The sequence below is a fragment of the Pseudoalteromonas sp. ABE4_541 genome (assembly GCF_056312285.1).
Window position 1 is genome coordinate 57,672 of the sequence record NZ_JBSVEM010000014.1, and the last position, 82,278, is coordinate 139,949.

Here is an 82,278-nt window from a genome sequence, read left to right on the forward strand (position 1 = left end):
CCTTAACGCGTAACCAATTACTGTGGGCAACAATGTAATCGGCTTGTGCTTGTGCCATTGTTTCACTGTAGAGCGAAACGAGTTTATCCCCTTTTTTTACGTGTTGGCCCAATGCCACGTAGCGTTTATTGACGACTGATTCGGCTCGTGGCGCGACGAGGTAGCTGGTATAGCCGTTTTCTTTTAGCTCCGCAGGTGCGTAGTATGTCGTTAAACGCCTTTGTTTTTGAATACGACTAGTTTCAATTTGGGCGAGCGCTTGTTGTATGGAAGATAACTCAACATCCTGATTATGTTCAGTTTCGTTGTGTGCTTGAGCGTTTTTTTCATGTTTATGACTGTGCTCTGCGCCCGAAAATACAGGTGCTGATGAGAAAAGTAACGCGAATATCAGCATACTCATGCTGTACATTTTTGCTTTTTGCATAATGATCTCTTATCCAATGCATCTAGGCTTGGTTTTAATTTTTTTGACAAAAAGCACAGAGCAAAGATGTGCGACACTATCGCGCTAAAGCTTACTTTGCACTGTGCATTGGCTTGTGGTGGCGTGTCGCCAAACAGAGATCAAACTTTTGGAGGCTTGTATTGAGTTTCTTTATGCGCCTTTTCTAAGCTTAGGAACGTGGAAAAACGCTCACTAGAGATGGCTGTGGGCAAATATGGGAGATGTTTTGCAATAAACCAGTGCAGGTGTGAGCCACTACAGTGGCCGCAATGATGACAGTCTTTGATGTTATGACCATCTTCATCATAAATGACAGAGCTTGTTTTGTACTCTTTGCTATGTGTATGCTCGGTTTGTAAGTGTTCGGCATCTAGTTGATGAGTTTGTGGATCAGCAGCAAACGCACCGACCGATTGCAATGCAATAGTCAAGGCTATAATTATGCTGACGAAATTTCGTAAGTTCACTCACTCAACCAAAATAATAAAGAATACAAGCGCAAAGCTAACAAACATATCAGCTACGGTCAACACAGCGCTCTGTAAAATATAGGCAAGGTTGAGTTCCACTTTTGGCTAGAATAGGAAGTGAAACACGGTAAACTTAGTGTGTAATTTGTAGTGAGCGAAGAGCATGTATTCAACTGAGATATGTCAAAAAGCCAGAAAAAGTCGAGATCACCGTTTTGATGGTTTGTTTTATGTTGCAGTAAAGTCGACGGGCATTTACTGTCGGCCAATTTGTCCAGCTCCGGCCGCAAATGAAGAAAATGTTGAGTATTTTGAACACGCGCACAATGCAGCTGAAGCAGGATTCAGACCTTGTATTCGTTGTCGACCAGATGCTGCGCCTGGCAGTTATGCATGGTTGGGGGCAAAGACCACCGCTGTAAGAGCTAAAAAATTGATTGATGAAGGAGTGTTGAGTACAGAGTCATCGCTTATCTTGGCAGAACGCTTAGGAATCACACAGCGATATCTTAATAAGCTGTTTAAACAACATTATGGTACCTCACCCAAGCAGTATGCGCTTTATAAACAGTGTGAATTTGCCAAGCAGCTGCTGCAACAAACACATTTGCCTGTATCGCATATTGCTTTTGCTAGTGGCTTTAATTCACTTCGTCGCTTCAATGATGCGTTTGTTAGATTGTTTCAGTTATCACCAAGCAGATTACGTCAATCAAAGCAGAATATTGGATCACATATCACATTATTTTTGCCATTTCGTCCGCCTTATAATTGGCAGGCACTGCGTAGTTTCTTGGCAATGAGAATTATTGAACCAATAGAATGGTTGAGTGCCAACAGTTATGGCCGAACTTATCAATTGGACCAATATAATGGCAGTTTTGAAGCGCACTTCGATGGCGCAAATTTCAGATTTAAAGTCGATATTTCCATTAACGATGTTGCTGGATTACACCTTGTCGTAAGTAACATCAAACGGGTACTTGACTTGGATGCCGATCCAAATTTTATAGAACAACATTTGAAACAAGGGCTGCCGTCAGGTTTTGAACTGCTAGAGGGGCTTAGATTGCCAGGTATTTGGAGTGAGTTTGAAGCAGGTGTACGCGCTATTTTGGGCCAACAGGTGAGTGTTCAAGCAGCAAGGAATTTATTGAAAACGTTGGTCACGGAGCTTGGGAGCACTAATCATCAAGGAAAAATGTTGTTTCCTACCCCTAACTCAATGGAAAGTTGTCGTTTCGAGTTTTTCAAAATGCCACAACGACGCAAAGATGCTTTAGCTTTATTTGCAAACTACTTTGTACAACACGATTATCCATCTCAAGACCTTGATAAGTGGCTAAGTATCAAGGGAGTTGGTCCGTGGACGGTCGACTATGCCAAGATGCGAGGGCAGAGTCATCCCGATATTTATCTGGGGACTGATCTGGGCATTAAAAAAGCACAGGCTGAATTTCAAGACATGAATATAAGTGCGTGTGCGCCCTTTCGTAGTTATTTAACTTTTCAATTATGGCAAAAATTATAATGTATCAACATACCATGAAAACCCCTGTGGGACAGCTCACGATCCAAGCATCACAAAACGGCCTGACTTATGTCGGTTTTTACCCCAAAGAGCAGCTTTGTGAAGCGCATAACTTACATACACACGCTGCCAAAAAACAGCTAGAGGAGTACTTTGTGGGAACTAGACATACGTTTGATTTACAGTTGGATATTTTAGGGACACAATTTCAAAAGGCTGTTTGGCAAGTATTAACATTAGTTGAATATGGCAAAACAAGTACTTATGGCTGGATGGCACAGCAGCTCAATAACCCTAAAGCGGTCCGAGCCGTGGGAGGCGCAAATGGTAAAAATCCGATTAGTATTATAGTACCTTGTCATCGCATTATTGGCGCAAATGGCATGCTAACAGGCTATGCCGGTGGTGTAGAAAAAAAAGCATGGTTATTACAACATGAACAGCAAAATAAATTAATTTAGATATACTTAGTAAAGCGTTCTGCTCACTCGGAGATTGTTGCTTTGCTGCTTAGAGCTTTTTTTTGCGCTTTTTTATGCGTGCTTAGTTTAGGGATACATGCTCAAACATTAAAGTTTTGCTATGAAGATAAGGAGCTGGCGCCTTCGTATATGGGGCGTGGTCTGATAGTGCCAACAGAAAGACCGGGTGTTGTCATTGAAATTTTGCGTATGGCAGAGCAAAAATTAGAAAATTTAACCATTGACTACATTCGTCAACCTTGGCAACGCTGCTTACATGATATGAAGCGAAATAAAGTCGATGCGGTAATAGCAAGTTTTAGAAAGTATCGAACAGAATATTTGACGTTTCCAACAGACAAAGATGGCGAGGTGGATACAAGCCTTGCATTGAATGAATTTGGCAGATGTTATGTGGGTGATAAAAACTTCATTCGTGATTTAGATGATCCCAGTAAGGTATTGAACTTGGCTGTGCCCAACGGTTACTCGTCAGCAAAAAGCGTGGATGAAAGTAAATTTGCTAAAGTAGCGACACCTTCCCAACTTGATGCTTTCGAACTTGTAAATAAACGCGTTGTTGATGGTGCAATTGGCCTATGTATGATCAATGGCGTTCCAATTAAAGCGTTTCCTTATTCTACCAAGTTGCATGCAAAGTACCCTCCGTTTGACAAAAGTTATGGTTATCTCGCTTTTTCAAAGTCGTTTTATGCGGATAATTTGCCGCTTGCAAAACGACTCTGGCATGAAATGATAAAGTTTCCCTATACCGAAGTTTATATGCGCTATTTAGAGGCAGATGATAAGGATATTAACAGTGAAGATATGAAACGCCCTGAAGCAAAATAGTAAACATGTTGCCAGTTTTTAGTTAAACTAACGCCAGATTGCATAATTAGAAAGAACTATGGCACAACTTTACTTTTACTATTCAGCGATGAACGCTGGAAAATCTACCACTTTGCTTCAATCTGCCTTCAATTATCGCGAACGAGGAATGACCCCTTTTATATTGACTGCGGCCATTGACAACCGAGCGGGCGTTGGCAAAGTTGCATCTAGAATTGGCTTGGAAGCTGATGCGCACATTTATGATGCACATAGCAACTTAATGGATTTAATCGCAACCCAAAATAGCTTTCAAAAGATTGATTGCATTTTAGTCGATGAGTGCCAATTTTTAAGCAAGACACAAGTAAATTCATTAACAGATGTGGTGGATAAACTTGGTATTCCTGTTTTATGTTATGGCTTAAGAACTGATTTTAGAGGGGAGCTGTTTGAAGGTTCGCAATATTTGCTTGCGTGGGCTGACAAGCTTATTGAACTTAAAACGGTATGTCATTGTGGCCGTAAAGCAAACCGTGTTTTAAGGACAGATGAAAACGGCGTGGCAATTGCGGATGGTGCACAAGTAGAAATTGGTGGTAATGATAGATACATTTCTATGTGTCGTCAGCATTACAAAGAAGAGCTCAATAAGGTTCTAAAATAAAATTAATTTGTCTTGGCTTGCCGTTAAGGGCAGCCCATCAAACTAAGGAAGTAAAATGGCAGGTGCTAGCTTACTGACGTTATTAGATGATATCGCAACATTATTAGATGATATTGCGTTAATGAGCAAAACTGCAGCTAAGAAAACCGCTGGGGTGTTAGGTGATGATCTTGCGCTTAACGCTCAACAAGTGTCGGGTGTCAAAGCGGATAGAGAATTGCCGGTAGTTTGGGCAGTGGCGAAAGGATCGATGTTCAATAAATTGATACTGGTTCCGAGCGCTTTGTTGATCAGTGCATTTTTACCATTTTTGATCACTCCACTGCTGATGTTAGGTGGACTTTTCTTGTGTTTTGAGGGGGCCGAGAAGGTTGTCGAAAAATTGGTCCATTCTACGCCTGAGCATGACAGTAGCGCAAACCTACAAATTGAAGACCGCATTGAATATGAACAAGATAAAATTAAAGGTGCGATTCGAACAGACTTTATATTGTCTGCTGAGATCATTGTGATTGCACTAGGTACGGTCGCTCAAGAAACATTCTCCAACCAACTGGCGGTATTGAGTGTGATTGCGGTGCTTATGACGCTGGGCGTATACGGGCTGGTTGCGTTAATCGTTAAGCTTGATGACATGGGATTGTATTTACTTGCAAAGCCTAACGCGGGAGGTTTCACAAAAGCGCTAGGGCGAGGGTTGTTATCATTTGCTCCCAAGCTTATGAAGCTATTAGCAATTGCGGGAACTGTAGCGATGTTTATGGTCGGTGGTGGCATTCTTACCCATGGTTGGCATTTTGTATCTGAGTATATTGGTGCTGTTAGTGTCGATATTGCGTCTCAAAGTGTAGCGGCATTGGCTTATGTATTACCAAGTGTATTCAATGCGCTGTTTGGTTTACTTGCGGGGCTAATTGTTGTGATGGTCGTATCGACTTTAAGTTGGTGTAAGTCGAAAATAAACGTTTAACTTTCTCGTTGCTTGTGTATCACAACACAAGCAACACTTTACGCGTTAGTTAAATCGCCAAGCCAAAAATCGGCTTTGTTTTTGACCTTGAGCCATTTTTACCACTTTGATCTCTTCTGGTTCTAGTTTTTTAAGTGCTTTTTTGAGCGGGAATAGGTTGTCTTTATTCGACACCAAGCAAGTGAACCAGCCGACCTGATCAGCAAAGTCTTTACTCTCGCGGATCATAGTTTTTATAAATCGCCTTTCCCCGCCCTCACACCAGAGTTCGTTATTGTTTCCGCCGAAATTGAGTGAGTTGCTTGGACGTCGATTTAGATTGCGCCATTTTCGTTGTGTACCTTGTGTGGCGGCTTGTTCATCTGCATGAAAGGGTGGGTTGCACATAGTAATATCAAAGTATTGATTTGGCTTGATGACCCCATGAAATATGTTTTGCGGATTTTGCTGTTGATGTAATTTAATTTTCAGTTTATTTGCGTCAATTATTGCTTGTGCACACTTTAACGCTGAAGGGTTGATATCCGAGCCTTCAAACTGCCAGCCATATTCTGCAAATCCAACCAAAGGGTAAATTAAATTCGCACCAGTACCTATATCAAGAATATTCACGTTAGAAATCAATCGCTCTTGACTTGTCATTTTGAGTAGATCGGCAAGTGCGTGAATATAATCTGCACGGCCTGGGACGGGGGGACATAGGAAATCTCCTCCTAGTTCCCAATACTGTACACCGTAGTGGAACTTAAGGAGCGCCTTATTTAAACATACTACGGCATTACGGTTAGTGAAATCGATGCTGGTTGTATTTCTAGGGGTAACTATCAGAAATTTAGCCAGTTCCGGCAACGCACTAACTAGCGCATCAAAGTCATAGCCATTTTTATGTTTATTTCTACTGTGCATGTAAATTCACTTAATTTCTTGCTGATTTTTCATTATACCGAATAGTGACAAACACATGCCACCAGCAATTATTGAGTAATTGCAGGGCCTGCAATCTACTGGTAGGATGAGTTTAATATAATAATAAACCTGTCAACACGATGATCGAACAAACATCTTTATCTATCAATTTTAGCCCTGAACAGTCGTTGCATTTAAGGTATATTGCGACGCCTGATAGTAATGGACCAGCCGTTTTTTTTATGCACGGAGCGGTAGAGAATGGCAAAATATTTTATACAGAGAGTAACAAAGGGTTAGCGCCATTCTTGGCGTCAAAGGGTTATCGCTGTTATGTTGCTGATTTACGAGGGAGGGGAAATAGTTTACCCGCGATATCGGCAAATTCTCAATATGGGCAAACTGAAGCCATATTAGAAGATATTCCCGCAATGGTTGAATTCATCAAACAACATAGTGGTGAGTTTCCAAGGTTTTGGGTTGCTCACTCTTGGGGTGGCGTATTGATGAATAGTTATTTTGCCCGCTTTGTTGAGTCGATTAAACAGGTGGATGCATGTGTATATTTTGGAACCAAACGTAGTTTACATAATCATCATGTGAGTAAATACCTACAAGCTAATTTAATGTGGTATGGGTTGGCTCCTTTATACGCGAAAAAGCACGGCTATTTACCCGCCAAAGCTTTGCGTTGGGGAAGTGACAACGAAACTCGCAAATCGCATCAACAGGGAGCGCAGTGGGCTAAACGCAGGCCTTGGATAGACAGTGATGATGGTTTTGATTACGCAAAAAAGCTACGTGCTTTGACATTACCACCCACATTACACATTGCTGGCGTTAAAGATAAAGCATTGGCTCAGCCAATTGACATAAAGAAGTTTATTGAAGAGTCGGGTTTAGGTGTGCAGGAAATGAAAATTTATGGCAAGCAGCATGGCCATAGTCACAACTATGGCCATATCGACATGCTGACACATAGGCATGCACATCAGGATCAATTTAAGGACTTACTTGATTGGTTTGAGCGTCACTCTCGTCGCTAACAAATTCATTGATTTGTGCTTCATAATGGCGCCAGCTTGACAGAGGTGCCTTGCTGATTGGTTTGCGTACTTGCGCTTTACTTAATGTTGTAACCGCTCGGTGATCCTTGTAAAACTCCAAACATTCAGGTTCGAATTTTTGACCAATGAAGTTGAGGGCTCGAGTGATTGTTTTTTGTGGTTGTGCTAGCAAATCTTCATATTTAACAGTAAGAATTTTTTCTGGTAAATATTGTTTAAAGTGTGTCGTGACGTCTTCTTCGGCACGCGCATAAGTCATAAACTCAGGTAGCGAGCAAAAATAAGGTTCGTCAGCTGCAAAATGGTTACTATAAACTGACCAAGCCGTTGCATTAATATCTCTTGTTAAATGAATGAAGCGAGCGTCGGGAAATAGTCTATAAATTAAGCCAATATTTTGAAAGTTTGCCGGTAGCTTGTTGATCACAACTTCATCACCTACACGGTGCTTTTTAATTTCTTTCACATATAAGCCACGGCAATAGTCCAAAGCCGAGTTACTTAAATTGACCATGCAATAAGGAAAACGTGTTTCTGAACGTTTCTCAAGGAAAGGCACAATTGTGTCACTAATGACCGTACTCTCGCCCAGACTTCCAACCTCACTATGTTGAACCAACATTTGTTCTAATAAAGTAGAGCCGGTTCTGGGCAGCCCTAAAATGAAGGTCGGAGTAAATGTTGTTGCCACTCGGTCTGTCGGTTTCTTGAAATAGGCGTCACCAAATTGCGTTTTTAACTCGTTAAAAAAGGGCAACATATTTTCTGTACGAAAGTCACAGAATTCGAGTTGCATTTCGTTTGCTAATTTAAATGCCTCAAAGGCCTCTTTATAGTTCTCAAGTCTGTGATGACACTTACCCAAAGCATAGAGAGTAACGATTTTTAGGCGTTTGTCGTTATATACTTCAAGTAATTGCTCCAATGGTGGGAGGTATCTGGATTGTGCAGAAGATTGTGTTATTTGCACGAGTTCATAAAGCATATATGCTGTAACTGGGTGAATCGAGCATTTTAGTCCTAATTCGAAGGTTTTTCTTGCTTTATCTATAAAACCGTAATCTAGATAAAACTGACCTAATTTGTAGTGGGCTAGTGCATTATCGCGTGCGGTACTTAGGGTATATTCAAGCACTGTTTTCGCGTCAACCGGCGAACCGACTTTGATAAAGCACTCGGCAAGGGCAAACAATGGATCAAGTTCTTTTGGCAAATGCTCACAGGCTCTGCGTAGATAGTAAATTGCGCTGTCATACTCTTCTAATTGAATGCATATACGGCCTAAGCCGAACAGTGCAGGGCCATTTTTGTTATTTTCTTTTAGGACTGCTTTGAACATAAACTCAGCTTCCCTGAGCTTATTTTCCGCCATTAACTCATTGGCTCTTTGGATCAATAACATGGTTGGATAGTAGATAACTTCAGATAACTAGATAATAAAAATAAAAAGGCGAAATAGCCAATGCCATTTCGCCTTTACTGCTGGGTTACAGTAAAAAATTAGAAGGTATAGGTTGCTTTCACGTAGTAGAAACCACCGTTAATGCCATAAGGCGAGGTTTCGTAGTACTTACCACCCCAATTGTTGTTTGGAATACCTGTAGCACGCTCGAAATCAAGCTTCTCTGGTTCTTGGTCGAAGATGTTGTTAGCACCTAATGTAAGACTGATATTTTCAGTCGCGAAGTAGGTTACTTCTGCATCAAATGTCACAGATGGGTCAGCCATGATAGCGGTTGCATCATAATCTACGTGCACACCTTGATACTCACCGAAGTAGTTATAACGAACAAAGCCCGTAAAGTCTTCCCATTGCTGAGTCCAAGTCAGGGTTGCACGATGATTAGGTAAGTCTTTTTCCAAACGCTTAACCTTGAAATCGCCCGTAATAGCCGAGAACTTATCAACTTCAGTGTCATTCCAATTGTAAGCAAACGCAAATGTTGAGTAGCCGCCTAAAAGGTCCATTGAATAGTTCGCTACTACGTCAACACCCTGCGTGGTTGTATCAAAGTCGTTTGTAAAGAAACTTACCTGCGCTATGCTGTCAACATTAGGTACGCCATCTGCTTTCAATGCAGCCTTTTGAGTAGGTGTTAAGTTGATTTTATCAGACTGGCTGATACGGTCTGAAACTTGAATGTTGTAGTAATCAATCGTCATGAATAAATCACCAGATTGATAAACTGCACCCAATGTATAGCTATCAGACTCTTCTGGTTGGAGTTCTGTACCACCTAGAATTTGTGATACAGGGTTTGTTGGTGGTAGCAATGCTGAGTCAACTAACACACCGCTACTTAAGTTAGTTTGAACGTTACTGACGTTTGCTTGACCAACAGTTGGTGCACGGAAACCTGTACTGACAGAGCCACGGAATGAAAGGTCGTCAGTCGCTTGGAATTGCGCGGTTACCTTGTAGTTGGTGGTTGAACCAAACGAATCATAGTCTTCGAAACGAAGCGCCCAACCCATTAAGAACTCTTCTGTGAACGGAGTTTCAATGTCGATATAGGCTGCATAGTTGCGACGGCTATATTCACCTGCTGCTGAAGGTTTAAAACCTGGGAAACCGTTTGAACCGATACCGAAACCTTGCTCTGTTAAAGGACCTGCGATAAAAGAGGCCTCATCACCGGCAATTACTTCGAAGGTTTCTTCATGCCACTCTAAACCACCAGCAACGTTTACGTCATAGGCTAGGCCGAAATCATAGCCTTTTGAAATATCAGCATTAAAGTTTTTCTCAAGTTGGATGTATTTACCTGGGCTAAACTCCATGGGAGTTTCAGCACCAAGTGATGCGTTAACTGTATTGGTAATAAAATAACGAGATTCGTTACGGCCAACCGAGCCGCTTAAATCATAGTAGGCACCTTTCATGAATCCGTCAGTGATTTCACCTTTGGTACCAATAGTTAAAGACGTATCTGTGATATTACCACCGAAGAACGGCGTAAAGCCTGCTGGCAAAATTTCGTTAAAGGCAAAACAGTTATTGCCCAAGTCAGTGTTGGCTGCGATTTGTTGATATTCAGGAATAGTTGATACGTCAAGGATTTGATTCCCATCAGAATCTTTAAGGTTGATTGTTGGACATGCAATACCGCTATCCAAGCCATCTAAATCTGCGACAAGTAATGTTTCACCACCATCATTCGAATATACCTGAGGGCGGGTTTGAGGGTTACGATAGTAGAAGCCACCTTTCACATCACGCTCAGAGTAGTTGCCGAACATGTAAAACTGAGAATCGTTAGAAAGATCTAAACCTACATTACCAAATAAGCTGATATCATCTTTAATTTCTGGTGCGCCCCAGACCTGAGCTGGGCTACGAACGCCCGGCACTCCAGCGTTTGCATAGGCTGCTGCATCTGGTCGCTGCACACTTCGGCTTGTAGGATCAGCATTTTTGTATTGGAAGCTTAAGTTTGCAAAACCATCATCAGAGAATGGTAAACCTACGTTACCTTCAAAGGTTGTAGTGTCGCCATCACCTTCAAAATATTGGCCATGCTTAACAGAAAAGCTACCACCCTCTGAGGCATCTTTTAGCACGAAGTTGATAACACCTGCGATCGCATCTGAACCGTATTGAGCGGCAGCACCATCACGCAAAACTTCCACTTGCTTGAGAGCGATACTCGGAATAACAGAGATATCAGGCCCTTGTGCACCATCGTTAATTCCGCCGCCTAAAAATGCAATAACTGAAGAACGGTGGCGACGTTTACCGTTAAGTAGTATTAATGTGCTGTCCGCTGGGAGACCACGCAAGTTAGCTGGGCGAACCAAAGAAGCGGCATCGCTGATTGGATTTTGATGCACATTAAGTGAAGGAACTGAGCCTTTCAAAAGCTCTAACATGTCGTCACCACCAGCTTTACTTAACTCTTCACCTCCGATGATGTCAACAGGCACTGGTGAGTCACCGACCGAGCGCGGTGCTGCACGAGAACCAACGACTGCAATTTTTTCGATCTTTTCTTTCTTGGCGCCATCTTCTTCTGCCATCGCGGCAGTAGAAAATATTCCAACAGACGCAGTTGAAGCGATTGCATAAGTAATTGCACGACTAATCGCGTTTAGTTGTAGTTTCATCCTGTTTCCCCAGTTTGATTATTGTTGTCATAAGCTTTACACAAAACTCATGTTTGCTCTTATTTTCAACTTATATATACATATCATTAACTTGGGATGCAAACTTTCTTTGCACCCGTTTTAACCGTAGCAGTGATTTTGCTAAAGGCAAATTTTTAAATAATTTTGTTCAATTACTGGGGGTTAGATAAATAAAAACTTCAAAAAATGGTGAGAATAGTGGGGGAAATGAAATTTTAAGTGCAAATATGAGAGACGATTAATTGTTCATAATTTGTTTGGTTTGTATGTGGTTTGACCATTCTTTGCGCTTTTGTCGGTAAACATCCCATACACAGGGACAGCAACTGCCTCCGCCGCAACATTCATCAGGTTTTGGTTTTTGTGGTTCTTCTAGTTCTTTTGTTTTTTGGCTACACATTGTTTTAACTCGCTAAGACTAAAATCACATAGTATCATCAAATGAAAATTTGCTAAACTTGGTACAAATAGTTTGAAAACGGCACTTTATGAAGCTGATCAGAGTAATACATAAAGCGCCGATACGTGTTGTACGTATCGGAAAGCGTAAGCAGCAAGTAAGGTTGCGTCGAGTGATGTTAGAGCTCAAAGCTGCTTTGTCTCAAGAAAAACAAGAAACGAAAGAAATGCTTGAGATTTACAAACGCTACACCAAGGGAAAAGCGGATAAAGCAGAATTAAAAATAGCCAATGAACAGTTTCTTGATTTATTGAAAGGCCTAGGGTTAGGTGTTTTTGCTGTTCTGCCATTTGCGCCGGTGACTATCCCACTTATTGTAAAGTTAGGGCAATGGGTAGGTGTAGATGTCTTACCGAGCTCTTTTTCTTTAGGGAATAAATCATCGCGTAAATAAGTGATTTAAAGCATATAACTTGTTATTCTTGACGCAGACTTGCTAAAAGTATGAGACAAATTATGATGCGCGGATTACTTCTTCATGCCAATACAGGCATTCCTATTCACTTTATCGTTAAATCACAACTGGAAACTTGGTTAACTACCCAAGATAAACTGGTTAAAACTATCGTCGCTTCAGGTAAATCCGATAGTTCAACACCATTTTTGATCCCAAACCTTGAAACGTCAGAGCTTGCTGCCGTTGTTTGCGTAGTTGATTCTCTTGAATCAATGTGGCTTGCTGGTGACTTGGCAAAGCAGTTGCCGCAAGGTATATACCAAATTCAAGGTGACAGTCAGTTTGTAGAACAACAGGCGCTCTCTTTTGTTCTTGGTGCATATCAATTTTCCGCCTACAAAGAGGTATCGAAAGTAGAGGCTCAGCTTGCCATCTCAGATAAGCAAATCTTTGATGAAGTGATGCACAGTGCTCAAGCAATTTATTTGGTGAGAGATCTTATTAACACGCCAGCCGCTGATATGATGCCTCAGCACTTAGCTGAGGTAATGACTGAGCTCGCTGAACAGTTTGGCGGTGACTTTAGCCAGATCATCGGTGATGAATTATTAGAACAGAATTACCCGACGATCCACATGGTTGGCCGAGCAAGTGATAATAAGCCAAGGCTATTGGATTTAACTTGGGGTGAGAATAAGCATCCGAAGTTGACACTAGTTGGCAAAGGAGTGTGCTTCGACTCGGGTGGTTTAGATCTAAAGCCAGCATCTGGTATGCGCAACATGAAAAAAGACATGGGGGGAGCGGCTCATGTTCTGGGTCTTGCTCACATGATCATGGCTGCGAATTTGCCAGTCCGTTTGCGTGTGTTGGTGCCAGCGGTAGAAAATGCTGTTTCTAAAAATGCATTTAGACCAGGGGATGTGATCAAAACTCGCAAAGGTATTACAGTAGAAATCGATAATACGGATGCTGAAGGGCGGTTGGTGCTTTGCGACGCGCTAGCAGAAGCGCAAAATGAATCACCCGATCTGCTGATCGATTTTGCTACTTTAACGGGTGCTTGTCGTGTTGCACTGGGTACCGAATTACCAGGCTTTTTTAGTACAGACACACAGCTAGCACAGGATTTGATGCAACAAGGGTTATCGCATCAAGACCCTGTTTGGCAATTACCCCTGTTTAGTCAATATAAAGCGCTCTTTAAAAGCGACATTGCAGATATCGCTAACTGTGGTACTACGCCGTTTGGTGGTGCCATTACCGCAGCTCTCTATCTCCAAGAATTTGTAGAACCAGAACAAACTCCTTGGGTACATTTTGATGTGATGGCATGGAACTTACGCCCATTACCTGGTCGTCCAGTTGGTGGCGAAGGATTGGGACTGAGGGCGACATTTAATTATTTGCAAGCACGTTATAAAGGCGAATAAATAGAGAATGAAAGCAGGCATTGAGAAATGCCTGCTATTTGAGTGGTTATATTTTCGGGATATTTGCCAAAATTGCTTTCATTTGCTCCCAGTACAAACCAACCGTGTCAATTTTTACTTTTTCGTCAGGTGAGTGTGGGAATTTAATCGTAGGACCGAATGAGATCATGTCCATATTTGGGTAAGGTTCTTTGAACAGGCCACATTCAAGCCCCGCATGGATAACCATGATGTCAGGCTTTTTACCATAAATGCCTTCGTAAACATCACGAAATATAGCGGTTATTTGCGAGTTTGGATCCGGTTTCCAACCTGGGTATGCGCCAGAGAATGCGACTTCGGCACCAGCTAGAGAAGCAAGTGAGCTTAATGTGCCTGCGACGTCTTCTCTACCAGAATCAATCAATGAGCGTATTAAGCACAATACTTCCATCTGCTCGTCATTTGTTGAAATCACGCCCATGTTCAGAGATGTTTCAACGACACCAGCAATATCATCGCTCATGCGCACAACGCCATTTGGACAGGCGTTGAGCAAGGCTAACAATTGGTTTTGGCTTTGGTTAGTTAACGGTAAATGTGATGGTGCAATGCTCAATGCGGATAAGCAAATATTGGTTTCAATACTCGACAACTCTTCTTTTACAAGCTGTTCAAATTGGGCTAATGCATGCTTAAATTGCTCAACTTGAGATTGGGGTAGAGCGATATGCGCGTATGCTTCGCGTGGAATGGCGTTACGCAAAGAGCCACCTTTGATAGACACGAGTCGTAAATCAATGCCATTTATGTGGTTTTTCAAAAAGCGAGCGAGGAGTTTGTTTGCGTTCGCGCGACCAGTATGAATATCTACGCCAGAGTGACCCCCTTTGAGGCCTTTCAATGCAACTTCAAAATGACTCAAATTTGGAACTTCTTCGCGTTCAATCGTTAATACCAGGCTAGCGTCTACACCGCCTGCACAACCCATGTATATTTCGCCTTCCTGCTCAGAGTCGGTGTTAAGCAAAATGTCGCCTTCTAACCAGCCTGTTTCCAAGCCAAATGCGCCAGTCATGCCTGCTTCTTCGTCAATCGTAAGTAATACTTCTAATGGACCATGGGCGATGTCATCAGCGGCCAAAACAGCTAAACAGGATGCCATACCGATGCCATTGTCTGCACCTAAGGTTGTGCCTGTTGCAGTTACCCATTCGCCGTCAATATAGGGCTTGATGGGATCTTTGGTAAAGTCATGGTCCGTATCGTTATTTTTTTGTGGCACCATATCGATGTGGGCTTGCAACACAACAGGCTTTCTATTTTCCATACCCGTAGTGGCTGGCTTTTTAATAAAAACATTACCAACTTTGTCACGGCGAACTTCAAGGTTTTGTGAGTTTGCCCAGTCAACAATAAACTGTGCGAGCGCTTCTTCGTGTTTTGATGGATGAGGTATTGCGCAGATCTGGTCGAAAAACTGCCAAATTGCTTGTGGTTCTAATTGGCTAATTTCAGTATGTGGTTTAAACAAAGTGCTTCCCCTACTTAAATGGATTGGCGGATTTTATCATTCAAGCAGGGGACAAAGCGACCGCTTTATTTAGACCAATCCGCAATTACACTTATTCATTTTAAGGGATTAAACCTGATGGTAGCGGCGTTAAAAATTTCTTATTTAGAACGACGGCATCACGAAATTTTTGCCTTACCTACATGGATGTAGGTACCTTGTCGGTAGCGGTGCTACCGACAAGGTTTTTTAGCTTTAAAATAGACTACTTAGTTAAGCGTTGTAGCTCTACACGCTTGTACCGCTGGCTCTATCAATTCGAGACCGGTTTTATCACAAGGAGCTAAAGCTGCATCACTTTGCGCGATAGGTGTGATTCTGTCACCCCATTTAATATAGCTTGCTGCCCATGTTAGTCCGGCACCGAATGCCGCAGACATGATGTTGCTATGTGGCTTAATTAAGCCATTCTCGACCGCTTCACACAATGCTATGGCAATAGTCGCAGCTGATGTGTTGCCGTATTTATCGATATTGACCATCACTTTATCATCAGCAATGTCAAGACGTTGCTGAATGGCTTGAATGATGCGTAAATTGGCTTGGTGAGGTACTAATACATCAATATCCTCCAATTGCAGCTTAGCTTGAGACAGTACATCATCACATGCTTCGCTCATACCTTTAACCGCACGCTTAAATATTTCACGACCTTCAAATAACAGATCAGACGGCCCTGTTGGCTGGTACTTATTCATATCAGTACCGTAGTTAGCGATATGTAAAATGTCTCTATCTTCACTATCACAGCCTGTTTTAGTGCCTAAAAGCCCACAAGGCTCTTCACTTGCCTCTAATATTACGGCACCAGCACCATCACCGAATAATACGGCGCTGTCTCGCTTTGCCCAGTTCACATACCAGGTCATTCGCTCAGCTGCAACGACAACAGCACGCTTAATCATTCCTGCTTGAATTTGAGCTGTCGCGTTTTGTAGTGCATATAAAAACCCAGAACATGCAGCATTGGTGTCACAAGCCGCAGCGCCAGTTGCACCAATATTTTTCTGTACCAATGATGCTGAATTTGCAACAACTGTTGAGGGTGTACAGGTAGCTAAAAGAACGAGATCTATATCTTTGCCAGAGAGCCCTGCGCAAGCCAATGCATGTTTACTTGCAATAGTGGCAAGTTCAACAGTACTCACATGACTGACTCTGCGCTCTTTGATGCCTGTGCGGGTACTGATCCACTCATCATTGGTATCAACAATTTGGCTTAGTTCGTCATTTGTAATCTTGGCTGGTGGAACGCACTTCCCCCATCCCGTAATTTTTGCATAAATCATAATGTTCTCATTCTTGTCTGACCAGCGGTCATTTGCCTGCGTTTATATCAAATATCACAACTGATCACCAGTTGATATTGCTTTTAAGGCGTTGCCTGAACTAGACTTGGTGTATGGTATGCCTTGATCTATAAGGTATTATGACGAACAAAATTAAATCTGAGTTGCTAGAACACCTAATCACATTAGAAAGGCAGTTATTAGAGCCGAGTGTAAGGCGTTCGGGCGATATGTTGGACCAGTTATTAAGTGATGACTTTTATGAGATATCGGCCAATGGTCTAATGTTTAATAAAACGCATGTGCTTTCAAGGTTGCCCGATGAAAAGGTGCCACAGTTTTATAATCAAGCATTTACTGGGCGTATGCTGGCAGAAAACCTTGTCCAACTTAGTTATCAAGCTGCTTACCGGCGAAGTGTGAAATATCCTCTCAGTTATTCTGTTAGAATGTCTTTATGGCGTTTAGAGCAACAAAGTTGGCGGCTTGTTTTTCATCAAGGTACTCCATGTCCAGAGTTTTCACTGCATATGGAAGACTGATCTAAATATTTAGTTCTTGTTATTTAATCTGAGTCCGATAGATTATCGCCAATTTTTAATATCTTTTAAAAAGCTATGATTGCATTTTCTCCCAGTTCAGCGATTGGAAGGTTGTTACTTCTAAGAACAATTGCGATAGTCGTTCAATTAACTATGGTGCTAGCCAGTACCTACATGTTTTCTAAAGACATTGATTTGTTTCCCGCACTTACAGTGATAGCGTTGGAGTCGGTATTTCAACTCGTTAGCGTATATGCTTATCGAAATACCCATGAAGCAGCCTTCTCAGGGATGTTGTTACAACTACTGGCTGATATTGTTTTTTTGACAATTTTATTGTCACTGTCGGGGGGGGCAAGTAATGCCTTTGTGTCTTTGCTACTTTTACCTATCGTTATAGCGGCAGTTACCTTACCTAAAAAGTATGTACTGTTGATCTCAAGTTTGGCGGTGGCGAGCTATTTGTATCTGTTTTTTAGCATGCCGATGGAGCATGTGCATCACGTGGACATGACTGGACACCTACAAGGGATGCTCGTTAATTTTGTATTTAGTGTACTTGTTATTGTGTTTGTCGTCATGGCTTTGGCCCACAAGTTGCAACAAAGAGAAAAGAGCCTAGCAAGAGTAAGAGAAAAGCAGCTTAAGAACGAGCAAATGATGGCATTAGGGGCCGCAGGTGCACAAGTAACTCATCAGTTAGCAACTCCGATAGGTACACTGAATATGCTGTTTGAAGAGTTAAAAGAAGAAACCCCGCAACACGAGTTGTGGCAAGATTTTGAACAAGCGCTTGGACAATGTAAAACTCATTTAGATGGTTTTCGAGCGCAAGCTGAATACTTAAGAAATACGACATCTGAACGTTCTCAAAGCATTGAAAATATATTAAAAACATTGAACGAGTTAGTTGTGATGCAATACCCTGAGCAGCGCTTTGATGTGGTGGAGCAACATGCGCATGGGGATGTTAGTGCCGATCCGATGCTCGTGCCGGCACTACTCAATATTGTTGCAAATTCTGCCCGGGCTAATGAACAGTCCAACCACACGGATTTATTGATCACCAGTAAAATTATTAATAAAACATGGCAATTCTCTATTACTGATCATGGCGCAGGGATCGAGCCTGATAAACTAGTCATGTTAGGACATGAACTTATTCCCAGTGAGCATGGGTTCGGTATGGCATTGTTGCTGTCGCACGCGACATTAGAGCGATTGAACGGAGTAATGACAATAGAAAATCATCCAAATCTGGGGGCAACAACGGTTGTTAGGTTACCGCTGATTATGAAAGAGAAAAGCGAATGAAAATGCTAATTATTGAAGATGATGTCGCATTTTCTAATGCGTTAGCCAGACGTTTAAGCAAGTTTGGTTTTGAGTCGAAGATTACAAATGAGGCTGCGAACATCTTAAATGATTGCCAATCTTGGCAACCTAGTTATGTGTTACTTGATATGAATCTTGCCGGAGAATCAGGGCTAAATTATATCGAGCAAATCAGAGCTAAGTTACCATTAAGCAAAATAGTGTTGCTTACAGGGTTTGCTAGTATTGCTACTGCGGTTGATGCAGTGAAAAAAGGTGCGGACGATTATCTCACTAAGCCTGCGGACACCAGCTTAATTGTAAAAACCTTGCTGGGACAGAACACGGACGCTATATCTTGCTCGCAAACGATGTCGGCGGAGCGAGTTGAGTGGGAGCATATTCAACAGGTGCTCAAGCTCAACAACGGTAATGTGTCAGAAACCGCTCGGCAACTCAATATGCATCGACGAACACTACAAAGAAAATTACAAAAACGCCCAGCTCAAAAGTAATTTTTCACCTTGGTTTGCTAGCAGAACGGTTATTTACTAAATTGAAATGATGAGTAGATATCAACTAATCTTATGCAAATATTCGATTTAAATTATGGCGCCATACTTTTGGCTGCATTATCGTCTTTCATGTTGGGAGGGCTGTGGTACTCTCCGTGGCTATTTGGTAATGCATGGCTAGAAGGGTGTGGGCTAACTGAGCTGGACCTAAAACAAAGCGACCCTAAACTTATTTATGGAGGAGCGTTGGTGCTTGCATTATGTGCCTCTATGAGCATGGCTTTGCTGTTAGGCAGCGATCCTCCGTTATTCGATTCTTTTCTATTGGGCTGTATGGTTGGCGCTGGACTTGTATCCACTGCATTAGGTATCAGTTACATCTTTGAGCAACGACCGTTTAGATTATTTTTAATAAATGGTGGCTATCACATCTGTCAGTTTGTTTTAATGGGGGTCATTTTAAGTATCACAGGGTAAGTTTTGGCAAAACCAAATAAGAAGGCTCCAACGAAGACCATCGATATCTATTGTGCCCACTGCTCAGCCGCTCTTTTCAAATACCGAAAAGGTGGCAAAGGTGCGTTAGTAAAGTGTTTCATTGAACGCATTGTCAAAAACCACACACTTGATAATCTTCACTGTCCAAACTGTGGGCAAGTTTTTGCTCGTGAGATGTTAATCAGGGGGACACCTGCCATAAAATTTATTGGCGGCAAAGTGCGAGCTAAGTAGCTTCAGCAACCTCAGTTGAACATAAGCGAATTTACCTTGATATTGGGCGAAATATCATCATTGGATGTCGAAATAGTCGCAATGTCTTTATTGCGAACCGTCAAAACTCTTATCCGCAGCTGAGGTTACTTAAATAGCGGACATATATCCTTTTTAAAAACAGGTCTACTGATAGTATTAGCCAGTTTGTGCTGTTTCAACGATTGAAAATCACCCTTCCCATGGATTTGGGCCAGTGTGTTTGGGTGAACATTAAATTGCCTACGTGTGGGCGTTTATGGACAAAAACATGATTGATTTATTATTTGATGTAATTGGTATGAGTGGTACTGGCTTAGTAGTGGGTGCATTCTTTATGTTGCAATTGGGTAAAGCATCTCCTGAGAGCTTAACCTATAACCTCATGAATCTGACAGGCGCAATTTTGTTGCTGATCAGCTTGTGTTATAACTTTAACTTGGCAAGTTTTGTTATTGAGTTATTTTGGATTGCAGCTTCAATCATTGGACTGGTGAAGTATTTTAAAGCTAAACAAGCGATTGCTACATAAATTTCAATAAATTACACATTAAAGCTTGCACGGCAGCCTATCATTTGTATTATTAGTAAGAAATGAAGGTCGCTGTGCTGTTATCATTTAATTTACATGGTGTCAGTTAGCAGTGCATGTTGTTAGGCTGAGCTATGGTAAAATCCTTAAAGATCTCTTTAGCGCTTTTGTTTGCTACGCAGGCAAATACAGCCGTATTCGCAAATAATGATCCAGACCTTTTTGACCTTTCTTTTGAAGAGCTTCTTGACGTCAATATTAGTTTAGCGACAAAAACAGATGAAACTCGTGCGTCTGTTCCCTCCAGTATTACTGTTTTTACACAACAGCACATGGCACTGCTTGGCATTGCCAATGTATATGACTTAATGAATTATGTGCCTGGGTTCCAATCAACTCGGGGAGACTGGGTTGGCGCTGTGCCCAAAGAGCACACTCGGGGCGTGTATTTAGATAGTGGTAATGTACTGGTGATGATCAATGGTCAGAGGCTCAATGAAGCGTCTTTTGGTAAGGCTTCTGTTTACATGCCACACATTGCTGTTGAGATGATTGATAAAGTTGAATTTATTCGCGGCCCAGGTTCTGCTTTATATGGTAGTAATGCATTTTTGGGTGTCATGAATATTGTGACACTCAAAGCGCGTAATCAAGTCAGTTTGGGTGTTGGGGAAAATGGTTACAACCAGTTAGCGGCCAGTTTTAATCATAAACTTTCAGACACCTTATCAATTTTCAGTAATGTCTCGTGGCAAGGACAGGATGGCGAACAATACCGACAGGGGATCAGGGATCCATATGAAAGCTACTTTGTTGAATTAGGTACAAATTGGCAAAAGTTGAAACTGTCGGCATGGCACAACCAAACTAAGCTCGATGGGTTTGTAAACTTGGCGGGATGGTCAAATAACAATTTTCATAAAAGTCGCAATACTGCGCTTTCTTTAGAGTATACATTGCTCAGTAACAATCAATTTGATGTAGATACCTCAATACGCTATATCAGACATGATATTGACTCTGCAGGACTTATTGCCTCTGGTGAAGAGCTGGGTTTGGAGCATGACTTTTTTGTCGGGCCATCTTGGCAGTCAAAAGACCTTACGTTTAACTTTGATATTGCATACCGTTTCGATCCAACTTTGTCATTTAATTTTGGTGCAGAATATTCAGAGGAAAAGCAATCTGAAGCGGGTATTAACTCAAGCTACTACGACTTTGAGCTGGGTGATGTGAATATTGGTGAAGAATATTACCAAGGCTACATCCGTAAAGTTAAACCTCACGTTCCCTTCAACAACTTATTGCAATCTTTCGACTCAACAGCTGTATATGGACAACTAAAATATAATTATGGTGAAAGATTAACGCTATTTGTTGGCGCCAGATATGATGACGTAAAACATATTGATAGCAAGTTTTCTCCTCGCATCGCCACCATTTATTCACTTTCTGAGCATGATACTATTAAACTGCAGTATGGTGAGTCATTCAGAACCCCGGTCAGCAATGAACTGAATTCGAACGATGATGTAACAGTGGGTAACCCAAACCTGACGTCGGAGTATGTAAAAACAACAGAGCTTGTGTGGCATACACAACGGGAAAAATGGGAGCTGGACCTCGTATTGTTTGAAAACCAGTTGAAAGACTTCATTAACCTTGTGCCAATCAGGGCCCAACTTGGGCGCTTTACGTTTCAAAATATCTTCAACACGAATATGAAAGGATATGAGTTTAACGGTAAATTTAACTTATCCAGCGTCACTTGGTTTGAGCTTGGTTACACCCATTTATTCGATGAGCCTTTTAATCCAAGCTTTAAACGTTTTGCTGCGGCTGCAGTCACACATAAAGCAGGCGCTTTTCAAATTAGTCTGAACGCAATTTGGCGAGACGCTGTTTTTGTTCAAAGTCCTGAGCCTGATACGATAGACAGTGTTGATCAAAAAGCTTATTTTTTGTTTGGTGGTTCCTTTTTATGGAAGTTGTCAAATAAACAATCAATTGCCCTCAAAGCGGCGAATTTGTTTGATAAACATTACGATGTTTTTGAGCCGCGCATGCTAGACGGAAAAATGCCCGGCACTGGCAGAAGTTTAAAGCTTCAATACGTTAAAAAGTTTTAATTTCTTGCATAATCAAACAACTAGTATTATCTCCTTTTTAACATCTAATTGATTTATAGAAGTTTATCATGGTCCTTTAATAAGTCTGTAAATCTAAATGAAAATAATTATTGAACGCATGTCGATTGTTAGTTAACATCCCCCCCCGCTAATAATAACCATACAAAATCTGGGTATAATTGTGAAAAATATTAAAAATCTTGCGCTCTCTTTAGTTTGTGTAGGCGTTTTGGCGGCTTGTGGCGGCGATGACAATAAAGTGACGCCTCCAGTTGATACTGGTACAGGTCAGGCAGAGCAGACTAACGGTAAAGATAATGAAGTTGTTAAAGCGGTCGCAACGTTTGAAAACGTCGTTGCAACTAATGCTGAGCATGCTTACGTCGTATATTCAGACTCTTTGACGGACGCGCAAGCATTAAAAACTGCAATTGATAATTTTGTTGCTGAACCAACAGAGGCGCACTTTGTTGCAGCTAAACAAGCTTGGCTAAGTGCGCGTGAGTCATATGGGCAATCTGAAGTGTTTAGATTCCGTGAAGGTCCAATTGACGCGTTAATTAAAAATGCAAATGGTGAATCAGTGCTTGAAGATGGTCAAGGCCCTGAAGGGGCAATTAATGCTTGGCCATTAGCTGAGGCATTGATTGATTATACTATCGACATGGATGGTAACGAGGCACGCGGTAATGCCACGGTGTATCAAGCTGGTGGCAATATCATTCAAGATGCACTCGAATTTCCACAGATCACAGCAGATCTGATCAGAGAAAAATTTGAGTTAGATGGTGAGGAAGCAAATGTGACTTCTGGCTATCACGCAATTGAATTTTTGTTATGGGGTCAGGATTTAAATGCGGATTTAACTTACACTGCACAGCGTGACTACACTGCTGGTCACCGTCCTGTGACGGATTACTACACAACCGCTACAATTCCTGCACAAGAAGATAACGGTAGAACCTGTACATCAGGTGAGCAAGGTGCTGATGACGAGATCTGTAACCGTCGTGGCGCATATCTTAAAGCGGCTGCACAACTTTTAGTTGAGGACTTACAAAGTGTTGTTGACGCATGGCACCCAGAAACAGGTTTCCACTATCAAGATACTGTTAAAGCAGAAAATGCAGCTAAAAACTTAGGTGCCATGTTGGAAAGTATGGGTCGTTTGAGTTTTGGCGAATTGGCAGGTGAGCGAATGAGTATTGCTGTTCGTACTGACTCACAAGAAGATGAACATTCGTGTTTTTCTGATAACACACACCGCGATATTTGGCTAAATGCTAAAGGTATTCGTAATACCTATCTTGGTCTTTACACTCGCACAAATGGTTTAGAGTTATCTGGTCCGAGTATCCATAACTTACTCATTACCAAAGGCCATGAAGCGCTAGCAATTGAGTTAAAAGCCGCACTCGATAAAACAATGGATACTATTTTAGTTATTGATACTAAAGCGAAAGCGGGTATGCCTTTTGACACGCAAATTCAAAAAGCAGCGGATCAAGAAGCAATCTATGCGGCTATTACGGCACTTGCGGCACAAACGGATCTTATCCAAAAAGCAATCGACGCATTAGGTGTATCTGCAGAAGACTTAAAACAAGACACTGAAGAAAACATTTAATAACAAGCGATAAATGGCTGGTGCAATACCAGCCTTTTCAGTTTCTGATCCAGTATATCGGATCAGCTGTAGGGGCACTGAAAATGAAAAACATACTTAATACACTTGTAATGGCTTCAACGTTGGCTGCGCTCAGCGCATGTGGCGGTGGGTCTGAAAGTTCTTCCGCAGACAGCACAAAGAACACTGAAAGTAACAATAACGGAACTGATACATCAGTTTCAATAGAAAATCACGCATTCAAAACCAAAGTAAACGATGGGCTATCTCCTTTACTTATCAATAAAGCGGATGAAATGGAGCACTTATCTGCGGGCCAAGCTACAACAAATATTATCGATCAAAATGCCTACAGCCAAGCGTTGCCAGCTGTTGTCGATATACCTGCATTAGACGCGGTGTTTAAAGCCGGTGATCATACCTTTAGAAGTAACCACGATGGTCAGGGACCGTTATTCAATAATACGAGTTGTCAGGGTTGCCATATTAAAGATGGTCGTGGACAAGTACCAACCAATGCTGATGAGCCAATGTCGAGCATGTTCTTACGCATAGGTGATAGTCAAGGCAATATTGACCCAATATACGGTGACCAGCTCCAAATTTTTGGGGCAGCCGGAGTGCTCGCAAAGTATCGAGGTGCCTTAGATGATGGTTTAGCTTACGGTGAAGCGTATACTTGGGTTGAGTACGAAACGATTACAGGCCAATTTGCTGATGGCGAACAATACACCCTACGTAAACCGGTTTATAAAATCAAAGATCTTGCCTATGGCGACTTTATGGATGACGTGCAATTTTCGCCACGCGTGACACCACACGTTTATGGCTCTGGCTTATTAGAGAGCATTCCGGAGTCAAGCCTGCTCGCTTATGCGGATCCTGAGGACGTAGATGGAGATGGTATTTCCGGCCGAGCAGCGTACACAACTAATCCAGTGACCGGGCAACAGCAAATAGCGCGTTTTGGCCAAAAAGCAGTGACGGGCTCTGTATTACAGCAAATTTCTGGTGCATATCGTGGAGACATGGGGGTGACAAACTCAATTAACCCTCAAGAGCCTTGTACAGAAAGTCAACATGCGTGTATCGCTCAAGCGCAAACTGAAAACGACAAGCATCATGATGGTGTTGATCTGAACGACGTGGACCTAGCCCAAGTTGAGTTTTACAACCGTACATTGGCAGTGCCAAAGCGTCGTGGATATAGCGAAAGTACAGGTGTTTGGGATGAATCGGTTAGTGCGGGACGTACTCAGTTTTATGCGGCTAATTGTCACAGTTGTCATGTACCTAGATTTAAAACGGGTACGGCGCTGGGGAGTGTGTTAGGAGATGTAGATTTAGTGACTTTAAAAGAAACTAAAACCAATATCAGCGCGCTGGAACAGCAGGTTATTTATCCCTATACAGATCTGTTACTGCACGATATGGGGGGATCATGCAAGGTGAGCAAAGAGCTTCCTTCAGGTGAAGCCTGTGAAGAAGGTGCAAGGTGTATTTACACCCAGCGCTGTGAGGGGCTTGCGGATGGCAGACCTGAAGGTGAGGCATCGGCCAGTGAATGGAAAACGCCTGCGCTTTGGGGTTTGGGCTTAGTGCAAACAGTGAACCCAAAAGCAACCTTCTTGCATGACGGACGCGCGCGCACCATAGAAGAAGCTATTCTTTGGCACGCAGGGGAAGCGAGTCATTCACAGCAGGCTTACGTTACTATGGACAAGGAACAGCGTTCGGCATTACTGGCTTTTCTTGGTAGCTTGTAATGTTGATAGCAAGTGTCGCGATGGCAGCGTTACTGAGCAGCGCTGCGACATCAATGAAGGTAGCGGTGCCAGATAGCGAAATAGAAAAGGTGCCAAAATTTTCTCTGCAAGAAATGTATCCCGGTGGAGGGGTAACGACTAGGAGGCCAGCGCACAGAACCTTTATTCACCCTGCGGGAAATGTTCCGACGATGGAGCAATTGGATTTTTGGGATGGTTTTTCGTTCTTCCGCGATCCTTGGGTTGCTTCACCTGCAATTACGAAAGACAGAGATGGTCTGGGTCCCTTGTTTAATGCTCGTTCATGCAAAGTTTGCCACAACGACGGAGGACGAGGGAAGTTAGCAGGCTCTGGCAGTAAAGCAACGCCAGCTTTGCTCTTTAGGTTATTGAAAACTAATCGCTATGGACATGATCTGAACTATGGTGGCCAGTTACAGCCTATTGCCATTAGGTTGTCACATCCTAAGTTAACCAACCCCGTAAAACCAGAAGGGCAAGTTACTGTTACTTATATTGAAGTTTCAGGAAAATATACCGATGGAAGTGCTTATCGATTAAGGCGGCCAACATATCAGCTTTCAGACTTAAACTACGGAAAGCTTGAAAAAGATACTGTATTGTCTGGGCGCTATGCACCGGCAGTTTACGGCATGGGGTTGCTTGATGCGATCAGCGAGGGTGATCTGTTAGTTCAGCAGGATGCTGAAGATAGCAATCAAGATGGGATCAGTGCTAAATACAATATGGTGACTGATACTGTAACTCAACAAACCAAAATAGGACGATTTGGCTTTAAGGGTTTACATAGCACACTGGAACAGCAAGTTGCCGGCGCATTTGTTAATGATATTGGAATTACTAATCCTCTTTTTGCCAAAGAGAGCTGCACCGATGTCCAAAAAGCGTGTTTAATTGCCGCAAGTATTGACCCACCTAGCACTTTAGATATTCCGAAAAAGCTACACGACTTGACCGTGTATATGAGTCAAATGCTTGCTGTGCCAAAGGCAAGAGATCTTAAAAGTGAGCGGGCACAAAAAGGCCGGGTGCTTTTCTATCAAATTGGCTGTGACACCTGTCACACACCTAAGTACGTGACTGGCGATGAACACTCTGTTAAGGCATTGAGAAATCAAGTTATTTATCCGTATACGGATCTAGCGCTGCACGATATGGGTGAGGGGCTTGCCGATGGTGGTGTAGAAAACTTAGCAAGTGGTTCTGAGTGGCGCACGCCGCCGCTTTGGGGGATTGGTTTACAAAAGCGCGTGCAGGGATATGCGGCCTTTTTACATGATGGCCGAGCGAGAACTATAGAGGAAGCAATCTTGTGGCATGGCGGTGAAGCGAGCCAACAACAAACGGTTTTTCGTCATTTGACGGCAGATGAGCGTGCGTCGCTTATCTATTTTTTAGAACAAATTTAATATTAGAGATTAGCATCATGGGAACAACTATAAATCAACGTGCAATGCTGGCGTTAATGGGTGTGCTTTTAGTTGGGCAACTGACAGGTTGTGGCGGTGGCGGCGCGAGCGAACAACCAAAAGTAAATAACGGTGGTCAAACAGGTAATAACGGTGGACAAGTTGACACGGGAGACAACAATATAACAACGCCACCACCGACTAATCCTGACGATGAAAATAAAGAACAGCTCACGCCTGAACAAGGCTATGAGAAACTGACCGCCAATTTGGTGGACGGTGTCGTCATTCCTTTATATCAAAATGTCCAGCGGGCGAACTTGGCACTGAAAGCGCAAGTAGCAGCATTCTGTTCAAAGCCAGAGCCTTCATTACAAGATCTGAATGACTTGCAGGAAAAATGGCGTGCAACAAGCGCATCATGGCAACAAGCGCGCAGTGTGAAGATGGGACCTATCGCAGACACTTTCCATTACTCACGAATTCAATATTGGCCTTATTCAGCAGAGAAAATAATCAACGATGTTGAAGTGTTGTTTGAACAAAATACGGATATGACCCAAGGCGTCGCTTCATTTAAGCACCAGCTACAAGGGCTACCTGCATTTGAATACATTGTTTTCAACAAAGATAAACCACTACTAACAAATGCGGACCGAACACAACGCTGCCAATTCATCAGTGCGATCACTGACAATATTGATACGCTCGTGACAAACACCGTTACTAAATGGCAAACAAGTTATGGTGAACAATTCCGCGCTGGGAATGGTATTTTTACAGATAAAAAACAGGCGCTTGAGAAGTTTTTAACGATTTGGTTTGAGTATCTAGAGATTATTCGAGATGATAAAATCAATAAACCGCTTGCTCTTGAGATCCCCGGTAAAATTGAACTTGCTGAAAGTATTTTTAGCGAATCGTCTGTCGCCAATGTTAAAGCAAATATTGTTGCACTTGAGAAACTATATGAAGGCTCTGGTGGATTCGGATTCGACGATTATCTAATTCGCGTAAATCAACGTGAGGATGTGACAAAAGAAATCAAGCTACACTTCCAATCGGTTTATCAAGCAATTGATACTATAGGATATTTACCAATGTCAGAGCTAGTTTCAAGTAATGAAGGTCGAGAGAAACTTGTCAATCTTGCTACGGCAATTTCAAACTTACGCAGCTTGATGAGCAGTGACTTTGTGCAGGTGACTGAGCTGAGCCCAGGTTTTAATACCAATGATGGAGATTAAGCGTGTCTTTGCATAAACACGTAAATATTCATGACCGTAGGCAGTTTTGTAAAAAACTGCTGGCCATGGGCGCATGTATTAGTGTCATGCCGGTGTTAAGTGGCTGTGAATTGGTTGCTAAACAACAACGTTTTGCAAGTGCCTATACCGCTCGTGACGGGCAAAACTTTGTCGCGTGGTTTAACAACGATGGTGAGATACTAGGCCAAGTTGCGATATCCGAGCGCGCTCACGATCTATGCTATGTGCCTAACCGCGAGCTCATATTGGCATTTTCTCGTCGTCCAGGTCGAGCTTTAAATATCGTTGATATGAAAGATCAGAGATTGCTAAAGCGTATTGAGAGTAGCGCTGGCCAGCATTTCTTTGGCCATGGTGTATTGAGTCGTGATGCAAAGTGGCTATATACCGCTGAAAACCATTTTGATGATTCATATACTGAACATGATGGCTTGATTGTGGTACGCAATACCGATAATTTTGCAGTTGAAGCTCAGTTCTCAAGTTTTGGTGTAGGTCCTCATCAATTGGCAATGCTGAACAATAGCAGTACGCTGGTTGTCGCAAATGGCGGGATCCATACGCACCCTGCAAGCCCGAGAACTAAGTTGAACCTTGATAGTATGAAGCCAAACTTAGGTTACATCGACACCCATACAGGTCAGTTGCTAGAGCAAGTAACGCCACCCGATCATCAATTGAGTATGCGTCATTTGTGTGTAGCAAAAGACAATACCGTTTATGTGGGGTGTCAGTATCAGGGCCCCAAGCATCAAATTCAGCCTTTGATTTTTGCGCATACAAAAGGGGGGAATTTGCAAGCTCTTCAAGCAGGGCAAGAACAGTGGCTTAGGTTTAATCAATATACCGCGAGTCTTGCGGTAGATAGCAGTGATCATACTTTAGCTGTGACCTCTCCTAGGGGAGGTATTGTGAGTTATTGGCATAGGCGAAGCTTGGAGCTTGCCCATATTGAGAACAAAGATGATTGTGCTGGGGTAGCAGCCGATGATGCCCACTCGTTTGTGACCAGTACGGGTAAAGGTTATTTAAATTATAAAGAAAAAACCTCAAAGCACAATCTTCACTGGGATAACCATATGATAAATATTAATATTTAATGTCCGCATCGCGCAGTAATGATGGTTTTTGCCCTTTGCTGCGCTAATTCATCATAAAAGTGTCATTTACGAATAATTATTATGTTACGGCTTTATATGGCCTACATGTATTAATCTCAGATAACAGGTACAGGTATGCTGGGTTTAACCTGTTGTGGCTCAAATGCTAAATAATCCTACCAAAGATAAGATCTAGATTGATTTAAAATATCAATATTTTCAAACTTGGATAAAAACCCCCCTTAACTGTACGTTAATTGTTAATTTTTGTAATCATTAGTTTACATATATCTGTTGCGGAAATAATATTTTATTCTTGATAAAATTTAAGCTGCTGTAAATTATGCTTATTTAATTGTGTTTCAATTTGTTTGTTTTTTGTTAATTTTAGGTGTTTTTTTTGTTCTATCGGCCTACGCTGGTAATACGACAAGTTTTTGTCGTGACACTTAAATTATTAAAAGTCAGTAACACTGACGTGGACAAATAAACAACAAATTGGAGCGTAAACGTGAAATTATCACATATTACTTTAGCCACGGTTTCAGCACTTGCTTTTGCTCACATGAGCCCAGCATCAGCTGCAAATAAGCAATATTTAAATCAAAGTAATGCATTTAACAGTGTCGTTAAGTCGAATGCTGTATCATTGCTTTCAAGCGATGCGAAAGAAATTGTTGGGCTAAGTACCGATAATGACTTGGTGCTAGTTAAGGAGTTTAAGAAAAGTAATGGTGGCGTAACACGCCGTTATCAGCAAATGTATAAAGGTGTCCCCGTTGTAGGCGACCAAGTGATTTTATCTTTTGATAAAAATAATCAATTAGAATTTGCCCATGGTGCAGCAGTGTATGATATTGCTGTGGACTTGCAGTCAGTGAAACCGACACTGACCAAAGATGCCGCTGTTGCGCGTGCAGAGCAAGCTCATGGTGTACTTGCATTCGATGCGCAAGGTGAAAAGCTAGAGAAACATAACGAAACATCAAAACTTGTTGTTTGGGTAAACAAAAAGAATAAAAAAGCCTACCTAGCATATGAAGTATCTTATGTTGTTTATGGTGATAACCCATCTCGTCCTTATCAAATTATCGACGCGCACACAGGTGAAATGCTGTTTAGCTATGAAAACTTACAGCATGCACAAGCGACAGGGCCTGGCGGTAACCAAAAAACAGGCCGCTACGTATATGGGACAGACTATGCTCATCTTGATGTAGAGCAGTCTGGTAGCACCTGTACGATGAACTCTACAAACGTTAAGACGATTAACTTAAATCATGGTTCGTCAAACTCTTCTGCGCATAGCTTTACCTGTCCTGAAAATACCATTAAAGAGATCAATGGCGCGTTTTCACCGCTCAATGATGCACATTATTTCGGTAACGTTGTTTTCAATATGTATAGTGACTGGTTAGGCACAGCACCTCTAACATTCCAGTTGAGAATGCGTGTCCACTATAACACTAACTATGAGAATGCGTTCTGGGATGGCTCAGCGATGACCTTTGGTGACGGTAAAGATACTTTTTATCCGTTAGTGAGCTTGGATGTATCTGCTCATGAAGTAAGTCATGGTTTCACGGAGCAAAATTCGGGTCTTGTTTATAGCGGAAAGTCTGGTGGTTTGAACGAAGCGTTCTCTGATATGTCTGGTGAAGCTGCTGAGTTTTATATGAAAGGCACAAATGATTGGTTAGTGGGCCAAGACATTTTCAAAGCTGATGGCGCATTACGTTATATGAATGACCCAACACGTGATGGTCGTTCAATTGATAATCAGTCTGACTATAGCTCAGGTATGAACGTGCACTACAGCTCGGGCGTGTTCAACAAGGCATTCTACAACCTCGCAACAACCGCTGGCTGGGATACGAAAAAAGCGTTTTTGGTCATGGCTAAAGCGAATCAGCAATATTGGACAGCAAATACCAACTGGGACTTAGCGGGTAACGGCGCAATTGATGCAGCGTGTGACCTTGGCTATGAGATAGCTGACGTAAAAGCGGCTTTAGCAGCTGTGGGTGTAAACTCTGATGCAAGTCCTGGTAGCCCGTGTGCGGGCCCAATTACTGATGAAGAAATCTTCAATGGCCAACCTCGCACAGGTATTTCTGGTGCGTCGAAAGAACAAAATTTCTTTGTTATGAACGTGCCGGCTGGTGCGACAAACCTTAAGTTTGATACGTCTGGCGGCACAGGCGATGCTGATTTATATGTGAAGTTTGGCAGCCGTCCATCACTTGATACATTTGATTGTAAGAGTACAAGCTCTACTTCAACAGAGAGTTGTTCAATTAACAATGTTCAAGCGGGTGCATATTTTGTGATGGTTGAAGCTTGGGATCAGATTTCAGGTGTGACCCTAACGGGTAGCTACTCAACAGATACAGGTGGTCCAACTCCGATTAATCGCACCGAATCAAATGTATCCGTTGCGCGTAGTGACTGGACTCGTTTCACTCAAGACCTAGGTGCGGGCTACTCGTCTCTAGAAGTCACTATTTCTGGTGGAACAGGTGATGCAGACCTTTACGTTAACTTTGGCTCTGAGTCTTCTACGACTCAATACCAATGTCGTCCATATAAAAATGGCAACAATGAGACTTGCTCATTTACCAACCCTCAAGCAGGGACTTGGCACATTGATTTGCGTGGTTACAACTCAGCGAGCGGTGTAACGCTGAATATTAAAGCAAACTAATTTGCTGACAAAAAAGGGAGCTTCGGCTCCCTTTGTTGCTTTAACACTAAGGGATACAACATGAAAACAACATTGAATAGTACTGTGCTAAGTGCCGCTATCTTAGCTTCATTTGCGAGTAGCGCAGCACAACCACTAGATGAAAAAATCTGGGTTACAATCGACCCTCAAGCCGCACAGCATTATCAGTTTAAAAATATGCTCAGCGGTAACAATTTATCAACTCATAGCAGTGCTTTAGAGAGCGTTAACTTGATGCAAATTAACCCTTCTCAGGTGAACGCGTTAAGTACATTTATGCATGACAATTATCATCGTTGTGGCGGGTTTGTCGCTCATGACTCATATGAAGATGCGCAACAATACTTGCATCAACTCGCTCTGGTTAAAGAGGGGGATGTGTCACCATTTTTAGTGAATTATACGATTGACAACCCAGCTCGTGTGAGCAGCTTGTTAAATCAACTCTCTGCTAATAACCTTGACAACACTGTCAACACCATGAGTGCGTTTCACAATCGTTACTATACGCAACAGACGGGGGTTGACGCCGCACAGTGGCTAAAAGGTCACTGGCAACAACTGGCTGCCTCGAGAAGTGACATCAGCGTTGAATATTTTAATCATAGCTGGGCGCAATCTTCGGTCGTGGTGACTATCCCAGGTAGTGAAAAAGCGGATGAAATAGTTGTGATAGGGGGGCATTTAGATTCAATAAACTCGTCTAGTCCAAGCTCTGGTAGAGCGCCTGGTGCAGATGATAATGCATCAGGTATTTCAGTGTTGACGGAAGCATTACGTGCCGTCGTCGCATCTGATTTTAAACCTCAGCGTACCATACAGATCATGGGCTTTGCGGCCGAAGAAGTGGGCCTTCGTGGTTCAAAAGATATTGCACAAACCTATAAATCACAGGGAAAAAATGTGGTGGGTATGGTGCAATTTGACATGACAGGCAGCAACGGCAGTGTGCAAGACATTGTAATGATGACCGATTATACCAACAGTGCACAGAATCAGTTTTTAGGGCAATTGATAGATACCTACCTTCCGTCAGTCACATTTGCCTATGATCAATGTGGTTATGGTTGTTCAGATCATGCTTCATGGTATCAACAAGGTTATGCGGCTTCTATGCCGTTTGAATCAAAAATGTCTGATATAAATAGAAAGATCCACACGACCAGTGATACTGAGTTTGATTCTACTCATGCTATCAAGTTTGCAAAACTGGCAGTGACATATCTTGCCGAGTTGGCTAAAGATGCGGGCGCTGTAGACCCAGATCCTGATCCAACGAATGAGCTAGAAAATGGTGTACCAAAAACAGGCATTTCTGGTGCGTCAAAAGAACAGCTTTTCTATACCCTTGAAGTGCCAGCAAATAGTGCAAATCTTAATTTTGTCACTTCGGGTGGAACAGGCGATGCGGATTTGTACGTCAAATTTGGTTCTAAACCTACACTGCAAAGCTATGACTGTAAGAGTACCAATTCAAGTAGTGAAGAGCGCTGTGATATCGCCAGTGCACAGACTGGTACTTACTACGTGATGGTCGAAGCTTGGAATGCAATTAGTAACGTTAGTCTGACAGGGAGTTATAATTCTGCAGGAGAAGGCCCAACACCCATTAATCGTCAAGAGAGTAATATCAGCGTTAATCGCGGCAGCTGGGTATACTTTGAACAAGCGTTAGAAGCGGGCTACTCAAATCTAACCGTGAGTATTTCGGGTGGTACAGGTGATGCTGATTTATATGTTAAACATGGCACACAAGTATCTGATAGTGTACACGATTGCCGCCCATACAAGAATGGTAATACTGAGTCGTGTTCGTTCGATGCACCAGCGTCAGGCACGTGGTTTATTGGCTTAAAAGGCTATAGCAACAGTAATGGTGTCACGCTTACTATTAGCGGACAATAATTCCTTTCTCAACCTAGTTAAATGTGGGTCATCGTGGTGGCTCATATTTAACTAATTGTTTACTTTTAACTTGTTGTTAGCGTTTTATCCCTTCATACTTCCTCCTCAATATTTCATTACACTCATTTTTATAACGTTTCAGTTTCGCGATTGATATGACAAAAACTAATAAAAATTTTAATTTAACAGGGCATTTATTATGGCTTGCCCCGGCTTTATTTTTCTTTACATGTATTACAGACGCACCCTCTGGCATGAGTATCGAGGCGTGGCGCACCGCCGGTTTGGCGATTTGGTTGGCGATATGGTGGGTCAGTGAAGTTGTACCAATCCCCGCTACCTCTTTGGTACCCTTATTGGCAGTCCCTTTGGCAGGAATAAATAACATTAAAGCGGCTTCGAGCTTATATGCGCATCCACTTATCTTTTTATTTTTAGGTGGATTTTTGATATCCATTGCAATGGAAAAGTGGCAGTTGCATAAGCGTATCGCACTTTTCACTATGCTCAAGTGCGGTAACAATGCACGAATTCAGATTTTAGCAATGATGATGGTCAGTGGTTTTCTTTCTATGTGGATCAATAATACTGCAACCACACTAATGATGTTGCCTATTGCGCTTTCAGTTATTCATGTATTGCAAGAAAATAAAAGTAATTGTGAAAATTATGGCAAAGCGTTGCTACTGGCGATTGCTTACAGCGCAAGTATTGGCGGGGTTGGGACTATTATTGGCACAGCGCCTAATGCTTTGATGGCGGCATATTTGTGGGAAAGCTACCAAATTAAAATTGGGTTTGCGCAGTGGATGGCGTTAGCGGTGCCTTTTAGTGCGTTGATGATTTTTTTAGCATGGATTTGGCTCACGCGTTTTGCGTTTAAAGTTAAGCCAACTTCATCGCAAGTAAGTTTAACAGCCTTATTTGAAAAGCAGCTAAACGCTTTGGGCGCGATGTCAGTCGCTGAAAAAAATGTGTTCGCAGTATTTGTGTTTGCTGCGACCAGCTGGGTATTGAGGCCCTATTTGGCTACTTGGACAGGATTAGATATTACCGATACGGGTATAGCAATTGCGGCATCTTTATTGTTATTCGTGTTGCCTTCTGGTGAAAAAGACCAAAGACTCATGGATTGGCAATCAGCAAACCAATTGCCTTGGGGAATTTTGTTGTTATTCGGTGGGGGACTAACTTTAGCGGCTCAAATCAAAAATTCGGGCTTAGCTGAATATGTTGCTAACTCTCTGTCAGGAGCGTCAGCCGTGCCACTTGTGTTGGGTATTTTATTGGTCGCGGCACTTATCTGCTTTTTAACCGAACTAACGAGTAATACTGCGACCGCTGCAGGGTTCTTACCGCTACTGGGGCCGATTGCGGAGCAAATTTCAGGCACCCCCTTAATTTGGGTGATCCCCGCTGCAATTGCAGCTAGCTGTGCCTTTATGATGCCAGTTGCAACACCGCCAAACGCAATTATTTTTGGTTCAGGTGAAATAAAAATAAAAGAAATGATTCGGGCTGGGTTTGCGATGAACATCATTGCGATACTATTAATCACTATGCTTACTATCAGTGTGGGGAGCTGGGTATTTGATTATGCTGAACTTTTATTCTGAAACAATTTAAGTACGCTACTATGCGCAGGGCTGTGTGCTTGATATAGTGGTTGTAATATAGACAGAAGCTTATTTTATCATGCAAGTAGAAACAATTTGTGAGTTAAATAAACAACTGATGTTGCTGCAGTCTGCGTTTATGCAGACCCCTTTTCCGAGTCTAGAAGAGCGTGTGCGGCATTTAACGTTGATCAAGGAGCGGTTAGTAGCTAAAGAGGCACAATTTGTTATTGCAGCTAGCTCTGATTTCGGTTCAAGAACGGAGTTCGATTCGGTCGTGGGTGATATTGTCCCTACGGTCAATGCTTTAGGTTATATGATTAAACACCTCAAGCAATGGATGAAGCCACAAAAGCGTCATCCAGGGTTAATGATGTGGCCATCAAGCGTAAAAGTGCAATACTCGCCAAAAGGGGTAGTAGGCGTTATTTCTCCTTGGAACTTCCCTATCCAATTAGCCATTGTACCCGTTGTTACAGCATTGGCGGCAGGTAATCGAGTGATGCTTAAGCTCAGTGAGTATACACCGTATGTAAACGCCCAGATGAAAGAATTGTTCGCGGGGTTAGAGTCACATTGTGTGATTGTCGAAGGCGATCACCATGTTGCATCTGCGTTTTCCAGCTTGAAGTTTGATCACTTGTTTTTTACCGGCGCAACGGAAGTCGGCAAGAAAGTGATGGCTTCAGCGGCACAAAACTTAGTGCCAGTGACTTTGGAGTTAGGTGGAAAGTCACCAGTGATTGTTGCAAATGATGCTGATGTGGAACATGCAGCACGGACAATTTTGTTCGGTAAACTTTTAAACGCAGGGCAAATTTGTGTTGCACCTGACTATGTTTTAGTTACCAAAGAAAATGCGCAAGAACTTGTCACAGCCATACAAAAACATTACACCGCGCAATATCCAAATCGTGAACAAAATCACAAACTATCCAGCATTATAAATGAGCGGCAAAGTAACCGACTATGGGGTTTGCTGGAGGACGCAGAGAAGAAGGGCGCGACTATCTGGCCCAATAAGATGCAAACAGATATAAATACGCGCATGGGGTTACATATTGTCACTGATGTGAATTCTAACATGGCAATTTTGCAGGACGAGATATTTGGACCCATTCTCCCTATTGTGGTGGTTGAGGATTTAAAGTCTGCAATGAATTATGTGGAGTTACGCGAAAGACCGCTGGCAACTTACTTATTTACGCAAAGTAAAGAAGTGGCTGATAGCGTTGCAAAAAATGTAAGAACCGGTTCTCTAGCAGTGAACGAAGTTGTGTTGCAAGTAGTCGTTGAGGATATACCGTTTGGCGGCGTGGGCTACTCAGGAATTGGGGAATATCATGGTAAAGAAGGCTTTATAACCATGAGCCACAAAAAGAGTGTGACTTACAGTGGAAAGATTGCGCTGATACGCTCTAAGTTACTCATTAGGCAGCCTAAATGGTTGCTAAAGCTGGTTAAGAAAATGACTTTGCGATAGCTTTTTGAATTTGATAAGAAAATTAGCCGGGCTGAACCCGGCTAATCTAGTGATTTAGTAAACAGCTTTTCTAGGTCTAACTTCAGGGATATATTTACGTTCTTGAATTTTATAGTAAATTTCCGTTGCTTTTTCTGTTGCTCGTTCAACTTGCGATGGTGAAAGATGTTTCTCATCTAGTTGGCGGCTTTTTGCTGCTTGTTGATTACCATTGTACTCAGCAATTAAGTTCCACATGAACGACTTTTCGATGTTTTTATTTACACCGAGCCCCTGATAATACATAAGTGCTAAGTTGAATTGAGCGAGAGTGTAGTTACTGGCCGCTGCTTTTTCATACCAGTCCATTGCAGTGTGGTAATCTTTGACTACCCCGTCACCATTGGTGTACATAACACCTAAGTTAAATTGCGCCGCAGCCAAGTTCTTCTTAGCTGCTCGAGTAAACAATTCAACGGCGCGTTGCTTGTCTTGCTTAACACCTTCTCCATGTTCATACATCACGGCAAGCGAAAACATCGCATCCGCAACTCCAGTATTTACGGCATCTTGAAAAAGTTGGGCCGCTTTTCGAAGGTCTTTGGGTACGCCATAACCACCTTGGTACATTTTTGCTAGTTCATATATACCGGGTCCATACCCCATGTCTGTTAAGTATCTAAATTCTTTGAGCGCTTCTTCAAATTGCCCTCTATTTGCCGCCTCGATCCCTTCTTCAAGACCCGCGTTGCTTGGCGTTGTCCATGCCAACATGCTAATTAAAACGGCGAGTTTAAATTTTCGATGCCACATATTAAATCTCCTACTTATTTAAACAATGCCTCAATGGTAATAAGACCATTGCCATGGCCTTATATTGGACCACTAATAGTGAACTAAGTGCAAGGAAAAATGATGTTTTGAGTAGGTCTTTGGCCCAAAAATTATGTATATGTGCCAGTCCTTTGGCTATTAACTATTTATTGAAGGTGATTGGGGTGGGTTGAATATCTGGTTTCGCATAGCTCAAGCGCGTGATATTTTGCGTTTTGTGATAGCTGTCTAAACCACTAATTGCTACGGTTTCGAGGATGTCATGATCAACGAAACCATCAGGGTGAAGTGCCTCATCATCCTCTAAATAAATGTCTGTGATCTGGCCAATCACAAGTTCTGTTTGATTAAGCTCAATGGTTTGAGTAGATTTGAGCTCTAGAGCAACTTTCAATTTGCTTTGAGCTACAAAGGGGGCAGCAAAACTGCCTTTGTACTCACTTGTTAAGCCAACGGCTGTAAATTCTGATACATCTTTTGGATAGCGTGCCGATGTTTGATGTGCTTGATTAATGATATTTTGATGGACTTGGTTGATTGTGTAAATGCCGGTTTCAATCATGTTTTCAAGCGTGTGTCTAGGCACTGAGTGTGGTCGTATGATCATGCCAATTAAAGGTGGATTCGCGCCCACATGGAATACGGAACTAACGATTGCTAAGTTTTCTTGTCCTTGCTCATCTTTAGTGCCTATAAGGTTGGCACTTTTAAAACCCGAGAGGGAATTAATAAGATGAACACGCTTTTGTTGATCAAGGCAATCAATATCTTTAGATGAAAAATGCATGGTTGTTACGCCTTAAAATTCGTACTTTGAAATCTGTTTACCATTCAATTGGCTTACCTTGCCAGTCGATATAGTCGACTTCTGCGTTGTGCTCGCGGCTAGCTATCAACCTACAAAGTTGAGCCGCGACGAAATCTGGAGTGAATAATTTATTGGCTGGCACATTCTTGTGAAAGGGTTGAGATAGCGGAGTATCAGTTGTTCCTGGATGGAAAAGCACACATTTACAGTGTTTTGCGCGTCGCGCCAGTTCAATGGCGAGCGTTCTGACTGCCATATTGAGCGCGGCTTTTGAAGCTCTGTAGCTGTACCAGCCGCCGAGTCGGTTATCATTTATACTGCCAACACGAGCGCTAAGGCATGTAATTACGCATTGGCTGTTCTTATCAAGATGTACAGCAATCGTTTTGAGCCATAGTAGCGGTGTAATAAAGTTAGCCTCCATTTGCCATGCGAGTTGGCTAGCACTGATGTTTTCTAAACGCTTTTCTGGTGAAAATTGCGCATTGTGAAGTTGGCCATTGAATATGGTGATGCTCGATGCGTTTGCGATTATCAACCGTAGCTCATACGCTGTTTGCGATATACTTTTCTCGTCATAATCAATTGTGAAATGGCGATGATTTTCGTCAAGTTCCGTCAAACTACTTTGGCTGATAGTAATAATGAACCTGAGTGGAAAACGTTGGCGTTGTTCAGTTAAAAAGGCACGTGCTATTTTGCTGCTTGCACCGATAATGATGATAGCTTCTTGATGCTCATTCATAGTTTACATCCGTTTTTACCACAGCTATTAGGCATTAACAGTCGCGAAATTGCCATACGGTGTTTGGCGAAGAACAGATAGGCCAAATCGGCTATCCAGCGCATCGGTGCAATACGTATGAGCTTGAGCCATGGATATTTTCCAACAGTGCGCCACACTTTGTAGGTGGCATCTAATCCTATCCATATATTTCCCTGCTCATCCTCTGCGTGGAGCACCGTGAGCGCTGACGACTTGTCAATGTGAGGGAAGCGCATTGAGAAATATTCATCGTGTACATTGACCGTTGTTACTTTTTCTTGCGCGTCATATTTTTTAAGTTTTTTCATTTCTGCCACACACAAATGGCAGTTGCCATCATAAAATATTTTCATGCTGTATTGAGTTGTTACTTTGATACAGTAGTTTACGTTCAATAGGAAAAAACAGATCGCTCGTAAATCGAATTAATCTCGGTATAGTGAGTAGTATAAAATATCGACAAAGGATGCATTATGACTGAGCAATATCAAACATTGAGAACCAATGTCAGTATGTTGGGTGAATTGTTGGGACAAACGATAAAACAAGCCCAAGGCCAACAAGTTCTTGATAAAGTAGAACAAATAAGAAAGCTGTCGAAGTCTTCACGAAATGGTAGCGAACAAGATAGAGCTCGACTCATCGAAATATTGCACGCGCTCACAGACGAAGAATTATTGCCCGTCGCTCGCGCGTTTAATCATTTTTTAAATCTCGCAAATGTTGCTGAACAGTTTCACACGATTTCAAAACAAGGTGCGCCAGAAGGGACTATGGGTGCGCTAAAAAATACCTTGTTGGAGTTGAAAAAACAGGTCGAGTCAGGTTCATTAAACCTCAATCAAGTGGCTAATGCTGTGGCAAACTTGAAGATGGATTTGGTGTTAACCGCACACCCAACTGAAGTGACTCGCCGAACGATTATCAGTAAGCATGTTGAGTTAAGTGAATGCTTAGAAGCGCTAGAGCTACATACTTTAGATGACCATCATAAAGACTATTTGTTAGATAGGATTGAGCAACTGATTAGCCAAGCGTGGCACACCAATGATATTCGCGATAAACGTCCGACACCTTTAGATGAAGCAAAGTGGGGCTTTGCGGTCATCGAAAATAGCTTGTGGGAAGCCGTACCCGAGTTTATTAGACAATTTCACAGCTACTCAGAAGAATTACTGAATTTGGCTTTGCCTGAAGACTTTTCCCCTGTGCAGTTTACATCGTGGATGGGAGGAGATAGAGATGGCAATCCTTTTGTAACTGCACAAATTACGCAGAATGTGTTAGACCACGGTCGTTGGATGGCATTAGACCTGTATTATCGAGACTTGGATAAATTAAGCGCTGAGCTGTCGATGCATCGAGCCAGCCAAGAATTAGAAGATCAGATTGGCGAACATAGTGAACCTTATCGTTTCTTGCTTAAGATGCTTAAAGCGCAAGTCAGTGAAACAATCGCCGCTTTGGAGTGTAAAATCAAAAATGAGCCAAGTAAAAAACAAGACAAAATAAAGCATGTTGGGCAGTTAAAGGCGCCTCTAGAGCTTATATTTCGCTCTTTGACGCAAGAAAATATGAGTGTTATTGCAAATGGCTTGTTGCTTGATGTGATCCGCCGCTTAAATTGTTTTGGCATCAATTTGTGTAAGCTGGATATTAGACAAGATTCAGCCCGTCACACTGAAGTGTTCAGTGAGCTGACTGGATATTTGGGTTTGGGGAAATACGCTGATTGGTCGGAAAGTGATAAACAAGCATTTTTACTTGCCGAGTTAAATTCTAGAAGGCCTCTAATTCCCAAGCATTGGCAACCCAGTAGCAATGTGCGTGAGGTATTAGATACGTTTGAAGTCATTGCGCAACAAGATGAGCATGCGCTAGGAATTTATATTATTTCAATGGCACAGAACGCTTCAGACGTCTTAGCGGTAGAGTTGTTGTTGCAAGAAAGCGGTTGTAAATTTAAACTCCCTGTTGCCCCCTTATTTGAAACGCTAGACGATTTAAATCGCAGCGCACATGTTATGAGTGAGTTATTTGCTCAGTCTTGGTATCGACAGCATATCAATCGCAAGCAATATGTCATGATTGGCTACTCAGACTCAGCGAAAGATGCTGGCATGATGGCGGCAGGTTGGGCGCAATATAGTGCCATGGAACAACTCGTTAACCTTTGTGAGCAACAACAAGTTGAGCTTATCTTATTCCATGGCCGAGGAGGAACAATCGGTCGTGGTGGAGCACCAGCGGCAAAAGCTTTACGCTCTCAACCACCAGGTTCGCTAAAAAGTGGATTAAGAGTTACCGAGCAAGGGGAAATGATCCGCTTTAAGTTCGGTTTGCCTAAGGTTGCCACGCAAAGTTTGGCCATTTATAGCAGTGCGATTATTGAAAGTAACTTATTACCGCCGCCACAACCTGAGTCTAGTTGGCGAGAGGTTATGGCACTTATCTCTGACGTGTCGTGCGAGCACTATCGCAGTATCGTGCGAGAAGATCCTAACTTTGTACCTTACTTTAGAATGGCAACGCCTGAAGTTGAGTTAGCAAAATTACCACTTGGTTCAAGACCTGCAAAACGTAATCCAAAAGGTGGTGTTGAGAGTTTAAGGGCCATTCCTTGGATCTTTGCCTGGAGTCAAAATCGACTTATGTTGCCAGCTTGGTTGGGAGCAGTTCAAGGGTTACAAAAGGCCCTAGATACTTATGGGGAACAAACGCTTAACTTAATGAGTGAGCAATGGCCATTTTTTAGAACCCGCTTAGAAATGTTAGAAATGGTGTTTTGTAAAGCGGATAGCTGGTTAAGCGAGCACTACGAGCAAGGATTGGTGGAAGAAGCCTATAAACCTTTAGGCCGAAGCTTAAGAGCAGAGCTTGCACAAGCCCAAGAATTAGTGCAACGCTTAGCACCTGATTCAACTTTACTGTCAGCACAGCCATGGATAAAAGAGTCGATTGCGCTTAGAAATCCGTATACTGACCCTTTAAATGTACTACAAGTCGAGTTACTTAATAGGGCAAGAACGAGCCAAAGTCATGACGTCGATAATGCATTAATGATCACAATGACAGGCATTGCGGCTGGTATGCGTAATACTGGCTAACACACATTACACTAAAGGATGAATAACTCATCCTTTAGTGTTGTTTTTAGAGCTTTCATTCATTTTTTAGTGTTAACTTTATTGACTTTGTCCCCAACGTTAATAAAATTGCAACTGGTTAAACCAGAATGTAATACTTAAAGTCGCCGGTATGAGAATAATAACTAGGCGTGATGTCTTTAACTTGAGGTCCAATGTCTACACTATCAACCAGTATCACTTACGATGATACGACTTCACTCATCTTGATGACGTTACGAGGCGCTGTTAGTGCTGAGGATGTTGTGAATGTTTATCAAATTGCGAATGATTACGCTAAGTCGCACAATAGTAGAAAAATTCTCATTGATCTTAGTGAAGTTGAGCATCGTTTTGCTGCTATTGATATTGTTGAGTTTATGCCTAAGGTCGCTCATTACCTTCGAGATTTTTCGGTTGCGAGAGTCGTAGGATTTGAGGGATATATGCACGACTTGTTTTTACAAAAAGCAAAGCGCTATGATTTAAATGCAGAAAATTTCGAATGCTTTAAATCTGCAAAGCAATGGTTGTGTAATTTGTAGAATCTGCTTAAACTGTGCTGCCATTAATCAATCATGTTTTAATAATGGCAGTATTCAATCCGCAACAATTACAACAACTACAAGAGCAAGCCATCAGTGCTCGCGGTAAGTTTTCTCAATCTCAACTTAATCAACTTCAGCAGCAACTCGATTGTGATTTAAGCACACTTTTACAAGCTTTGGTGCCTGTCGCCGCGTGCTTTTCACAAGCACCAGTATCTAACTTCAATGTAGGCGCTGTCGCATATGACAGTTCGACGGGTTGCGCTTATTTGGGTGCCAATTTGGAGTTTTCTCACCAGGCATTAAGCCTTGTTGTACATGCCGAGCAATCAGCTATCAATAATGCTTGGCTCAATGGTGCCAAACAAATTTCAATGATCGCTATTAGCGACGCGCCTTGTGGCTATTGTCGTCAGTTTATGTATGAGCTCGATAGAGCGGGCGAGATGAATATTCTCTTACCTGATCTTGACACTAATTTAAGTACGCTATTGCCCAGCGCATTTGGACCGCAAGATTTAGATAATTCAGAGCGATTATTAGCAAGTAAAACGATCCAAGTAATCAAGACCTCAAAGCCAATAAGCGATGCGCTTTATTCTCATGTTAGATGCGCTTATGCACCTTATTCTGAAAACTTCTCAGCGGTGGAGGTTGTCACACGTGAGCAGGGAACATTCTACGGTCGATATGCGGAAAATGCGGCATACAGTCCTAGTTTATCCCCAATGCAAAGTGCCCTGAGCCAGTTAGCTTTGGCTGGATTGACTATTGCTGATGTGAAAATTGAAGCGCTAACACTGGTTGAGACGCAGGGGAGGGAGAATCAAAAGCATGTCGCTGAGGCTGTTTTAGCGAGTTACGGTGATGCGGTTGCTTTGAATCACGTTACAGCGACAATAGAGAAAGTGAAGTAAAGTATTGTAGGTCGCCATAACAGCTATGGCGACCAGTGTGCTTAGAGCAGCAATTCAGCGGCTTTAATAACCACGGCAACCGAATCATGTTCAACTTTTGCATGATCAACAGTTGGGATCTCTTGTCGTGTTCTGTTCACTAATACGCCGGCCACACAGGCAGCCTTGAGGCCAAGAGCTGCACACATTGTGAATAACGTGGCAGATTCCATTTCATAGTTCATGACATTTAACTTTTGCCACTCTTCACAGCTTCCTTGAAATGCTTTGTTCACGTAGCCAGAGTAGGTATCGTAACGCTCTTGCCCTGGATAAAATGTATCACTGGAGGCAGTAATACCTATATGGTGAGTAATGCCCAGCTCAACACACGCATTGACCATGGCTTGTGTACAATGAAAGTCAGAAACTGCTGGGTAGCTTAGTGGCGCAAAATGCTGACTTGCACCATCCAAACGTACAGAGGCCGTGCTTACTAACACATCACCTTCGTTAATATGAGGTTGGATCGCGCCTGTTGTGCCAACACGTAAGAAGGTTTTAACACCCAATTGCGCAAGTTCTTCTACAGCAATTGAAGTAGATGGGCCACCAATGCCCGTGGAGCAGATCACGACTGGTTGGTTTTTTATCGTTGCTAGGTATACGTGAAATTCGCGTGTTTGTGCCAAGCAGATTGGATCGTTCAGTCGGTGTGCAATACGCTTAGCGCGTTCAGGATCGCCGGGTACAATAGCCAGAGTCGCACCGTTAAGTGCTTGTTTATCTAGCCCTAAATGAAATACCTTCTCCATAGTAAACCTTATTTTGTTCTAAAGCGTAATTTTGGTATAAGTGGCTTTAAAGTACAGGACAGATGTCCGTAAAAGCGCCCGCAATTGTTCATATACTTGCATCTTTATACTTGTTCTTCTAAACCTTAAGTGTAGCAACATTTAGAGGACACATTATGCCAGCATCACCACCTATTGATAAACACACTGAATTTGCACGCTGCTTTGAAAGTAATAAAATCAGCACCTTTGCAGCATTTCATTGGCTAGCACTCGCTTTTAAAGACATGACAAGGGCGCCAATCCTGAGCCTGATCTATGGCATCATTTTTACAATTATTCCTGCAACAATTATGTGGCTTGTGTATCAATCGGGAACTCACCTTGTGATTCTACCAGCGGTGGTTGCTTTTGCGCTTATTGGACCGGCCTTTGCCGCAGGCTTGTATGATGTTGCTTGGGAACTTGAAAAAGGGCATACGCCAACGTTACGTCACAGTCTCAAGTCCATGTTTAGGAACCCTGCGGGTGAGTGGGGCTTTGCTATTTTACTGATGGTGATCATGATTGTTTGGATGCGCTTAGCTGCATTAATACATGCGTTGTATCCAAATGTACCAAATCCAACCTTTGAGCAGTTGTCAGCGTTTTTAACGCTAGGATCCATAGTGGGGGGGGTTTTGATGATATCAGTATTTGCGATATCTGCATTCACGCCACAAATCATGATGGAACGCCGTGTTGATATTATGACGGCGGTTATAAGCTCTATGCATGCTGTTAAAACAAACGCGGGTGCCATGGTGGTATGGTGTTTATTAATAGTACTGCTTGTTTTACTTGGGTTTTTAACAGGTACCGCGGGCTTTATCATTATTATGCCACTACTGAGTTATGCAAGCTGGCATGGCTATATTGCAATTATCAAAACTAAGAAACCTCGAGGGTATGAGTAGATCTAACTATTCATAACTATTGAATATTAAACCACAGCAGTGATTTTGTCTTTGACTGCTGTGGTTGACTTTGTTTGTCACAGTGTTATACCTCCTGCATAAATCACTTATTCGTAGTGTAGCTCACATATAAGTTTTAACTTTTTTTCTCAACATCATGAATTAAAAGAAAATTTATTTTTCTGTGGAGAATTATTTTTGGCCTTAAGCATCGTGACGGACACAAAACCGTATGATTGGCCAAATATATGCTTTGAGCGGTGCACGCATGAATATGCATGAATTACTTTCTTTGGAGGTTTACTATGACAATCACAAAACAACAATTTCAAGATAAGCTGGCGCAGTGTTTGTGTCCTCCCGGAGATGGAGTGTTCACAGTTAATACCGCAAAAGAAAGAAAAGATGCGCTACGAACTAAACTATATGGTCAGACTGAGGGCGTAGATGAATTATGGAAAGCATCGCTCTCTAAAATTGATGAGTCTGAGCACAAAGCTGCAATTTTAGGGATAAGCTCAGATTGTGGCGGTGGTATCCTGCGTGGCGCAAACTGGGGACCATTATTTTTACGCTCCACGCTAATCGAGCAGCAGCCTCAAACTAGCGCGTTTGATTTGGGAGATGTTCGAGTTATACCGCATTTATTGCATGACAAGTACTTAAATGATGCAACCATTAGCAATTGCCAAAAGGCATTGTATCAGGACGAAAACTCGCAGTACCACGTATCGCCCTTGTCAATCACAGAAGATGTGTGTGACGGTTTTTATCAGCATTACCCTAATAAAGGCATATTTGGTATCGGTGGTGACCACTCAATTAGTTACCCACTGACTAAATCTTACTTAAAGGCTAAGCGAGCAGAGGGCAAACGTACTGCTATTATCCATTTTGACGCACACACTGATTTATTGGTTGAGCGCTTGGGTATCGACCTGTGTTTTGGCTCATGGTGTACACATATTTTAGAGTTCTTGCCTGCACCGCATCACCTTATTCAGTTTGGTATTCGTTCTAGCGGTAAAGATAAAACACATTGGGAGTCTACTTTTGGTGTGAAGCAGCACTGGGCGCACGAAATTAGGGAAAAAGGCGCAGATGCCATTGTTAAACAAGTGATTGAGCAGCTAAAAGCAGATAAAGTTGATGAGCTATACGTGAGCTTTGATATCGATGCGCTAGATGAAGAGTTTGCATCAGCGACTGGTACACCAGAAGGCAATGGTATGACGCCTGAAGAGGCACTCACTATTTTGCGAGCTTTACGTGATGAGTTCCCAATTACAGGTGCTGATATGATGGAAATAGCACCATTCACGGACAGCTCCCTTGCTGGACAAAGTAGCTCGGAAACAACGCTAAAAGAAGGCGCTAAAATCTCTGCGTTTTTAATTGATGCAATAAACAACGCATAATAGATTTGTTGTTGGGGTAGGCAAGGTGTTTAGCTTGCCTATTCTGGCAAGTATGTACTGCTTTTCTGTTCTAATAACTGTGATTGAGCTATATTTTTGTTGTTCACAAGGATACAGGCAGTTTTTGAATGCGCGTATGGTTAATGATATTTGGGTTGTTTACTTGCTCTTTGCAGGGGACTGGGCTCAATGTCTTAACTGAAGAGTTTCCAGACTTTCAGTATATAGACTCTCAAGGTAATTTAGTCGGCTCTGCGGTAGATAAGGTTCGCGCAGTATTACAAACAACCGATATAGATTATTCAATGACGGTAGAGCGTTGGGCCGTCGCATATAACGCCGCTCAAAGAAACCCTAATAGCTGTATTTTTTCCATTGCCCGCTCTGAGTCAAGAGAACCCTTGTTCGACTGGTTGTTTCCAATTGGCGGGTTTAGTGTTTCTTTCTATGGTCTTGAGTCACGAGACTATAATATTAAATCTTTAGAAGATATCAAGCGCTACAAAACGGCTGTCATTAGGCATAACTTTAGCCATCTTTATTTAAAAGAAAGAGGTTTTGTTGAAGGGCAGCATTTGCTGATTATATCAAGCTTCGACAAAGTGTTTGAGGTACTAGCAACCAGAAAAGGGTTGCTTGATCTTGTGGTTTTAAGTGATGTGCAATTTGAATTTAAAAGTAGCAAAGAGCCAATAGCTAAAAAGCTCAAGCGTATTTACAAGCTACCTGACTTCGGTTCTGAACTCTATTTTGCGTGTAATAAAGCACTTCCGAAACCGATAAAAAGCAAGATAATTGATGCATACAAGGCATATCAAGCATCTCAAAACAACCGTTAGCGATTACTTTTTGATTGTCGGCCATGTAAAACCATGAAACGTATCAAGATAGAGTTGTTCCACTTTTTCTCTAGCCCAAGGGGTCCGACGAAGAAATTTGAGGCTTGACTTCACACTTGGGTCATGGGTAAAACAACGGATATTGACTGCCTCGCCCATTGCAGCCCAACCCATTTCTTCTTCGAGCTTAATGAGCATATCTTCTAGTTTTACACCGTGCAAAGGGTTGTTGGGTTGCTGTGTCATTTTAAACTACCAATGTCAAAACGCTCATTTTACCCTGATTGTCTTTACTCGGTCCAGCCTTACAGGCTCACCTTGTTCATTGGCTTTGAGCCACACTAAACGGCTGTTTTCTTGGTTTTCAAATTTATAGCTGCATACAAACAATGTCTCAAACTGCTTTATCATTGCCCCTTCACTATATTGCTGGCCCTCATACCAGCAAATTCTTTGGGGATTTTCGAGTAATGCGATATTTCTATGATTCGAATCAAGCGCAAGTACGTTATTTGCTGCTACAAATAATACGCTAAGCGTAATAAATATAAGTGATTTCATGGCATAACTTCCATAGTTGGCTAATCTTTAAAGCGGAACACTTAAGTGCACGCTATGCATGACACTATATAGTTAACTATAACAAGATTAAAAAACAAGAAGGGGAAAGCCATGGCGTTTGACCAAGATATGATGGCAGAACTTACGTTACTAGCTAAATTTCCAAGAACGAGCATGCATCAAGGAATTAAGATCCACAGTAGCGCTGAGCGCAGTTTACGTGATGCTGCACAGAGACTGTATGACAAAGGGATCATAGATAGCCCAGATGGTGGTTATCTAACCGATCTGGGCTTAGATTTAATTACGCACTTAGATCAAGTGCATTGTGCATTGCAGTAATTGTTTATTGCGCGTCAGGTTGATTTTCTGGTGCTGCATCGCTAAATGCTTTTAGTTGATTGCAGCGCTCGTAAATAGCAGTAATTTTCGGGAACGGCGTCATATCAACTTTAAAACGTAGAGCGTTAAATACCTGAGGCACCAAACACACATCTGCAAGCGTAGGCTTATCGCCAAAGCAGAACTCAGAATCACCGAGCATTAATTCAAGCTTTTTAAATCCTTCGATTACCCAGTGACGGTACCACGTGTTCTTTTGTTCGTCATCAACGTTAAGTTCTTGGCTTAAATACTTAAGCACACGTAAGTTATCAATTGGGTGGATGTCACAGGCAATTGCATAACAGAAATTGCGTACTTGGGCTTTTTGCCAAGGATCGCTAGGTAAAAGCGCTGTGTCGGTATGTGTTTCTTCCAACCATTCTAAAATAGCGAGCGATTGCGCCAATATGCCTTGCTCAGTTTCAAGGGCTGGTAGCAAACCCTGAGGGTTTTTACTCGTATATTGTTCACCCTGCTGTTCAGACTTTAATAGGTTTACAGCCACTAGTTCATGGGAAATATTTTTTAAATTCAGTGCAATTCGAACACGGTAGGCAGCTGAAGAGCGAAAGTATGTATATAGCTTCATTGTTTATTCCTTAATCACGACAAAAGGCACTCAAGTGAGTGCCTTATCATTTTGGCTTACGCTATGTTACGCGCCTTTGTAGTATTTTTTAATGCCTTTCCAGCAATCTAAGTAATTTTGCTGGCGCTCTTTTCCTTCAAGCGCGTACTTAGTAGGAGAAATAACATAACGAGATTCGAACATAAACGCGAGCGTGTTCTCGTAGCGCTGTGGCTCAAGTTCGGCATTTGATGCTTTCTCAAAAACATCAGCTTCAGGGCCATGTGGAGACATGCAGTTGTGTAAGCTCATACCACCTGGTACAAAGCCATGCTCTTTAGCATCATACACACCTTCAATTAGGCCCATGAACTCACTCATGATGTTACGGTGGTAGTATGGAGGACGGAATGTGTCCTCTGCCACCATCCAACGTGGTGGGAAAATCACAAAATCAACGTTTGCTACACCCGCAGTGCCAGATGGCGAAGTTAAAACGGTAAAAATTGACGGATCCGGATGGTCAAAGCTTACAGTGTTCATCACGTTGAAGCGGGCTAAGTCGTATTTGTAAGGTGCACTGTTACCAGTCCATGCAACCACATCGAGCGGTGAATGACCAATATCACAACGGAAAAGGTTACCATTGAATTTAGCAACTAACTCAAAATCGCCTTCTTTATCTTCAAACGCTGCAACAGGGTATTGGAAGTCACGTTCGTTGGTGTAACCATTTGCCCCTACAGGGCCGCGCTCAGGCAGAATCAATGGATGGCCATAGTTTTCACAAATATAACCACGAACCTGCTCGCTGATCAGCTCTACGGAAAACTTGATACCACGAGGAATAACCGCAATTTCACCAGGGCGAAGTGCTAACTTACCGCATTCAGTATGTAGAACTAGCTCACCTTGCTGAGGTACAAATAAAAATTCACCATCAGCATTGTAGAAGTAACGGCCATCCATTGAGGTGTTAGCAACATATACGTGAATACCGATACCTGCTTGGCCATTAGCACTGCCGTTTGCGGCCATTGTGACTAAACCATCAATGAAATCGGTTTTCTCCGCTGGGATTTCAATTGGGTTCCAACGTAGCATCGTTGGCGGTGTTGGTACTTCAGTGATAGGCGCAGTGCGCAATAAGCCGTTGTCCATTGCTTGGTAATCGCCTTGTACAACAGATGGACGAATACGGTAGAACCAGTTTCTACGGTTGTCTGCACGCGGTGCTGTAAAAGCAGTAGTGTTATATTGTTCCGCGTACAAGTCATATTTTACTTTTTGTGGAGAAAACTGGCCAATTGGCAATGCGCCAGGTAATGCTTCGGTTTCAAACTCATTACCGAAGCCTGTTAGGTATTGAAATTCGTTGCTCATAGTCTTTGACTCCTTAGTAGATAGGACTAAGATACTCTCATGTGAGAGTATTATCAAGTGTCTTTCACAAATGAGTTTGTATATAATTTTTTACGGATGTATTAGAGGAGCAAAAGGCGTTGAGCAAGGTGTCACTGAAAATAGACGAATTCCTACCTTATAGATTAGTAAAGTTAGCCAACAAAGTGAGTCATGCCTTTTCGCACGTATACTTTGAGCAGGCGGGGTTAACCGTACCCCAATGGCGCGCTATTGCGCATTTAGCACAGCAAAAAACATGCTCAGCAAAAAGGCTATGTGATTTGGCTGAGATAGATAAATCAACCATGTCGCGCGCTGTTAAGCAGTTAACGGAGAAGCAACTTATTGAACTGTGTGCAGATCCGAATGACAAACGAGCGAAATTACTTAGTTTAACTCGTGCCGGAGAGGGGCTTTACGCGAAGCTATCACCCAAAGCACTTGAGTGGGAAGCGGCGTTGCTTGGCGAATTATCAGAAAGTGAAAAGCAAATGCTCAGTGATGTAATGAACAAAATAGAGTTACAGGTTGATAAGTAAAATTAAGGCCAATTGTCTATTGGCCTTCTAAATCCCCCTCGTTTAATTTTTCTGTAACCTCATATAAATGTAAGCAGCCCCGGAAATGATAAGGCCAGGAATAGGGATAAGCAGCACATATGGCGTAAATAAAACCACCCCAGAAAGGGCTGAAGGTGCCTCTGCGAAAGGGTCGTAAATCATGATACTGAAGTAGATAAAAAAGATGATTAAATTGGTCGTTAAAAAATACAGATAAAAGTAACGCTTTGATGATTCAAAATCTGAGTAACGGATATACATAAAAGCAATCAGGTAAGGCGCAAATTTAGTATTGCACTCCATTAGTATTGTAAAAAGCAAAGACGAAAGTGTGATTGGCTCTGCGAAGTCTCCACGTAGTAAACTGAAAACTGGCAAGCTGATCAACACAAACATGCCGATCACAATATTTTTTACGTTGAATAATGACGAGATGTGTCTATTTGAAAGGTTGAACAAAAACTCATTCCTTGTTTTGTTTCTTTAAAAGGGAATGTTACTGCACTGAAACGTCAGAGTCGATAGTGCTTTTGGAAGAAAAAAATAAACGTTTTTATTAAAAGAAAAGGCCAACGAATGTTGGCCTTTTGAATTTATGCGCTAATCAAAGTGAGATTAGAAAGTGTAACGAACACCGATCTTCGCTTGCCATGCAGACGAGCTCTTAACGATTGTAGAGTAGTTACGCACGTCAGAACCTTTATAACGTTGGTCGATAATCAAGCGACCTTGGTCATCTAAGCCACCAAAGTCATACAGTTTTTGGTCAGCATAAGAGATCTTCTTCTCGATGCCCCAATCGCTGTTTAACAAATTCGCGAAGTTTTCAACCATGAAGTAAAGCTCACCTTTGTGACCTTCATAGAAGCCAGGGATCTCTTGTTTAAAGCTCACATCCATCGTTGTAACCCAAGGCTGAGTACCTGTGTTACGGCCAAGTAATTGGCCACGCTCTGAAATACCAGCGCGGTTAAGTAATGTTTCAAGCTCTGCCCAAGACAGTTGAGACTCATCCCAGTTAACTTTTGCGTCATCAGCACCCGTTGGGATATAGGCTAAGTAAGCAGAAGTACCTGCGAAGTCACGAGTATCACCGAAGTCATAATCGTTGTAAGAGCCCATAGTATAGCTAAACGGACGACCAGAACGACGCTCGAAGAATACGTTGAACTTAGACGCATAACCTTCGAAGAACTCTACGTTGTAACGTAGGTTAATCTTAAAGCTATGCTCAACTTCGTAGTGGCCGCGACCCACTAGATCTACGTTACGGCTGTGTGTCGTAGCGTGTTTGTAGTTACCATCTGCGTTTGATGCACTACCTGGTGCTACATCTTCAACATCCTGGTGCGTATAACTTGCTGAAACGTATAGGCCATTATCCCACTCTTTAGCTAATGCTGTTGAGAAGATAATTGAACGTGCGCTATCGTCAGCATTGGTCATCATGATGTCGTAGTTATCTTTCAAATCACCAGAGTACTTGTTGTCATAAATGATACGACCAGTCGCTGAACGAACGATGTTACCATTTTCATCAAGCTTTGGTGTGATTGAAGTATTGTGCCATACCGCTTCGTTCTCTTTTTTGTGGTACGCAAGTTCTGCACTCCACTTAAAGCCATCGCCTAACAACTCCGAATCAAATTCATAATCAAAGGCGATTTGAGCGCGGATGCTTGAAGGTAATTTAAAGTTAGGGTCGGTATAAGCTGTGCTACCAGCACCTTTTTCAAGAGAGCCATTAATTTGCTCAGGCACACGAGTGAAATCAACCTGTTCAACGCCTGCGAAGTAATCATTAATCGCGTTTTGAGACGCAGCAACATTTGTAATACCGTCGCTCTGGAATGGGTTGTTATACCAAACGTTTGGAATACCACCTTGGAAACGACCGATACCACCGTTGATTGTTAACGATTCAGTAGCGTAGTACTTGAAGCTAATGCGTGGTAATAGAATATCAGCACCATCCAAGTTTTCTTGGTTAGTAAAACCATATGTGTTTTGGAATGCCGTGTTTAGCGCTGGTTTATCATCAGATGATAAACGCTCATATCGAAGACCAGCGGTCATTTCTAAGTCATCGGTAGGGTAAAACTTATCTTCAACATAAAGCGCTAATTGAGTACGTGTTGCATCATAGGCTAAGTCTTGCGCATTACCCGTGTAAGCATTTGAGTAAGAGAACTCGTAGTTATCATTGCGGTCTTGTTGTAGCTTTTTCTGAGCAAACTCTTCGATGCTGAAGAATTCCCAAGAGCCGCGAGAGTTTCTCGCATATAGGTTGTAAAGACGCATATTATCAAGCTGAGCACCAAAGTTAATTTCGTGATCACCTAACAGGTAAGTTGCGTCGAACGTCAGTGCAAGTGTTTCCGTTTCTGATTCGTTTTCATGGCGGTTAATGTCACGTCCAAACTCAAAGGCATCGCCACGACCGCCGTCACGGTATACTTTGATAGAGCCTAAGTCATTGTTCGAAATACTGTCATTAGTAACATTTTTGTATGCTAAACCGATTTCTGAAGAGAAGTCATCTGACCAATCAGAATAAAGTTTTGCCGCAAAGTTGTTGAACTTAGTCGTGTACTGATAACGTTGAGAAGCCATCTTAACTGTAGAGCCACCCGTCGCGAAACCTCTTGTTTCTTCTTCATCTTGCCACTGGTAAGTGAAGTCTGCACGGTGAAGGTCGTTGATGTTCCAGCTAAGCTTTAGAAGTAGGCTGTCACTTGTATCTTCTGGATTGCCACCAAAGCTGTCTTGCAGGCCGTAAGTGTTATTCAATGTAGAGATAAAACGGTTATAGTCGCTTTCAGTTACGTCGAATTCGTGCGCAGTACCTGAGCCGTCAAAACCGTAATCCATGTCCATCTCTTGTTTCCAAGAGTTATAGTTTACGAAGTAAAAAAGCTCGTCTTCAATGATTGCGCCACCAGTACTAAAACCAAAGCGCTTTTCAGTAACGATTGGGTCAGTGCTCGAAGTTTCAAATGTCTTGTGGCCGTCTGCATCAAGAACATTGTCACCAGCACGGTGGATACGGTCACCAGCATCGTTGAATACATCTTCTTTGTATTTTACTTCAGAAATGTTATCTACTTTACCAGCTAGGCTAGGCGTACTTGTTTCATAGAAACCTGTGAATGTGTACTCATTAGAGCCAGATTTAGTAACAGCATTGATAGTACCACCGCCAAAGTTACCTTTTTTAGCAGAGAAAGGTGATGCATCTACTGAGATCTGCTCAACAGCGTCTAGAGCAACTGGTGGCTGTGAAGTAGGGTAACCACCAAAGTTTAGACCGAAGTCATCGTTTTGACCGATGCCGTCAACCGTCAAACCATTTGTTCTAGGGTTTGCGCCAGCAATTGTTAATTCGCCATTACCATTAATGCTTGCCAATGGGTTTAAACGCGCCACGTCTTTAATATCGTTGTTGAAGCTTGGTACGTTAGCGATGGTGTCAGCACCAAATACGCTGTTTGAACCGCCAGCTTGCTGTACGATTTTATAACCCGTTACTTCAATCTTCTCTACTTTTTGTAGCGGCTCAAGTTGGTTAACGATACGGTGTGTATCACCTAGCTCAAGGAAGATATTGTCAAGCTGAGCGTCTGAAAACTTGTCTGAATCAAGCACTACGCGGTATGGACCGCCAACGCGAAGACCTTTTGCGATGAACGCACCAGATTCGTTAGTTGTGAACGTGCTGATTGTGCCTGTTGGCTCGTGAATAACAGTAACTTTAACGTTTGCAGCAGCATCTCCAGTTGGAGTGGTGATTTTACCACGCATAGCAGATGACGTATCAGCAGCGAATGCACTTACAGATACACCAAGAGCTAATGCTAAAGCGCCGGCCACTTTAGTTAAGCGAACGTTTTTCATTGTGTTGTTTCCCGTGTGTTTAGGTTGTTTAAAGTTAAAAATGACAAGTTCAGTGTCCATGAACTGAGCCTGTTAAATAAGCTTTATCGTGGTTCTTCACGTTAAAACACGGCTAACTCCTTTCGAAGTTAGCCGTGTTTGATTGTATTTTTATGAAGTTACATCGATAAAGAAAATATCTTAGAAGTTATACTTCACACCAAGGCGGATTTCATACAGCGATGGTTTGATTTCAAAGTCAGTACCTGATGGGTTGTTAAACTTCTCAAATACGTATTTTCCGTTTTCAATTGAAGCAGTAACCGCGTTTTGCATTGAGTTACCCTTGTTCAACGTACCCCAATCATCATTAAGTAGGTTGCCTACGTTTTTGATAACGAAGAATGCAGAACCTTTATGACCTTCAGCAAAACCAGCGAACTCTTGTTCTACCTTCAGGTCGAACGTAACCCACCATTCACCTTCTTGAGAGTTACGGTCTTGGATTTGACCACGAGATAAGCCTTCTTGCTCAACCCATTTATCAAAAGCAGCTTTATCAAAGTCTGCGCCATAAGTTACGAGTGCATCATCAGCTGTTGGTACATAAAGTAAGTCACGGTTTTCGTCAGCAAAACCGAACATACCTGTTTTCGCAAATGTATAAGAATATGGGTTTGTTACACTCGCTTGACCGAATAGGCTGAACTTAGTATCTAAGCCGTCGAACAATTGCGTTTTGTAAGACAGTGACATTGTTGCACGGTGCGGTACTTCGTAATCAGACGTTGCTACACCAGGGTCTTGTGGATCAGCCGTTGCAATTCTGTGGAAGTTAGAGAAAGCAACCGAGCTATCCATTGGGTGCACATCTTTAGCAACTGAGTAAGCGTAAGAAAGCGCTAAGTCGATACCATTTTCGAATGACTTATTCATACCAAATGACAACACGTGGCTGTAACCGTCTTTGCCCTTAACGTTTGTCAGCATTAAGTCTGAATTGAACTTATGAAGGTCATCATTGTAGATAGGGCGACCGTCTGGTGCAGTTTCAGTCACGATAGTGCCGTCTTCAAGCTGCTTCATATTCGACAGTGTTAAGTTTTTAACAAGCGCAGAATCTTGCTTATCTGTGTATAAGTAATCAACTGTGAATACGTAATCAGATTCTGTTACGTAAGTGGCACCTAATGAGAACTTCCATTCTGATGGAATTTCAAAATCAGGGTCGGTTACGTTCGTGCTGTTATCCGCGCCACCCGCTGCAACTTTGTCGAACAATTCTTGTGGGATTGCATAACCTGGCTTGCCACCATCAACAAACGCAACTGCATCATCACCTAACAACTGCATGTTTTTCTGGTTTTTCTGGACGTTACGAATACCGTCGTTTGAGTAACTGTTAGAGATCCAAACGTTCGGGTTACCACCAGAGTACAGACCAATACCGCCGCGGAACTCTAACTGGTCGTTATATACCCAGTTGATGCCTAAACGCGGCTGAAGTAAATCAACACCATCTAGGTTTTGTTGATTTGAGAAACCAAAGCGCTCTTTAAATTTCGCGTTGCCGGTCGGTACGTCATCACTTGTGTACCAATCGTAACGAAGACCCGCTGTGATTGAAATATCGTAGTCAATCAGGTCAAATTTATCTTGGAAGTAAAGCGTGTTTAACGCGTACTTAAACTCACCGGCTGCGTCAGCAGGGTTGTGAGAAGCTGCGTTACCGTAGTATACACGAGCAATACCGTTCTTTAAGTCTTCGATGCTCTTAAAGCGATGTTCGCCTTCGTTGTGCTGAACGAACATGTTAAATACGTCTAACTCTTCACGTTCATAGCCAAAATAAAGCTCGTGGTCATCTAGATAGTAAGTACCCGCAAGTTTTAATGATAAGTTGTCGTACTTCAGTTTGTTTGCTTGACGAGAGTCATCTGGACCTAGGTACACAGTTACATCATTAACATCTACTTGGAACTCACCAAAACCAGATGCTCTATCTAAAGAGATTTGACGGTTATCAAGCTCTGAATAGCCAATACGTACTTCAGTTGAGAATACATCGCTCCAGTCTGAATAAAGAGATGTCACGAAAGACTGTAACTCAGCGCCACGCTCATAAAAGTGATTCGACAAAGATAAACGATCTGAACTTGAATCCGACTGAGAAAGTGAGAAGCCATCGTTATAGTTATATACAAAGCTTGCACGGTGGTCGTCGTTTATGTTCCAGTCTAATTTAACAAGGATTTTCTCGTCTTCAACTGGCATACTTGGCACCATAGAACCTGCATCATAATCATACTGTTCTTTAGTGATAGCGATAATTTGATCGATGTCAGCTTTGCTGATCTTACCGTTAGCATACGGCGTGTATTCGAAGATTTGCGAACCTTCTAACTTTTCATAGCTAGTGAAAAGGAATAGGGTATCTTCGATTAGTGGCAAGCCAAAGTTATAACCGTAACGTTTTTCGTTGTAATCACCCGTTGGCTGAGTTTGACCATCAATTTTATCACCAGCAAGTGAATCGTTGGTGTAATCGAAGAACACGCCGCCTGTCAATTCGTTAGTACCAGACTTTGTAACTGCGTTGATGTTACATGAAGTGAAACCACCGTACTGCACGTCAAAAGGTGCAAGTTCTACAGCTACTTGGTCAATTGAATCGAACGAGAATGGGATACGCTCAGTTGGGTAACCGTTACTGTTTAGACCGAAGTTATCGTTCATACGCATGCCGTCAACAGTCAAGCTGTTGAAGCGTGGGTTACCACCGGCACATTGAATCGCGCCAGAGTTACTTTCGTCTACGTAAATACGAGGGTCGGTACGTACGATATCTTTGATATCACGGTTGATGGCAGGTTTGTCTTGAAGATCTGCGAGAGAAAAATGCGTTGCAGGACCTGTACCACCAGATTGCATTGTCATTGGACGACCAGTGACAACGATCTGTTCGATGTTTTGTTGTGACTTTAATTGAACTGATAATGGATAAGTTTTACCTAACGAAAGGTAAACATCTTCTACCATGGTGTCTTCAAATTTATCAGAATCAACGATAATTTGATAAGGACCACCAACGCGAAGGCCTTTTGCTGAGAAAGTACCGCTTTCATTTACTACTGCTGTTTTAACAGAACCAGACGGTGTATGGATGATAGTAATTTTTGTGCCTGCCGCTGGATTACCCAGTGGGCCAACTACCTCACCTTTCATACTCGATGCTGTGTCATTAGCAAATGCAGCGCTGCTTGCACCAATACTTGCTGCAATAGCAAGCGACAGTGTGGTTTTGCGCAAAAGAGTTTTCATTATGTTGTTTCCCGTATATTTAGTCTTACTAGGTTTTATTTTGAAGTTGCAGCTCTTGAAGTCTTAAGTGCCTCTTTTAGCGGCTGCGCGTTCTTATCAAAAATTTGGTTCAGTAGGCCCGCTAAGCGGATCCCACCTTGTTGCAAACGGGTTCTAACCGTTGGCATGTATTTGTAAATGTACCCATAACTTATGTCAGTTTCATTTAAGTCATAGACTTTTTTAGAAATATAATGAGATTCAAGCAACCAATCTGAAGGTTCACTGTCTAAGTATTCTTCAATGATAACTTTATTTGACGTTTTTATGAAATTTGTAAATTCGGTATAAGAAAGGTTTTCGTTTTCGATAAGTAAAGTATCCCATGTGCTATGCAAGTTTGCTTTGTCGCCGAAGAACGATACATCGATCAGGTTGCCGCCTCTATCTGCTGCTCTGCCGACATGGAATGGTTGGTGTCCATCACCAACAAGGTGAACGAGAAAGCGTAATGCAAAACGTTTTTCATCAAGGGATGTTTTGTCTGATTTAAGCGTGTTGATACCATAATAGATACCATCGAGAATATTTTTTACTTGTTCTTTTGAAGAAAGGTCGTGATGCACGTGATTGTGCATATTCTCAGGATCAGTAACATTAATGTAGTGCCACTTTGACGACTTTTTACGCCAAAACTTGCTACTGTCTGAACGCATCTCATCAGCCCATGTAGAAATTTGTGCCAGAGACTGACCGTCGAGTAACGGCTTAATTGCTTCTACCGTGGTTGGTGTTAGGTTTTGTTCTGCTAACTCCCCAACAATTCTATGGCCATTTTGACCCCATGCAAGTGCTTGGGCTGAAGTAATTGCTGCTACTGCAATCACGAGTCTAGACAGTTTTTTCATTAACATGATTTTCATTACTCTGAGTATCAAACACGGTTGCGAACCGCTATTTCAATAAGGTCAATTGTCCGTGTTTTTCAAGAAAACAAAAGGAGTCAATGGTATTCATAATTTCTTGTTAATAAAGTCTAGTTATCAATAACTTATGTTTTATGGGTAATATTACTTATTGCAATAAGTAAAGAAAGTTGCTGTAATGTCGGCGAATGATGCTTTAGTAGAGTTTGATTTTGTCTGACTATTATATTTTGAACAAAAAGTGCGCGTTTGTTGTGGTGCTTTTACTCAGCCTAGTTGTTGTTTGGTTTGTTTCCCAATATTTCGTTAACAGTAAGTTAAGCAAACTTCAACCAGTCAATACGTATTCTTACAGCTGTGATATTGCGTCAAGCACTAATCTAACAGTATTTAGAGCACATGTGCCTATAAAAAGTTTGGCTCAGAGGCTAAAAAAGTCGCTTTGTGATGATGATGTAGTTGGCAAGCAGTTTGGCAGAGTTGAGGTATATTGGGGGGGCAGTTTGGCTGAGCAAATTGAGTTCTTAGCTAAAGGGATCGCTGATCTTATACTAAGTAAAGATAATGTTATGGCCGCCATGATGGCGGAGTCAACGCAAAACTATATGCCGCTTATCGCGTACCCAAGCTACACTGCATTTTTTATTTCCAGCAGAGAAAAGCCTAAAATAGACAAGGCTTATTTTCTCGATAAGAAAATCGGTTTAATCGATTATCCCACCAGCCGGTCTGGTCATATTTTTCCTAAACAAGTTTTTAAGCAATTGGATTTGGATCTGTCTGCTCTAGACATAGTATATGCAAGCTCCCACAGTGCATTACGTGATATGCTGGCTGAAGGTCGTGTTGACTTGATAGCCTCATACTGGCAAGAGGATGATGAGCAGCGCTTTTCTAAGAACTACATAACATCTATTGCTTCGGATGTAAAAGGTAGCCAGTGGTATATCAAGATGGATGACAACAACACTGACCTTGCTTGCGCACTTCAAAATCGCGTTAGTGAGGTTGTAAATGCTGTTCAGTCAAATTATTTCAACGGACTGAAGCTCTTTTGGCAATGTGGTGTTCAGCCTTTTGGGTTGTTAAAAGGAGGGCAACATGAAGGTTAAGGCTAAAGATGCTGTGGCATTTGTTTTGTTCTCGCTTAGTTTTGTATTCTTGTGCGCGCTATCACAGACTCTAAAGATTCAAAGGGATAGTATGCTTGATGTCAATCGGGTTGCAACACGCGTTGCTTTAGACTTGGAAATGTTGCCCATTGCGGATCCTTTGTTTAATTATGGGGGAGACAAGCAAAGAACAGAATTGTATGTACAAAAACTAAATGCACAGCTTAGATCATCCCAATCTCGTGTAGTCCTTCAAGATATTCAGAGTATCGATCGAGAACTTAGCGACGAAAATAGTTACTTTTATTTGAAGTCGGCACATCGAAATGTAGCACTGAAGTACACAGTTAATCATGGCCATTCTTGGGCAGCTTATGCTATATCGTTGCTGTTGAGCGTACTGACTTGTGCTTGTTTCTTAAAGCTGCGTCGCGGTTCGAAGGGGCAAGAGCAACAAACACACACTCTCTCTGTGAAGGAAAGTTCACCAAATTTGGTCATTGACCTGCATGACAAGTGTTTAAGTTTAAGTGTAAATCGAGACGAAAAAGTACAACTTGCGAACAAGCCATTGTGCTTTTACCTAGCTCTGGCAGAGTTTTGTCACGCAAACCCTGAAGTGATCCTTAACCCAAATAAAGAGGTTCCGGATGAACTGATCAATATTGCAGATAGATATTTTGATAGGTTAATTACGCTTGGGCATACCATTCGCAAAAAGCCAAACTTCTCAAATAGCCTAGAGAAAACTTTGAGCGAGGTGCGAGCTGCACTCGATGAAGTGTTTGTTAAATTTCCTGAATTGAAAACTAAATATTATCCACCTAAAGCGTACGGTGAAGGTTCGCGCTCTAAGTTACACAGTTATGGCTTAGCCGATATATCGCCAGCGGATATTACCGTAATAGGAAAATAGGAAAATAGGAAAAGGAAGCCAGAAGGCTTCCTTATCGCTCTTATAATAAGCCAACTTTAATTGGCGAATGTGTTTGCAAATAGTCTTTTAAGACTTGAGCGTCTGTTTTACTCGTTGATTTAAAGCCACTGAACTGTGTAATGTTGGGATAGCCATCACCACCTGCAGCGTTATAGCTATTGATACTCATACGATATGACGCCTTCATATCCAGAGCTTGGCCATTGATTTTCACATTGGCGAGTTTACCGTGCACGGTCTCAAATGACAGTCCATAGTACTGCAAGTAAGCGCCAGAATCGGGCGGGTAACTCGTCACAGTTTGCAGATATTCATATAAATCAGCGCCTTTCCATTGTATATAGGTAATACGGTTTTTGAATGGGTGCACCTTCAAAATGTCTTTATAGCTCACTTTACCTGCGTTTATGCTGTGGCGAATACCACCACCACTGATCAAACCAAAATCAGCATCTACAGCGGCCATTTGCGCCTTGATGATTAGCTTTGCCAGGTTACTTTGTTTGAATCTTACAGTGTTGCGGTTGCCATCTAAAAAGCCGTCAACAAAACCCACACTATGCATCAGTTGCTTTTCACCAATAGCTTGATATGGCTTTAAAAATGCTTTCATTTCAGGATCTGGTTGAATGTATTGGGACACATATTCTCCCGCTTGGTTTTTCAAATTGACTGGAACTAATTCATAGCTCAACAAAGTCTTTTTACCATTTTCAATTTTAAATTCGGCTTTACCAACATATTTGCCCCATTCATGAGCTTGCATGATCCAAACACCATTTTGCTGATCTGGGATACATGTCTTACCTGGTGCAAAGCTCAAGTCCTCTTTACCGTTAGGTTCAACGCACACTGGTTCTTGTGAGTGACCGCCAACAATGAGATCGAGTGTATTTGGCGCAATAGTGCGTGCTAGTGTGACATCACCTGGCGCGTTAATGCCAAACTTGGCATCATGATAGTGACCCATGTGCGTCACAGCGATGACTACGTCAACATGTTGTTGAGTGCGAAGAGACTTAACCAAAGGTTCCACTACTTTGCTAGGGTCTTCAAAAACAAGATCGCCAATATATTCAGGGTTTGCAATTTTTGCTGTATCAGTTGTTGTTAAACCGATGATTGCTATTGATAAACCATCACGTTTTATAATGGTGTAAGGTTGATAGGCGTAATCATTGGTAGTTGAGTGCTTGATATTGGCTGAGAGCAAAGGGAAATTTGCCCATTGCTGTTGCTTTTCAAGTACATCTAATGGGTTATCAAACTCATGATTACCGATGGCCATTGCATCATAACCGAGCAGGCTCATGCCCTTAAAATCCGGCTCTGCAAATTGCAGATCGGACTCAGGAATACCTGTGTTGATGTCTCCGCCAGATAATAATAGAACCGAGTGGCCTTTTTGCGCCGCCTCTGCACGTAATTGGTCTATCAGTGTTTTACGCGCGGCCATGCCATATTCACCGCGCTCATTGTGCCAAAAACGGCCATGATTATCATTGGTGTGTAGAACGGTTAAATAATGTGTAGTTTTGCTAGGTACTAGTTGACATGATGCCAAAATGGCACAAAACAGTACCGATAAAATAATACGCATATAGACCCTAATAAAGGTAATTCTTATGGAGGGCCTATTTTAAACTAATTATTCTAAATAAACATGACTAGTAGGTAGTATTTTTATTACTTTCTAAAGATGAAAACACCGCGTTTTCTCTGCGAGTAAGTTCTTCACGGGCGAACGAAGACTTTTCATGCTCGATTTCAACCATCCAATTTAAAAAACTAACAGGCAAACGCGTATAAGGTTCACCTGCATGAAGACCAAAATCGCAAATTGGCGTTTCGTTATTCATTATTATCGCCTCTTATTTTCATTGTGCCTAATGCTAACAAAACACACAGTAATTTAAAGAACGATATGTTACCAATGAGTATCTTTTAATTCGATAGCGTTATATAAATGTTGCTAGAAACGAAAGCCACAGTGCCAGCAAAATAGCACAACTTAATGTGAAAACTCTAAAGCGGGTGCGTACGTGATTTGAAGTGACGTGCACAAAGCTATGTACAATTCTTGATAGAACATAGGCTATGGAGATAATTGCGAATGTCCAAGAAACGACATTTTGTTGTAAAGCTAGTAGGGCCACCACAAAAAATAATACGGGCATTTCAAATTGGTTTTCAAAGTTGCGACTGGCTACTTGTACAGCTTCAGAGGCAGAATTCAATTGCATGGTTCTAAAGTCTTGAAGTTTTAATTCACCAAGGCGAGCGGCATTTAAGCGTCTTCGAGCCATAATTATTAAAATCGTGAATGTTAAAAATGACTGAAAAAACATAGAGATAATTACAATGTTGTTGGGAGAGCTAATCATGTTATGTAGTCCTTGATTTACACACTGTTACAATGATGTCTGTATATTAGTTGCAAATCACTAACTTACTAAAGATGATTACTATCAGTAAAGCAAAATAACAAATGGATATAGTCATGAAAAAGCTTTTTGCACTGAGTATTTTGAGCCTTTCGGTGATGACAGGTTGTACGACAACGTCTAACACAGTTGTACAGAATGCACCTTCAGCATTGTTAAGTGATAAATTAGTTATCAGCCCAAATGATAACCGCCAATACCAAACGCTGACATTAGAAAATGGCATTGATGTTATTTTGGTGTCTGATCCCAGCGTTGAAAAGTCAGCCGCCGCTTTAAGCGTGGGCGTTGGCTTGTTACACGATCCCATGACGCAACAAGGTATGGCGCATTACCTCGAACATATGCTGTTTTTGGGTACTGAGCGTTTTCCTGATACCAAGGGATATTCAGACTTTATGACGCAAAATGGTGGATCACATAATGCCTACACTTGGCTTGATATTACCAACTACATGTTCAAAGTGAATAACAACGCTTATGATGAAGCATTGGACCGTTTTTCAGACTTTTTCAAAGCGCCAAAGTTGTATCCTGAGTATACAGATAAAGAAAAGAACGCAGTGAATGCAGAATGGTCGATGCGCCGCGAACTTGATTTTTTTGGCCAGTTTAAATTAGCTCGAAACTTAATGGGCGATCACCCTGCAAATCGTTTCTTGCCTGGGAATTTAGAAACGTTAGGGGATAAAGAAGGCAGCAAATTGCATCAGGAAACTGTCGACTTCTACAATCGCTATTATTCAGCGAACATCATGAAAGTTGTAATGCTGTCAAACGAGCCTCTAGTTGAAATGGCCAAGAAAGCCAACAAGCATTTTGCAAGTATTGAAAATAAACAAATTGAACAGCCCAAAGTAACGACACAGTTAGACTTTGGCAAAATTGGTAAAAAGCGCATCCACTACGTACCAAATGAAGATGTAAAGCAATTAAAGCTAGACTTTACAATTGAAAATAATCGCGACCAGTTTGCTGTTAAGCCAAACTATTTTGTCACTTACTTACTGAGCAACGAAATGGCTGGCAGCCCAGCACAAGTGCTGAAACAGGCAGGCTTGATCTCACAATTAACCGCTTCTTCAAGCCCTGATATATACGGGAATTATGGCGCATTAAGCGTTGATATTGATTTGACCGATAAGGGAATGGAAAACCGTGAACTGATTGTTGCGACAGTCATGCAGTATATTGACCTTATCAAACGACAAGGCGTCGATAGTAAATACTTCGATGAGATCCGCACTTCACTCAATAATCAATTTCAATTCTTAGAAAAAGGCGATGAATTTAGGTATGTCAGCAATCTCGCTGATAGCATGCAAAAGTTCCCTGTAAACCACGCGATTAATGCAGGTTTCCACTACGCAAAGTTTGATCCGACTCAAGTGAGTTCAGTGTTAGAACAGTTAAATGCAGAGCGACTAAGAGTATGGTACATAAGCAAAGAAGAGCCCTCTGACGCGCAACTTCATTTTTATGATGGAAAATACAAGGTTGATGACATTTCGAAAAGTGAAATTGACAGTTGGAAAACACCAAGTCAGTTAGCATTACAGCTTCCGAGCGTAAATCGACTGCTTCCTGAGCACTTTGAGCTAAAGACAACAGCTGAACAAAGTAAAGAGGGAGTACAAAAGGTACTTCAAGAAGAGGGGGTTGCAGTTTGGCATAAATCAAGTGCGCTTTTTGCGCATCAGCCTAAAGGTAGCTTGAATATTTATATCAATTCTCCTGAGCCCTTAAGTAACATTCAGACTGATGTGGCTTTGGCTGTATGGACAGATTTATTCGCAATAAAACAGAGTAAGTTACTGACTGAGGCTTCTGTCGCTGGCATGTCGCTTTCACTTGCGCCAAGCAATGGCTTGAGCTTAACTATTTCTGGTTTTACTGATAAACAATCACAACTATTGTCCCAAGCGATGTCAGGGCTAAGAGTTGATGTGACGCAAGAAGAGTTTGTACAAGCTATAGATAGGTATCGTCGCCAACTTAAAAACGAAGCGAAACAGTTTCCAATAAACCAAGTATTTGGTCAGTATCAAAGGTTAATTCGGGCTGGTAGCTTTGATATGTCTGCGTTACTCGACGCTGCACAGCAATTAACGCTTGCGCAGTTTAACGGCATTCAATCTCAACTATTGGCAAATAATCAGGTGCGTATATTTGGCTATGGTAACTACGATAAAGCCGATTTGAGCAATGTCGCTAAGGTAGTCAAAAAATCATTACCAAGCAAACGAACGGTGACTGAGTATGCTAAGACACCTTATTGGCAGCCAAAACTCAAAGAAACATTTGTTTGGCAGCAGGATAGTGATGTTGCAGATGTTGGTTTAATCGACATGGTGGTGCATCCAGAACAAGGTTATAAACAAAAAGCTGCCGCCAAAGTATTGGTGAGTCATTTGAGTACGCATATTTTTGATACGCTGCGTACTGAAGAGCAGCTAGGGTATGCGGTTGGTGCAACAGCACAAAGTATCGATAACTATTCTGCCATTGGGTTTTACATTCAAACCCCCGTGAAAGATGTCGCGTCAATGCAAATGCGCTTCGACCAATATAAAGAAGAATATGCAAAAGAGCTCAGTCAGTTAGATAACAAAACATTTGAGCAACTCAAGAATGCTTTGCTTATCTCTTTAAATGAAGTGCCAAAGAATTTGGCCGATGAAGTTTATCCGCTGCTTTCAGACTGGTACAGAGAGAACTACCAATACGATTCAAAGAGCAAATTAATCATGGCGGTAGAGCAGATCACACTTGCTGATGTACAAGACTACTATCAACAAACCATGATGAATGCTGATGCGCCTCGTCTCAATATTCAATTACGAGGTAAAAAATTCCAAGACAAGCCATTTGCTCAACTACCGAAGCAAACGAAGTTGGCTTCAATTGAGGACTTGTATAAGCATATCTCGTTGCAATAAGTAAAAATTGGCCAGTATACTCAATAGTTGCTGGCCTTTTTATATGGAATAACAATGATAATAATAACGACAGAACGCCTATTTATTCGCAAAGCAACGCTTACGGATGACGCGTTTATATTGAAATTACTCAATCAAGCAAGCTTTATTAATAACATTGCTGATAAACAAGTTTACAGCTTAGCTGACGCACACAAATACATTCTAGGTGCCTTTTTTACGCCCTATCAAGAAGGCCTAAAGGCGCCTTTTATTGTAACTTTAAGAGATGGTACAACAGTTGGGGTCGCTGGATTTTATCAGAGGCCAATTTTTGATGAACCAGATCTCGGCTATGCTTTTTTAGATGAATACACTGGAAAAGGTTATGCGTCGGAAGCGGCAACTGCATTGCTCGATTTCGCAAAAAGTGAGCTGATGCTTAATCGTGTTCTGGCTATTACATCACCGCACAATGAAACCAGCATTAAGTTACTCATAAAATGTGGGTTTAAATTTGAAAAAATGATTCAGCTTGAACAAACTGACTCAACATCAAACCTCTATGCCATTAGCTTATAGTTACGACAAATACCAATAACAGCAACACCCAATTGCTTGAGAAATTAACCCTGACGCCAGCTGTTAAATAACTGCTCATTTAGAACAACTAAATCACGAAATTATTGCCTTGCCTGCATGTCGGTAAGGCAATAGCTGAACGCGGGTGCAGTGCTATCCATCAGATTTTCTTTGCTTTAAATTGGTTCTAGTTATTATTCGAAATAACTTCGAGTTGTTCGGTGATCTGACTTGCTACTTTGAGCCATGAGCGTTCCAACGCTTGTACTAGGCTAGCAAAACCATCTTGGCTCAACTCTTCGTTTAAGCTAAATGTGCGGTGGGCCAGCAACTGATTAGCGGTTTTACTTTTTTTGTAAAGATACCAATTGCCATTAAGCAATGAGCCAGCCTCGTAATGGCCGGCAAATTCGTTTACTTCAATCATGAGGTAAATCGTATTTGCATCGTCAGTTGGAACGCTACTGCTCATCACTTGCCAGTTCGGCATTTGTTTGGCTAACGTGTTTTGTAAAGTTTTACTCAGCATATTGCTAGGGTGCTCAGCCCAAAAATGGTGCTGAGCAACAGAGATCTCATGGTTTGGCAATATTTGTACAATTGCCTGCTGATCGGCAATCCCCGAGAGTTTTACTGCATGAACTTTTAAAACGGTGCTATGCGAGTTCTTACTTAAACTAGTGCCAAGGTCTTGCACCGCGGCAAAACTAAAGTAAGTATTTGGGGTATTGACGCTATGACTGCAACCAAACAGAAGACTGAGTAATAAGCTGACAATAATAGCACGCATTATTTTTTCCTAGGTTCCGGATCGTTGACCGTTTGCTTGTTGAATATCAACATATTTGGCTGTTCATTTAAACCTTTGGCAAATGGTTTTAGGGTATTAGATAAGCTTTCTAATTCTTCTAAAGTATCCGTTAGTTGTTCAACCATCGTAGAGTCTTGTTGATAGTGAGTCAACGTTCGCTCAAACTGTTTTAAACTCGAGGTTAATTGCGTGAGCGTGCTACTAATATTGTCTAAATTTTCATTCACTTTTTCGGCCGTGCCTTGTTGATTAAATGTGCTGATTAATTGCTTCATTTCCATCGCAAGTTGCCTGTATTCGTTTAAGGTTCCGTCTAGTTGCAGTAACGTTCGGTTTATGGGCAAATCATTCAAAGTATTTAACAATTTTGTGACTTGCTCTGATAACGCGGTAAACCCACTTGATACACTTGGAAGTACTGGGTATACCGAAGACGTTACTACACTTGCTGTTGGCGCATCTGGGTAGAAGTTTAGCTCTACATACACCGCACCGGTTAACATATTGCCACTTTTTAATGATGCCCTCAATCCATTTCTAATCCATTGTTCTATATTTTCTTGCCAGTAACGTTTTGCTACGTCGTTTTGCTCAAATAACCGCCCATATTCAATGCGGATCAAAACAGGAACAGAGGTATTGCCTTGTTGAAAGTAGAGAGGTTGGCCATCGCGTTCTAACTGTGCTGGGGCTTGTTCAACTGTGCCAATGCGCATACCCCGATATTCAACAGGGGCTCCAGGTCGCAGGCCTCTGATTGATTGCTCAAATTCAATAAGATAGAAATCGAAGTCGTCAAAGCGCTGCTCCAACGCAACAGAAAAGTTTTCATGCAGTGTGAAGGCATTATTTTCAGGTGCTATGGTACTTGCTTGTTGATTAGGTGGATAGTCTACAGAAATGCCACCTTTAATAAGTTTAGATAAACTGCCTGTTGAAACTTGGATCCCTTCTGTTGAAAGATTAATGGCAACACCCGAAGAGACCCAAAAGATCATATTATCGGAAATAAGGTTATCGTATGGAGAAAAGATAAAAATGCCATATTCCATGGCTAAGCTTTCGGTGTTAAAACTTGTCGCTTCAATTTGACCAATCTTAAAGTTTCTGAAGTAGATACTAGTGCCTACATCCAGTACCTCAGCATGGCTTGATTTAAGTTTGTATCTTGTTCCTTGAATATCTGAGCCGATTAGAGCAGGTTCATCTTGGAGTGTAAATAAGGTGGAGTTTACTTTGCTGCTGCCGGGCTCTAACTCAAGATAGACGCCAGAGAGTAATGTATTCATTCCCGAGATACCAGATTCATCAATTCTTGGTTTCACTATCCAAATTTTTGCATCTTCAGTTAATAAAGAAGCGTATATACTGTCGATTTGAACTTTCGCGATAACAGCATTTTGGTCCATTTGTAGCCTTAGTGACTGAATCGTGCCTATTTTTACACTGCGAACACGTACTTCTGTTTTGCCAGCGACAATACCATCAGCATTAGTCATCTTTACGAAAATGGTTTGCCCTTGGTTTAATTGGTGTTGATATAGCATCCAGGCCGTTACAAACAAGGCTATGATAGGTATAAACCAAATCACTGAAAACTTCGGCTTTGATTCTATGTAAGCATGCTCATTCATTGGTTTTTAATTTATCCCATAAAATACGAGGGTCAAAGCTATGTACTGCCATCATTTGACACAATACCATGACCGCAAAAAATACGATGCCAATCTGTGGCTCTACTGTTAATACGGAGCCGAGCTGCACTAAAGAAACCAATATGATAACTACAAATACATCTATCATCGACCATTTTCCCATCCACTCAAGCCAACGATATAACTGACTTGCTCGTTTTGGGTTATTACACATTTTTGCTTCAAAAAGAAGATAAAACAAAGCCATTGCCTTGAATAGTGGAATACAAATACTGGCAACGAAAATAATGATAGCGATAGGGTAGGAGCCATCGCGCCACATAATGACAATGCCAGAGAATACCGTTGCCAACGTACTTTGTCCTAAGTTAATAGTATTCATAATTGGCAGTAGGTTGGCTGGTAGCATCAGTACAAGAGAAGTAAGCATCCATGCGAACGCGCGTGCGTTTGCTTGTGGTTTTCTAAAATAAGTTTTAGCGTAACAACGTGGGCAATGGTTATGCGCAGTTAATTGGCCGCACACATTGCATTGCTTTAAAGATTGAGACAACGCGCTTTTACCGCACTGTAGTGGCTTTGGCTCAAATTGTTTTTGTTGGCGTTGCCAAAGCTCGTTGGCGTCAATCAAAGTCAGTAATTCAACAAAGCAAAATACAAACAATACATAGGCCCAAAAGCCATACCCTAATGTGAGTTCAGCATATGACATGAGTTTGAAGGTGCTAACTAATACCGCAACCAAAAAGATATCGGCTAAGTTTAAAGGCGTAATATAGCTCAGTGCTTTCGCGATCCTGCGAGCGTTGTGGGGGTTAAGTTGACCCCACAAGGTACTGTTAGTTAATAACACTAAACAACAGACTAATAGAGGCATGAGCAAAATAGTAAATATGAATACTACAGCCAGTGCCGTACTATATTTTTCACCGAGTAATATTGCAGCATCCCATAGGCTTATTTGTTGATTTAATCCGCGTTGGGCGAAGGAGATAAACGTTGGGTATAGACTCGAGAATAAAAATAATAGAGACGCTATGCTAAAAGCATTCAACCATTGCTGTTGTTCACTTTTACAACTTATTAAGTGTGAGCGGCAGACTGGGCAAACAGCTCTTTGCTGCTGTCCGACATGTCCAACATTAATTAGTCTGTCACAATGTTTACACGCAAGGATCACATTAATTACTTATCAACTTTAAATTCAATTTAGTGTGCGGCAATAATACCTTGAGTGCAAATTTTTGATCAACTGGGCAAGGGACTTACGTAAATTTAATTGTAAAAATGATCCCCAATTTCAGTGATGGTTGATGCAGGATCAGCTAGCATTATTAGAGTATTATGAGTATTCGTAAGTGCACGAATAAGGAGATACTTTGAGGTATTTAATAGGCCTGATTTTAATATTGCTCACTTCTTGCACCCAAGCTATTGCAAACGAAAGAAAAGTGATCGTCGCCGCCAATGCGTCTTTACCACCTTACGTTATCCCAAGCGATGATAGCGGAATTCAGTTGGAAATTTTAAAAGCTGCGTTTAATCAGCAGGGACTTTCAAATATCGAAGTGCGATATATGTCTAATTTGCGGGCGGAGCAAGAGTTGTTGTCGGGTAAAGTCGACGTCGCTTTAAACTTTCCACATCATGAACACCCGAAGGTTTATAAGAGCGATAGCTTGTTGAGTTATCAAAATGTGGCTGTGTCGCTTGCTTCCAGAAGCTTCCACATCGACACTATTTACGATTTACAGGGAAAAAGTATTGTTGCTTTTCAGCACGCAACCGCATATTTAGAAAAGCCTTACAAGGCAGTGGTTGATAATTTGCTTGCTTATGACGAGGTGGTTAATCAAGAAGCACAAATTACTAATTTGATGAAAGGCTGGGTTGATGTCATCGTGTTAGAGCGGCGTATATTTATTTACTACTTGAACCAGTACGCACAGAACAACCCCATACAACCATTTAGAGTTCACGCTATTTTTGCGCATGCGCCAAGACCGGGCTTTTTTAAAAGTGAGAGTTTACGTGATGCATTTAATGCAGGTTTACAACAAATTGTTGATAATGGTCAGTACCATGCCATCATGAAGCTTGATGGCATGGAGTATGCCGCAGGCGTAAGTGACGATTTAGTCAAATAGTGCGACGGTTTGTCTGGTCAGTGCTAGAAGTTTGCCATCACTGCTCCAGATAGTGCCGTCTTCTATACCGTAACCATCTTTACAATAATGTGTCTCAGCTTCAAAGCCAAGCCAATCCTGCGCTTTTAGGTCGGGGTCTTGCACAAATTCTAAATACCAAGACATACTACTTGCAGGCGCAGGTTGTTTGTACATTTGTAACAATGTTGGCGGCCAAGCATCCGTTAGGGCGATGATATGTGCTTCGTTCATTTGCTGCTGTTCTTCTTTGAAACGCATCCAACCACCCAGATGTGATGTATCAGCACCAGAAAAAGGCAATGCGCCTTGTTGTGGACATAATGCAACATGTTGAAAAAATTCTGGCATCACGCCTTTTTGATATGGCAATTGATATTGCTCATTTACAGGTGAAAGTGTCATTTCTTTTGCAACTTCGACATGAACGTTCGAAGCGCGTTTTGCCCCAAAGCATGCTTGAGTGATAACGCACACCTGTTGGTTTTGTACAATACGTGCCATAACCTGACTACTATTTTTGCCTTCTCGTAGTATTTCAATTTTGATTTGAAAGTCTTGTTCGGCAAGTAGCGGGGCGACGAAATTTGTACTCAAAGATAAAATACGTCGCTCACCAGAAACGTGTTGTCTGATTGCTTGATACATCAATGCGGTTGAGAGTCCACCAAATGCGGTTCTTCCTTGACACCAGTTTGCAGGAAACTGCATTGTGCCTTCACCAAGCTCAGCAGCTTGGGCCAATAGTTGTTCAAAATGCATAATCGATTCTTATTTATTTCGTTATTATTGTTGAAAGTTATAACACAAGCTTTGAGGTCAGACCAGTTTGTGGTGTTTTCATTTTGTGCAATCAATGTCCTTGTTTTGGATGAAAACAGCCCATTTTGAAATAAAAACAAAAAAAATGAATTTTTTTTTATAAATACGCTTGAATTCGATTTTCTTGCCCCTATTTACAAAGCATCTAACAGAACAACGAATTTTGAAGTCGGAGAAGATTCATGGGTAAAATTATTGGAATCGATTTAGGTACTACTAACTCTTGTGTAGCGGTACTAGATGGTGAGAAAGCACGCGTTATCGAAAACGCAGAGGGCGATCGTACAACCCCTTCAATCATTGCATACACAGCAGAAGGTGAAACGCTAGTAGGTCAGCCAGCTAAGCGCCAAGCGGTAACAAACCCACAAAATACATTATTTGCGATTAAGCGTTTGATTGGTCGTCGCTTTGAAGACGAAGAAGTACAACGTGATATCAGCATCATGCCTTTCCAAATTGTTAAAGCAGACAATGGCGATGCATGGGTAGAAGTACGTGGTGAAAAACGTGCTGCACCACAAATTTCAGCAGAAGTACTGAAAAAGATGAAGAAAACAGCTGAAGACTTCTTAGGTGAAGAAGTAACTGAAGCGGTTATCACAGTACCTGCATACTTCAACGATTCACAACGTCAAGCAACTAAAGATGCAGGTCGTATCGCGGGTCTAGAAGTTAAGCGTATCATCAATGAGCCTACAGCGGCTGCTCTTGCATACGGCATGGACAAAAAGCAAGGCGATAACGTTGTTGCAGTATACGACTTAGGTGGTGGTACATTTGATATTTCAATCATCGAAATCGATGAAGTTGATGGCGAGCACACATTTGAAGTACTAGCTACTAACGGTGACACTCACTTAGGTGGTGAAGACTTTGATAACCGTGTTATCAACTACCTAGTAGAAGAATTCAAAAAAGACCAAGGTATTGACCTTAAAACTGACCCGCTAGCAATGCAGCGTGTTAAAGAAGCAGCTGAAAAAGCGAAAATTGAGCTTTCTTCAGCACAGCAAACAGAGGTTAACCTACCTTATGTAACTGCTGATGCAACGGGTCCTAAGCACATGAACGTTAAGCTAACTCGTGCGAAGCTTGAGTCTTTAGTAGAAGACCTAGTAACTCAGTCAATCGAGCCATTAAAGCGTGCGCTTGCTGATGCTGACTTGTCAGTAGGTGATGTAAACGACATCATCCTAGTTGGTGGTCAAACTCGTATGCCATTAGTACAGAAGACTGTTGCTGACTTCTTCGGTAAAGAGCCACGTAAAGACGTAAACCCTGATGAAGCAGTTGCAGTAGGTGCAGCGGTTCAAGGTGGTGTACTAGCTGGTGACGTGAAAGACGTTCTACTACTTGACGTATGTCCTTTATCTCTTGGTATTGAGACAATGGGCCAAGTGATGACTGCATTGATTGAGAAAAACACGACTATCCCAACTAAGAAGTCGCAAACATTCTCAACAGCTGAAGATAACCAGTCTGCAGTAACAATTCACGTACTACAAGGTGAACGTAAGCGTTCAAGCGACAACAAATCTCTAGGTCAATTTAACCTAGAAGGTATTCGCCCTGCGCAGCGTGGTGTACCACAAATCGAAGTAACTTTTGATGTTGACGCGGATGGTATCTTACACGTATCTGCAAAAGACAAAGACACAGGTAAAGAACAGAAGATCACAATCCAAGCTTCTTCAGGTCTAAGCGATGACGAAGTAGAGAAAATGGTACGTGATGCAGAAGCAAACGCAGAAGAAGATAAGAAGTTCGAAGAGCTAGTATCTTCACGTAACCAAGCTGACGCAATGGTTCACGGTACGCGTAAGCAAATCGAAGACGCGGGCGAAGCACTTCCAGCTGAAGACAAAGAAGCGATTGAAGCAGCACTAAGCGAGCTTGAAACGGCTATCAAAGGCGACAGCAAAGAAGAAATCGACGCTAAAGTACAAGCATTAGCTGAGAAATCGCAAAAGCTAATGGAAATTGCACAAGCTAAAGCTCAGGCAGGTCAAGCCGGCCCTGATGCAGGTGCCCAGCAAGGTTCTGCTAAGCAAGACGACGATGTTGTTGACGCTGAGTTTGAAGAAGTTAAAGACGACAATAAGTAATTGTTGACTTGTAAGGGCGCGCTGGCGATTTCGCTTGACGCGCCCTTAGTGTATGTAAATTTTGGCTAACGTTTGTTTAGCCTATTGATGGGCTGAAGCCCGTCATACTAACTAGAGTAATGTGATAACTATGTCAAAACGTGATTATTACGAAGTACTAGGCGTTAGCAAAGATGCCAGCGAACGTGACATAAAAAAAGCGTACAAACGCTTGGCAATGAAGTTTCACCCAGACCGTACGGCGGGCGATGCGGATTTAGAAGCTAAGTTTAAAGAAGTAAAAGAAGCTTACGAAGTACTAACTGATAGCCAAAAGCGTCAGATGTATGACCAATACGGCCATGCAGCCTTTGATCAAAATGGTGGTGGCCACGGTGGTTTCGGCGGCGGTCAAGGTGACTTTGGCGATATTTTTGGTGACGTATTCGGTGATATTTTTGGTGGCGGTGGCCGTCGTCAATCTCGCCAACAGCGTGGTGCCGATCTTCGTTACAATATGGACTTAACGCTGGAAGAGGCGGTTCGTGGTAAAGAAGTTGAGATTAAAGTACCAACTTGGGTGAGTTGTAGCCCATGTGATGGCAGTGGCGCAAAAGCGGGATCTAAGCCAAAAACGTGTACAACCTGTCATGGTGCGGGTCAAGTTCAAATGCGTCAGGGTTTCTTTGCAGTGCAGCAAACTTGTCCAACGTGTCAGGGTACAGGTTCAATTATTTCAGACCCTTGTAACAAGTGTCACGGTCAGGGCCGTGTAGAGAAGACGAAGACATTATCTGTGAAGATCCCTGCAGGGGTTGATACAGGTGACCGCATTCGCTTATCTGGAGAAGGGGAAGCGGGCGCACATGGTGCACCAGCTGGAGATTTATATGTTCAAGTCTCTGTACGTGAACATCCAATTTTCACTCGCGACGGCAATAACCTTTACTGTGAAGTACCAATTAGCTTCAGTACAGCGGCCTTAGGTGGTGAAATTGAAGTGCCGACTTTAGATGGCCGTGCAAACTTGAAGATCCCAGCAGAGAGCCAAACTGGTAAGATGTTCCGCATGCGTGGAAAAGGCGTAAAGTCTGTGCGCAGTGGCGCCGTTGGCGACTTGATCTGTAAGGTGGTACTAGAAACACCTGTGAACTTGAACGAGCGTCAAAAAGAACTGCTTAAAGAGTTTGAAGAAAGCATGGGGGGAGAAAACAGTAAAAATCGCCCTAAAGCGCAAGGTTTTTTTGACGGTGTGAAAAAGTTCTTTGATGATTTAACCAAGTAAGGTTAATTTACTGAACATAAAAACGGCGCATACTTTGCGCCGTTTTAGTTTTTGCCACTCAGTTCAGCGGCATTAAATAATCATGTTTACTTTCACACGTACAGGCAATTGTTTGGTTATTTTGGCCCAATAATAACTGCCCTGTTTTACAGCCGAGTAGTTCACATTTTGCGTTACATGTTAGCGAATCATGCCACGCTTCGTATTCGCTATGCATAAAGTTTAGCAATGCCAATACGACAACCACCATGAGTATGAAAGGTCGTGCATTTGTTGCCATACCGCACACCTTTTCAATTCAAGTGACATATAAAACTGTAGTTGAGAGTTGACGTTTGTCGAACTTACGGTATTTTGGTTTAGTATTGAAAAAGGAATAATTCATGACACCGGCCATTAAATTGCTTGAAAAACAGAAAGTCCAATTTGAGATTTTAAAGTTCGACCACGACCCAAATGCGCAAAATTTTGCGGATGAGGCAGCCCAAAAGCTTGACCTAAAAGCAGAGCAAGTATTTAAAACCTTGTTAGTTGAAGTCGATGGTGTGCTGAATGTTGCCGTGTTACCCGCAACAAGACAGGTCGATTTAAAAGCCTTTGCAAAGGCCTGCAAAGGTAAAAAAGCCACGTTAGCAGATGCCAAAAAAGCACAAACCAGTACAGGTTATTTAATTGGTGGCATTAGCCCGTTTGCTCAAAAAAAGCGCTTAAATACCTTGCTACATAGTGATGCACAAGGGTTTGAGAAAATTTACGTAAGTGCTGGAAAAAGGGGGTTGGAAGTTGCCGTCGCACCCAGTGATTGCATTCGTTTGTGTAATGCTGTGGTTGCTCATTTTTAGATGGGATCAGTTCATATGAACTGTTTGGAGTAGGGTAACGGGCTGTCAGCATAACAATGGTCGCTCAGCGACTATTCAAGAAAGCAATACTGGGAAACTTACAACGAGGTGGCCAAAAAGTATTGACCACTACATACTTGACTTTTCGCAAAAGCATGTGCGCACACAAGCGTGATAAGCAAAATAAACGTGGCTCTAATTAACATTGTTATTCCTTTGACAAAAAATGAAGACTAATTTGATACTACATTCATTCGGGTTTATAGAAAAACAATTGCGAGCAATGACCAAGTTTTACTTTCACATAACACCTTAAAGTACGTCTGCAGATATAACTGTCCAACGTAACGAACAAGTGGAGCTAAAGCGAAACTCAGTTCCATGGCTGTTGGCAATTATTGTTTATTTGATAAGTTATTTATCGATTTATAAGGTGATTGTATGTACTCAACAACAATGCAAAATGATTCCAGTGACAGTGAAGAGGAGTATCAAATTCCGCGAACTAAAACGTGGCAAGAAAAGCGTGATGAGCAAATTCAAACACTAGATAAATGGCGGAATCTGCAAGTTAGTGACCCACAAACTATCAATAACAATACTTTTATTAATGATATTAAAGCGCCCTTAATTGATGCATTTAAAAAACAGCATTACCCGGTAAAGGACCAAAACTATGAGATCCCATCCGCTCAATTAAAGCTTTATAACAGAAGTTTAGAACAAGCTAGGGAGGATGTGGATAGGTATGCAAATTTATATTTAGGGTTACAAGCTTTAGCTACAACTGATATTAAGCAGGACTTTGATAACTTTAATAATGATAATGATGACGCATTAGAAGGCCATAAAGACATGGCCTATTTAGATGCTTGCTCAACAGTAATTAATGGGCAAGGACTGTTCTATGTATGGCAAGGCAATGCGATAAAAAAAATAAATCAAACTCCTTATGATCCAGAAGGGCTTGGCTTAGAAATCTATAAAGGCTTAGAAGAGCAGTTACAAGTGAGTTTAACTGTCGCGAGCAACTACTGGAAAGCGAACTTTGTTACCAGCAGCCCAGTTAAAGTAACGGCACAAAGCCGTGCTCATGGAGATTTAAGCAGCAGCGCTAAAGCCGGTGGTAACGAAGTTTTCGGCTCTACAGGTATTGGAGTTGGCATAGTAAATTACAGAGAGGGCTTTGAAGAGCCTGTTGCAGTTGATCATTACATGGGAACGTCCTTTGGTAAAGGGTTTGGAGAAAAGCCTAGCAAATATGATATTCCGGAAGATACTGTCTCTGGCAAAAAGGTGAGTGAACTCGATATCCTCTCGCATGACCAATACGCCAGATACCTAGACACAGTAAAAGCTGTAGGCAAAGATCGTACAAGTGGGGCTGTGAATGAGCATGGCCTTAAGGTAAGAAATGGCAGAGGAAGTGGCCAATCTGCTGCAATGGGAAGAACCAGTGCGAACCAATTGGCTAAATATTTAGGCATAGATGGTGGACGTGCATGGGAATGGTTGCATATACGAGCAGATTCTTTAGGCGGGGAAACTACGCCATTTAATTTAGTACTAGGCACTAAAGATCAAAATACAGCCATGATGCCTTTTGAAGCTTCACTAAAATCACTTGCTAGCTTAGCTAGAAAAGATGAAGCTAAATCCGTAATGGCGGAGTTTTCAACATCAGGGGATTTACTTTCAGACATCCCTTGTACTGAAGAAAATATCAATATGAATTGGTATATGAGTTGGAACAAAGAACAAGTTGCCGAAAACGAAGTAAAAACTCAGGAATATAGTGGAACAATTACGTTTATGCCGCGCAAAACCAGCTATGTTGCCGCTAAAGATGATATTAAATTGCTGGAAGAGCAATTGACAGCGCAGAGCAACAAGTTTCGCTCAGAAGAAGAGTAAAACTTGTTCTTCCCTTCTATACGGTTGGTTTTTGAAGTGTGCTTTTTAAGGCATGCTCATCTTTGCTGCTTTTGACATAGATATTTGTCGACACAAAACCATAGGGTCTTTGGATTTAAATAAAAATTAAACCTAAAAGTGAGGTAGATCTTAGGCTTTTCAATATTTCAGCGTACACGTGTAAGCCTCTAATTTGTCAACAGTTATCCTTAATGGAATAAAGTCGCAGTAAAAAAATCGTTAAAAAACTGGATAGAGTAATTGATCTATTCTGTTTTTTATGCGTAATAACAACTAAATGGACAGGCACTCAAGTTGCTCAAGTATGAAACCTTGAGTGTTTTGTTTAAGCTTTAGATTCTTCAAAACCATTTCAAATTCTAAGTTCAAGGAGTGAACGATGGGATTAGCAAGGAAGCGGCAAATCAGTTTGTCGGATACTCGATATTATCATTGTGCTTCACGCTGTGTGAGGCGTGCATTTTAGTGCAGTGCCACTATATACGGGCCTCTCACTAACAACGAAATAGGCAAAGTGAGTTTTTAGAGCCATTACTTACTGAAATGCTTGTTGTAGCACCAAAATTTTTGGCACATTTTGCAACAAATCCTCTCTCTAGTTTGCGAAAAACTAGGATATAATCGCACCAATTTTCAGTTACTCTTAGACAATTTAACCATTGGTGCATATGTACGAAAATATCAGACTTAAACTAAACGCGCTAAAAAACAACAAGGTATTTGAGCTTTCTGTTGTCGCGGTGATCATTATTTCAGCGTTGGAAATAGGTGCTAAAACCTTTCCGCTGTCTAGCAGTGCGGTATCGGTTACGCATGTTTTAGACGTGTTCATTACCTTGTTTTTCTTATTTGAAATTGCGATTCGATTTATAGCCGACGATAACAAAAAGCACTTTTTTAAAAATGGCTGGAATGTGTTTGATACGCTGGTAGTTGTGATCAGTTTAATACCTATCAATGACAGTGAAATGGCTTTATTGGCACGCCTAGTCAGGGTGTTTAGGGTGCTTAGGATGGTCTCGGTTGTCCCTGAGCTACGCGTGCTGATTAATTCACTAATAAAAGCGTTGCCGCAACTCGGTTACGTGGTTTTGTTGATGTTTATCATTTTCTACATTTACGCGGCTGTCGGTAGCTATATCTTCAAAGATATTAATCCTAAATTGTGGGGAGATATTGCTATATCAATGCTAACTCTCTTTAGGATCATGACGTTTGAAGACTGGACCGACGTTCAGTACGAGACTATGGAAGTGTATCCATTTTCTTGGATTTTCTATTTAACGTTTATATTTTTCACGGCATTCGCGTTTTTAAATATGGTGATTGGGATCGTGGTGAGTGTGATGGAAGACGAGCACGCCAAGCTTCGCGAAGAAAAAGAAAGCAAACAGCATAAACCGACGATAGAAAGCTTACAGAATGAGATTAGAGAGTTAAAAACGCTTATTCTAGCGCAGCAAAACAATACGGCTAAGGCAACAGATAAGGAGCGTGCGTCTTAGGCAGAAATAGATTTAGAGCTACATTATATGGGGTAAATAAAATTGCTATTTTTGTAAGGTAACTCTGCAATCCTGCATATTGTAAGAGGGAGCGGTGTGATTGTAAATTTATTGATAGTTCAATGTTTCATATTGTTATGTTTTTACTGCTGACGTAGTCATCAGCGTTTATTGATACTCTGAACGGTTGTTTTTTACCAAAGGTAATTATATTTCAATTAATAAAGGATTATTACAATGAGACATATTAACTCACTAATGTTCGTACTATTGCTTGTTTCGTCTTTCTCTACGTTTGCGAACTACCTTAAAGTTTGCACCGAATGTAACGGAGGCTACATTAATCAGGCACAAGTAGGATCTAGCGGGATTGGGAAGAAGGTTTATGTGTTAGATGTAAGAAACAAAGTACTGGTTAAATATAAAATCATAGGCGTGAGAAATGGGGACTTTATTGAGGGAGTTCCGTTCCCAGAAGAAGTTACTCTTGAAGAACGTGGTAAGGCGAATGCATTTTTTGAAAGCCGAGAGGCGTTCGTCGATGACATAAGCAGGAATACAACGCTATTGACAGACTTCATCAACGATCTTTCAAGTGACTCAGTTTCTCCAGTAAAGCCTAATTTATCCATCTATCCGGCAATTGAATCTTGCCAAGATAGTGATATGAATCCTTATGAATTTCTTTCTAATTCGTCAATTAGGAGTTCTATATTTAATAAAATGCTTCAGTTTTACCCGACAGGTCAAGCAGCTATAAATAAGTGGAACAGCTTTGTTAGTTTCGCAAGTGTGAATATAGGCGCAATAACTGTTGAGACTTCTTTTTTATCCGTGCCTCAAACGATTTACTTTCCAAGTGGAGGCACGTTAAAAGTAGTGGCGAACCCCTCGGGTAGTACTTTCAAAGTAGTAAATGGCTCAGCATTTGATTGTAATGGAAACAATATTCCTCAAGAAAGGGAACAATTTAGAGGGGATTATAATTTCGGTACGATAAGAGGTATTGATGGTTTTAAAAAATATGGCCAAACTTTTGGTGTTGATTTCGAAGGAAAAATCGAATTTTGCCGTAGTTATTCTACTCGATGTTTCAGAGTGGGGACGGGACGACATGTTTGCGTGATAAGCAATTGTTAATTATAAGGATTTAAGTATGTATTTTTTAGTGAATCACCCACTTTCCATAATACTTTTGCTATTTGTGTTTTTTGTAAACTTGATTTTTGCATTTGGTGTTGTCCACTTCCCCGTCAGTGAGACACCTGTAAACTAGAGTTTTCTAACTTTGCCCGGTAAGCTGCTGGCGGCAGATCACCGAGACTTTCAT

General features: G+C 41.8%; 71 protein-coding genes and 1 pseudogene (1 of these 72 cut by a window edge). 44 read left to right on the forward strand and 28 right to left on the reverse strand.

Translation table 11 applies throughout. The features are described from left to right. Both ACW689_RS14125 and ACW689_RS14130 read right to left on the reverse strand, forming a co-directional pair. A protein-coding gene (locus ACW689_RS14125) for an efflux RND transporter periplasmic adaptor subunit (protein WP_476292437.1) crosses the window boundary here: on the reverse strand, positions 1-427 show its beginning. 716 nt of this gene lie to the left of the window's left edge; the window shows 427 of its 1,143 coding nt (coding positions 1-427); it begins with the start codon at positions 425-427; the stop codon falls past the left edge of the window. Between the two features lie 140 nt (positions 428-567). Continuing rightward, on the reverse strand, positions 568-915 hold the full coding sequence (locus tag ACW689_RS14130; protein ID WP_476292439.1) for a hypothetical protein: 348 nt from the start codon (positions 913-915) through the stop codon (positions 568-570). Between the two features lie 166 nt (positions 916-1,081). Here ACW689_RS14130 and ACW689_RS14135 point away from each other — a divergent pair, with 166 nt between their 5' ends. From ACW689_RS14135 to ACW689_RS14155, 5 genes are all read left to right on the forward strand, one after another. Then, entirely contained in the window at positions 1,082-2,449 is a 1,368-nt protein-coding gene (locus ACW689_RS14135) for a DNA-3-methyladenine glycosylase 2 family protein (RefSeq protein ID WP_476292441.1), read from the forward strand. Continuing rightward, complete coding sequence (locus ACW689_RS14140; RefSeq protein ID WP_476292581.1) at positions 2,446-2,910, forward strand: methylated-DNA--[protein]-cysteine S-methyltransferase; 465 nt, start codon at positions 2,446-2,448, stop codon at positions 2,908-2,910. Before ACW689_RS14135 ends, ACW689_RS14140 begins: the two co-directional genes overlap by 4 nt. Before the next feature lie 150 nt (positions 2,911-3,060). Then, complete coding sequence (locus ACW689_RS14145) at positions 3,061-3,762, forward strand: hypothetical protein (protein ID WP_476292443.1); 702 nt, start codon at positions 3,061-3,063, stop codon at positions 3,760-3,762. Between the two features lie 58 nt (positions 3,763-3,820). Beyond that, the gene (locus tag ACW689_RS14150) at positions 3,821-4,408 is read left to right on the forward strand and encodes a thymidine kinase (protein ID WP_476292445.1); all 588 of its coding nucleotides are present in this window, start codon (positions 3,821-3,823) and stop codon (positions 4,406-4,408) included. Between the two features lie 55 nt (positions 4,409-4,463). Further along, positions 4,464-5,378 carry a DUF808 domain-containing protein gene (locus tag ACW689_RS14155; protein ID WP_476292447.1) on the forward strand — a complete coding sequence of 305 codons (915 nt, stop codon included), beginning with the start codon at positions 4,464-4,466 and terminating at the stop codon, positions 5,376-5,378. 45 nt (positions 5,379-5,423) lie between these two features. Here the strand turns inward: ACW689_RS14155 and rlmF are convergent, their stop codons facing one another. Continuing rightward, the gene (gene rlmF / locus ACW689_RS14160; protein WP_476292449.1) at positions 5,424-6,284 is read right to left on the reverse strand and encodes a 23S rRNA (adenine(1618)-N(6))-methyltransferase RlmF; all 861 of its coding nucleotides are present in this window, start codon (positions 6,282-6,284) and stop codon (positions 5,424-5,426) included. Positions 6,285-6,424: 140 nt separating this feature from the next. Here rlmF and ACW689_RS14165 point away from each other — a divergent pair, with 140 nt between their 5' ends. Further along, on the forward strand, positions 6,425-7,330 hold the full coding sequence (locus ACW689_RS14165; protein WP_476292451.1) for an alpha/beta fold hydrolase: 906 nt from the start codon (positions 6,425-6,427) through the stop codon (positions 7,328-7,330). Here the strand turns inward: ACW689_RS14165 and ACW689_RS14170 are convergent. The 3 genes from ACW689_RS14170 to ACW689_RS14180 all read right to left on the reverse strand — a co-directional run bounded on the left by ACW689_RS14170 (position 7,287) and on the right by ACW689_RS14180 (position 11,876). Next, entirely contained in the window at positions 7,287-8,753 is a 1,467-nt protein-coding gene (locus ACW689_RS14170; RefSeq protein WP_476292453.1) for a tetratricopeptide repeat-containing sulfotransferase family protein, read from the reverse strand. The genes ACW689_RS14165 and ACW689_RS14170 overlap by 44 nt on opposite strands. Positions 8,754-8,851: 98 nt before the next feature. After that, the gene (locus ACW689_RS14175) at positions 8,852-11,455 is read right to left on the reverse strand and encodes a TonB-dependent receptor plug domain-containing protein (protein ID WP_476292455.1); all 2,604 of its coding nucleotides are present in this window, start codon (positions 11,453-11,455) and stop codon (positions 8,852-8,854) included. A gap of 259 nt (positions 11,456-11,714) precedes the next feature. Next, a complete protein-coding gene (locus ACW689_RS14180; RefSeq protein ID WP_476292457.1) occupies positions 11,715-11,876 on the reverse strand; it encodes an oxidoreductase-like domain-containing protein in 162 nt (53 codons plus the stop codon). Between the two features lie 88 nt (positions 11,877-11,964). On the opposite strand from ACW689_RS14180, the gene ACW689_RS14185 reads away from it, so the two are divergent. Next, a complete protein-coding gene (locus tag ACW689_RS14185) occupies positions 11,965-12,330 on the forward strand; it encodes a hypothetical protein (RefSeq protein ID WP_476292459.1) in 366 nt (121 codons plus the stop codon). A 65-nt stretch (positions 12,331-12,395) separates the two neighbouring features. Beyond that, on the forward strand, positions 12,396-13,766 hold the full coding sequence (locus ACW689_RS14190) for a leucyl aminopeptidase family protein (RefSeq protein WP_476292583.1): 1,371 nt from the start codon (positions 12,396-12,398) through the stop codon (positions 13,764-13,766). 46 nt (positions 13,767-13,812) lie between these two features. Here the strand turns inward: ACW689_RS14190 and ACW689_RS14195 are convergent, their stop codons facing one another. Both ACW689_RS14195 and ACW689_RS14200 read right to left on the reverse strand, forming a co-directional pair. Beyond that, positions 13,813-15,279, reverse strand: coding sequence for an aminoacyl-histidine dipeptidase (locus tag ACW689_RS14195; protein WP_476292461.1), 1,467 nt, complete (start codon positions 15,277-15,279; stop codon positions 13,813-13,815). A 248-nt stretch (positions 15,280-15,527) separates the two neighbouring features. Continuing rightward, on the reverse strand, positions 15,528-16,607 hold the full coding sequence (locus ACW689_RS14200) for a beta-ketoacyl-ACP synthase 3 (RefSeq protein ID WP_476292463.1): 1,080 nt from the start codon (positions 16,605-16,607) through the stop codon (positions 15,528-15,530). Between the two features lie 140 nt (positions 16,608-16,747). Between ACW689_RS14200 and ACW689_RS14205 the strand changes: the two genes are divergently transcribed. From ACW689_RS14205 to ACW689_RS14280, 16 genes are all read left to right on the forward strand, one after another. Next, a complete protein-coding gene (locus ACW689_RS14205) occupies positions 16,748-17,149 on the forward strand; it encodes a nuclear transport factor 2 family protein (RefSeq protein ID WP_476292465.1) in 402 nt (133 codons plus the stop codon). 75 nt (positions 17,150-17,224) lie between these two features. Continuing rightward, positions 17,225-18,463 (forward strand): ATP-binding protein, encoded by a 1,239-nt coding sequence (locus ACW689_RS14210; RefSeq protein WP_476292467.1) that lies wholly within the window; start codon positions 17,225-17,227, stop codon positions 18,461-18,463. Continuing rightward, on the forward strand, positions 18,460-18,978 hold the full coding sequence (locus ACW689_RS14215) for a response regulator transcription factor (protein ID WP_476292469.1): 519 nt from the start codon (positions 18,460-18,462) through the stop codon (positions 18,976-18,978). Before ACW689_RS14210 ends, ACW689_RS14215 begins: the two co-directional genes overlap by 4 nt. A gap of 72 nt (positions 18,979-19,050) precedes the next feature. Continuing rightward, on the forward strand, positions 19,051-19,455 hold the full coding sequence (locus ACW689_RS14220) for a DUF1761 domain-containing protein (RefSeq protein WP_476292471.1): 405 nt from the start codon (positions 19,051-19,053) through the stop codon (positions 19,453-19,455). 3 nt (positions 19,456-19,458) lie between these two features. Further along, entirely contained in the window at positions 19,459-19,710 is a 252-nt protein-coding gene (locus ACW689_RS14225) for a hypothetical protein (RefSeq protein ID WP_476292473.1), read from the forward strand. A 289-nt stretch (positions 19,711-19,999) separates the two neighbouring features. Beyond that, complete coding sequence (locus ACW689_RS14230; RefSeq protein ID WP_476292475.1) at positions 20,000-20,260, forward strand: CBU_0592 family membrane protein; 261 nt, start codon at positions 20,000-20,002, stop codon at positions 20,258-20,260. 134 nt (positions 20,261-20,394) lie between these two features. Further along, positions 20,395-22,389, forward strand: a complete 1,995-nt coding sequence (locus tag ACW689_RS14235) for a TonB-dependent receptor plug domain-containing protein (protein WP_476292477.1) — start codon at positions 20,395-20,397, stop codon at positions 22,387-22,389. A gap of 181 nt (positions 22,390-22,570) precedes the next feature. Further along, complete coding sequence (locus tag ACW689_RS14240; RefSeq protein ID WP_476292479.1) at positions 22,571-24,016, forward strand: imelysin family protein; 1,446 nt, start codon at positions 22,571-22,573, stop codon at positions 24,014-24,016. An 83-nt stretch (positions 24,017-24,099) separates the two neighbouring features. Further along, the gene (locus ACW689_RS14245) at positions 24,100-25,782 is read left to right on the forward strand and encodes a di-heme oxidoreductase family protein (protein WP_476292481.1); all 1,683 of its coding nucleotides are present in this window, start codon (positions 24,100-24,102) and stop codon (positions 25,780-25,782) included. Further along, positions 25,782-27,212 carry a di-heme oxidoreductase family protein gene (locus tag ACW689_RS14250; RefSeq protein ID WP_476292483.1) on the forward strand — a complete coding sequence of 477 codons (1,431 nt, stop codon included), beginning with the start codon at positions 25,782-25,784 and terminating at the stop codon, positions 27,210-27,212. Before ACW689_RS14245 ends, ACW689_RS14250 begins: the two co-directional genes overlap by 1 nt. Positions 27,213-27,229: 17 nt before the next feature. After that, positions 27,230-28,459: an imelysin family protein gene (locus ACW689_RS14255; protein ID WP_476292485.1), complete on the forward strand. Its 1,230-nt coding sequence runs from the start codon at positions 27,230-27,232 to the stop codon at positions 28,457-28,459. A gap of 2 nt (positions 28,460-28,461) precedes the next feature. After that, positions 28,462-29,580, forward strand: a complete 1,119-nt coding sequence (locus ACW689_RS14260) for a DUF1513 domain-containing protein (RefSeq protein ID WP_476292487.1) — start codon at positions 28,462-28,464, stop codon at positions 29,578-29,580. 511 nt (positions 29,581-30,091) lie between these two features. Beyond that, the gene (locus ACW689_RS14265; protein WP_476292489.1) at positions 30,092-32,284 is read left to right on the forward strand and encodes a M4 family metallopeptidase; all 2,193 of its coding nucleotides are present in this window, start codon (positions 30,092-30,094) and stop codon (positions 32,282-32,284) included. 60 nt (positions 32,285-32,344) lie between these two features. Next, complete coding sequence (locus ACW689_RS14270; protein ID WP_476292491.1) at positions 32,345-34,210, forward strand: M28 family metallopeptidase; 1,866 nt, start codon at positions 32,345-32,347, stop codon at positions 34,208-34,210. Between the two features lie 155 nt (positions 34,211-34,365). Beyond that, positions 34,366-35,826, forward strand: a complete 1,461-nt coding sequence (locus ACW689_RS14275) for an SLC13 family permease (RefSeq protein WP_476292493.1) — start codon at positions 34,366-34,368, stop codon at positions 35,824-35,826. A gap of 79 nt (positions 35,827-35,905) precedes the next feature. After that, positions 35,906-37,309, forward strand: a complete 1,404-nt coding sequence (locus ACW689_RS14280) for an aldehyde dehydrogenase family protein (protein ID WP_476292495.1) — start codon at positions 35,906-35,908, stop codon at positions 37,307-37,309. Positions 37,310-37,363: 54 nt separating this feature from the next. Here the strand turns inward: ACW689_RS14280 and ACW689_RS14285 are convergent, their stop codons facing one another. The 4 genes from ACW689_RS14285 to ACW689_RS14300 all read right to left on the reverse strand — a co-directional run bounded on the left by ACW689_RS14285 (position 37,364) and on the right by ACW689_RS14300 (position 40,049). Beyond that, complete coding sequence (locus ACW689_RS14285) at positions 37,364-38,101, reverse strand: tetratricopeptide repeat protein (RefSeq protein WP_476292497.1); 738 nt, start codon at positions 38,099-38,101, stop codon at positions 37,364-37,366. A 163-nt stretch (positions 38,102-38,264) separates the two neighbouring features. Beyond that, positions 38,265-38,909, reverse strand: a complete 645-nt coding sequence (locus tag ACW689_RS14290; RefSeq protein WP_476292499.1) for a flavin reductase family protein — start codon at positions 38,907-38,909, stop codon at positions 38,265-38,267. Positions 38,910-38,946: 37 nt separating this feature from the next. Further along, the gene (locus tag ACW689_RS14295) at positions 38,947-39,675 is read right to left on the reverse strand and encodes an SDR family NAD(P)-dependent oxidoreductase (RefSeq protein WP_476292501.1); all 729 of its coding nucleotides are present in this window, start codon (positions 39,673-39,675) and stop codon (positions 38,947-38,949) included. Continuing rightward, positions 39,672-40,049, reverse strand: coding sequence for a thiol-disulfide oxidoreductase DCC family protein (locus ACW689_RS14300; protein WP_476292503.1), 378 nt, complete (start codon positions 40,047-40,049; stop codon positions 39,672-39,674). The genes ACW689_RS14295 and ACW689_RS14300 overlap by 4 nt, the downstream gene beginning before the upstream one ends. A 120-nt stretch (positions 40,050-40,169) precedes the next feature. On the opposite strand from ACW689_RS14300, the gene ppc reads away from it, so the two are divergent. The 3 genes from ppc to cdd all read left to right on the forward strand — a co-directional run bounded on the left by ppc (position 40,170) and on the right by cdd (position 44,286). Then, positions 40,170-42,803, forward strand: a complete 2,634-nt coding sequence (gene ppc, locus ACW689_RS14305; RefSeq protein WP_476292505.1) for a phosphoenolpyruvate carboxylase — start codon at positions 40,170-40,172, stop codon at positions 42,801-42,803. 194 nt (positions 42,804-42,997) lie between these two features. After that, complete coding sequence (locus ACW689_RS14310; RefSeq protein ID WP_476292507.1) at positions 42,998-43,366, forward strand: hypothetical protein; 369 nt, start codon at positions 42,998-43,000, stop codon at positions 43,364-43,366. A gap of 44 nt (positions 43,367-43,410) precedes the next feature. Further along, a complete protein-coding gene (cdd, locus tag ACW689_RS14315; RefSeq protein ID WP_476292509.1) occupies positions 43,411-44,286 on the forward strand; it encodes a cytidine deaminase in 876 nt (291 codons plus the stop codon). 41 nt (positions 44,287-44,327) lie between these two features. Here cdd and udp read toward each other — a convergent pair whose 3' ends face one another. Continuing rightward, entirely contained in the window at positions 44,328-45,080 is a 753-nt protein-coding gene (gene udp, locus ACW689_RS14320) for a uridine phosphorylase (protein WP_476292511.1), read from the reverse strand. A gap of 155 nt (positions 45,081-45,235) precedes the next feature. Here udp and ACW689_RS14325 point away from each other — a divergent pair, with 155 nt between their 5' ends. The 3 genes from ACW689_RS14325 (at position 45,236) to ACW689_RS14335 (ending at position 48,272) form a co-directional block, all read left to right on the forward strand. Continuing rightward, entirely contained in the window at positions 45,236-46,015 is a 780-nt protein-coding gene (locus ACW689_RS14325; protein WP_476292513.1) for a DUF2189 domain-containing protein, read from the forward strand. A gap of 305 nt (positions 46,016-46,320) precedes the next feature. After that, on the forward strand, positions 46,321-47,433 hold the full coding sequence (locus ACW689_RS14330; RefSeq protein WP_476292515.1) for an arginase family protein: 1,113 nt from the start codon (positions 46,321-46,323) through the stop codon (positions 47,431-47,433). A 128-nt stretch (positions 47,434-47,561) separates the two neighbouring features. Continuing rightward, entirely contained in the window at positions 47,562-48,272 is a 711-nt protein-coding gene (locus tag ACW689_RS14335) for a type 2 periplasmic-binding domain-containing protein (protein WP_476292517.1), read from the forward strand. Positions 48,273-48,275: 3 nt separating this feature from the next. On the opposite strand, the gene ACW689_RS14340 is transcribed toward ACW689_RS14335, so the two are convergent. Together ACW689_RS14340 and ACW689_RS14345 are read right to left on the reverse strand one after the other, a co-directional pair. Then, the gene (locus ACW689_RS14340; RefSeq protein ID WP_476292519.1) at positions 48,276-48,518 is read right to left on the reverse strand and encodes a VF530 family protein; all 243 of its coding nucleotides are present in this window, start codon (positions 48,516-48,518) and stop codon (positions 48,276-48,278) included. A 24-nt stretch (positions 48,519-48,542) separates the two neighbouring features. Continuing rightward, the gene (locus ACW689_RS14345) at positions 48,543-48,833 is read right to left on the reverse strand and encodes a DUF1496 domain-containing protein (protein WP_476292521.1); all 291 of its coding nucleotides are present in this window, start codon (positions 48,831-48,833) and stop codon (positions 48,543-48,545) included. A 111-nt stretch (positions 48,834-48,944) separates the two neighbouring features. Between ACW689_RS14345 and ACW689_RS14350 the strand changes: the two genes are divergently transcribed. Then, entirely contained in the window at positions 48,945-49,175 is a 231-nt protein-coding gene (locus ACW689_RS14350) for a TIGR02647 family protein (RefSeq protein ID WP_476292523.1), read from the forward strand. A 4-nt stretch (positions 49,176-49,179) separates the two neighbouring features. On the opposite strand, the gene maiA is transcribed toward ACW689_RS14350, so the two are convergent. After that, complete coding sequence (gene maiA, locus ACW689_RS14355) at positions 49,180-49,806, reverse strand: maleylacetoacetate isomerase (RefSeq protein ID WP_476292525.1); 627 nt, start codon at positions 49,804-49,806, stop codon at positions 49,180-49,182. A gap of 66 nt (positions 49,807-49,872) precedes the next feature. After that, on the reverse strand, positions 49,873-51,168 hold the full coding sequence (gene hmgA / locus ACW689_RS14360; RefSeq protein WP_476292527.1) for a homogentisate 1,2-dioxygenase: 1,296 nt from the start codon (positions 51,166-51,168) through the stop codon (positions 49,873-49,875). Between the two features lie 128 nt (positions 51,169-51,296). Between hmgA and ACW689_RS14365 the strand changes: the two genes are divergently transcribed. Then, on the forward strand, positions 51,297-51,728 hold the full coding sequence (locus ACW689_RS14365) for a MarR family winged helix-turn-helix transcriptional regulator (protein ID WP_476292529.1): 432 nt from the start codon (positions 51,297-51,299) through the stop codon (positions 51,726-51,728). A gap of 636 nt (positions 51,729-52,364) precedes the next feature. Here the strand turns inward: ACW689_RS14365 and ACW689_RS14370 are convergent. The 3 genes from ACW689_RS14370 to ACW689_RS14380 form a co-directional block, all read right to left on the reverse strand. Continuing rightward, positions 52,365-55,643 carry a TonB-dependent receptor gene (locus tag ACW689_RS14370; protein WP_476292531.1) on the reverse strand — a complete coding sequence of 1,093 codons (3,279 nt, stop codon included), beginning with the start codon at positions 55,641-55,643 and terminating at the stop codon, positions 52,365-52,367. Between the two features lie 180 nt (positions 55,644-55,823). Next, positions 55,824-58,943 carry a TonB-dependent receptor gene (locus ACW689_RS14375; protein WP_476292533.1) on the reverse strand — a complete coding sequence of 1,040 codons (3,120 nt, stop codon included), beginning with the start codon at positions 58,941-58,943 and terminating at the stop codon, positions 55,824-55,826. Between the two features lie 35 nt (positions 58,944-58,978). Beyond that, positions 58,979-59,836: a S1/P1 nuclease gene (locus ACW689_RS14380; protein ID WP_476292535.1), complete on the reverse strand. Its 858-nt coding sequence runs from the start codon at positions 59,834-59,836 to the stop codon at positions 58,979-58,981. Positions 59,837-60,249: 413 nt separating this feature from the next. Between ACW689_RS14380 and ACW689_RS14385 the strand changes: the two genes are divergently transcribed. Together ACW689_RS14385 and ACW689_RS14390 are read left to right on the forward strand one after the other, a co-directional pair. Beyond that, positions 60,250-60,960, forward strand: coding sequence for a PhnD/SsuA/transferrin family substrate-binding protein (locus ACW689_RS14385; protein ID WP_476292537.1), 711 nt, complete (start codon positions 60,250-60,252; stop codon positions 60,958-60,960). After that, complete coding sequence (locus tag ACW689_RS14390; RefSeq protein WP_476292539.1) at positions 60,950-61,876, forward strand: hypothetical protein; 927 nt, start codon at positions 60,950-60,952, stop codon at positions 61,874-61,876. Before ACW689_RS14385 ends, ACW689_RS14390 begins: the two co-directional genes overlap by 11 nt. A gap of 40 nt (positions 61,877-61,916) precedes the next feature. On the opposite strand, the gene ushA is transcribed toward ACW689_RS14390, so the two are convergent. From ushA to ACW689_RS14405, 3 genes are all read right to left on the reverse strand, one after another. Continuing rightward, positions 61,917-63,497, reverse strand: coding sequence for a bifunctional UDP-sugar hydrolase/5'-nucleotidase UshA (gene ushA, locus ACW689_RS14395; protein ID WP_476292541.1), 1,581 nt, complete (start codon positions 63,495-63,497; stop codon positions 61,917-61,919). A 67-nt stretch (positions 63,498-63,564) separates the two neighbouring features. Beyond that, entirely contained in the window at positions 63,565-63,756 is a 192-nt protein-coding gene (locus tag ACW689_RS14400; RefSeq protein WP_476292543.1) for a hypothetical protein, read from the reverse strand. Positions 63,757-63,855: 99 nt separating this feature from the next. Continuing rightward, a complete protein-coding gene (locus ACW689_RS14405) occupies positions 63,856-64,281 on the reverse strand; it encodes an MAPEG family protein (protein ID WP_476292545.1) in 426 nt (141 codons plus the stop codon). A 116-nt stretch (positions 64,282-64,397) separates the two neighbouring features. On the opposite strand from ACW689_RS14405, the gene ACW689_RS14410 reads away from it, so the two are divergent. Further along, positions 64,398-67,280, forward strand: coding sequence for an insulinase family protein (locus ACW689_RS14410; protein ID WP_476292547.1), 2,883 nt, complete (start codon positions 64,398-64,400; stop codon positions 67,278-67,280). Positions 67,281-67,334: 54 nt separating this feature from the next. Continuing rightward, entirely contained in the window at positions 67,335-67,841 is a 507-nt protein-coding gene (locus ACW689_RS14415) for a GNAT family N-acetyltransferase (RefSeq protein WP_476292549.1), read from the forward strand. Between the two features lie 187 nt (positions 67,842-68,028). Here ACW689_RS14415 and ACW689_RS14420 read toward each other — a convergent pair whose 3' ends face one another. The 3 genes from ACW689_RS14420 to ACW689_RS14430 are packed head-to-tail and all read right to left on the reverse strand — an operon-like array spanning position 68,029 to position 71,487. Further along, a complete protein-coding gene (locus ACW689_RS14420) occupies positions 68,029-68,631 on the reverse strand; it encodes a PqiC family protein (RefSeq protein ID WP_476292551.1) in 603 nt (200 codons plus the stop codon). Beyond that, positions 68,631-70,286, reverse strand: a complete 1,656-nt coding sequence (gene pqiB, locus ACW689_RS14425; protein WP_476292553.1) for an intermembrane transport protein PqiB — start codon at positions 70,284-70,286, stop codon at positions 68,631-68,633. Before pqiB ends, ACW689_RS14420 begins: the two co-directional genes overlap by 1 nt. Beyond that, positions 70,279-71,487 carry a PqiA/YebS family transporter subunit gene (locus ACW689_RS14430; protein WP_476292555.1) on the reverse strand — a complete coding sequence of 403 codons (1,209 nt, stop codon included), beginning with the start codon at positions 71,485-71,487 and terminating at the stop codon, positions 70,279-70,281. The genes pqiB and ACW689_RS14430 overlap by 8 nt, the downstream gene beginning before the upstream one ends. 199 nt (positions 71,488-71,686) lie before the next feature. On the opposite strand from ACW689_RS14430, the gene ACW689_RS14435 reads away from it, so the two are divergent. Beyond that, a complete protein-coding gene (locus ACW689_RS14435; RefSeq protein ID WP_476292557.1) occupies positions 71,687-72,454 on the forward strand; it encodes a substrate-binding periplasmic protein in 768 nt (255 codons plus the stop codon). On the opposite strand, the gene ACW689_RS14440 is transcribed toward ACW689_RS14435, so the two are convergent. Beyond that, the gene (locus ACW689_RS14440) at positions 72,443-73,234 is read right to left on the reverse strand and encodes an acyl-CoA thioesterase (protein ID WP_476292559.1); all 792 of its coding nucleotides are present in this window, start codon (positions 73,232-73,234) and stop codon (positions 72,443-72,445) included. The genes ACW689_RS14435 and ACW689_RS14440 overlap by 12 nt on opposite strands. A gap of 242 nt (positions 73,235-73,476) precedes the next feature. Between ACW689_RS14440 and dnaK the strand changes: the two genes are divergently transcribed. Further along, complete coding sequence (gene dnaK, locus ACW689_RS14445) at positions 73,477-75,402, forward strand: molecular chaperone DnaK (RefSeq protein ID WP_476292562.1); 1,926 nt, start codon at positions 73,477-73,479, stop codon at positions 75,400-75,402. A gap of 130 nt (positions 75,403-75,532) precedes the next feature. After that, positions 75,533-76,666, forward strand: coding sequence for a molecular chaperone DnaJ (dnaJ, locus tag ACW689_RS14450; RefSeq protein ID WP_476292564.1), 1,134 nt, complete (start codon positions 75,533-75,535; stop codon positions 76,664-76,666). Between the two features lie 58 nt (positions 76,667-76,724). Here the strand turns inward: dnaJ and ACW689_RS14455 are convergent, their stop codons facing one another. Next, complete coding sequence (locus ACW689_RS14455; RefSeq protein WP_476292566.1) at positions 76,725-76,946, reverse strand: hypothetical protein; 222 nt, start codon at positions 76,944-76,946, stop codon at positions 76,725-76,727. A 103-nt stretch (positions 76,947-77,049) separates the two neighbouring features. Between ACW689_RS14455 and ybaK the strand changes: the two genes are divergently transcribed. The 5 genes and pseudogenes from ybaK to ACW689_RS14480 all read left to right on the forward strand — a co-directional run bounded on the left by ybaK (position 77,050) and on the right by ACW689_RS14480 (position 82,088). Further along, a complete protein-coding gene (gene ybaK / locus ACW689_RS14460; protein ID WP_476292568.1) occupies positions 77,050-77,508 on the forward strand; it encodes a Cys-tRNA(Pro) deacylase in 459 nt (152 codons plus the stop codon). A gap of 441 nt (positions 77,509-77,949) precedes the next feature. Next, entirely contained in the window at positions 77,950-79,422 is a 1,473-nt protein-coding gene (locus ACW689_RS14465; RefSeq protein ID WP_476292570.1) for a hypothetical protein, read from the forward strand. Between the two features lie 400 nt (positions 79,423-79,822). Beyond that, positions 79,823-79,906: pseudogene (locus ACW689_RS14470) on the forward strand (transposase); the annotation flags it as partial. 205 nt (positions 79,907-80,111) lie between these two features. Then, the gene (locus tag ACW689_RS14475; protein WP_476292572.1) at positions 80,112-80,948 is read left to right on the forward strand and encodes an ion transporter; all 837 of its coding nucleotides are present in this window, start codon (positions 80,112-80,114) and stop codon (positions 80,946-80,948) included. A 237-nt stretch (positions 80,949-81,185) separates the two neighbouring features. Further along, the gene (locus ACW689_RS14480) at positions 81,186-82,088 is read left to right on the forward strand and encodes a hypothetical protein (RefSeq protein ID WP_476292574.1); all 903 of its coding nucleotides are present in this window, start codon (positions 81,186-81,188) and stop codon (positions 82,086-82,088) included. Positions 82,089-82,278 lie beyond the last annotated feature (190 nt).

Coding starts and splice junctions, on each gene's coding strand:
- rlmF (WP_476292449.1), bottom strand. CDS start 6,284: ATGCACAGTAGAAATAAACATAAAAATGGCTATGACTTTGATGCGCTA.
- ACW689_RS14480 (WP_476292574.1), top strand. CDS start 81,186: ATGAGACATATTAACTCACTAATGTTCGTACTATTGCTTGTTTCGTCT.
- ACW689_RS14220 (WP_476292471.1), top strand. CDS start 19,051: ATGCAAATATTCGATTTAAATTATGGCGCCATACTTTTGGCTGCATTA.
- ACW689_RS14170 (WP_476292453.1), bottom strand. CDS start 8,753: ATGTTATTGATCCAAAGAGCCAATGAGTTAATGGCGGAAAATAAGCTC.
- dnaJ (WP_476292564.1), top strand. CDS start 75,533: ATGTCAAAACGTGATTATTACGAAGTACTAGGCGTTAGCAAAGATGCC.
- ACW689_RS14330 (WP_476292515.1), top strand. CDS start 46,321: ATGACAATCACAAAACAACAATTTCAAGATAAGCTGGCGCAGTGTTTG.
- ACW689_RS14150 (WP_476292445.1), top strand. CDS start 3,821: ATGGCACAACTTTACTTTTACTATTCAGCGATGAACGCTGGAAAATCT.
- ACW689_RS14415 (WP_476292549.1), top strand. CDS start 67,335: ATGATAATAATAACGACAGAACGCCTATTTATTCGCAAAGCAACGCTT.
- ACW689_RS14190 (WP_476292583.1), top strand. CDS start 12,396: ATGCGCGGATTACTTCTTCATGCCAATACAGGCATTCCTATTCACTTT.
- ACW689_RS14145 (WP_476292443.1), top strand. CDS start 3,061: ATGGGGCGTGGTCTGATAGTGCCAACAGAAAGACCGGGTGTTGTCATT.
- ACW689_RS14325 (WP_476292513.1), top strand. CDS start 45,236: ATGCCAGCATCACCACCTATTGATAAACACACTGAATTTGCACGCTGC.
- ACW689_RS14200 (WP_476292463.1), bottom strand. CDS start 16,607: ATGATTTATGCAAAAATTACGGGATGGGGGAAGTGCGTTCCACCAGCC.
- ACW689_RS14210 (WP_476292467.1), top strand. CDS start 17,225: ATGATTGCATTTTCTCCCAGTTCAGCGATTGGAAGGTTGTTACTTCTA.
- ACW689_RS14440 (WP_476292559.1), bottom strand. CDS start 73,234: ATGCATTTTGAACAACTATTGGCCCAAGCTGCTGAGCTTGGTGAAGGC.
- ACW689_RS14245 (WP_476292481.1), top strand. CDS start 24,100: ATGAAAAACATACTTAATACACTTGTAATGGCTTCAACGTTGGCTGCG.
- ppc (WP_476292505.1), top strand. CDS start 40,170: ATGACTGAGCAATATCAAACATTGAGAACCAATGTCAGTATGTTGGGT.
- ushA (WP_476292541.1), bottom strand. CDS start 63,497: ATGCGTATTATTTTATCGGTACTGTTTTGTGCCATTTTGGCATCATGT.
- ACW689_RS14205 (WP_476292465.1), top strand. CDS start 16,748: ATGACGAACAAAATTAAATCTGAGTTGCTAGAACACCTAATCACATTA.
- ACW689_RS14255 (WP_476292485.1), top strand. CDS start 27,230: ATGGGAACAACTATAAATCAACGTGCAATGCTGGCGTTAATGGGTGTG.
- ACW689_RS14175 (WP_476292455.1), bottom strand. CDS start 11,455: ATGAAACTACAACTAAACGCGATTAGTCGTGCAATTACTTATGCAATC.
- ACW689_RS14405 (WP_476292545.1), bottom strand. CDS start 64,281: ATGATTAGCTCTCCCAACAACATTGTAATTATCTCTATGTTTTTTCAG.
- ACW689_RS14295 (WP_476292501.1), bottom strand. CDS start 39,675: ATGAATGAGCATCAAGAAGCTATCATCATTATCGGTGCAAGCAGCAAA.
- ACW689_RS14390 (WP_476292539.1), top strand. CDS start 60,950: ATGAAGGTTAAGGCTAAAGATGCTGTGGCATTTGTTTTGTTCTCGCTT.
- hmgA (WP_476292527.1), bottom strand. CDS start 51,168: ATGAGCAACGAATTTCAATACCTAACAGGCTTCGGTAATGAGTTTGAA.
- ACW689_RS14345 (WP_476292521.1), bottom strand. CDS start 48,833: ATGAAATCACTTATATTTATTACGCTTAGCGTATTATTTGTAGCAGCA.
- ACW689_RS14475 (WP_476292572.1), top strand. CDS start 80,112: ATGTACGAAAATATCAGACTTAAACTAAACGCGCTAAAAAACAACAAG.
- ACW689_RS14165 (WP_476292451.1), top strand. CDS start 6,425: ATGATCGAACAAACATCTTTATCTATCAATTTTAGCCCTGAACAGTCG.
- ACW689_RS14230 (WP_476292475.1), top strand. CDS start 20,000: ATGATTGATTTATTATTTGATGTAATTGGTATGAGTGGTACTGGCTTA.
- ACW689_RS14185 (WP_476292459.1), top strand. CDS start 11,965: ATGAAGCTGATCAGAGTAATACATAAAGCGCCGATACGTGTTGTACGT.
- dnaK (WP_476292562.1), top strand. CDS start 73,477: ATGGGTAAAATTATTGGAATCGATTTAGGTACTACTAACTCTTGTGTA.
- ACW689_RS14350 (WP_476292523.1), top strand. CDS start 48,945: ATGGCGTTTGACCAAGATATGATGGCAGAACTTACGTTACTAGCTAAA.
- ACW689_RS14400 (WP_476292543.1), bottom strand. CDS start 63,756: ATGAATAACGAAACGCCAATTTGCGATTTTGGTCTTCATGCAGGTGAA.
- ACW689_RS14215 (WP_476292469.1), top strand. CDS start 18,460: ATGAAAATGCTAATTATTGAAGATGATGTCGCATTTTCTAATGCGTTA.
- ACW689_RS14290 (WP_476292499.1), bottom strand. CDS start 38,909: ATGCATTTTTCATCTAAAGATATTGATTGCCTTGATCAACAAAAGCGT.
- ACW689_RS14455 (WP_476292566.1), bottom strand. CDS start 76,946: ATGGCAACAAATGCACGACCTTTCATACTCATGGTGGTTGTCGTATTG.
- ACW689_RS14235 (WP_476292477.1), top strand. CDS start 20,395: ATGGTAAAATCCTTAAAGATCTCTTTAGCGCTTTTGTTTGCTACGCAG.
- ACW689_RS14310 (WP_476292507.1), top strand. CDS start 42,998: ATGTCTACACTATCAACCAGTATCACTTACGATGATACGACTTCACTC.
- maiA (WP_476292525.1), bottom strand. CDS start 49,806: ATGAAGCTATATACATACTTTCGCTCTTCAGCTGCCTACCGTGTTCGA.
- ACW689_RS14270 (WP_476292491.1), top strand. CDS start 32,345: ATGAAAACAACATTGAATAGTACTGTGCTAAGTGCCGCTATCTTAGCT.
- ybaK (WP_476292568.1), top strand. CDS start 77,050: ATGACACCGGCCATTAAATTGCTTGAAAAACAGAAAGTCCAATTTGAG.
- pqiB (WP_476292553.1), bottom strand. CDS start 70,286: ATGAATGAGCATGCTTACATAGAATCAAAGCCGAAGTTTTCAGTGATT.
- ACW689_RS14380 (WP_476292535.1), bottom strand. CDS start 59,836: ATGTTAATGAAAAAACTGTCTAGACTCGTGATTGCAGTAGCAGCAATT.
- ACW689_RS14300 (WP_476292503.1), bottom strand. CDS start 40,049: ATGAAAATATTTTATGATGGCAACTGCCATTTGTGTGTGGCAGAAATG.
- ACW689_RS14370 (WP_476292531.1), bottom strand. CDS start 55,643: ATGAAAAACGTTCGCTTAACTAAAGTGGCCGGCGCTTTAGCATTAGCT.
- ACW689_RS14420 (WP_476292551.1), bottom strand. CDS start 68,631: ATGCGTGCTATTATTGTCAGCTTATTACTCAGTCTTCTGTTTGGTTGC.
- ACW689_RS14135 (WP_476292441.1), top strand. CDS start 1,082: ATGTATTCAACTGAGATATGTCAAAAAGCCAGAAAAAGTCGAGATCAC.
- ACW689_RS14285 (WP_476292497.1), bottom strand. CDS start 38,101: ATGTGGCATCGAAAATTTAAACTCGCCGTTTTAATTAGCATGTTGGCA.
- ACW689_RS14375 (WP_476292533.1), bottom strand. CDS start 58,943: ATGAAAACTCTTTTGCGCAAAACCACACTGTCGCTTGCTATTGCAGCA.
- ACW689_RS14410 (WP_476292547.1), top strand. CDS start 64,398: ATGAAAAAGCTTTTTGCACTGAGTATTTTGAGCCTTTCGGTGATGACA.
- ACW689_RS14180 (WP_476292457.1), bottom strand. CDS start 11,876: ATGTGTAGCCAAAAAACAAAAGAACTAGAAGAACCACAAAAACCAAAA.
- ACW689_RS14275 (WP_476292493.1), top strand. CDS start 34,366: ATGACAAAAACTAATAAAAATTTTAATTTAACAGGGCATTTATTATGG.
- ACW689_RS14280 (WP_476292495.1), top strand. CDS start 35,906: ATGCAAGTAGAAACAATTTGTGAGTTAAATAAACAACTGATGTTGCTG.
- ACW689_RS14335 (WP_476292517.1), top strand. CDS start 47,562: ATGCGCGTATGGTTAATGATATTTGGGTTGTTTACTTGCTCTTTGCAG.
- ACW689_RS14465 (WP_476292570.1), top strand. CDS start 77,950: ATGTACTCAACAACAATGCAAAATGATTCCAGTGACAGTGAAGAGGAG.
- ACW689_RS14250 (WP_476292483.1), top strand. CDS start 25,782: ATGTTGATAGCAAGTGTCGCGATGGCAGCGTTACTGAGCAGCGCTGCG.
- ACW689_RS14340 (WP_476292519.1), bottom strand. CDS start 48,518: ATGACACAGCAACCCAACAACCCTTTGCACGGTGTAAAACTAGAAGAT.
- udp (WP_476292511.1), bottom strand. CDS start 45,080: ATGGAGAAGGTATTTCATTTAGGGCTAGATAAACAAGCACTTAACGGT.
- cdd (WP_476292509.1), top strand. CDS start 43,411: ATGGCAGTATTCAATCCGCAACAATTACAACAACTACAAGAGCAAGCC.
- ACW689_RS14155 (WP_476292447.1), top strand. CDS start 4,464: ATGGCAGGTGCTAGCTTACTGACGTTATTAGATGATATCGCAACATTA.